This is a genomic window from Bacteroides sp. OM08-11, from assembly GCF_003438665.1.
Taxonomy (GTDB): domain Bacteria; phylum Bacteroidota; class Bacteroidia; order Bacteroidales; family Bacteroidaceae; genus Bacteroides; species Bacteroides cutis.
In genome coordinates this window covers 865,502-980,844 of the sequence record NZ_QSTJ01000001.1, presented here as the reverse complement: position 1 = coordinate 980,844, position 115,343 = coordinate 865,502, and the positions used below count along the sequence as shown (strand labels likewise).

The window sequence follows — 115,343 nt, the reverse complement described above, 5'->3', positions numbered from 1 at the left end:
CTTTGAACGGTCAAAGTGCCACCATGAGCCTCTATAAAATCTTTCGAGATGGAAAGTCCCAACCCACTACCCTGTACTTTAGTTCCGGGTACGCGGAAATAGCGGTCAAAGATACTCTGGTGGTAACGCGGGTCGATACCTTTACCAAAATCCTGCACATACATTTCCACAAAGTCATTATCATGCCGGGCACCGATAACCACACGTCCGTTCTCTTTAGAGTAACGGATGGCATTGCTCAAAAGATTGGTCAGTACCCAAGCTATCTTCTCACTGTCAACAAACAATTTCGGCATCTTTTCTTCCGGATACTCCACTTCTATCTGAATACCGAACTTATCGGCCTGTACCCGATTGGCTTTGATGGCATATTCTATCAGTTCGATAGGTTTGGTTATCTTCGGCATCATTTGCAGTTTGCCAGCCTCCACTTGTGTCAGGTTCAGCAGCTCTCCGGTAATGTCCAGCAAACGGCCGGCATTGTCTTTGATACTTTTTGAAAGTTGTTCCTGTTCACCGTTCAAAGCCCCTATTCTCTTATCCTCGAGCAATTGCAGACTCATCAGGATAGCCGATATTGGCGTTTTCAGTTCGTGGGAAATGGTAGAGATAAACGTAGTTTTTGCTGTATCCAGTTCTTTGAATTCCGTGATATTCTTCAGTAGGATAACATCACCCAGATTACGGGGTTCGTCTTCGTCGGCTTCCGAATTAAGAATGGTGATATAAGAAGCTTTGAAATAACTCTCCTTATTATCCGCATAGATTTTCAACGGTTCTTTCTTTTCGCCGGGAGTTACCAACTCACGCACCAGTCGACGGAGTAAATCATTCTTCAACGACAGTTCTTCGGCAGAATGGCGAATTACCTCTTCCCGCTTAAGATTGAGAACGGTCAGCGCTTCGTGGTTGATAAAGAGAATTTCCCGTTCCCGGTTCAGGCCAATAATCGGTTCGTCAATACTATTGACGATCGCTTCCAGAAACTTCTTGGCAGCCAGGATATCATTCAGCGTACTGGCACGATATTCCGCCAAGCGTTCCGCCATACGGTTAAAACCATTGGCTACCGCACGAAACTCCTCATGACCACTCATATTAAGCCGTTTCTCATAATTGTGATTAGCTATCTCAAGAATACCTTGCGTCAGTTCCCGGATAGGTTTATTAATAGAACGGGGTAACCAAATCAGCAATACGATACTGGTAAGGATACAGATACCACCGACAATCGATATCCATAACAATGCACGTTGCAGACCGGGCATTGCCGCCGGACTGTCCGGTTCGGTTGCCGTCAGAATTTGCAGGTTCACAACAGACAAGGCAACTAATAGAATTATCATTCCCGCCAATATACCTACGCTTAGTATTAATTTTGTTCGAATATTCATAACTCTTCTCTAATTAAAATTTATGCAAGTATAATCAAATCTATATTCCCTTGTGCCAGTTTACTCACAAATTTTCTGTATTTCAATATCATAAACAATGATTGCGGCAGACGAAAGGAAGGACTTCCCATACATACGGTCGTTATCTGCTTCTCTTTACAAGTTTCCACAATACTTCCCAACACATCTTTGGACTGCACCTGTACTACCTCTCCACCCAACTCGGCAACCAATTTAAAATGGTTCAACAGGTATCGCTGGCTCGCCAATTCTATGCGATCGGTACTTTCACGGGGAGTCTGCACATAGAGAGCCACAAAAGAAGTATTGTAGCGGGTGGCCAAACGTGCTGCTTTGCGAATGATACGCCGTGGCGTCTTTTCGTGACTACTGATACAGGCAAGAAACTTCTCATGGCGAACCCCGACATTCGCCACCACTTCATTCTCTACCTGTTTTTCTACCCGGAGCGCTACTTCCTTCAATGCCAGTTCGCGCAACTGAAGGATATTCTCTATCCGGAAGAAATTAGTCAACGCTGTCTGTATTTTCTCCGGACGGTAAATCTTTCCGGCTTTCAGACGGGTAATCAGTTCATCGGCAGTCAGGTCAATATTTACCACCTCGTCGGCTTCCTCCAGCACACTGTCGGGAATACGTTCTTTCACTTCTATACCGGAAATACCCTGTACCTCCTCATTCAAGCTTTCTATATGCTGGATATTGACGGCAGAAATGACATTGATACCCTCACTCAGCAAATCCATTACATCCTGCCATCGCTTCTCATTCCTACTTCCCTCTACATTGGTATGCGCCAGTTCATCTACAATCACAATTTCAGGATGGCTTCGGACGATTGCCTCCAAATCCATCTCCTCCAGCTCCTTCCCTTTATAGAAAATCTTGCGGCGGGGAATGAGAGGAAGTCCTTCAAGCAACGCTTCCGTCCCGGTACGTCCATGAGTCTCGATATAGCCAATCTGTACATCTACCCCATTATCCAACAGTTCATGTGCTTCCTGGAGCATACGGTATGACTTGCCCACCCCGGCAATCATACCGATGTAAAGTTTGAACTTGCCATAGCGGGATTTCCTTATCAAGTCCAGGAAATGCTGTACGCTTTCTTCTCTGTTCATGGTTTCAAAGTGATGCCAAATACCAGATGTGCATCCTCCATACGTGGATTCCAGATGGCATGAGCAAACACCGGTATAGCAAACTTATCTGTTATCTTTATATCCGTCGTAGCCTTCAAAGCCAAATTGGTCACGGCAAAACCATTATTGGATATTCCATAAACGCCTATACCGGCTTCATAAGGCAAAAAGCCGCAAGTAGCGTTCAAGTCGACGGACTTGATACTGAACGGATAATTCAATTCGACATAAGAAGAATAATTCTGTTTTCCTTCTTCATTTTTGTCGGCACCGGCAAACATGGTATACCAGCTTATTGATAATGGGAATTTCTTCATAGGTAATGTATATGCCAGCCCCGCTTCAAAATGATGAGCTGTTTCATGGCTCTTAAAATTAAAATACTTACCGGCTCCCTGCCCTGCCCACCAGAGACTGGCCAAAGAAAGTATAAAACCTGATTGACCTAAAGTATAAGCGGCCGTCAAGTCTATCTCTTTCGCAGCCACACCTTCCGAAGCAACGGTTCCATCAAAATCGGTAGAGCCCCATGCCGTCAACGAAAAATTACCGATACCAAAACCCAATGTCGGCTGAAAGCTGGCACCGGTCTGATAAAAGCCACGCCACACGTATGAGCTTACCAAGTCACCTTGTATTTTAAACTCTTGAGCCTGCACTTGAGTGATCCCTGTAAAACATGCTGCAACGGCAACAACCATACTAATGAAAAGTATTTTTAAAGTATTCATATTCTTATTCGTTATTTCTTTTGTTAACTCCATTTTCCTCTAAAGCGATGTTCAGTTTCAGTACATTCACCTTTTCCGTACCGAACAAACCGAATAACGGTTTCTCCACAGTTTTGTCAACTATCGCCTTTACATCCGCCTCATTCATGCCACGTGCCTGTGCCACCCGCTTCACCTGTATATAGGCACAGGCAGGAGTGATATCGGGATCCAGCCCGGAACCACTGGCGGTAACCATTTCGGCAGGAACATCCTTGCGACTCAAATAAGGATGATGCAACAGGAAAGTATCTATACGGGCTGCCACTTCAGCAAGATATTCCTCATTGGTAGGCCCCTTGTTACTGCCGGCAGAACCGGAGGCATCGTAACCGGCACCGGCGCAGGAAGGACGTCCCCAAAAGTAGATATCTTCCGTAAACTGCTGTCCCACATTGGCAGCGCCTACTACTTTCCCATTCAGGGTGGCCACTTCCGCATTCCCCTTGTTGGGACCGGCAAATTGTGCAAATATCCACAAAACAAGAATATAAAAGACGGAGAAGAACACGCAGAATGCGAGTGTTATTTTAAGTGATTTCCAAAGAGTTTTCATTTTTCCTTTTTATTATTAGTTAATTGATAATTTAGAAGAATAAACCGACTAACATATCTATCAGTTTAATACCTATGAACGGTGCAATAACCCCGCCTACCCCATATATCAGCAGATTACGGCGAAGCAGCGCACTGGCACCTATCGGCTTGTATTGCACTCCCTTCAAAGCCAACGGTATCAAAATCGGAATAATGACAGCGTTGAAGATGACAGCCGAAAGAATAGCCGTTTCAGGAGTATGCAATTCCATGACGTTCAGCGGTGCCAGTTGCGGTATGGCAACCATGAACAAGGCAGGAATAATGGCAAAATACTTGGCAACATCGTTTGCTATGGAGAAAGTGGTCAGCGTGCCGCGTGTCATCAACAACTGCTTGCCTATTTCCACGATTTCAATCAGTTTCGTCGGATCATTGTCAAGATCCACCATATTACCGGCTTCCTTGGCAGCCTGCGTACCACTGTTCATGGCAACACCTACATTGGCCTGTGCCAATGCGGGAGCATCATTCGTACCGTCACCCATCATAGCTACCAGCTTACCTGCCTGCTGTTCCTTCTTGATATATTCCATCTTATCCTCCGGCTTAGCCTCAGCAATGAAATCATCCACACCTGCCTTTTCCGCAATATATCTGGCAGTCAACGGATTGTCACCGGTCACCATCACCGTTTTCACTCCCATCTTGCGAAGACGTTCAAAACGTTCCCGGATACCCGGTTTGATAATGTCCTGCAACTCGATGACACCTGTTACCTGCCGGTTGACACATACCACCAACGGAGTTCCACCATTACCGGAAATTGCCGAAATGACTTCTTCCACTTCTCCGGGAAACTTATTTCCGGCACTCTCCACAATCTTACGGATGGCATCAAAGGCGCCTTTTCGGATTTGAGTTCCGTCCGGCAAGTCCACGCCAGAACATTTGGTTTCGGCGGTAAACAAAATCATGCGGGCGCCGGTCGTGTTCAAATCGCGCATCCGATAGCCGTTTTCACGCCCCAAATCGATGATGGATTTTCCTTCCGGAGTTTCATCGGAAAGTGAAGAAAGCAGACAGGTTTCTATAAAAAGCTTCTCGTCAACGCCCGGAGCAGGATGAAACTTCGTAGCTTTACGGTTACCGATAGTGATGGTACCGGTCTTATCCAATAACAAAGTATCAATATCACCGGCAGTTTCTACCGCCTTGCCCGATTTGGTGATGACGTTGGCACGCAACGCACGATCCATGCCCGCAATACCGATGGCAGAGAGCAAACCGCCGATAGTAGTCGGTATCAGACAGACAAACAGGGAGAGAATGGCGGCAATAGAAATATATGTACCCGGATGGTCGATATTGGTATAGTCCGCCATCGGTATCAGAGTGACGCACACAATGACAAACACCAATGTAAAACCAGCCAAGAGGATAGTCAACGCTATTTCGTTCGGTGTTTTCTGCCGGGTGGCTCCTTCGACCAGCGCAATCATCTTGTCGAGGAAACTTTCACCCGGCTGCTGGGTTACCAATACTTTTATCTTGTCGGAAAGCACTTTTGTACCTCCTGTCACGGAACTCTTGTCACCACCCGCTTCACGAATAACCGGAGCAGACTCACCGGTAATGGCGCTCTCGTCAATAGACGCCAATCCTTCTACTATTTCACCATCGGCAGGGATTGTATCACCGGCTTCACAAATAAAGTAATCCCCCTTCTTCAGACGTGAGCTACTGATACTGCGAATTTTACCATCGACCAGGATTTTGGCGGGAGTCTCTTCACGGGTTTTGCGTAAGCTGTCTGCCTGTGCCTTACCACGTGCTTCGGCGATGGCCTCGGCAAAATTGGCAAACAACAGGGTGGCAAACAGAACTATAAATACCAGGAAATTATATCCAAACGTCCCATATTCCGGAGTTGTCAACGAGAGCAAGCAGACAACCAACATAATAGCTGTCACTACTTCTACCGTAAACATGATCGGGTTCTTTATCATCACCCGTGGATTTAGTTTCACAAATGACTGTCTCAAACTTTCCATGATTTGCTCCTTTTGAAATAAAGAAGCTGATTTTTTATCTTTCATATCTTTAGTTATATAAAATAATACTGTACGGACCAGAGTTCTATACCTGTTACCTTTCCTATAGGGACTTAATTCCTCTCATCCTGATATCGAAGGTCTGAATATCCGGAACTCTTCATTCAAAACATCCCCATGTTTTACCGTAAAACATCCGGGTCTTTTGAGCGAAAACATCCCCATGTTTTGGGGTAATACATCCGGATGTTTTGACCTCTCAGTCCCAATATCAAAGGAGATAAGTATACAAGTCTTTCCGGTTAAGTGCAGATGCCTTGTACGTTGCATATAGTTCACCATCGGTTACATTGAGAAATGTTCGGCAATCGTACTCAGGGCATGAGCCGGGAAGAAAGACAGGGCAGCCACAATGAAGATTACAACGAAAGTCATAATGCCGAACGTCAGCGTGTCTGTCTTCAGAGTACCGGCACTCTCCGGAATAAATTTCTTCTCTGCCAATAAACCTGCGATGGCTACCTGCCCCACAATCGGAATGAACCGGCTCAGAATAAGTACCCAACCGCATGCATAATTCCAGAACGGAGTATTATCACCCAGCCCCTCAAAGCCCGAACCATTGTTTGCGGCACAGGAAGTGAACTCGTACAACTGTTCGCTCAGGCCGTGAAAACCGGGATTGTTCAACCATCCGCCCTCGCCCGCAACGAAATCGGGATGGTAGGTATAGAGGTAACTGGACAATGCAGTACCGACCAAGATCACAAACGGATGGAGTAAAGCTACAATAGTGGCAATTTTCATTTCGCGTGCCTCTACCTTCTTGCCCAGAAATTCCGGTGTACGCCCCACCATCAGTCCGCTAATGAATACTGCGATAATAATGAACGTATAATAATTCATCCAACCCACTCCGACGCCACCGAACCAGGTATTAATCTGCATGTTCAGCATTTCCATCAATCCACTAAGAGGCATCGTCGAATCGTGCATGCCATTGACCGATCCGTTGGAAGTGACCGTTGTCGTGATACTCCACAAGGCAGTGGCTCCAGCCCCTAAACGAACTTCTTTGCCTTCCATTGCCCCACCGTCTTGCGCAATGCCCAGTTCATCAATACGCGGATTACCATTCATTTCCTGATAAACATTGATGCCGACACCTACCAGATAGGCAAAAAGCATCACTCCATAAATACTATACGCCAATTTCTTTCGTCTCGTATAGAAGCCCAGCGCAAAGACCATCGCCATCGGGATAATCAAGATAGCCCAACATTCCGCTATATCAGACAGATAAGTAGGGTTTTCCAAAGGATGCGAGGAGTTTACCCCGAAATATCCACCGCCGTTGGTACCCAACTGCTTGATGGGAACGATAGCTGCCGCAGGACCTTGTGACACAAGTTGTTCCTGACCTTCCAATGTGGTGACTTTCATCTTACCCTCAAATCCCATCGGTGTTCCTTGCGTGATAAGCAGAAAACCGACAACCAGTGAAAGTGGCAACAAGATACGTGTACAGCTCAGAACCAAGAAGTTCCAGAAGTTACCTATCGTTTTCGTGGTTTTGGAAGCGATGGATTTCATGATACCCGCCATAGCCGCCATGCCGGTAGCGGCAGTAATGAACTGGAAGAGCATGATGACAAACAATTGGGTGAAATAGGTCAGACCGCTTTCACCGGAATAGTGTTGTAAGTTGCAATTTACCATAAAGCTGATGCAGGTATTAAATGCCTGACTGGGAGTTTGCGGACCATTTCCATCCGGATTTAACGGTAACCAATGCTGTGTAACCAACAATATCATACCCCAGATAAACCAAAAGGCGTTCAATATCAAGAGAGCTTTCAGGAATTGTTTCCAGTTCATCTCTTCCCGAGGATTAATGCCTCCTACTTTAAAAATCAGTCTCTCAACCGGCTTCATGAAGTCCGATCCTGTTTTTTCTCCTTTATATACCTTTGCAATGTATTTCCCCAGCGGGTAGGATAATCCCACCATCAGAAAGATCTGCAAGGCTATACCTAAAATTTCCGTATTCATTTCATTCATTGATTATCATTTACAAACCTCTCAAAACTTCTCGGGTTTCAAAAGCACATACATCAAGTACCCGAACACCGCTATACCTAATACTAATAATATTGTGTACATAATCCCTCTCCTTTAAATCTTTTCAAACCAATCTACACACTTCCAGAAAAGCCAGAAAGCGAACAAGCCGCTCAACAGGCAGAGAATAAATGAAATAGTTGTTCCCATGTTTTTACCTTTTAAAATGTTACTATATGTTTTTACCGGGAAAGTAAGATGCCAAAGATGTGCCAAAGAATGAAGTTACACTATAAGTAACTAATAAACAGAGAGGTGTATATTATATAGAGAAAGAAATAAACAACAAGCACCCTTCCAAAATGGAAGGGTGCTTGTCAAAATAGAAGGAGTAATAGTAGTAAAATAAAAAATGCACTTTAACAAAAAGATTGAAAATCCAACTATATCTTATATTCCTCAATCTTACGGTACAAGGTGGTCAATCCAATCTTCAGGAGCCGTGCAGCTTCCGTCTTATTCCCTTTGGTGTATTCCAATACACGGGCTATGTGGCGGCGTTCCATAGCCGAAAGTTCAAAACTGCCGGAAGCATTATCGTCCGATTGTTCATAATGGACATTCTGAATTTCGAGTGGCAAGTCTTCCACTTCCAGCCGTTCGCCCTCACAGACAATCAGGCTACGTTCTATCACATTGCGCAATTCGCGGATATTCCCTTTCCAGGGCTGTTGTTCCAGGGCGGCAAGAAATTCGGGAGAAATCTCACCTATCGCACGCGACAGTTGTACGGAGAAGTTCTTCACAAAGGCCTTTGCCAGCAAGCGGATATCGCCCATACGTTCACGTAAAGGCGGCAGATGTACCTGGAAAACACTGAGACGATAGAATAAATCCTCACGAAAACGGTCTTTGGAGATCTCTTCCGGCAAATTACGGTTGGTTGCAGCGATAATGCGCACATTGACACGAGTGGGTTTCGTGTCCCCTATCTTGATATATTCTCCCGTTTCAAGGATACGCAACAGTTTGGCTTGGAGTTCGAAAGCCATCTCACCTATTTCATCCAAAAAGATAGTGCCGTTGTTGGCCTCTTCGAACAATCCTTTCTTATCTTTCAATGCCCCAGTAAACGAACCCGCCTTATGCCCGAACATTTCACTTTCCAATAGTTCCTTACTGAACGAAGAACAATTCACCGCTACAAAACTCTGCTTGGCACGTTTACTATTATAATGAATAGCTTGGGCAAAGACTTCCTTACCGGTTCCCGTCTCTCCGGTCAACAGCACGGGTACGTCTGTCCCTGCCACCTTGCGAGCTAATGAAACAGCATCCTTCAGGACTTTGGATTCTCCTAAGATAGAATCGAAAGAATAAGCCTGCCCCATTTTCTTCTCCAATTTCTCTAACCGCACGTTCATACGTGCCTTCTCGACGGCACGACTTATCAGAGGAATAATCTTATTATTGTCGTCTCCTTTGGTGATATAGTCGAAAGCACCGTTTTTAATAGCCTGCACTCCATCGGGGATATTGCCGTGCGCCGTCAAGAGAATAACCTCTACATTAGGAGCGGCTTTCTTGATGGCCAGCACTAAATCGACACCATTCCCATCAGGAAGAAAGACGTCGCACAACGCCACATCCGGACCTTGAAGTTCCAATTGTTTCAAAGCAGCCCTGCAATCACCGGCCTGACAGACTTCATAACCTTCCAGTTCCATCATGCGTGCCAATAAGGTACGAATTTGTACCTCATCATCAATGATCAATATCTTACTCATATCAAAAAATAGATTTTAAATGACAAATGGTAAAAACAGGGACGTGCAAATATAGAATTTTTCCATAAAAGCAACGGCACATCTTTTGAACTTTTATAGACGAGAGTCTGAATGCAAAAAGGTATGAAAAGTAGTAGATCCTCATCAGGACAACCGTAGAAAAGCATAAAGACAGATATCAGGTCTGCTATCACGCCTTTTCATTTTGATAAAAACATGCTAAAATGAAAAGGTAATAATGCCTCCTCTCAAATTAATAATAAATGAATAATCAAAAAAAGAACAAAAAATGAAAGTTTGCAAATTTGGCGGAACTTCCGTCGGTACAGTAGAAAGGATGAAACATGTAGCTGAACTTGTCGCAGATGCTACCCCCAAAATAGTAGTATTGTCTGCCACGGCAGGCACTACGAATTATTTGGAAGAGATTGCGGCAAGCCTTTTCAGCCGTGATATTGAATTGGCACATGATAAGATAACTCGTCTGGAATTTCAGTTCATAGACTTTGCCAACGAACTATTAACGGACAAACTCATCAAACAGGAAGCAATTGATTATATTCTCGAACGCTTTCAGCAAATATGGAAGTTTACTAAAGACTCTTTTACCGCCATCGAAGAAAAGGAGGTACTTGCACAAGGTGAATTGATCAGCACCGCTTTGATGAATTTCTATCTGCACGAACAGAAAGTCAACAGTACACTACTTTGCGCTTTCAACTTTATGCGTACCGGTCTGGATGGCGAACCTGATTTAGATTATATAGAAAAGCGGCTTCAGAACGAAATAAACCAATATCCGAATACGCAACTTTTCATCACACAAGGTTTTATTTGCAAAAATGCTTACGGTGAAACAGATAATCTGAAACGAGGAGGCAGTGACTATACAGCCTCTCTCATCGGGACGGCCATCCAAGCCGAGGAAATACAAATATGGACAGATATTGACGGCATACACAATAATGACCCGCGTGAAGTAAGCGGTACACATACCGTGAAACATCTCAGTTTTAATGAAGCCGAACAACTGGCATTCTATGGAGCTAAAATCTTACATCCATTTTGTATTGCACCGGCAAGGAAACGTAATATTCCGGTACGACTACTCAACTCTATGGAACCTACAGCAACAGGTACACTGATATCCGACCGGCAAGATGCCAATGTTATCAAAGCCATAGCAGCCAAAGATAACATCATTTATGTCAAATTCAGGTCTAATCATGCCCTGTGTCCCTATTTATTCATCAGCAAAATATTTGAAACATTCGCTAAATACCGTACCCCCCTCTGTCTGTTGGTATCTTCCAATCTGGATATATCTGTTGCCATAGACAATTGCGAGCGTTTATCCGGTATACTATCCGAACTAAATCGTTATGCAAAAATACTGGTAGAAAACCGCATGAGTATAGTTTCCGTGGTAGGGAATATGCAATGGCAACATACCGGATTTGAGGCAGAAATTATCGAAGTGTTGAATGACATCCCCTTACGAATGATTTCCTATGGGAGCAGTAATAACGATGTAGCGTTCGTCATCAAGACCAGTGACAAAAAAAGGGCTCTACAAGCCCTTAATGATAAACTCTTCCAACCGGAAGAAGTATAAAAACTATTATCCAAACACTTATGAAAAACGTTCTATTATTTCCATACACATGCGTCCGTTATGATACGGGCATTTCCAAAATCCGGCTTTATCATCGGAGGTATCCACCGTACCGTCAGCGCGTACACTCCAATGCCATTCACCGTATTTATAATCTATCAGATACTTCTTGATAAACTCCCAACAACGAAAAGCTTTCTGCAACGCTACTTCGTCATCGAAATGCTGATAGAGATTGACATGCCCCACCACGTTCTCCGCTTGTACCCACCAGTGGCGGTCGGTATCGGTTTTATTCTTATCAAGAAAAGTTTCATAAATCATTCCGCCCTCCGGGGTCAACCCTTCATCGGCAGCGGCTGCGATATACTCCACCAATGGCTCGACTTTTGCCAACACCGTCTTATCTCCTAAAACAAGGGCCGCTTCATGTATCAGCCACGAAGCTTCAATATCGTGCCCGTAGGAAACGATACGATATTTACTTACCCAATCGTCATTGAAGAACAACTCCAAATGCCCGGTGTGCTGGTTCAGGATTTTGTCTGTAAAGAGAGAAATCAGATTACGGAGTTGCCGTTCCAGACGTTCATCTTTCCATACCCGGTACAGATTGGTATAAGGTTCAAGAATGTGCAAGTGGGTATTCATCGTTTTACGTTCGTTCTCGTCCTTATCACTCAAACGCATATCGGCTATTTCACCCCATTCGCGAGTCAACGCTTCGCAATAACCATTCTTTATTGCATCGAAACTATGCTGCTCGATACTTTCAAAAAGGCGGATGGCATAGTCCAGAGCTTCCTCATCACCCGTAGCCCGATGATACTCGCTCAAACCGTAAATGGCAAAACCTAAAGCATAAATCTGTTTTTTAGTATCCAACGGCTGCCCCTTACAGTCGAGCGACCAATAAACTCCTCCAAAATCCTTGTCATAGAACTTGTCAATGATAGTTCGTTTTGCCCGTGTAGCAGTTTTCAGATAATCAGAATTCTTTAAAAGACGATAAGCGGCCGAGAAAGTCCACAAAATACGTGCATTCAAGATAGCTCCCTTCTCCGCTTCAGGCATCAGTACCTCTGTTCCGGCAATACGGCCATAGAAACCGCCGTTTACCAAATCTGTCATTCTATTCATCCAGAAAGGGAGGATATTGGACACCAATTCTTCCTCCATTTCCTTCTTCATCTTATTTATATTCATAATTCCAACAATCCTCATCATATTATCATTCCATTAAACGATCACTTCCTCTTCGTTCTTTCAATTCCGCATTGATAGCCATCATCCGAGCTTTGTTCAATGGATAAATCAACAGAACCAGAATGGAGACTGCCGCAATCGCAGCGGGAATAAAGCTCATCAGATACCTAAGACCATTCAATGCTTCGGGTGTCTGTATGGCATTCTCGGCTGTATTGTAACCAAAGCATGCCAGCAATGCCATCACAGCCCAACCGGCAAAAGCACCGCCAAACTTTTGAGCCATAGAACCTGAAGAGAAAATCAATCCCGTCGATGATGTACCATCCTTTTGTTCGGCATAGTCTGCCACGTCGGCATACATACTCCAGATAAGCGGAGAAACAATCCCTGTACAAATAGAAATCAGTACTTGGAATATCATCATCAGCCACCAACCCAATCCGTTATTGGGCACAAAGAAAAAGAGTACGCTAAAAACAGCCAAGCAAACCAATGAAAGGACATAGGTGGACTTCTTACCGAATTTCAATGATAAAGGTACGGCCAACGCTACTCCCAACATATTGCAGACTTCACCTACCATAAGGAACAGCCCCGCATAGAGCACAATATTGAAGATGCCGAAATCAAGATAAGCATTCGCACTGATATAGTCTTTAAAGAAGTAAGCGGCAGTAGCCCCACGCACCGTATTAAAGAAATTGGAGAGTAAAGCCGCACCGTTCAATATCCACCAGGGAGAATTGCGGACGAGTGACTTCACATCTTTACCTATTGATTGGGCAACAGCACTCTTGACGTGTTCTCTCGTCATACTGAAACAGAGCAAGAAACCGAGAAAACAAAAAGAGGCAATGACGATCATAGCGTATTGCCAGCTTCCGGCAGTGCTGCAATCCATCGACTTGAACCAATTGCACAACGGCTCCCACGCTCCCAAAGCAATGAAACTGCCACCGTATGCAAAGAACATACGGTAAGAAGAGAAAATCGTTTTCGTATTCGAGTCATCGGTCATCACGCCCAACATAGCCCCGTATGGAACATTGATGGCCGTATATACGGTCATCATCAGGATATAGGTAGCATATGCCCAGATGAGTTTACCCGTTGCCCCCATGTCGGGAGTAGTAAAAAGTAATATTCCCGCAATGGCAAAAGGCGCTGCCACCCATAACAGGTACGGACGATATTTGCCCCAACGGGTATGAGTGCGGTCGGCAATCACTCCCATCATGGGATCGGATAACGCGTCCCAAATACGGGTTACCAACATCAGCACGCCTGCATCGGCCAGACTCAGACCAAAGATATTCGAATAAAAGAACGGCAGGTAATAGGAGAATATCTTCCAAAACATAGAGGAAGACATATCTCCGAAACCATAACCTATTTTTTCTTTCAGTGTTGCCATGACAGTATTTCAAAGTTTTTATCTATCAACCTCTTCAAGGTTTCTACCGATGCGGAAGTACCCAAACCGTCGGCAGGTGTATTCATACAGTAATCTACCAGTTTGTCCACAGTGGAAGTCGCCACATGCATACGCGTATCCGAGGAAGCATAGTAGATGAAAACCGTTCCGTCTTCATCGGCAATCCATCCATTGGAGAAGAGCACATTGCTGACATCACCGATGCGTTCTTCACCTTCCGGAGCCATGAAATACCCCCCGGGAGCGGCAATCAGTTTCGTCGGATCATCAAGAGCCGTCATATACATATAAAGTACATAACGCAGTCCGGCCGCGCAAGCACGTACTCCATGAGCCAGATGTAACCAGCCTTTCGGGGTCTTGATAGGATGCGGTCCTTCACCGTTCTTCACCTCTTTAATCGTATGATAATAGCGGTGATCTATAATCTTCTCTTCTTTCACCTCCGCACATGTCATGTCATCTACCAATGCCCAGCCGATGCCACCGCCACTACCGGTGTCGATAAAGCCATCTTGCGGACGGGTATAGAGGGCGTATTTCCCATCTACAAACTCCGGATGAAGAACGACATTGCGCTGTTGGCTCTTCGTCTTCAAATCCGGCAGGCGTTCCCAATTTTTCAAATCTTTGGTACGCGCGATAGCTGCCGTCGCCGTAGCTGCCGACAAGTCTCCCGCCGGTGCATTGTCATCATGGCGCTCCGCACAAAAGATACCATAAATCCAACCGTCTTCATGAGCAGTAAGGCGCATATCATAAATATTTGTTGCGGGAATCAAATCCTCCGGCATCGTAACGGGATAGTCCCAGAAACGGAAATTATCAATACCATTCGGACTCTCGGCTACAGCAAAGAATGATTTACGGTCTGCCCCTTCCACACGCACCACCATCAGGTACTTCCCATTCCATTTGATAGCACCAGAGTTCATCGCGGCATTCATGCCGATACGTTCCATCAAATTAGGATTCGACTTCTCATCTAAATCGTATCGCCAGAACACAGGCGTATGGGCCGCCGTCACCACCGGATACTTATAACGGGTGAATATGCCATTTCCTCCTTCCAAAGGTAGGTTTTTTCTTGTAATTAACTCTTCATATTCCTGAAAGAGTTTTGAGACTTTGTCTTTAAAGGTTACCATATCTATTGTTTATCTTATTTATACAAAGAATTTACATCTGCCGCAAAGAGTGTTTTCGGATTTTTGTAGAACTCCACAAAATCTCCTGCAGAGGTTTGTCCGGGATAGGGAGCATAGAAATGCGTTATTCGTTCACGGGCATTACGCCATACCAATACGTAAGCTACCGGATATTTTTCCAGCGCAGGAAATAATGTCCCGGTCCACCATTTCGGATCAGGAATACCTTCATAACCGACTTCGGTAACGGCTATCACTTTGTCATGTGACTTGCCGATACTATCCACAATGGCAAGTGAGCGTTCGAGTCCGGCAAGAAATGCATCACGGTCAAACTGATAAGTATCAAAACCGATAACATCAATCAAATCATCACCCGGATAACGTTCCAAATACTGTGTTGTATCCTGCGGTTCTGTTCCGGGTGAATAGGCGTAAAGCGCATTATCCACTCCTTTGGACTGTAGACTGTCTACCGTCATACGCCACAAAGCCTTATAGTCTTCCGGTGTACAAAGTTTTTCTCCCCACCAGAACCAGCTACCTGAATTTTCATGCCACGGGCGAAACAACACCGGTACTTTCACCCCCTCTGCCGTTTGCAGGGAATTGATGAAGCCGGCTACTTTATCCAACCATCCGGCAAATTTCTCATGGTTAACTCCACCCGGTAAGATGGACTGAACGACGGTCGTATCTTTCACATCCCAAGCATCTCCTCCCGTCAGCGGATTACGTACGTGCCAACTTAGCGAAATCATTCCACCACGCCGGTATTGATTGATTATTTCCTTTCTGAGCTTATCGAAAGGTACTTTATCCAGATTGGCTTCGCCACCCAGTTCCAGTTCTCCCAAATCAAAACTGATAACTGCGGGATAATCGCCACAAACACTTTTTACATCGGAACGGCCTTCGTCGCCTTCCCAACCGATGCCATATACCGTATCGTCATGATGGCCGAACATAATACCACGGGATGATACTTTTTTAAGATTGGTAAGTAATGCCCCGGTCTCGGGAGTACGTACAAATTCCGAATTCTCATCCATTGTCGATTGTTTTTTAGCGGATGTGCTACAGGAAGTAATCAGTAAGCATCCCATAGCGAATGCCACTGTCACAAATACAAGTTTTTTCATTTTAGCAGTTTCTTATAGTACAAATTCGGGTTACTGTTCACAACGCAAAGATAGCCGATTGTGAAGTACAGTTATGATACTATTTTATCCTTTTACTATATGAAAGAGAATACCTATCAGAAAGAAAAAGTACATGTTATCAAACGAAAGTACAAAAGATAGTGCACTAGTCGCCGATAACATGCACAATACTATATTAACTTCTTCATTAACTGAAGATATTTAAAGTCATCAGAACGGATAAACGCCCGTCTGCACTCCCTTCATAATACCTTGTACCGCAACTTCTGAATAAGGTTCCATGTTATTGTCACGATCGAAAAGCCCGAAGTTTTCTCCTGTAGTATCAATACAGTTGTTATCCCAGAAGAATGCCGCGAAACCATGATTTTTGGCTTGTCTAACCACAAATTCCAAATAGTAAGCACGAGATTCCTCCGATTTGGTATAGTTAATACCCAGTGCCTGGTTGGCTGAAGTTTTCTGATGCTTGACTGCACCGTATTCTCCCATTATAACAGGCAAACCTTTATCAACAAAATTGTATTTCAAATTACCGAACAACTTGATTACATCATTTTCTGTATTGGTAGAGTAAGATAGGCTTTCGTAAGGAGTTCCCCAATAATATTTATTTTCACCCTTAGCGTCGTCCCCACTCTGCTGACAGAAGTTCCAGGGTTGATAATAGTGGAATTCAAGCATCAAACGGTTTTCAACCGCATCAGTAGGTCGTTTGAAATGTTTAAGCGCAAATTCAGGACTAGCAGCCCAAGGCTGTACAACAAGTGTACGCCAAGCGTTGTTTCCGCCAGTTGCACGAACGGCATCAATGAATGTTTGATTGAGATCGTTCATATAGACAAACAAGTCTTCGTTGGTAGGTTCCCCCCATTCTTCTTTACCCTGAGAGATGTAGATAACCTCGTTAGTACCGGCAAACAAAAGGTGTTCATCGTAGTCCTTGAAAGTTGTAGCTACCTGAGTCCATAAATGATTAAACCTATTCAGGATGTCAGTCTTGGTTTCACCAAGAGCTCCCGGAACGATACGGTCATACCAATTATCATGATGAGAATTGAGAATGACGTACATACCTTGATTGTATGCATAGTCCACCACTTCCTTCACACGAGCCATCCATGCGGCATTGATATCCATCTCCTCATTGGCACGCGCATACCAACGGACAGGGATACGGATAGCGTTGAAGCCTTGTGCTTTCAATCCGTCAATCATTGCTTTCGTCGTCATAGGATTTCCCCAGGCCGTTTCGTCAGCGCCATCACTCTCCATTGTATTACCTAAATTCCAACCGGCACTGATTTCCTTCATAAGCTTTATCGCATTACTCTGCATACCTGCAGGCGCCGCACTATTAGTATCAGTATACTGGAAAGGTTTATGCCCCGGTTGAACAACCTTGACAGTGATTACCTGCGACAAGTCTGCCAAGTTCGTAAAAGTAATGACCGCTGTACGCTCTTCCTCATTCGTATTTTCTTCGGCATAAAGGAATATATTGGTAGCATTGCCAGGCGTCCCGTAAGCTGTTTCACCGGAAGGAAGTTTCAACCACTCTGCTGATACTTCCACCTTCCAGTCGGAAGGAGAAGTAACGGCAACAATAGTAGTATCAGCCTCGTTGTTACTGAATGTGATTTCGGTTTGATCTACCGAAAATGCGCCGTAGGCCAGACCGTTGTCGTCATCGGAACATGAAGCCACAAAGCCAACGACTCCAAGCATTAGTATAGACAAGCACAAATTGAATATTATTTTTTTCATAATTTCGTCACTTTAAATACGTTACTTAATAGACACTTTCTTCAAAATAAACCCATCACCGGTAATAACAAGACCATCATCATTCTGAAGATGAGCGATATCATCCGCTGTAGGAATAAATTCTATAGATTGTTCTTCAGCACTTGGAGTAAAATTTATCTGAGAAACTGATAGATTTGCCCAACTATTACCACCCATACGAGGGCTGATACAACCCCAACCAGTGGTAGGATCTGCCGAATCAAACGTGAAGACAATTTTTTGTCCTTCTTGGAATGTTGACCAATCATAAGCTCCATAAGCAAGATCTTGGTTTCCAGCCCACGTTCCACCCGAACAATTCCAAGAACCTCTCCAAATTACCGTTTCAAGTAAGGAAAGCGTAACCGAAGTCACGGTAAAGTATGCTCCACACAGAACCAATCCACCGTTATTTACAAGTTCATTAATCATTGCTTCAGTAAGAGTAATGCGAATTACATTATCTCCCGGCACAAGGTCATTCAGATCACTTGTCCCCGGAAGTGCAACCCAGCTTCCATTACCTACACGAATTTTTGCGTCATTCACCCCCTCATTCACTGTAACATAAATCGACATAACCTGTCCCGGCTGTACAGTAGGCCAAAGTTCTGCGCCACCGCTCCAAGAAAGGGCATCCATAGTAACGTCCCAATTACCAATCACTTTCTTTCCACTCCATATCGTCAGTTCCGCACCCTCGTGATGCATTGCAATCTTCTCAGTGACGAGACTGTAATTCTCATGCTGTACAACTTTCACCTCACCATCGGCCATACCTTCGGGTACGGTAAATGTGATTTGCGTAGCAGAACCGCTAAATTCATCAGATGCCAATGCAAGATCACCGGGCAACAGAATATACTGAACCTTATCAAGACGGGTACCGGTAATTGTTACCCGGTCGCCTGCTTTAAGGTCTTCTTTCGGCGTCACTCCCGATACTTCTATCATAAGAGGAGTATAGGGCACGGAAATTTTCTTTCCTGAATACTGAGCCAGATTGATATCACCCGGGGTCGTCTTCGAAGGTACTATACACTTTAATTCCGTACCGGCTTCGTTCACTACCACTTTCACAGAATCCACAAAAGGGAAATTGGCGCATCCCACCAAGTCGAGGTCTTTACCAAAAATGGTAATTTCCTCACCCAACTCAGGACTTTCGTTGGAAAGCCGTTCTACTGTGGCCTGGCGAATTTGCAAATCTTCAATAAGAGGCTGTTGAATTTCATTGGCATTGCCATCATAGTAGGTAACTTCACCACTTACCGCAGCAGCAGGTACGGCAATCTGAATTTCATTACGCGTATTTTTCAGGAAGTCTTCGGCATATACCACTACATTATCGGCAAATGTGGCATAAATCATGTTCCAGACATATTCACCCTTAACAGTGATTATATCCCCTGCCCGCACATCAGTGGATGAAAGTTCCACATTTTTAATGACACCCTCTTCTTTAAAGCTGACAAAGCTGTTGGAAACGATAGTATCCGAACCCACCACAAGGCGAAGTTTACCGGGAACTACTTCATCGGGAACTGTGACCGATAGCTTCCCGTCCGTATTCAGCGAAAATTGCGCCTCCTCATAAGTTTTCGTGTCATAAAGTCGCTGATTACCTTTAGGGAACAGTACTTTACTCACTTTCCCAAGGTTTACGCCTATCACCTCCATACTCTCACCACGTGTAAGAGGACATGGACCAAACGATTTCAGAGTAACTCCATTAACGGAGGTCTGCATGTTGTCAAGGTCGTCGTCACCGCAAGCAGCCACAAACAGACCGCTTGCAAGCAAAAGAGACGACATCAGTATGGTAGAAAATCTGTATTTCAAATTCATTGTCATTCTTGTTTTTTAAATTAATGACTTAATTATTTATAAGGTACTACACGCATATTATCAATCTTGAGAATCGGTTTACACAGAGTACCGGAAACACCGCCGCTATAAAGCATCATGGTGAACCCTGTAAAATGTTTCTCATCAAGTAATGTCTTTGCAGAAGAACCGTCAAGATAATAAGTAAATGCCGTTTCGAGAGGAATTGCCACAGTCATCCATTCATCACCTGTATCAAATGTCTTACCCTCAGCAGTGGTCCACGGGCGATACAACGCACGGGCATAAGCCTCTGGATATCCCTTACCTGCGGCATCATCCGCCTGATCTCTCCACCAAAGGTTATTTTGCGTACCGACAGTTATCTGATCATCACCAGAGAATATCAACTGCAAAGCACCCGAACTCCAAGGATTGCTTGAAGGAACATATAACTCAAACTTAAGAGCCATGTTTTTCCAATCTTCAACATTGAAGAGAGTACTTAAACGTATAGATGCACCTTCACCTTCAAATTTCTCAGGAGTATCCCATGAACCGGGACAATAATCGAACTCAAAGAGATTCTGCGGCCACTGATTAGTAGCAGACTCATCAATTTCAGTAGTACCGTCACCCATCTGATAATAAGAACCTGCAATGGAGTACTCATCGTTCATCACATGGGGAGTGGCCCAACCATTGTTAGCCAACCCTGTACCGGGTTCATCAACAGCTCCCCAGTTATCGAACAACATATTACGGCTTTCCTTATAATGGAATTTGGAGATGGTTGTTCCATAACGGGTAGTTACCGTAATCTGTCCTTCTTCCAACCCTTCGGGCATCGTAAAGTTGATGTTATACTGGTCAAATCCTTCAATTTCGACAGGTTGCCCCGAAATTGAAAGTTGCAAAGGTACCTCATCATTATCAGCGAAATAGTCTCCTATAATCTTTCCAGGCTTGCCACCTTCCAGATACTCATTGTTCATCGTAACAATACTTGGAGCTGGAACAAGGGTCTTAAAAGGATATTTCACGGTATCGTTCCCGGCAGTTATAAGATACATTTTATCAGTCACTTCAACAGGGATTGTTCCTGGAACATCTACCAGCAAGGAGTTGCCGGTGATATAACTTGTATTCAGCACAGCCTTCTTGTCATTGAAGTAAATCTCCTTAATACTCGTAAGGTTTTCGCCCACAAGGCATACTGTCGAGGAGAGATAAGCTCCCGTAATGATAGAATCGGAGCTTGCGGCATCCGGTACACGTACAAATTCTATGGTAGGAACCCCACCGGTCAGTTCAAACTTATCGGGCTGATCTTCGCAAGATGCCATAAAGGAAGCCATCATTGTAACAGCCGGAAGTACTAACCATTTTGATATGTTATGATTTAATATTTTCATTTTTTCCAAATAGTAAGATTAATAACTGTATGTAGCACGAACATCCACATGAATAGCATCCTCGCTAAGATGAGAATTGAATACAAGGTCTTCCTGCGGGAATGGAATGGTGAAACTGGATGCGGTAACATTGGGTCTGGCAGTCTCGTTGTCGTAAATACATTCATCCTCATTTACCGACCAAGAACTATTTTTCGCATAAGTTTCATAAGTTTTATCAAGATTCCACCAAGCATTGCGTTTCTGCATCTTGATTTCATCGATAGCTGCTTTGGTATCATAGTACGACAAGCGGACAAAATCATACCAACGATCTCCTTCACAGGCCAATTCCAATCTGCGTTCTTTCCATACATCGGCAAATGTAACCGATGTATTCTCTTTTGCCCAATAAGAAGGAACAGAGCGTCCACGTACCTGACCATACACCTTGAGCGCTTTAGTATCAGTTGTAGTACCTCCGTCAAGCAACACTTTCGCTTCTACAAATACAAGATAAACATCTGCCAAACGAAGAATGGGAGTACAAAGCGAACTTGCCATATTCATGGCAGATACACCGGTAGCAGCCAAATGGTCAGCAGCATTACCATAAAGATGTTTCACTTCATTGGCTCCCGTAGGAGATTGCAACTTGCCCGGCCCCCCTTTCCCATAGGGATCTTTACCGGTATATCCATCCGGGTTTACGTTATATATAAATTTCAGATAGTCGAAACCACCTTTATCTTGCCAAAAATATTCATAAACATCACCTGCCATCATCATAGTAGCTTTACGACGGGCATCCCCATCGCTACGTGAAGCCGGATTTTCGGTAGGTTTCACTCCAAAAGCTTCCTGAAGATCTATAGAAGGACCTCCATATCCTCCCCAACAATCACCAAACTCATCAAATCCCACCATGGCAAGGTCGCTCTGCAAAGAATTCTGACGCGTCCAGTTTTCTCCATCGGCAGTCCAACGCCATGCAATCATATTCTCATCACATGTGTTATTCTTCAAACGAAAAATATCCGCATAGTTCTCCATCAACCCACGACCTGAGTTATCTATCACATCTTTTGCATAATCCGCAGCTTTCTGGAGGTCATCATTATTGAGCTTACCACTTACACCGGCTTTTGTGAGATATACTTTCGCAAGAAGTCCTTTAGCACAATACTTATCCAAACGTCCTTTTGAACATTGTTTGGGTAGTAGTTCAATGGCCTTCTCCAGTGTCATGATGATATATTCATAGACATCAGCTTTCTGAACTTTATACTGTTCGTTGTAAGAACCCTCTTCTATAACCGAATTTAGGTCGTGAATAATAGGCACATCTCCGAAAGTACGGACAAGGTAGAAATAAGCCATAGCTTTCCAAAGGAGACATTCACCCATAGTCTGATTTTTGACACTCTCACTCGGACCGACAGAAGCTTGGATATTATTATAAACGGAAGAAGCATGTCCGTTTACCGCCCACAGCGAATAAGACATATTACGAAGGTCTTCATCGGTAGAGTTCACTGTAAATGTAAGATAAGGAGACGATCCCCAATAGTAGTTTCCCGATAATACCTCGCCAACTTTAAAAAAACCGCGCTGGAAATCATACCAAGGAGAGTTATAAAGATAGTTTACCCCCGATATACATTGGTCATCGGTTTCATAGTAGGTTTTCACAGTAGGGCTATCTTCTGTGGGACGATCCAGAAAATCTTCACACGATACAGTGCTTGCACCCACCAGGAGAGCAGCCATTAAATATTTTATATTTCTTAATTTCATGATAGTCTAATATTTGGCGTTAGAATGAAACATTTAATCCAAAAGAATAAGTCGTAGGGGAAGGGTAACGTCCGTTATCCATACCAAATACATATCCATTCATATCCGACGTACTTGCGCCGATTTCAGGATCATAGCCATCGTAACCTGTGATAGTAAGCAAATTCTGTATGTTGGCCGAAACACGAAGATTCGACAGTCCGATTTTGCTGATCCACTTCTTGGGGAATGTATAACCTAAAGAGATATTTTTCAAGCGGATATAAGATCCATCTTCAATGTACCGGCTACTGATACGGTCATTGTCATTAGGATCATTGATGGCAGCACGCGGAATGGATGTTCCGGCGTTGATAACCTTGATATTTGAGATATCATTATACCAATACGTTCCTGCCGCATAATTTTTCGAGCCATCTATCATGCTAAGTTGCGCACGACTGCCAATGGTATTGAGTTGGTTAGACCATGCGGTTTTCATAGCCGTCAAACTAATGGAGGTATAGTTCATAACCTTATTGCCATAGCTTCCGTTGATAAAGATGGATGCATCGAAATTCTTATAATGGAAAGTATTAGTCCATCCAAAAGTGAATTTAGGCAGAGGTGAACCGATATTCGTTTTATCAGCTTCTGTTATTTTACCGTCACCATTGACATCTTTAAATTTAAGGTCACCTACCCAAACAGTATTCTGTTTGTTGTATTTGGAAGGATCGGTACAAATGGTTCCATCTGCATTCAGCGGAGCCTTATCACTGATAGGTGAATTGATAATATCATTGAAATCTTTATAAACACCTTCTACCACATATCCGTAAAAGTTATAAAGGCTCTCGCCCACCGTTGACATTGAAACAACATCCGACCACTGTCCATAACCTACGATTGCAGCACTTGCCGTTCCCTGAAGCCCCACAAGTTTATTGCGGTTTACAGAGAATTGAATATCACTATCCCAATCAAAATTCTTGGTTACAACGGGGCGCACATTAAGAGTTATTTCGAAACCATAGTTACGCAGCTTACCATAATTTCCTTTAGGAGCAGTAAGGGCAGAAGAAGCATTTCCCTGAGTACCCATGTATGAAGGTAACTGCATAGTCATCAACATGTCTTTTGACTCTTTACGATACCAGTCTACCGTCAAGTTAATGCGGTCTTGCAGGAAACCGAGGTCAAGTCCGATATTCCATTGTTCTTGACTTTCCCATTTCACTGATTCGTTGGCTATATTGGCAGGACGATAACTCAAGCCAAGTCCGGTCGGCATACGACTCATAGTAGTAAGCCAGGTTGAGCCACCGATATTAGCATTACCGGTTTGTCCCCAACCGATACGGATCTTGCCATTGCTTATCCATGCCACGTTCTTCATGAACTTCTCATTGGTGAAACGCCAGCTACCCGCTAAAGAATGAAATCCCGCCCAACGGTTGTTAGGCCCAAAATTGGAACTACCATCATAACGGTAAGTATATGTAGCATAATAACGGTCATCATAGTTATAAGTTTCACGAGTGAAGAAAGAAGCCATCGCACTACTACCAAATCCAGCATTGATAGATGGCGTACCCTGTCCAAGCGCCGGGTTGTGAATGGTATTGGAAGGTAAATTCGTATTTGTCACACTATTGAAATCGTATGAAGATTCCCAGCATTCCTGACCTACCATGGCAGTGAAGTGATGCTTACCGACCTCTCCATTATAAGTTACATAGTTTTTTAATTGCCAGAATTTACTTGAGTTCTTTTGGATAGAACTCGTGTTACTGTCACGCGTCCAACCGCCAAGATCTACCGTAGGTAAGAAACGCGAACCTTTTGAAGCGGAAATATCATAACCCAGTTCGGCATGCCATGTCAAATTCTTTATAGGTGTGATGTCGGCAAAGACATTACCGGTCAATTTCTGACGCTTCAAGTTAATTTCATTAAGCATAGCCATCGCTACGGGATTTGGAGAAGTCCACCCCTCCCGTACTTCCGAAGCATAATTACCATAAACATCATAAATAGGTATATCAGGCAATGTTGTGAGTGAATAGTTTATGATACCTTCACTTGAATCAGCCAGTTTCAAATCTTCGTCCGTGCTGCTATATGTAGCAGAAAGACCGAGTTTCAACCATTTCTTTAACTGTGCATCAAGATTAGTACGTACACTGAAACGTTCAAACTGGGAACCGATGATAGTACCTTCCTGATTCATATAGCTACCGGATACATAATATTTCACTTTCTCCGTACCACCTTCTGCCGAGACTTGATGTTGATGCTGTAAAGCGGTCTGGAATACAGCGTCCTGCCAGTTGGTTCCCTTACCAAGAATACTGGGATCACTATAATGGACGTCCGCATTCTGAGAACTGATATGACCGTCTGTTACAAAGTCTTGATAATATCCCGCATATTCACGAAGGTTCATCAAGTCCAGACGTTTCTCCTGACGATTTACCGCAATCATTCCGTCGTACGTAAATTTGGCTTCACCCGCTTTACCCCGTTTGGTAGTAATGAGAACCACACCATTAGCACCTTGAGCACCATAAATAGCGGTAGCAGAAGCATCCTTAAGGATTTCCATACTTACAATATCCGAAGGATTTATGGTTGATAATGGAGAGATAGTAGATACGGAACCATTATCCAGTGCATCACCCAAACCAAAACTGGAACCGGATGTTCCTTGTCCTTGTACAATCACACCGTCAATCACATACAGTGGTTCGGCATTTGCATTGATAGTGGCTTGCCCGCGTACACGAATAGAGGAAGAAGAACCCGGAGCACCGGAAGTCTGTACTGCCGTCACACCAGCTGCACGACCTTGCAATGACTGGTCAAGATTGGTTATAATAGAACCTTTGATTTTATCTTCACCCATAGAAACCGACGCACCGGAAAGGTCACTCTTTTTCATCGTACCATATCCCACAACCACTACTTCATCCAACATTTCACTGTCTTCTTTCAATGTAACCTTCAAGTTGGTCTGATTAGTGATTTTAATTTCCTGAGTCACATAACCGATAAAAGAGACAACGAGTGTAGCACCCGGTTCCACATTCAAAGTAAAATTACCGTTTATATCAGTAATCATACCGTTTGTCGTACCTTTCTCCAACACATTGGCACCTATTATCGGTCCCATTGCATCGCTAACAGTACCTGTAATTTTCTTTGTTTGCTGTACTACCTCCATTGCATCGACTGATGCGGCAAAAGCATGAGGTGTATAGCCCAAACTACAAAACGAGCATACTCCCAAAAGCAATGCTGTTTTTCTGAAATTTAAATTCATACTTGTATTTTTCTTAGATTAATGATATGGCATTCAAGCATTTCCGGCAAGTAATGCCCTTTAAAAGTATAAGGCTAACTTTTTTAAAATAGAGTAGACCTTGAATAAAACGATAGATACATCATTGTTTCTTTTCCCATAGGCTGAATTCCTTCATTTTATTAGATGGTTAATATATAAATTTACTATTCTTCTATTTCCCGAATGCAAATTTAAACCTTACAAGAGAATAAAACAGACACCATTTTATCCGAAAATGATACTCATTTAACAAGCCACGTTTATTATTACAAAACTGTGACAATAAACATGGCTCATATAAACAACAACTATTATATAGAACTCTAACTTAACCTTTTCAACTCGTTACGAACAATACGTCCCCACTCTTTCAAATCTTCATCTTTCCAATTACCTCCTGAAGAAGCCGATGGAAGAAGCATGGAACAGGTTTCGTCTTTATCGGAAACAGACCATGCCGCCCAACTGATAGCATGTTTCTGCATCCAGTCGAGCCAATTTTGCCATTCCTCAGGATTGACGGATCCGTCACCGCTGGCTTCCATTCCGGCACATTCGGACACAAAAACAGGAAGCCCCTTACTTAAAGCATAGTTTGCACGGTCGCGTAACCATTGTCCATGAGTATTGGCATAAAAATGAAGGGTATACATTATATTATCATATCCGCTAATAGGATTGTCTGCTGCCAGATGGATGTCCTGATCCCAATGCGGACAACCCACAAGAATAACGGCATCCGGTTCTATGGCACGTATCGCTTTGATTACTTCAGTAGAATAACTCTTTAATTGTTCCCAACTATCTTCTACCGGTTCGTTGTAGATTTCGTAAATCACATTGGGAACGCCCTTATAACGAGTAGCCATCTGAGTAAAAAACTCAATCGCTTCTTTTTGGCGAAGATTGTGACTATGCCAGTCAATAATGGCATAAACATCGTTCTTTATGGCCGCATCCACCACTTTGGTGACACACTCAATACCGAATTCAGGCTGATACACATAGCAGGCACTATCCAAATCTACTCCCATAGAAGCCCGGAGAACTTGCGCTCCCCAATCTTTGGCAAAATAAGCCACTGTAGAATCATTATAAAAACGAGGCCAGAATTGATGCCAGCCATAACTGACACCGCGCAGCACAACCGTATCACCATTCTCATTCATCAGTTGCGTACCGACAACGGACAGGCGGGGGAATTGTTTCACTGTCTCTTCCGAAGCGGTCTTCTTAGAAGAGTTTGCACCACATCCAAACATTGCAGCCAAAAGGCAGACTGCCCCAAAAATGTTGATAATGCTTCTCATTTTATTTCTGTTTTTTATTTTCCGTTCAAGTTTCCCATTAAATCTTTTATTCTTTATTTCAGTTTTTCGTTTTCGCTTTTGATAATTCCAACGGTACTATCCGTAGCAAAAACAGAATTCAAACCTTGTTCCTCCTGTGCAGGGTCACCTGTATAATCATCTCCCTTTTCCCAATAGATATGTCCAGGAGCCTGCTCCGCAAAACCTCCCCATGCCCAGAAATTACATCCGGCAAACAGTCCGCCGTTTTCACGTTCCTGACGAATAAGGTCGAATACATAACTATAATATTCATCACGAGCCGTTGTCGATGTTTCTTTTGAGAACAGGAAACCGTCACGCGGAAAGCCGAATTCTTCCAGAACCAACGGTTTTTTATACTTGCCGGCAATAGCCAGATGCTCGTCAATATATTCTTTGGTATTTATCTTTGCCTGTGGCAAAAGTTCCTGCAAGCTGTCGGCTTTCACCCAACTCCAGTTATAGGGCCAGATGTGAATATTCAGATAATCGATATTCGGGTCTGAATGAATTTTCTCATAAAGAGTGATATCCCCCTCACATCCCCACGCTCCCTCACTCCCCGATGAAACCAGATGATTTGGATCGAGTGACTTGATTTGTGCCGCTACATCGGTCATCCAGCGTGCAAAAGCCTCTTTGTTCTCATCAGAAAAAGCGCGAGGTTCGTTACCAATCTGCCAAGACATGAGAGTGGGATCGTCTACATACTTTATCTTGTTATACCTATTAGTTCTTGTTACGATATCCTTGACATAATTGGCAAACAATACCTTCGCGCTATCCGATTGATGAAACTGCTTCACATAATTATTATAGGCAGGCCAACCATCTACAGCGGGTATCACCGCTTTACCATGTCCCGACCATTGCAAATACATAGAATATCCGCCACTCCACTCCCATGAATTATTCAAGTAAAGGACGGCAGTCATATCACGTCTACGCAGTTCATTCATAAAATAATCCAATCCGTCTAAGATGGTATCATTATAAACGCCGGGAGCCGTCTGCAAAGAGGGTTCCACGCGGGTTTTCACCCCATTTTCACCATCTGCTCCCACCAACACACGCAGATTGTCCACTCCAATGCTTTTTAAGAAATCCAATTCCTTGTGCAGGCGTTTACGATTACCGCCTTCACCTTCTGATCCGAGGATGGCACCGTACCAAAAGTTAGCGCCCACATAATAATATGGTTTTCCGTAACGCATGAATTGGCCGTCGGGACTGACCGTTATAAATGATGTCCCGACAGGTTCGGGTGTACAGGCCCCCAAAAGAAGGGACACAAAAGCTACTAAAAAGAAATATATCTTCATCGTTCTACTCCCAATTGCTTACGTAACCATTCCAACCACTCGTCCCATTGTTCCTGATACCAATAATGACCGGTTTCCAGATACGGATGCAGTTCCTTGGGAGCTGTAATCGCATTATAGGCCGCATACATGGAAGTAGGAGGGCAAACCTCGTCATTATATCCCCAACTGAACCAACCAGGAACTTTCAGTTGACGGGCAAAATTTGCCGTATCATAGTAACGTATTGTCTTGAGCTCATTTTCACCGGGAGTACCATAATAATAAAAATAATGAGGCCAACCGCAGGCACGCTTCTTGAAATATGCTTCGTGGTCGCACAAAGCAGGATGAACGGCAGCCAAGAAAGTGACACGCGCGTCAAAGGCAGCGGTTATCACGGAAAGGGCTCCTCCCTGACTGGAACCTGTTACACCTAATGCCTTACCGTTATATTGCGGTAACGAGCAAATAAAATCCACAGCACGCAACACACCTACTACCACCCGGTTGTAATAACTTCTATCCCGATTATCACGCCCGAATGTCCAATAATTGGCCAAAGCTCCGTTCGCCAGATTATCATAAACGCCCTGTTCCATCGTTACGGGAATGCCATGAATACCGACTTCCAATGTGATAATCTTTCCCGGAGCAGTATAGGTATCGCCTGTATAGGGGCGTACACCCGCACCCGGCACGCGCAATAGAGCCGGATATTTTCCTTCTTTTTTAGGAATACTGAGAATACCATAAAAACGGCCGCCCCACGGTTTAGTCTGGAAACTGACTTGATAAACATTGTCTGTCTCCGTACAACGTTCGGGTAATAAAGTCATCAACGGATTTAAAGGAGTTTCTCGTGCAGACTTCAACGTGTTTGCCCAATAATCGCTGAAATCGGCAGGCAATTCTGTTATCGGTTGTAATTGTTCCGGAGCGTATGCGGCTGTTGCCAGCCCTTCGTATGTCCGGTCTCCTACATGTGCCGTGACTTTACAGCGGAAAAAACCGGGAATTTTCATTGTGCCCCGCAACTTCAGCTCTCCGTTTTTGAGCCATACAGACTTCTTGGTTTCCACAGGATACATTTCCGGACCGAGCTCATAATCAATCTTCACATCCGACAACAAATTCTGCGCTTTCAACACTCGTACGGTAAACGTACATTTTTCATTCAGGCGATACATCCAATCCGTATGATCGGGCGAAACCAATACACGGATTTCGTTACCGCGCACTTGTGCTATTGAGGTCCATGCACACAACAGACAGAAAAAGGAAAAAAAGAAAACTCTTTTCATCATATTAGATTTAATTTTAATCAGACAAATGAGAACTTATCATTTCCCAACTCTGCAAAGATAGCCACTCATTCTAAAAGCAAATGATACTATCTTATCATATCACAATCTTCTTCTTTCTATAATTCTCTCTGAACTCTTTCGGCGAGCATCCTTTTTTCCTCTTGAACATCCTGTTGAAGTTGGAAAGGTTATTAAAACCGCAATCATAACAAATTTCCGCAATGGTACGCGTAGAGTCTACCAACAACCGGGTAGCAAATCCCAAACGGATATCAATGATATAATCCGAGAGCGTTTTTCCGGTTCGCAGACGGAAGAAGCGGCTGAAAGAAACCGGAGTCATCCCGACCATATCGGCTAAAACGCTCAGGCGGATATCCTCCTGATAATGATCAGCTATATATTTCTGTACTTTCTGTACACGCCGGCTGTCGGAGAAAGTCTCTATTTTCGCAAATGAAGAGCTTGACAGCACGCGGGCATCGTCATAAAGAGACAATTCATAAAGTATCCGCAGAAAGTTCATCACAGCATAAAAGCCTTGTTCTTCAGAAGCAAGATGATCCAGCCAGTTATAAACCTTCATAATGGCCTGCATCGGAAAACACAGTCCACACTGTGCTCGCTCCAACATCCGGCGAATGCTATCGAATTGATTTTTATTAATAAAATCCTTAAAAAAAAGATCGGGAGAAAACTGAATTGTTATTTCTCGGATTTCCCTGGCTTTACATTCATGTTGTTCCCAAACATGTTCCAGTTCTTTACCGGTAATCAATACCAGATCATAGTCTCCTATCACTTCGGCGGAATCACCTACCACGCGCCGTACCCCGGCAGCATGCTCCGTAAAATTCAACTCATACTCCGCATGGCAATGAATGGGATAAGTGAACTCGTTTTTACGTCTGTCGGCTATATAAAAACAGTCCCGATCTGACAAAGGGGTTATTTCCCTCATAATGTAGTTTTGGTTTTCCATGGCGATTGGTTAAAAAAGTATCATGCAACAAAGATACTCATTCTTTTTCTTCCGGATATGGTACTATTTGTTTCTTTTAAGGGGATAAATTGTTCAATCACCCTACTTTTCTTCTCTAAAAAGGTAGTATCCCCTTACCATAAAATGCTAAGAAAAAAGTTACGAGTTATACTACCAATAAAAAAGAAAGGTTACATTGTTTTCTTTTCAATGTTTCAACACTAAAAAAGCATCATTGATATTTTCCGAACTTACAGTCATCGTAACTTCTCCCTCTTCACCGGTACTTTGCAACAGTATTTGGGCCAGTCCATTGAAAGTTTTCACCTGATAAGTCCGTGCATTTACATCCGACGGCCGCTCGGTAGACTGATAAGCAGGACTTCCGTTGCCAACTCCTAAAATACGAACCGGACCGGTAACAGTGAACTCCAACTCGTTACAAGCTGTCGGTACAAAACGCCCTTTCTTATCCTGAAGCTCTACACAAACCACAACTACATCTTTCTTTATATCACTCCGAAAGACAGAATGATCAGGAGTCAGAACAATACGGGCAGGTTCACCTGTGGTTTCTATTTCTTGAGTCATCACCTTTTTACCATTTTTATAGCCTATAGCTTTTACCATACCCGGCTCATAAACAGCAGTCCAAGATAAATGTCCGTTTTTAGGCATTGACTTACGGCCTATTTTTTTACCGTTTACAATCAGCTCCACTTCATCACAGTTACTATATGCCCAGATATCAACCTTTTCCCCTTCATGACCTTGGAGATTCCAATGAGGAAATATATGCAAAACCGGTTCTTCCCTCCACCAGGATTTCAAGTAAAAAGCCTCATCCTTTGGGAAACCGCAGTAGTCTAAAATACCGAACTGGGAACCCGTGGCGGGAAATTTCATCGGATTGGGTTCACCCCGATAATCAAATCCTGTCCAATAGAAAAGCCCACCTAACCAAGGGCGTTCATCGTAGAACTTCCAACCTCGCTCTATACAATTCAGAAGACTGTCACGACCATTCGGTTTACGGTTATGGGCAACCATAAGTCCTTTATCCGTCTCATCGAAGTAAATGCCGCGTGTACCGCAACCGGAAGTTTCCTCCGAGCCAATGGCGCAACGTTCGGGATATTCACTACGATATTTATCTACGGGATTTTGAAGAATATAGTTGTAACCTGCCACATCGGCCGGAGCCAAAACGGTGGGACCACCACTGGAAGCCACAGTCATCAGTCGCGTGGGATCGATACGATGGCAATACTCACGCATGGTAGCCACAATACGGTTACCCGTTTCCTCCCATTCGATGCCCCATTCTTCATTACCCACACTCCAAAGAATGACGCATGGATGATTACGGTCGCGAACTATCATACGTTCCAACAGATCGATGTGTTCCTTATTTACTCCGGTCAGACGGTTTTCCTCAATCACTAAAATGCCCAGACTGTCACAAGCATCCAACATTTCAGGAGTCATCGGGTTATGAGAGGAACGATAGGCATTACAACCAATAGCTTTCAACTGTTTCAACCGATAGATTTGCAGGGCATCGGGGATACCGGTACCTACACCGGGATGATCCTGATGCATATTTACTCCTTTCAGTTTCAGAGGCCGGCCATTCAATAAAAAGCCACGATTTGCATCAAAACCGATTTGACGGATGCCAAACGGAGTGTGATAGCAATCCACAAGGTTGTCACCTGAATAGACTTCGGTTTTCATGGTATATAAATAAGGTGTATTGGGAGTCCATAAGTGATAGTCTTCATTAATGTCTCCGCTCTCCACATTCGAAGCCGCAAGGTATAAGGAAACAGTTGTCCGATGTCTTTCTTTAGCAAGAAGTTCTTTCCCTTTCACTTCCTTCTGTCCGAGTTCCTTTCCTTCGGCAGTGAGTAGAGTGTGGCGCAAAGAATAAGTAGCGGACTGCAAACCGGAGTTGACCACTGTCGTTTCCACGTTGATGAAAGCTTCTTTAGGGATATAAGTAGAATTAGTATACACAAAAGTACCGAAAGGCGCCACATGTAGCGAAGCCGTTTTATTCAGCCAAACATGACGATAGATACCGGCACCTTCATAGAACCACCCTTCTTCAAGGGTAGCATCTGTACGGACGGTTATTAAATTCTCACTGCCATAGTTCAGATATTCGGTAATATCGTATGTTTGAACTGCATAACCGCTCGGTTCATGTCCCAGATAAAAGCCATTTACCCAAATGCGGGCATCACGAAAAATACCGTCGAACTGGAGATAAAGATGTTTGCCTTTGTCTTCCTGCGGGACAATGAAGGTTTTCCGGTACCAACCGACACTGGTTTCCGGATATTTGTAACCGACAGTCTTATAACCGTGGCTATGACTTGCCAATGAATCGTATGGTAAATCGACTACCCAATCATGGGGAAGATCCACATTCTTCCATTCCACATTCCACTTGGCGGCATCGAATTTCGGAGAATAAGGACCTTCATTATGAATGGAAGCTGCTTTTGTCAGATAATTAAAATATTCTGTTCCACAACCCAAATCCTTTGCCGGATCGGAAGCATTACCGAAGGCGAATTGCCAATTCTCATCCAGAAGTATCCGTTCGCGGACAGATTGAGCGGAAAGAGAAAGGGTAAGAAGCAAAAGGGTAATAATAGAATAAATTGTTTTCATTGACATTAAACTTATAGATGGGAATTTAGCGGTGTAGCGTTGTGATATTATTTTAGGCGCGGATTTCGCGGATTACACGATTTTTTTCTCTTATGTAATCATAGCCTATTAATCCGCGAAATCCGCGCCTAAAATGTTATCATCCGAACGGAAACCTTGCCGGGGCGCTACGCCCCTAAATTAGTATTTAACCACAAACGTCTCCTTCAACAAATCCTTGTCATCCGAAGAAGCACCAACCATAACAATGAACTCACCCAGCTCTACAATCTTATTCATCTTGATATCATAAAATGCGAGTTTATCGGGAGTTATCTTAAAGTTTACCGTTTTACTTTCACCGGCTTTCAAAGCCACACGAGCAAAGTCTTTCAGCTCTTTTACAGGACGGGTGACACAACTGAACTTATCACGAATATACAGTTGTACAATCTCCACGCCATCACGATCGCCTGTATTCGTAACCTTTACGCTGACATCCACACTGCCGTCCTTACTGATTTCTTGCTGCGACAACTTCAAATCTTCATATTTATAGGTGGTATAGGACAGTCCATGACCAAACGGATAAAGCGGCGTACTCGGTTTACCGGCAACATATGGATGGAAATACTGGGAAGGTTTATGATTATAAATCATCTGAAGCTGTCCGACACTATGTGGTATTGTTATAGCCAGCTTGGCAGAAGGATTTACTTTACCATATAGGATTTCTGCCACAGCCTGCCCTCCTTGCATACCCGGAGCCCACGCTTCCACAATGGCGGGCAAGTGCTCGGCTGCCCACTGTACTCCCAGCGGACGCCCATTTACCAATACGAGGATAGTCGGCTTACCGGAAGCGGCAACCTTTTCTATCAATTCGTTCTGCAAACCAACAAGGTCGATATCAGAACGATCCGTATCCTCACCGTCCGTACGGTCGTTCCAGCGGAAACGCATCATATATTCACCGGCAACAACAATATTCAGATCCGCATTCCTGGCATGAGCAGCAGCTTCGGCTACCTTTTCGGGGTTCATATTGCGCGGGTCCCACCCTTGGTCTACAAAATCAAATTGCGTATCGGGAGCTATCATCTTCAAACCTTCAAGGATAGTCGTTACATTCTCCGGTTTCTCCGGTGCACTCCAGTCACCAAGAATATTCTGGTCATCGGCATTGATACCGGTCACCATCACCTTTTTATATTTAGAAGCATCCAGCGGCAGTACACCGTCATTTTTCAAAAGGACAATTCCATTACGGGCCGCTTCGAGAGCCGTTTGGCGATGTTCATCGCAAAGGCGGATTTTTAGGCTCTCAGTTTCATCGGCGTATGGTTTCTCAAACAGTCCCAAACGAAACTTGATATCAAGAATACGGCGTACGGATTCATCAATCCGAGCTTCCGGAATACGGCCTTCTTTCACCAGTTCTACCACCATCTCATTCCAGTGGATACCATGCATGTGCATATCCATGCCCGACATGATAGATTGATAGAAAGCCTCCTTGATATTCTCGGCTGTGGCATGCAGGTCGTGAATATGCTCGATATCCATCCAGTCGCTTACTACAAAACCGGGAAATTTCCATTCACCGCGAAGCACATCGGTCATCAGCCATTCGTTACTATGGCAAGGTACACCGTTTAATTCATTATGAGCCGTCATCAAAGATAAAGCACCTGCCTTCACTCCCGCTTCAAAAGGCGGAAAGAAGACTTCACGTAAGGTTCGCTCGGACAAATCTGCCGGAGAACCGTTTGTGCCATTAATAGGCTCGCTGCCGCCGACAAAGTGCTTGATACATGCCAATACGTCCTCGTCGCTATCTAAGTTTCCCTGATATCCCCTGACAGACTGTACACCCATTAATGTTACCAGATAAGGATCTTCACCATACGTTTCACCCACGCGTCCCCAACGGGTATCGCGTGCTACTTCCACATTAGGATTGAACGTCCAATGCATATTCATGGCACGCATTTCCTTGGCGGTCTGGCGGGCTATCTTGTAAGCCATCAGCGTATCGAAAGAACAAGCAAGGTTTATATTCGTGGGATATACTGTGTTATCCGGCGCATTGGCATTACCATGAATGGCATCGATACCGAAAATGATGGGAATTTGTAAACGGCTCTTCATGGCAAGAGATTGCAGATAGTTGGCTTCTTCGATAGTAAGCACATGTAAGAAAGAACCTATCAGCCCCTGTTCTGTCCACGCTGCCACGTCTTCTTCCGTAATACCGGGATAAAAAGCATTTGCCGTGTTATTTTTCAGTTCTTCCTCAGTCATCACGGCACTGTTTGCCTTAATATGTTCCAAACCGACAAACTGGTTCATCTGACCGACTTTCTCTTCCAGCGTCATTCTTCCGAGGAGGTCTTCTATTCTATCTTTCACAGGAGCTGCGGAATTTTTGTATACTTCTGTCTTGTTACCGCCGCAAGATGCCAAGCAAGTTACCATCGCTATAATGATTAATTTGTTTTTCATTGATATTAAACTTTTGTTTTGCAAAGATAACCGCTTTGAAAGATATCGGATAGCATTATTTTATCCAATTTTAGTATCATTTGTTTCAATCCACCGTATTAGTTGTTATCTATCACATTTGGATAAATAAAAAGAAGTGGATTTCGAGGAAATTCCCTATTTTTGTCACATCGTCATTCTTTACGGATGACTGAGTATTCAAATTGTTCAATTTAAAAAATATCAATATGATAAATCCTATTTATTCTCCTGCTCCCCAGAGATATGATTGCGGAATGAAGTATCGCCGTTGCGGGAAAAGTGGTATCCTCTTACCTGAAATTTCATTAGGCCTATGGCACAATTTCGGCGATGTGAATACATTTGCCAATTCACAAGCTATGGCCCACTATGCATTCGACCGTGGTATCACGCATTTCGACCTCGCCAATAATTACGGCCCTTCCTTCGGTTCGGCTGAGGAGACATTCGGAATGATTATGAAAAAATCATTTATGCCTTATCGGGACGAACTGTTTATCTCCTCCAAAGCAGGACATGAAATGTGGCCCGGCCCTTACGGTGACTGGGGATCACGTAAATCGCTGATGAGTAGCCTCAACCAAAGTTTGAAACGCATGAACCTGGAATATGTGGATATTTTCTATACTCACCGCTATGACCCGAATACACCGCTTGAAGAAACCCTCCAGACTTTGGTAGACATTGTGCGGCAAGGGAAAGCACTATACATAGGCATTTCCAAATATCCCAAAGATAAAGCCGAATTTGCCTATCGCTATCTGAAGAAGCGGGATGTACACTGCCTGCTCTATCAAGGTAAATACAATATGTTTAACCGTGAACCGGAGACAGAAGGTATCTTGCAACAAGCCAAAGGAAACGGTACAGGCTTCATCGCTTTTTCACCACTGGCACAAGGACTGCTGACAAACCGTTATCTGAATGGCATTCCTGAAGACTCCCGTATGGCAAAGGGTGCTTTTCTGAAAAAAGAAGCATTGACCGATGAGGTCCTGAAAAAGATAAAAGCCCTGAATGAAGTAGCGTACCAACGCGGGCAAACACTCGCGGAAATGGCGCTTGCATGGATTTTGAAAGACGAAATGGTGACATCTGTCATTATCGGAGCAAGTTCGGTAGGGCAATTGGCAGATAATTTGAAAGCCATTGAAAATACAACGTTCTCAACAGAAGAACTGGAAACGATTAATCGAATTCTAAAATAAGAAAGCAACATGAGAAATACCGGCATTACAGTTCTTTATTTACTTTTCGCCTGTTTAAGTATAGTCGGAGCCCAAGAATATAATGTAAAATCTCCCAACGGCAAGTTGGTTGTCACCGTGAATGTAGGCGAGACACTGAATTGGAAGATAGACCATGACGGTACCGGCGTCTTGCAACCATCGGTAATTGCCATGCAAGGTCAGGAGATGAGAGCTACGGGAAAAGAAATGACTTTTGGCAAAAGCATGAAAGTGTCACGGGCAGAGCGCAAATCCATCAAGAGTACTTTCACCACTCCTTTCTATAAAAAGGCAAGTGTGGAAGATATATATAATGAGCTGACCCTTAAATGCAAAGGAGGATATAGCGTTCAGTTCCGGGTTTATGACGATGGTGCTGCCTACCGGTTTATCTCTAACCGTGCGGAACCGTTCCTCGTGAAAAGTGAAACGGCTGAGTTCAACTTCAATAAAGATTACAAAGCATTTATCCCTTACATTAATGATAACCGAAACGGAGAGCGCTATTGCTATTCTTTCGAGTCTTACTACGATGAAAGCAAGTTGTCAGAAATGGTTGCCGATTCGCTTGCCACTACTCCGCTAATGGTCGATTTGGGAAAAGGGAAGAAAGCCATTATTATGGAAGCCGGAGTAGAAGTTTATCCGGGTATGTTTCTTATCCGGAACAACCGAACACCAACCGGATTACAGGCAACCTTCGCCCCCTACCCGCTACAGGAAACCATCGGCGGGCATAACCGATTAAACCGTATACCGACCAAACGCGCAGATTATATAGCGCGCATCCCCGGTACGGCACGGGAAGCATCTTCTTCCAACAATGCACGCCGTACTTTCCCCTGGCGGGTTGTACTCGTCACCGAAAAGGACACACAACTAGCTGATAATGACATGGCACAACGACTTGCTCCCACCTGCCGCTTAGCCGATACCTCGTGGATAAAACCCGGGAAAGTAGCTTGGGACTGGTGGAATACCTGCAACCTGACCGGAGTAGATTTCAAAGCAGGCATGAATACTCCAACCTATAAGGCTTTCATTGACTTTGCCGCTGCCAATAAGTTGGAATATATCATCATCGATGAAGGTTGGAGTGGAAAAGAATCACTTCTGGAGGATTTAAATCCGGATATCAATTTGGAAGAGCTCGTTAACTATGGAAAACAGAAAGGAATCGGTATTATTCTCTGGTCAAGCTGGCGAAATGCCATTACCAATATGGAACAATCATTTGCTTACTACGCCAATATGGGTATCAAAGGTTTCAAAATCGACTTCTTCGACCGTGATGACCAACCTGTCATAGAATCCGTAGAGCAAATAGCCGTTTGTGCAGCCAACAATAAACTACTTCTAGACCTGCATGGGCTAAAACCTTACGGTATCCAACGTGCTTATCCCAATATACTTAATTTTGAAGGTGTGAAAGGATTGGAAAACGCCAAATGGGAACCCATCGTAAACAATGTTCCTCTCCATGATTTTCCCCGTTATGACGTTACCGCCCCTTATTTGCGGCAACTTGCAGGACCGATGGATTACACTCCGGGAGCTATGACAAACGCTACCCGCAGTACTTTCCGCGCCATCAACGACCATCCTATGAGCCAAGGTACACGGGTGCATCAAATGGCTATGTACACTGTGTTTGAGGCACCGTTACAAATGCTGGCAGACAGTCCCAGTAAATATATGAAAGAGCAGGAATGTACCGATTTTATAGCTAAAGTACCGACTGTTTTTGACGAGACAATAGCGTTAGCCGGAGAGGTTGGTGAACATATTGCTCTGGCACGAAGAAGCGGAGATACATGGTATATAGGCGCAATGACTAACTGGACACCCCGCAAATATACCATCGACCTTTCTTTCCTTAGAGAAGGTAACTATGAAGCAGAAATTTTTTCCGATGGAATAAATGCCGACCGTGAAGCTACCGATTACCGTAAAGAAAAACGTACGGTGAAAGCAAGTGATAAATTAAGTATATATATGGCTCCAGGTGGCGGATGGACAGCAATCATACAAAAAAGACAATAAAGTGGCAAAGTGGTAAGATGACAAAGGTGATCTTGCCACTTTTTACTTTTAACATATCCTCTCGTGAACTTTTCACATTCTATCTTGTTTTTTCTCAAAAGCCTAAGGTACCATAGGGCAGGAATTAATATTTAACCTAAACAATTATAGAAGTATGAAGAAATTTATTCCCTTATTATTAGCGGTCTTCGCAGTCGCATTCGTATCTTGCGAGAAAGACCCTGACATGGATAAGCTAGACAATAAGTATCTGGTTTATACCAATTATGACAAGAAGGCAGATTTCAAAACCTTTGAAACTTACTACTTGCCGGACAGTATTCTCGTGATCGGCAGCAGAAAAGAAGCCGAATATTGGAAAGACGAAAGTGCACAAGAAATTCTCAGCGCCTACGTTACAAATATGAATAACCGCGGCTATATTCGTGTAGAAGACCGTGAGGAAGCCGACCTCGGATTACAAGTTAGCTATGTGAAGAGCACTTACTACTTCACTGACTACGGACGTCCTGAATGGTGGTGGAATTATCCGGGTTACTGGGATACTCCTTATTGGGGCAACTGGGGTGGCTGGTATTATCCGTATGCCGTTAACTATTCTTATAGCACCGGTTCCTTCATCACCGAATTGTTAAACCTTAACGCTCCTCAAGGTCAAAGCGAGAAACTTCCTGTTCTGTGGACCAGTTACATGAGCGGACTATTGAGTGGTTCTACCTCTGTAAATACAAAGATGGCTGTAGAAGGTGTAAACCAAGCTTTCACCCAGTCTACCTATCTCAACAATATGAATGCACAACCCAGATAAGATTGTTGACATTTTCTGTCATATAAGAATAGCTGTCGTTGAATTTTTTAAATAAGAACAAGTATGAAAACATTAAAATATATATCTTTGAGGGTAATGGCGGTTGCCGCCCTCGTGTTAGTCTTCACCATGCCGGTAAAGGCACAGATGACCGATAACGGTTATGCCAACATCGATTGGCAATTCAACTTTCCCTTAAACAACAACTTTGCAGATAAAGGCAGTGGATGGGGAATGAGCTTTGAAGGTGGTTACTTTCTGACTCCCAATATAGCGTTAGGAGGTTTCCTCGCTTATCATAGTAATCACGAATATGTAGGTCGTCAGACTCTTCCCATAGGTGAAGGAGGTAGTTTGAATACCGACCAACAACATACTGTATTCCAATTACCCTTCGGTCTTGCTTCCCGTTATCAATGGAATCGCGGTGGTGCTTTCCAACCATATCTAGGTGTAAAACTGGGCGCACAATATGCACAGTTGAAGTCAGCTTTCAACGTATTTGAAGCCCATACCAATACATGGGGTTTCTATGTATCTCCAGAAATCGGCTTTAACGTTTATCCATGGGCTTACGGACCGGGGTTACACTTCGCTGCCTACTATAGCTACGCAACAAACAAAGGTGACCTCTTCACTTACAGTGTAGACGGTATGAACAACTTAGGCTTACGTATCGGTATTGCATTCTAACAGAAATACACCTAAAGTTTAACCGAGAATAAATTAATTGTTTCAAAGTATGAAAAGAGGGAGTTAATTCCGTGTGGACGGGATTGACTCCCTTTGATTGTATCAATAGGATTTATTTCACAAATTATTCTGTTCCTTTAGGGGAACGAGAAGTCAACAGAGCCTGATACATTGCCTCCTGTATTCTCTCACGTATTTCCAATTCCTGCAACTTCGTATTCCACGTATTCGGATAGACACGATTACTGAGAAAAACGTAAATCAAACCATTATCAGGATCAACCCATGCACAGGTTCCCGTAAAACCGGTATGACCGTAAACAGATATAGGGGCGGAAGGAGCACAAGGGCTACTTTTAGGGTTCTGCATATCCGGCTTATCGAAACCTAAGCCACGACGACTTGTTTTTGAAACTGTTGTAGTAAAAAGACGACAAGTTTCTTTACTTAAATAGCGCTTACCGTCCAACTCGCCATCATTTAAAAGCATCTGATAAATCTTTGCTACTTCTTCCGCAGTAGAGAACAGACCTGCATTGCCGGAAATTCCTCCTTGAAAAGCAGCCGATTCATCATGTACAAATCCCTGTAAAGTTGTTTTCCGTAAGAACGGGTCTACAGAAGAAGGTACTATTTCATCTTTCTGTAAAAATTTTAAAGGCAAATAGCCTGTTCGTTTCAGTCCCATCGGCATATAGAATTCTTTGGCAAGAAACTCATCCAGTGGCATTCCCGAACGCACTTCCACCAATTGTTGCAGCAAAATAAAGCCTACGCAACTATAGCGATAACGTTTATCTCTCAAGGGAACATCGGCAATTTTTTGAAGATATTCTTTCTTGAAAGCACGGTTCAACCATAAGCTATCACAAATTTGTAAGGCACAATCGGTTGTGGGTACTTTTGAAGTCAACCCTTCACGGAACCGGAATTTCGGATTAGCCCAAGTCTGACGCCCGATACGGGTAGGATGCAGTTTATCCGGTTTCACTTTAAACAACGTACCATTATAACTATCTTCATCAATAGCATCCTGATAGAACAACAACGTAGAAGGTAAGCCGGACTGATGGAACAACAGTTCCCTTACCGTAATATCCCGTTTATCAGTATCTTTCAGAAATGGTAGGTAGTCAGACACACGGTCAGTCAAGTTAAGACGCCCTTTATCATAGAGTTTCATCACGGCAAGCAAAGTAGCAGTTGTTTTAGTCAACGAAGCAAGATCATAAACATCCGTGGTCTGTACAGGACGTGAAACACCTACCTGATTATCTACCAGCGTATTCCATGTATGAGTACCGAAAGTTTTACTGTACATCTCTTTACCGTCTTTTAAAATTACCACCTGACATCCCGGATAAGCCCCTTCTCGAATACCTTGTTCGGCAATGGTATCAATCCGAGCCAACATGCGGGAATTCAGCCCATATTCTTCGGGTACAAAACGAGGTTCTGCTCCAGTTCCGAGCACTACTCCTTCACCGGCAGCAAACAAGTTACCGATACTTGCCGAAAGTTTTCCATCCGCAACAGCATCTGCATACAATATCTTGGCAACCTGGGTTTGTACTTCGTCATCAGAAGAATGGGCAAGTATCATCGTTCCAGCCGCCGAAACACCCCGATGTATCTGTAACACTTGTTTTCCGGGAATAAAGAATAAATATACCACTGGAACATCAGGAGCAAATTCCGCAAAGAAAGATTGATAAGGTGTCAGTCTGTGTTCGGTTACACATACCAAAATACGTTTGAACTGCGACAGTTTATTTTTCAGATTGGTACGTGCAGAATCGGAAAGTTCTTTTCCTAATTGGAATTCCACCGGATGAGTATATTCTGATATCTGCCTGATGAACGGCTGTATTTCTTTCGTATCACCTACATTGAGCACTGCAACCTCTTTTATAACAGGATCCAGTGGCAATATTCCTGTTTTATTTCCCAGAACAGTAATGGCAGCCAACTTTAAACGCCGTATCAAGTCACGGGTATACGCAGTATTAATACGGGCTCCCAAACCGGAAAGACGGACGAAAGGTTTCTTCGATAGTCCAAACGCATATTTATAGGTCAGTACCTTACGACATTTTTCTTCTATATCTCCTTCACTCAGTTCGCCACGTTTTACAGCAGCAAGTACAGTTTCAACCTCTTCCTTTATACGCCGGGGAACAAGCAGCAAATCATTTCCTGCTTTCAAAGCTTGCAAACAAAGCGTCGCATTATTCGATACCCCTTTCATAGCAAGGGCATCTGTAAAAATAAGACCTTGGAATTTCAATTCACGAGTCAACAAGTCATAAACTATATTACGCGAAAGGGAAGAAGGTACGCCATTGTTCGTTTCAAAAGCCGGAACAGCCAAATGCCCTACCATAATACCACTTAAGCCGGAATGAATCGCTTTTTTAAAAGGATAAAGTTCTACACTATCCAAACGTTCACGCGTAAACGGCAAAGTAGGTAAGGCATAATGCGAGTCTACATCCGTATCACCATGTCCAGGAAAATGTTTAGAAACAGAAAGCACTCCTCCATCTTCCAATCCTGTGGCATATGCAATCACTTTATTGGCAACATTTACCGGGCTCTCACCAAAAGAACGGGTATTAATAACCGGATTTTGAGGATTGATGTTTACGTCCGCTACCGGAGCAAAATTAACCTGTACCCCCATTTCACGACATTGCCGTGCCATTTCACACCCATATTCATAAAGAAGAGAATCATTCCTTACACAACCCAACACCATATTCTTCGGGAATACGGGTGTACCCCGCAAACGCATAGATAGTCCCCATTCACCATCAAAAGTTATCATTAAAGGAACATCTGCCATACGTTGTGCCTCATTGGTAAGCGCTACCTGATTTTGCATCAATCCACCAGAAAAAAGCAAACCACCCACTTTATAATCCTCCACCACCTTACGTAGCAATTCTTTATTACGTTTATCTTGTTGCGGAGCGATGGTATAAATAAACAGCTGTCCTATTCGTTCTTTCAAACTCAACCTGTTTAAAACAGAGTCTACCCATTGCTGGCATCGCACTCCATCTTGTATGGAACGGAGTAGTAACGGTTCCACGGAAGTTACGGGAACAGACGGAACAGGCCGGTATTTAGCTTCGGAAGCAAAGCGTCCATAACATCCTAAAATCAACAGCACAAATAGTAACAGCTTCTTCATTTATTTCTTCTCAGTCAATATCAACTTCATTTCTCCGACGTATATACCACTCTTACCGGTATGCAATACCGGTATACTCTTACCATCAGCATTCATATAGAAAGCAGGTTTTTGCATAAAGGTATGAGAATGCCCTCCCAGAATAGCATCAATACCATAGGTTTCCGTAACCAGTTTCTCATCAGAATCTCCATTGTTACTACGTATACCCAAATGGGACAGACAGATAACAACATCGCATTGTTCCTTATTCCGCAGAACATCTACTACCTCTTGAGCCACCGCAACGGGTTCTTTATAAACGACTCCTTCACATTTATCAGCCTGTACCAATCCTTCCATTTTGGGAGCAAGGCCAAAAACACCGATTTTAAGTCCGTTACGTTTTAATATAGTGTATGGTTTCACTAAACCTTCAAGTACCGTTCCACTTACATCATAGTTGGCGCACACCACCGGGAAATCAGCCATACGAAACAAACGCGCCATATTCTCCAAACCGAAATCAAACTCATGGTTACCTATAGTCATAGCATCATATCCCATCAAGTTCATCATCTTTACCTCTACTTCACCCCGGAAAAGATTATAATATGGAGTACCCTGCGAAATATCACCACAATCAAAAAGCAAGACATCAGGATGTTCGGCACGATATTCTTTCAAAAAAGTAGCGCGGCGTACTGTTCCTCCCATACCTGCATACCTATCGGCGGCATGTGGATTAATAGGTTCGATACGGCTGTGCGTATCGCTCGTCTGTAAAATAAACAACTCTTTGGTCTGTTGTGCCGATGCCGTAAATATCAGGCAAACGACCAGTAAACAATATATGGATATACGTTTCATCTAACCTATAGTTTTTAATTAGTATTCTTTAATTTTCAACCGTAATACGCCCTTCCATGCGTGAAGCGATTTTCTTACCTTCAGCAGTCTGTTTCTCTACATATTGCATAAATAAGCCACGCAATGTAGCATTAGCCGGGCACTCCCTCTTTTCAGCCTGAGGCAAAGCGGCCATACCATCATTGCCATCAGCCAGATAGTCGATAGTAGCAACCGTATATAGTTTATCATCTTCCACTGGCTTACCCGCTACTGCAGCCTTCACCAACTTACCATCTTTAGAGATTGTCAGCTTCACGCCACTGACGCCTTCGCCATAACGCGCAGCGATATTCTCAAAAAGTTTTTTTAAATAGACACCTTTCAAAGTCAGTACACAAAGAGAATTCTCAAAAGGTAATATCTCATAGACATTCTCACAAGTAATAGGACCTTCGGTTAATATATTGCGTAAACCACCCATATTGACAAGTCCCATATCCGCAGGTTTACCTAGTACTCGTACAGCAGCTTCACGTAGCACATCTGCCACCAGATTAGAAAGCAGGCTCTCAGGCACACCCTTGTCCATAGACATTTCTGCCGTGCCTACCACACGATACATCATACTGTCTATCTTTACCTTATAAGGCGTAAGCAATGCCACTGCTTCCGCATCGGGTTCAGCATCCAACGTGGAATCTATAGATTGCATACTTCCTTCCGCTTTCGTCACTTCATAAGTAGAATGACAAGATGTCAACAAAAGGAATACACCTAATGCCACTCCAGATACGAACTTTAATGTTTTCTTTTTCATATTCGTTTGTTTTAAACTGCTACAAATATACTTTTTCTTTACCTTGAAGCAAAGAAAGGAGGAATTCTTTTTCGTAACTTTCCTTTTCAGCCCAAGTCCAAATAAAATACATAAAACATTTGTGTATCTGCCAAATAATTCGTTCCTTTGCACCGCTTTCGCGCAATCGCTGTCAGGACACCAAGAGAGAAGCCTGGTATGTTGCGTTGTAACGATCAAACAATTTAATAATAACAACAATGGATTTAATTAAAATTGCAGAAGAAGCATTTGCTACCGGAAAACAGCACCCGAGCTTCAAAGCTGGTGACACAGTAACAGTAGCATATCGTATTATCGAAGGTAACAAGGAACGTGTACAGTTATACCGTGGTGTTGTTATCAAGATTGCCGGACATGGAGACAAAAAACGTTTTACTGTACGTAAAATGTCAGGAACTGTAGGCGTAGAACGTATTTTCCCGATCGAATCACCGGCTATTGACAGCATCGAAGTGAACAAAGTGGGTAAAGTTCGTCGCGCTAAATTGTACTACTTGCGCGCTCTTACCGGTAAGAAAGCAAGAATTAAAGAAAAAAGAGTTAACGGATAATTTCTTTATCTCTTATTTCAAAATAAAAAGAGACTGGGTTCTTTGGAATTCAGTCTCTTTTTATTTTTCCATTAACCAAAAAATCACTATCATTGTATTTCTTTTAACACATTTAAAAATCTATGAAATTCAAAAAGAAATTGATTTGTTGCCTGGCATATACCTGCTTCGCAAGTAATCTCCTTGCCGATGGGCTGAAAGGATTTGATTACGCCAATGTCTCTGCTCCTTCAGGAAAAGAATGGGAATCTCCCGAGTTATTGGCCCTGAACAAAGAACAACCACACACCTGGTTCTTCACCTTTAACGATACAGAGAGTGCCCGGAAAGTATTGCCAGAACACAGCAGTTACTACTATTCACTCAACGGAACATGGAAATTTCACTGGGTGGGAAATCCCGATGAACGCCCTAGCGACTTTTATCAGCCGGGATACGACGTTTCCGCATGGGATGACGTCAGCGTACCGATGCAATGGAACGTAGCAGGTATCCAGAAAGACGGCAGCCTGAAATATGGGACACCCGTCTATGCCAACCAACCGGTCATTTTTCAGCACAAAGTTGCTGTGGACGACTGGAAAGGCGGAGTAATGCGTACTCCTCCGCACGACTGGACAACTTACAAAAACCGTAATGAAGTAGGTTCCTACCGTCGTACTTTTTCCGTTCCTGCCGACTGGACAGAACGCGAAGTATATATCAACTTCGATGGGGTATCCTCTTTCTTCTACCTCTGGATAAACGGGAAATACATCGGTTTCTCCAAAAATTCACGAAACACCGCTTCCTTTAATATTACCCCTTATCTGAATAAGGAAGGCGAGAATATAGTGGCAGTCGAGGTCTATCGCAATTCAGACGGTTCGTTTCTCGAAGCACAGGATATGTTCCGCTTACCAGGCATTTTCCGTTCGGTATCACTGACTTCCACCGCCAAGGTACAAGTACGTGATTTACGTGTATTCCCCACACTGGATGCCAACTACAAGGACGGTATCATCCGTGTGGAAGCTGACGTACGTAATCTTAGCGATAAGAAAGTGAAAGATTACACCCTTGCCTATTCGGTTTACGCCAATAAACTGTATTCCGATAAAAACACTCTGGTGAATGATGTAAGTGCAACCGGTAACCTTACCGAATTGGATAAAGCCGGAAAGACTTCTATCATCACGACTCTAAATATTGCCGTTCCCAAGCAATGGTCAGCAGAAACACCTTACCGTTATGTACTGGTGGGTCAGCTAAAAGACAAGAAGGGCAGAGTGATAGAAACTTTCTCCACCGCATTCGGTTTCTGCAAGGTAGAAATCAAAGATACTTCGGCAAGTAACGACGAATTCAATTTGGCAGGACGCTATTATTATATCAACGGAAAAACCGTGAAATTAAAAGGAGTTAACCGTCAAGAAATAAACCCAGCTGTAGGTAATGCCATCAGCCATGAACAGATGAAAGAAGAAATCATGCTGATGAAACGGGGAAATATCAACCATGTGCGCAACTCACATTATTCCTGTGAACCTTACTGGTACTACCTGTGTGACAAATTCGGAATCTACCTGGAAGATGAAGCGAACATTGAAAGTCATGAATACTATTATGGCAATGCGTCCCTGTCCCATGTACCAGAGTTTGAGGCGGCACACGTGGCACGCGTCATGGAGTTGGCCCACTCCCACGTAAACCATCCTTCTATAGTGATATGGTCACTGGGTAATGAAGCCGGCCCGGGAAAGAATTTCATCAGTGCCTATAATGCCTTGCATACCTTCGATTCCTCCCGCCCCGTCCAATATGAACGTAACAATAGTATTGTAGACATGGGATCCAACCAATATCCATCCATTGCATGGATGCGTGGTGCTGTCACGGGTAAGTACAACATCAAATATCCGTTCCATGTATCAGAATATGCCCATTCCATGGGAAATGCGGTAGGTAATCTGGTAGACTACTGGAACGCGATAGAGTCTACCAACTTCTTTTGTGGAGCTGCCATCTGGGACTGGGTAGATCAGGCGTTGTACAATTATGACCCTAAAACCGGAGACCGTTACTGGGCATATGGTGGTGATTTCAATGACAAGCCGAATAGCGGAATGTTCTGTATGAACGGTATCCTGTTGCCCGACCATTCTCCCAAACCGGCTTACTATGAAGTAAAGAAAGTGTATCAGAATGTAAGTGTAAAAGCTATCGACCTGCAAAATGGAAAAATTGAAATCTTCAACAAGAATTATTTTACCGCACTGGACAACTATAAATTAGTGTGGTCTTTGTATGAAGATGGAAAGAAGATAGACGAGAATGAAGCTTCCCTCGAAGTATGCAAGTCAATTGGTCCCCGTGCTAAAGCCATCTGCCATCTTCCCTACAACTACGGAAATCTGAAAACCGAAAGCGAATATTTCGTAAAGGTACAATTTGTATTGCTTCGCGATATGCCTTGGGCAAAAGCAGGTTTCGTACAGATGGAAGAACAATTGGCAGTGAAAACCGCCGGTGAAAAGCCGTCTATAAAAAAACTGACCGCCACTGCCGAGAAACCGGAAATAAACGAAACCGGAAACTTCACCACTATCACCGGAAAAGGTTTCTGTGTGAAGTTTGACAACAAAGAAGGAACCATCTACAGTCTGGAATACAATGGTAAGAAGATGATTTGCGACGGACAAGGTCCTAAGATAGATGCCCTTCGCGCTCCCACAGACAACGACAACTGGGCCTATCGCCAATGGTTTGAAAAAGGACTTCACAACCTGAGGCACCAAGCCATCAAACGTACTTTGGTACAGCCTTCCCCAAAAGATGGAAATATTCTGCAGCTCATCTATACGATAGTTTCACAAGCCCCCAATGCCGCAGTTATCGAAGGAGGTAACTCCGGCAGATACTCTATTAAAGAGCTCACTGACCACCCGTTCGGTCCCGATGATTTCAAATTCATTACCAGCCAAATATGGACTGTTTATCCCGATGGCTCTATCGAACTGCAATCCAGTATCACCTCTAACGATGCCTCCCTTGTACTCGCCCGCCTAGGATATTCCATGCAAGTTCCTTCCGCATTGCAACAATACACTTATTATGGCCGTGGCCCTTGGAACAACTACAACGACCGCCATACCGGTGCTTTCATCGAAATGTATCAAAGTAGCGTGAAGGAGCAATTTATCAACTTCCCGAAACCGCAAAGTATGGGCAATCGTGAAGAAGTACGCTGGTGTGCCCTGACCGACCAGACAGGCAATGGCGTAGAATTTCTTTCAGGCAACCGGATGTCTGTCTCGGCATTACCTTGGTCGGCTGTAGAAATGACTCTTGCCCCTCATCCCTATCAGTTACCTAAATCCACTGCCACCCATTTACATCTGGATTTGGCGGTGACAGGACTTGGCGGTAACAGTTGCGGACAAGGTGGGCCTTTAAATTTTGACCGTGTGAAAGCGGGTAATCATACCATGAGTTTCCTAATCCGTCCCGTACGGCAAGCCGCATTCACCCAGACCGCCAACGTCTCTTTAGCAGGTGAAGTTCCTTTGTCCATTTCACGCAGCCGCAGCGGAATGGTCAATATCCATTCTTCAAAATCTGACGCCCAAATAGTCTATACTCTGAACGGGAACAAGAAAAAACAACGTTATACCAAACCTTTCAATCTACGCGAAGGTGGCGTGGTGACGGCTGCCTACGAAGATAATACCAACATTGCTACTTCGATGATGTTCAGCAAGATAGAGAGCATTCCATTAGAAGTGATTTATGCATCAAGCCAAGAAACCGGTGAGGGGGATGCCACCCATTTGGTAGACGGCAATGCCAATACCAAATGGCACACCATGTATTCCGTCACTGTAGCCAAATATCCACATTGGGTAGACTTTGATGCCGGAGAAACCAAAGTGATGAAAGGTTTCATCTATCTTCCCCGTCAAGATGGTGGTACCAATGGAGACATTAAGGATTATAGTTTGCAAGTGAGTAATGATGGTAAAAATTGGAAAGAAGTCCTTAAAGGTACTTTCCCCTATAACAAGAAACAACAACGTGTCTTATTGGAAAAGCCGGTACAAGCCCGATATCTCCGTTTCACCGGACTTAGCTCGCAAAATGGAGCTGACTTTGCCGGTGGCGCCGAGTTCTCTGTGATCGCCGACTGATGTCATAAAGAACAGAAGTTGTGCCACTATATTGGCACAGCCGTGCCATCGAAGTGGCAAAGTTGTGCCATTAGAGAGGCAAGACAGTGCCAATTTGGTGGCACTGTCTTATGATATATTACATCATACCAATGAAGATGAATATCTGTACAATTCCTGAGTCAATTTCATCTTATCACCATGGACAAGGATGAGCCATGCTAAAACAACCGAGTTTACCATGTAGCAATGAGTTCTTTCAGAATGCGGAAAAACCGGTTGAAAAAGAAAAATGAATGTACACTGCGGTTCAATATCGGATTCCATCAGGAATCTTTATTGCTAACCGTATACGGTCTGTCTTTTCTTCTTGTTTTCAATATTGGTATATAACAGATAAGACAAATAAAGAAGCATATTTATGTTCAACAAGAGATTGAGCTGTCACACTTTTATTAACTATTTAATTTTAAAATTATGAGAAAATTAGTCACGCATTTTGCGTCGTTACATTTGTGAGTCTTTTTGTTTTAAGCTGCACTAATGACAGGTATATGATGAACATTCTAAAGAGACATCAGAATTGAACATTCCGCAACAGTATAAAATAATAGGGGAGAAACACAATGAAGGACTTGAAGCTGTATTTGCAGCGATGAGAAGTTATTATGAACAACCAAAACCAGATTAGACAAGACCCAATTAACTAAAAGAGGAATACCTGACAATGAGCTCCAAAGCCCTACACAACCGGTAAAAGCTTTGAATAAAATAAATGAAGAAGCAACCCGCAAATTATCAGTAACAGATGCAGTAGCTGTTTATACAGGGACAAATACCCGCTGTAATTCGTATATATACTGGAAAGAGAATTTTATGAAATGGATTTTGATATTAAACAAACCAGAGTTAGTAAACAAATTCAGTGATGAAGAGCTGAACCATTTCACTATTAAGAATAAACGACTATTACATTAACATTATAATGAAAGTTCTCCTATATATATTATTGTCTATTTCCTGTTGTGCTTGCATCCACACTAAGCGTCTGGAATATGCCTTGGAGTTTGCAGGAGAAAATCGATCGGAGTTGGAAAAAGTCCTGACGCATTATAAAGACAGTGGTCGGAAATATCATGCAGCCTGCTTTCTGATTGAGAATATGCCCCGTTATTACGCCTATGCGGGTAGTGATTTGGACAGTTTGAAGGCAGTATTTTGGACTACAGAAAGAGAAAAGACCGGAAATACTGGTTGACAGGAATATGCCACTTGCACTGAAAAACCCCTACCTAAAAGATGTAACCTGTGAGTATTTCGGAAAAAATGAAGCAAAGGTTGAACTTCAGGAAAAAACTCGTGACGAATATCTTTATATAGTTTTTTTCGCACGACTAAAGTGGAAACCGATTGATATTGCTACTTCACATGGAAAGCGGGCAATAATAAAAAACGTAGAACCAGAAATAATCTATCTCCCACTTACCCGAAATAATAATACCGGCTACAGGGAAATAGGGTATCCTTTCAAATTGACAAATACCGGTATTTTCTACTATCGACCGGAGAATAAAACGGAAAAGGTAAGATTATACCGTAAATACCCTATGCGTTATTGGCCCCTCCGTTATATGTTTGATATGATCGGAGGTAAATTTGAAGCATCCAACAGGCTTGATTTTAAACATTCCGAATTATTGTATCAGATAGTGGATACACCAAAAACAAACTATAATGCAGTATCTTGTACACCAAAACAAAAATACAGGTATGTACGCTTCACTGCCGCCAAAGACAGATATGCACAACTCGGAGAGCTATTTTTATTCAGGTTCACTAATAAAAAAGAAAAAATAGAACCGAAAGCTATAAAAGGAAGCGAACCAAGATTCGGGCATGAAACAATGAGAAGAAATAATATATCCGACGGGGATTTTTTAAGTTTTTTCTGGTCGAATGAAAAGGGGGGATACGTCACTCTTGACCTAGGCAAGCCAGAAAATATAACACAATTAGTTTACGTTCCCCGAAATGACGATAACTATATCACTCCTGGAAATACATATGAGCTGTTTTATCAGAATGGAATAGATGGTTGGGTATCATTAGGACAAAAAATAGCAAGCGAACGTTATCTGGACTTCAATAATGTACCCAAGAACGCATTACTTTGGTTGCGTAACCTTTCTCATGGCAAAGAAGAACAGGTCTTTTGGATGGAAAACGGGAAACAGATATTTTAGCATTCATAAGAAAATCCTCCTTCCCCGTTTCATCGGTTTCAGGAGGATTTTCTTCTTATTATAAAAAAACTCACTTGATATCTCTTAATTCCCAACCCAATGCACTGGCACCCAACACAGCAGCATCAGAATCTTTCAATTCGGACATCATCAATTTAGCTTTACCTTTATAAATAGTCAAAACATTCTCATCAATAGCCTTTTGGATAGGTTTGAAGATATAATCGCCTGATTTAGCCAATCCACCGAACAAGATTATCGCTTCCGGACTTGAGAAAGCGATAAAGTCAGCAATAGCCTCACCCAAAATGGTTCCTGTAAATTCAAAAATATCCTGAGCTAACTTGTCACCTTGAACAGCAGCATCATATACATCTTTTGAGGTAATGTTTTCTGCCGGAATAGAACGCAACAAACTGGGTTCTGTGCGAGCCGTCAGGAATTCACGCGCTGTACGCGCCACACCGGTAGCCGAACAATAAGTTTCCAGACAACCATGACGTCCGCAACCGCAAACACGACCATTTTCACGACGTATAATAGTATGTCCCAATTCACCGGCAAAACCATCGTGACCATACACCATCTGACCGTTAATAACAATACCACTACCCACACCGGTACCTAAAGTAATCATGATGAAATCTTTCATACCACGTGCGGCTCCGTATGTCATTTCACCGATTGCAGCAGCATTAGCGTCATTTGTCAGTGCAGTAGGAATGCCAAGACGTTCTTCAAACATGGCAGCCAAAGGGATGACTCCCTTCCAAGGAAGATTAGGAGCAAATTCGATGGTACCACTATAATAATTACCGTTAGGAGCACCAATACCGATACCTTTTATCTTGTCTACACCACCATTCGCAATAATCAACGGAAGAAGATTTTTACATACTGTATCGACGTAATCATCGGCCTGTACATAAGCCCCCGTCTTAATGGAACCATTAGCAATAATTGTTCCGCGTGCGTCCACAATACCAAAGACGGTATTCGTACCGCCTATGTCAATACCCACTACATAGGGCTTTTCCATGTTTGAATTCATGATATAACTTTTGTTTAAAGGGTTAGTTGATAACATTTATGGTTACAAATTACACAAAGAAAAACGACATTGCAAAATCTTTTTTTAAAAAACTTCGTCCTACTTGCAACTTTTTGTAACCTATGTGCGTCTAATTATGAAAAACAATAAGAGCTAAGTATAAAACAGGAAAAATCGTGATACAGCTAAAAGACATTAATAAAACCTACAATAACGGAGCACCTTTACACGTTCTCAAGGGTATTAACCTTGATATTCAAAAAGGAGAATTCGTATCTATCATGGGAGCATCCGGTTCCGGAAAATCCACCTTACTTAATATATTGGGTATTCTGGACAATTATGATACCGGAGAATATTATCTAAACGGCACCCTTATCAAGAACCTGAGTGAAACCAAAGCTGCCGAGTACCGCAACCGGATGATTGGTTTCATCTTCCAGTCCTTCAACCTGATAACTTTTAAGAACGCGGTAGAGAATGTAGCCCTTCCCCTCTTTTACCAGGGAGTGAGCCGCAAGAAACGGAATGCGATGGCGCTGGAATATCTGGATCGCTTGGGATTAAAAGAATGGGCAAACCACATGCCGAATGAAATGTCCGGCGGACAAAAACAGCGTGTTGCCATTGCCCGCGCCCTGATTACCAATCCTCAGATTATCCTTGCCGACGAGCCTACCGGCGCCCTTGACAGCAAGACATCCGTGGAGGTGATGCAAATCCTGAAAGACCTGCACCGAACGGGTATGACCATCGTAGTAGTAACCCACGAAAGTGGAGTCGCCAACCAGACGGACAAGATTATCCACATCAAGGATGGAATTATCGGCAGTATAGAGGAAAATCTGAACCATGACGCGTCGCCATTCGGAAAAGACGGATATATGAAGTAAAGAAACATCATCACATTATATATATGATAGACCTTTGGATAGAAATATACGCCACCATCAAACGCAACAAACTACGCACATTCCTTACCGGTTTTGCGGTAGCATGGGGTATCTTTATGCTCATCGTACTGTTGGGAGCCGGAAACGGCATTATACATGCCTTTGAGCAGAACTCCTCTGAACGAGCGTTGAACTCCATCCGCATTTATCCGGGTTGGACAACCAAGTCCTATGACGGATTAAAAGAAGGGCGACGTGTCCGCTTGGACAATAAGGACCTTAGCTCAACCGAGAGAAGTTTCCCCGAAAATGTTATCAGTGCCGGAGCCACCTTGCGGCAGAGCAATATAAACATCAGTTTCGGGCAAGAATATATCAACGTTTCACTAATGGGCGTATATCCTAATTACACCGAAGTGGAAACCGTAAAAACGGCTGATGGACGGTTCATTAACCATAATGACCTGAAAGAACGGCGGAAAGTGATTATCCTTCATAAAAAATCCGCAGAAATTCTTTTTAATAAAACGCATACCAATCCGCTCGGTCAGTTTGTCAACGCCAACGGGGTAGCCTATCAGGTAGTCGGAATCTACAACGACCAAGGCGACCAAGGTTCCAGCGATGCTTATATACCTTTCTCAACCCTGCAAACCATCTACAATAAAGGGGATAAACTGAATAATATTATTTTTACTACCAAAAACCTGAACAGCATAGAAGATAACGACGCTTTTGAAGCCGAATATCGCAAAGTCCTCGCCGCCAACCACCGGTTTGACCCGACTGACGGCAGTGCCATCTGGATATGGAACCGTATGACAAGTTTTATGAAAACGCAAAATGCCATGGGGATTCTGCGCACGGCTATCTGGGTAATCGGTATCTTCACCTTGTTAAGTGGTATTGTAGGCGTATCGAACATCATGTTGATTACCGTCAAGGAACGTACCCGCGAATTTGGTATCCGCAAAGCGTTGGGCGCCAAACCCATCTCTATCCTCTGGCTGATTATTGTAGAGAGTGTAGCTATCACCACCTTCTTCGGCTATATAGGTATGGTGGCAGGCATTGGGGTAACGGAATGGATGAACAGCGCCTTCGGCAGCCAGACGGTAGATGCCGGCATGTTTCAGGCACGGATGTTCTCCGACCCTACAGTCGACATACAAATAGCTATTCAAGCTACGCTTACCCTGATTATCGCAGGTACATTGGCAGGGTTCTTCCCCGCCAAGAAAGCAGTGAGTATTCGTCCTATTGAAGCACTTAGAGCAGATTAAAGATTATGAGAATAGATTTGGATACATGTGAGGAAATCCTCCTCACTATCACAAGAAATAAAACCCGAAGCCTGCTGACGGCATTTGGCGTATTCTGGGGCATCTTTATGCTGGTGGCACTCATTGGTGGCGGACAGGGCATGCAGGAGCAGATGAAGCAACAGTTTGAGGGATTTGCCACTAACTCCGGTTTCGTTGCGGCGCAAAAGACAAGCGAAGCCTACAAAGGATTTCGCAAAGGGCGTTGGTGGGACGTAGAAACAGATGACGTAGACAGAGTGCGCAGTGTAGAAGGAATAGAATTGGCAACTCCTTCGTTTGCCATGTGGGGACAAACAGCCGTTTACGGTGAAAACAAATATGAATGTAGCGTAAAAGGATTATATCCTGAATATGAATATATAGAACATCAGGAAATGACCTACGGGCGCTTCATCAACGATGTAGACATACGGGAATCGCGAAAGGTATGCGTCTTAGGTAAACGTGTATACGAGAGCCTTTTTAAATCGGGAGAAGATCCGACCGGAAAGTTCATACGGGTTAATGGCATTTACTATCGGGTTATCGGCATGTGTTCGTCCGAAGGGAATATCAACATACAAGGTCAAGCATCAGAGGCTATTACCCTACCTTTCACTACCATGCAGCAAACCTATAATCTGGGGAAAAGGATAGATGTGGTTTGCTTCACCATGAAGCCGGGAGTTAAGGTGACAGATGTTCAACCCAAAATAGAAGCGCTTATCAAGGAAGCTCATTATATCTCCCCGAATGACAAGCAAGCTGTGATGTTCTTGAACGCCGAAGCGATGTTCTCCATGATGGACAACTTGATGATGGGGACGCGTATATTGATATGGATGGTAGGTCTGGGAACTCTGTTTGCCGGTGCTATCGGTGTATCGAATATTATGATGGTGACCGTCAAGGAACGCACTACGGAAATTGGTATCCGCCGTGCCATCGGTGCACGCCCCAAGGATATTCTGCAACAAATTCTCTCGGAAAGTATGGTACTGACTACTATTGCCGGAATGGCAGGAATATCTTTCGCAGTTCTCATATTGCAAATATTGGAAAGCGCTACCAACGAAACGGGTGTTATCAAAACCCACTATCAGGTATCTTTCGGATTAGCCATCGGGACATGTATTCTTCTGATTGCCCTTGGAGTACTTGCCGGACTGGCTCCTGCTTATCGTGCCATGGCCATCAAGCCGATTGAGGCGATAAGGGATGAGTGATAACGAGTGGTAAAGCCATGAAGTGCCAGGGTGATAAGTAAAGGAATAAAATAATAATACAATAATAAGATGAAAACAAAGAAGTATCTGAAAATCGCATTACTGGTGGTAGTAGCCGCCTTGTTTATCTGGACATTCGTGTTCTTGTATCAAAAGTCGCAACCGGAAGTGACTGTCTATGAAACGATAGTGCCGGAAATTACCGATTTGGAGAAAACTACTGTCGCTACCGGTAAAGTGGAACCTAGAGACGAGGTACTCATCAAGCCGCAGATTTCGGGTATCATTTCCGAAGTATACAAGGAAGCGGGACAAACCATCAAACAAGGTGAGGTCATAGCCAAGGTGAAAGTCATTCCAGAGTTGGGACAATTGAATTCCGCCGAGAGCCGGGTACGCCTGGCAGAAATCAGCGCTTCACAAGCTGAAACTGACTTTGCCCGCATTGAGAAACTGTTCAAGGACAAACTCATCAGTAGCGAAGAATACGAGAAAGGCGAAGTAACCGTAAAACAGGCGCGCGAAGAGCTGCAAACGGCAAAAGATGCTTTAGAGATTGTAAAAGAAGGCATCACTAAAAGCAGCGCATCATTCAGTAGTACATTAATCCGGTCTACCATTACCGGACTGATTTTGGATGTACCGATCAAGGTGGGTAACTCGGTAATCATGAGCAACACGTTCAACGACGGAACCACGATTGCCACCGTAGCCAATATGAATGACCTTATTTTCAAGGGAAACATCGACGAAACCGAGGTAGGACGCATCCACGAAGGAATGCCCGTGAAGCTAACTATCGGGGCGTTGCAAAACTTCTCGTTCAATGCTGTGCTAGAGTATATTTCCCCGAAAGGCGTAGAGGAAAACGGTGCGAACCAATTTGAAATTAAAGCCGCTATCCAAGTACCGGATACGGTAGCGATACGCTCGGGATACTCGGCCACTGCTGAAATCGTCCTGGAACGGGCGCAACAGACGCTCGCCGTACCGGAAGGAAGCGTTGAGTTCAACGGTGACAGTACTTTCGTATACATATTGACAGATAGTGTACCTATACAAAAATTTAAGCGCCAACAGATAGAAGTGGGCATGAGCGACGGTATCAAGATTGCAGTCAAAAGCGGACTGAACGCCAAAGACAAGGTGCGGGGAGCAGAAAAGAAAGGAAATTAATCAATATTGGACAAAAGAGAATCATCATGAAGAAAAGTATACTTATCTGCTTGTCTGTCCTGGGCTGTACTCAATTACTGGCACAAGAATACTGGTCATTGCGCCAATGCATCGATTATGCCATAGAACACAATATCAACATACGCCAAACGGCGAATGCAGCTGAGCAAAGTGCAATAGAAGTGAATACCGCCAAATGGGCAAGACTGCCGAACCTGAACGCAAGCGCCGGGCAGAGTTGGAATTGGGGGCGCACGCAAACCGCCATCAAAGATGAAAATACTGGAGATTATTCTACCGTATATGTGAACACCGCCAGCAATGGAACTAATATGTCCGTATCGACCAATATCCCCTTATTCACGGGTTTGGAACTACCTCATCAGTATGCCCTGGCAAAGCTGAACTTAAAAGCAGCCATCGCCGATTTGGAGAAAGCCAAAGAAGATATTTCCATCAATATCGCTTCGGCCTACTTGCAGGTATTGTTTAATGAGGAACTGCATCGGGTGGCTTTGGGGCAAGTAGATTTGAGCAAAGAGCAGTATAACCGTATCGTCAAACTGGCAGAAACAGGTAAGGCTTCTCCGGCAGAAGTGGCGGAAGCCAAAGCGCGCCTGGCACAGGACGAGATGAACGCCGTGCAAGCCAACAACAACTATCGACTGGCTTTGCTCGACCTCAGCCAACTCATCGAACTGGAAACCCCGGAAGGTTTTGTTTTAGAAAGCCCTGCCGTGCAACTGGAGCTTATTCCACTCACTCCTCCCGATGAGATTTTTCAGATTGCTTTAGTCAACAAAGCTTCCATCCAAGCCGCCCAATATCGGCTGGAAGCGAGCAAACACAATATCCGTATCGCCCAAAGTAGCTATTATCCGCAATTAAGCTTAAACGGTAGTCTCGGAACGAATTATTATTCAACAATCAACCGTACTTTCGGCCAACAAATGAATGATAACTTCAGCAAATATGTCGGCTTCAATCTCAGTGTACCCATTTTCAACCGGCTGTCTACCCGTAACAGAGTGCGTACAGCACGTCTGCAACGCGAAAACTATTCCTTGCAGCTGGACAATACCAAGAAAGAATTGTATAAGGAAATTCAGCAGGCATGGTACAACGCAGTAGCATCCGAAAGCAAATACACCAGTAGCAGCATTGCCTCACAGGCAAGTCAGGCATCTTTCGAACTGATGAGCGAAAAGTATGTAAATGGGAGAGCAAATGCCGTGGAGTACAATGAAGCAAAGCAAAATCTGATGAAAGCACAAAGCGACGAATTACAAGCCAAATATGAATATTTATTCAGAACCAAGATACTGGATTTCTATAAGGGAGAACCTATTGAATAACAGATATCCACCCAAATGAGCCATAAAAATAAGAACACGGATAGGACGATTTAAAAAATATACACAGCACCATCCGTGTTCTTTATCTTTTATGCTTCGATCCAACACTTTATCCGTTGCCATTACCTTTCCGATCCCTCCGTTTTCGGGGAGCAAACCAAAATGCAAATGTCGGTGATGCAAAGTGAAGACGACGCATTTTTCTATCACCACGGTTTCCTGCTTGATGCCATGCGTGAGGCACTTATCCATGACCTGAAAGTCCATCGTTTTGCCCGTGGAGGAAGTACTATTTCCATGCAAATAGTCAAGAACATATTCCTGAATCGTAAAAAGAATATAGCCCATAAGTTGGAAGAAGCTCTTATCGTATGGTTGATAGAGACCGAACATTTGACCTCAAAATCCCGTATGTACGAAGTTTATTTAAACATCGCAGAATGAGGACCTATGGTTTATGGCATTCAGGAAACCGCCGAATTCTATTTCGACAAACGCCCCTCACAATTAACCATTGAGGAATGTATTTTCCTAGCTTCTATATCATCCCTAAACTGAAATATTTCCGCAGTTCTTTCAACGATGATGGCAAGCTGAAAGAAAACCAGAAAGAATATTTCAAACTAATCACTGAACGACTCGTAAAGAAAGGGATCATCAGTGAAAAACAAGCAATACAGGTAAGGATAGAGAATGTAATATTGAAAGTTGAAAGGGGCAGCAAAAGAGTATTTTAACAATAATGTAGTTTCCTCCCAATAGACAAGCTTCATCATTTCCTTCTACTGCTTTCTGAAGAGCGAGAAGAAGAGCGGGTTGTTGTAGAAGAGCTGTTACTTCTACGTGTACTACCGTTATTTATCTGTCCGTTTCTTGTACCGCCCTGTCTCACATTCTCTCTTTGACTCCGGTTTTCACGCCTGGGAACAGTCACCTCATTTTTTTTATCAGAACGATGAGCCGGTTGATTCGTATTAGAACGATGGTTGGAGCGATTGGTTTCCGGACGTCTGCCAGAATCTGGACGAATATTCACTGATCCGAAATCCGAACGACGGCTGGTATGATAGGATTTATCATTCCGTATCCGAAATGTACCATTATAGGTAGGGTGGTTATGACGCCCACGATAGTAACTTGTATTACGGAAGTCAGTACGATAATGTCCCCCACAATACGTACGATAGTGATAGGGACGTGGAAAGTAGAAATAATTCGGATTTGTGTAATTGATATAAATCCGGAAAGACCAACGGCCACCACTTACATAGATAGGACGAAAGAAATAAGTTGCCCGCATGAAACGAGTATACTGTTTGTTGCTCAAGACCCACCGGAGATCGTCATTACGGATATCCAGATAATCATAATAACGATTCAGCGCCCATTCTTCACCCCGTAGCACATCATCCATCAAATAACGAATACCGACAATGAAATCATAATTAATTTCGTACACATCATTATATTGCTCGGTATTCAGACCTAACTCATAGGCCATTTTATCCGTAAGAAAACGGGTATCTTTACGTACTCTACTGTTACTCATTGCTGCACTGCAAACAGCTGTACTCATCATAGCGGCAAGAAATATAAATAATATTCGTTTCATGATAACATTTTTTATGTTCAACTCTGTTTATCTTCTGTGAATACAAAAATAGGGGAATGATTTCCCCCATTTATCTGTTTCTCTCTATTCTTGGATAGGGATTTCCCTATTCTGCCAGAATAATACCATCTTCCGGCAGAAGTATCAAATGTTTTTTATACAAATCCCCAATAGCTTTTTTAAAAGTCTTTTTACTGACTCCAAACGTTGTATATATCGTCTCAGCAGGACTCTTATCGTTGAGTGATATCCTTCCACCACTCTTACGAATATATGTCAGTAGAGTATCCGAAAAATCTTTTACCTTATCCTGTCCCAGCTTCTGAAGCACCAGATCTATTTTCCCATCATCACGTACCTGTTTGATATATGCTTTCATCGTCATACCCGCATGTAATGGCTGAAAAATTTCACTTTCGTATAGCAAACCGCTATATTGATTTTCTATAATAGCTTTAAAGCCCAAATCGGTCTTCTGCCAAATCAGAATATCGACTTCACATCCCGGTTCATAGGAAGCTTTCTCTTTCGACAGATAACGGTCTACTTTTGCAGAAGCAACAATCCGGTAACTTTCGTTATCTAAATGGACATGAACAACATATTTTTTACCAACCTGCATCTTCATCTTCTGTTCGTTGAAAGGAACAAAAAGATCCTTCATCAATCCCCAATTAAGGAAAGCACCATACTGATTTACCCAGGCAACTTCTAAACAAGCGAATTCCCCCACTTGTGCCAAAGGAGTCAAAGTAGTGGCAACCAGACGTTCCTCATTATCCAGATAGATAAACACGTTCAGTTTATCGCCCGGATTGCAGTCTTCGGGTACATAACGTTGAGGAAGTAATATTTCCCCTTCCTCTCCTCCATCCAAATACATACCAAAATCAACTTCCTTTACGACCTCCAGGGTATTGAATTTTCCTAATTCGATGCTCATATATTTTAGTTTTGGAGCAAAGATAAAGATAAGGAATAACTTTTCAATCTAAAAGATAACTTTTTTCTATGAACAACTCCTCCCAAAAATGGTTATCTTTGTAGCGTAGTAATCAATAAAAGTATTTGATATTCACCTCTAAATATTATAATTATGGAATTTTTGACAAATGAAAAATTAACTATCGTAGGCGCAGCCGGTATGATTGGTTCCAATATGGCACAGACTGCAATCATGATGCATCTGACTCCTAACATCTGCTTGTACGATCCTTATGCTCCCGGATTAGAAGGTGTGGCGGAAGAAATGTTCCATTGCGGTTTCGAAGGTTTGAACCTTACTTTTACTTCTGACATCAAAGAAGCGCTGATCGGTGCCAAATATGTAGTATCTTCCGGTGGCGCTGCCCGCAAAGCCGGCATGACTCGCGAAGACTTGTTAAAAGGCAATGCTGCCATCGCCGAAGAATTCGGTAAAAATGTAAAAGCCTATTGTCCGGACGTAAAACACATAGTTGTCATTTTCAACCCCGCTGACATCACCGGTTTAATTACCTTACTCTATTCAGGTCTAAAACCTTCTCAGGTCACTACACTGGCCGCTCTCGACAGTACGCGTCTACGTAGTGAATTGGCAAAGCATTTCCATATTTCTCCTGACAAAATAGAGAACTGCCGTACGTATGGCGGACATGGAGAACAAATGGCTGTATATGCTTCTACCGCAAAGGTAGATGGCAAACCATTGCTTGACATCATCGGTACCCCTGCTCTTACCAAAGAACAATGGACTGAGATCCAAACAAAAGTAACTAAAGGTGGTGCCAATATCATTACCCTCAGAGGTCGTTCTTCATTCCAAAGCCCTGCATACGTTTCCATCGAAATGATTGCTGCCGCCATGGGTGGAAAGCCATTCCGTTGGCCTGCCGGTACGTATGTACATAGCCATAGCTTCGATCACATTATGATGGCAATGGAAACAGAAATCACTAAAGACGGTGTACATTATAAAGAATTGAAAGGTACTCCTGAAGAGGAAGCCAAACTGAAAGAAAGCTATGCTCATCTCTGTAAGCTGCGTGACGAGGTTATTGGAATGGGGATATTACCTGCAATCAAAGATTGGCACAGTATCAATCCTAATATTGACTAATTATAATTTAACAAACTATATCTATCAATAATATCCCCTTTGTCTTTGTTACAAAAGCCACTAAGGGGATTTTATTTTATTTTTCCACAAAAAGCCTTGTGGTATAAAAAAAACTCTTTATCTTTGCACCCGCAAACGAAAAAGGTGTCATAGCTCAGTTGGTAGAGCAAAGGACTGAAAATCCTTGTGTCCCCGGTTCGATTCCTGGTGACACCACTTGTTAAGAGGTATCGGAATGTAGCGCAGTTGGTAGCGCACTACGTTCGGGACGTAGGGGTCGGGCGTTCGAGTCGCCTCATTCCGACGATGCCAATAAAAAAGAAACTATCTAACAATAAGAGTTAGTTAGTTTCTTTTTTTATATCGTTAACCGTTCTCTGCTCCCCTTCAAAGATCAATATAAAATTCATATAAATTCTTCATTCTCATTAATTTTCGCAACAAGGATTATACTTTTCCAATAGTTTCTCTACCTTTGCAACAATCATATCACACAGAGATTATGAAAATATATTTCATTGCAATACTATCAATAACCTTTCTATTCAGTAGTTGTGGTACAAGTCGCATGACATCGGGTGACCCTGGAGCAGTATTTGCTGGAGCCGCTATAGGTAGTAATGCAGGAGGTGCAATCGGAGGACTCATAGGAGAAGGTAATAGTGGGTGGAGAGGTGGTTATCGCGGTTCTGCTATCGGAACAATTGTTGGAGCCATCGCAGGGGCAGCTATTGGAAATGCGGTCACTACTCCTAAACAACAAGAGGAACATGGTTACCGGATAGAAAGAAGCCAATCTTATCCTCCGCAGGGAAATACGCAACCACTTCGTTCGGCCATAGATCACTTGAAGATACGTAACATCCGATTTATAGATGATAATCGCGACCATATAATCAATTCTGGAGAGAACAGTAAAGTAATTTTCGAAATCATAAATGAGGGGGATCGGACAGCATACAATGTAGTACCAGTAGTAACTGAAACTACAAAAATGAAACGTATCTACATTTCTCCATCCGTTATGATAGAGCAGATTACTCCACAGGATGGCATGAAATATACCGCAAGCATCAATGCCGGAGAACGAATAAAAACAGGAAAAGTTACCATACGTATAGCCATAGCTGACGAATACGGACAAGAGTATGACTGGCAGGAATTTTCACTACATACACAACGGTAAATACTTATATAATTTACCTATAACCACAAATAGAGTCCAAACAACTAATAACCATATCCCCCACTAATCTGTTCAAAAAACGTTACCGTATCACTTATTGGAAATCCCGATGAAACAGATTTCCGGCGTCCAACTTAAATTAGATTTTGAGATTGGGGGTTAGACAATGGAAGAAATTCTCCTATAAATTAGAAGAAGGGGTATAGCAAAAGTTCCTTTTGTCACAACCTTATTCTTTTAAAAAGAATAAAAATTCTACATTTTATGCATATTCTTTCAAAAATAATCGATATTTTTGCACCGTCATAAGAATAATTATACAGAAACATGAAAAAGAAAGCCAATCGATTAGATGCTATCAAAATGATTATTTCGAGCAAAGATGTTAGCTCACAGGAAGAATTGCTACAGGCTTTGGGAAATGAAGGCTTTAATTTGACGCAAGCCACTTTGTCACGTGACCTGAAACAACTAAAAGTTGCCAAAGCCGCCAATATGAACGGAAAATATGTGTATGTATTGCCAAATAACATTATGTACAAGCGTTCTAACGACCAAAGTGCAAGCGAAATGTTGATGACTAGCGGATTTGTTTCGCTTCAGTTTTCCAAAAATATCGCACTCATCCGTACCAGGCCAGGTTACGCCAGCAGTATGGCTTATGACATCGACAATCGCGAGTGTCCCGCTGTATTGGGAACTATTGCTGGAGACGATACCATTATGATGGTATTACACGAAGCAGCTTCACATGAAGAAGTTAAGGATTTTTTAGCACAAATTATCCCGAATATTAAATAAATATATTCTAATTAAAATAAAGAAATGGATTCGAAGCAAATTGATGTGATGGTAGCCGACGCCTCACATGAAGTTTATGTAGATAAAATTTTGGATACCATCCGAGAAGCTGCAAAAGTACGCGGAACGGGCATTGCGGAACGTACACACGAATATGTGGCAACAAAGATGAAAGAAGGAAAGGCTATCATAGCCTTGTGTGGAGATGAGTTTGCTGGTTTCAGCTATATTGAAAGCTGGGGAAACAAACAATATGTAGCTACCTCAGGGCTGATTGTACACCCCGATTTCCGTGGTCTGGGACTGGCGAAACGTATCAAGCAGGCATCCTTCCGTCTGGCACGCCTACGATGGCCCAAAGCTAAAATATTCAGTCTGACTAGTGGTGCAGCAGTAATGAAAATGAATACCGAACTGGGGTATGTTCCGGTAACTTTCAACGAACTGACCGACGATGATTCTTTCTGGAAAGGGTGCGAAGGTTGCATCAATCACGATATACTGGTAGCCAAAAACCGAAAGTTCTGCATCTGCACGGCAATGCTCTACGACCCTAAATTACATGAAGAAGATAAAATTTAAAAACATAAGGATATGGAAAAGAAGAAAAAAGTTGTAGTCGCTTTCAGCGGTGGTCTGGATACTTCATTTACAGTAATGTATCTGGCAAAAGAAAAGGGATATGAGGTTTATGCTGCTTGTGCCAATACAGGTGGTTTCAGTCCCGAACAACTAAGAACAAACGAAGAAAACGCCTATAAGTTAGGGGCGACCCAATACATTACCATCGACGTGACACAGGAATATTACGAAAAAAGCTTGAAATATATGGTATTCGGTAACGTACTGCGTAATGGTACATATCCTATTTCTGTAAGTTCCGAACGAATTTTTCAGGCACTCGCCATCGCCCGCTATGCCAACGAAATTGGTGCGGATGCCATTGCGCATGGTTCAACAGGTGCTGGTAACGATCAAATTCGTTTCGACATGACCTTTCTTGTGATGGCTCCGGGAGTAGAAATCATCACGCTGACACGTGACATGGCATTGAGTCGCCAGGAAGAAATCGACTATCTGAACAAACACGGCTTTGCAGCCGACTTCACCAAACTGAAATATTCTTATAATGTAGGTCTTTGGGGCACTTCCATCTGTGGAGGTGAAATTCTGGACTCTGCACAGGGATTGCCGGAAAGTGCTTATCTGAAACACTGTACCAAAGAAGGTAGCGAACAGTTGCGCCTAACTTTTGAGAGAGGTGAGCTGAAAGCTGTGAATGACGAGAAATTTGAAGATCCTATCAAAGCTATTCAGAAGGTAGAGGAAATTGGTGCCGCATATGGTATCGGCCGCGATATGCATGTAGGTGATACGATTATCGGAATCAAAGGTCGTGTAGGTTTTGAGGCTGCTGCCCCAATGTTGATTATAGGTGCACACAAATTCCTGGAAAAATACACACTAAGTAAGTGGCAGCAATATTGGAAGGATCAAGTAGCCAATTGGTACGGCATGTTCTTGCACGAAAGTCAATATCTGGAACCGGTGATGCGCGACATCGAGGCTATGTTGGAATCTTCTCAACGTAACGTAAACGGTACGGCTATCCTTGAACTCCATCCGCTTTGTTTTTCTACCGTAGGTGTAGAAAGTGCAGATGATCTTGTGAAAAACAAGTTCGGCGAATATGGTGAAATGCAGAAAGGATGGACGGCAGAAGATGCCAAAGGATTTATTAAAGTAACTTCTACAGCACTGCGTGCTTATTACTCAAATCATAAGGACGAGAAAATATGATTAAAGTAGGAATCATCGGTGGAGCTGGATACACGGCAGGCGAATTGATACGCTTACTGATCAACCACCCGGAAGCAGAAATTGCTTTCATCAACAGCTCAAGTAATGCCGGTAATAAAGTCACTGACGTACACGAAGGATTGTACGGCGAAACAGATTTAGTATTCACCAACCAGCTCCCGCTGGATGAAGTCGACGTGCTTTTCTTCTGTACAGCTCATGGTGACACCAAGAAATTCATGGAAAGTCACAATATACCGGAAGAACTGAAAATTATCGACCTTTCTATGGACTATCGCATAGCTTCTCCAGAACATGATTTTATTTACGGTTTACCGGAATTGAACCGTCGGGCTACCTGTAAAGCAAATCATGTTGCCAATCCGGGCTGTTTTGCCACTTGTATCCAGTTGGGGTTATTACCGCTTGCCAAACATCTGATGTTAAATGATGATATCATGGTAAATGCCATCACCGGCAGTACCGGAGCAGGTGTAAAACCGGGATCCACGAGTCATTTCAGTTGGCGTAATAATAATATAAGTGTCTACAAGGCTTTTGAACATCAACATGTACCCGAAATCAAGCAGTCACTCAAACAACTTCAAAACAGCTTCGACTCCGAAATTGATTTTATTCCCTATCGCGGTGACTTCCCCCGCGGCATTTTTGCAACTATTGTAGTAAGAACAAAGGTGGCTCTAGAGGAAATCGTCCGCATGTATGAAGAGTATTACGCAAAAGATTCCTTTACGTTTATTGTAGACAAGAATATCGACTTGAAGCAAGTGGTAAATACCAATAAATGTCTCATCCATTTGGAAAAACACGGTGACAAGTTGCTGATTATTTCTTGTATCGACAATTTGCTGAAAGGAGCCAGCGGACAGGCTGTTCATAACATGAATTTGATGTTTAATTTGGAGGAAACGGTAGGATTACGATTGAAACCATCGGCTTTCTAAAAAACAGACAAATACGAATAAGTTTAACAAAAACATTTTTGTTAAAGCAACATTGACAGGTGCTTTTATCGGAGCAACTGTTTATATAATATGTAAATTCTTTTAGTATGAAATTATTCGACGTATATCCCCTCTTCGACATAAACATTGTCAAAGGAAAGGGTTGCCATGTATGGGACGAAAAGGGTACAGAGTACCTCGACCTTTATGGCGGACATGCGGTTATCTCTATCGGACATGCACATCCGCATTACATAGAGATGATAAGCAAACAAGTAGCAACGTTAGGGTTTTATTCCAACTCTGTCATCAACAAATTGCAACAACAAGTGGCAGAGCGATTGGGAAAAGTCTGCGGTTACGATGACCATTCTTTATTCCTTATTAATAGCGGTGCCGAAGCTAACGAAAACGCTTTGAAACTTTCATCTTTCTATAATGGACGCACACGGGTAGTTTCTTTCTCGAAAGCTTTCCACGGACGTACCTCACTAGCAGTGGAGGTTACCAACAATCCTAAAATCATCGCTCCCATCAACGACTGCGGTCACGTAACGTATCTTCCGTTGAACGATATCGACACCATGAAGGCGGAATTGGCTAAGGGCGATGTGTGTGCAGTGATTATCGAAGGTATTCAGGGTGTAGGCGGTATCCAGCTACCAACAGATGAGTTTATGCAGGCACTGCGTCAGGCTTGTACGGATAACAACACCGTACTGATACTTGACGAAATACAAAGTGGATACGGACGTAGCGGTAAATTCTTCGCTCACCAATACAACGGTATCAAAGCAGATATTATAACTGTTGCCAAAGGTATCGGTAATGGTTTTCCGATGGCAGGGGTACTTATCAGTCCGATGTTCACTCCGGTTTACGGACAGTTGGGAACTACTTTCGGTGGTAATCATCTTGCATGTAGTGCAGCGCTTGCCGTATTGGATGTTATTGAGCAGGAAAATCTTATCGCTAATGCGGCCAAAGTAGGTGAACATCTGATGACAGAGTTGAAAAGGTTCCCGCAAATAAAAGAAGTCCGGGGACGCGGATTGATGATTGGCTTGGAATTTGAAGAGCCCATTAAAGAACTGCGTCTGAGATTATTGAAGGAACAACATGTGTTTACCGGTGTCAGCGGTACAAATGTGCTTCGTTTATTACCGCCGCTCTGTCTCAGTGTGGAAGAAGCAGATACATTCCTTGAACGTTTTCAAAAAGCACTTTAATATTTGACATGTAATCAGCCAGCAAAAGGAACGACCGAAAAAAGAATAATTTTCCATTTCGGTCGTTTTTTATAGAAAATATCTACCTTTGTCTGAAGACAACTTTTTAAATAACAAGATGATATGAAAACAGCAATTATCGGAGCAGGAAATATGGGTGGCTCTATAGCTCGCGGTCTGGCAAAAGGAACAATTATCCCCGCCGGGGATATCATTATCTCTAACCCTTCGCAAGGTAAATTGGATGCACTGAAAGTCGAGTTCCCAGCCATGCAAACCACCAATGACAACCAGGAAGCCGTAACCGGTGCTGAACTTATTATATTGGCAGTCAAACCGTGGCTCATCAAAAATACTCTGCGTGAGTTGAAACTCAAAAGTAAGCAAATTATTATATCTGTGGCTGCAGGTATCAATTTTGAAGAATTGGCACATTATGTAGCCGAACCAGAAATGACGATGTTCCGTATCATTCCCAATACTGCCATCAGCGAAATGGAAAGTATGACTCTCATTGCCAGTCGAAATGCGACTAAAGAGCAAGAACAACTACTGCTTGACATCTTCAACCAGATGGGGTTAGCCATGCTCATCCCCGAAGAAAAGTTTGCAGCTTGTACTTCCATGACTTCCTGTGGTATTGCATATGTACTGAAATACATTCAGGCAGCCATGCAAGCGGGTATTGAACTGGGAATTTATCCCAAAGACGGTATGCGCATGGTGGCACAATCAGTAAAGGGTGCAGCTGAATTGATTCTGAATAATGATACTCATCCCAGCATTGAAATCGATAAGGTATGTACTCCCGGCGGTATCACTATCAAAGGTATTAATGAACTGGAGCATGAAGGATTTGATTCAGCAATTATCAAGGCGATTAAGAAAAGTGTCTGATAATAAAACTCATAAAACATGACATTAAAAATTAAACATTAATCATTAAAAATTATCTTCATGGACGAACAAATCAAACAAATAGCAGAACGTCTGCGTGGATTGCGTGACGTTTTGGAACTGACTGCCGAAGATATCGCCCGCGATTGCGATATTTCCGCTGAAGAGTACCGCCTTGCAGAGACAGGAGATTACGATATCTCCGTCAGCATGTTGCAAAAGATAGCACGTCACTATGGCATTGCTCTTGACGCGCTGATGTTCGGCGAAGAACCGAAAATGAGCTCCTACTTCCTGACACGTGCCGGAAAGGGGACGAGCATTGAACGTACCAAAGCGTACAAGTATCAGTCTCTTGCCGCCGGTTTCATGAACCGTACCGCCGATCCGTTCATTGTTACCGTAGAACCGAAACCGGACGTGCCTATACATTACAATAGCCACAACGGACAGGAATTCAATCTTGTCTTGGAAGGACGAATGTTAATCAGCATCGATGGTAAAGACTTGATTTTAAACGAGGGAGATAGTTTGTACTTCAACTCTAAACTGCCGCATGGCATGAAAGCGCTCGATGGAAAAACAGTTCGTTTCCTTGCCATCATAATGTAAATATAACCTAACAAAGTTATGGTAGAAAGATTTTTATCACAAACGTCCTTCACTTCTCAGAAGGACTTCATCAAGAACTTAAAGATCAACGTACCGGACAATTTCAACTTCGGTTACGATGTAGTAGATGCCTGGGCTGCCGAACAACCCAACAAACCAGCTCTACTCTGGACAAATGATAAAGGTGAACATAAGCAATTTACCTTTGGTGATATGAAACGCTATACGGATATGACGGCTTCGTATTTCCAAAGTCTCGGTATCGGACATGGCGATATGGTGATGCTTATTTTGAAACGCCGTTTCGAGTTCTGGTTCAGCATTATTGCACTGCACAAACTTGGCGCAGTAGTAATTCCTGCAACGCACTTACTGACAAAAAAAGATATTGTGTATCGTTGTAACGCCGCAGACATCAAAATGATTGTCTGTGCCGGTGAGAATGTCATCACTGACCATATCATTGCTGCAATGCCCAATTCTCCTTCTGTGAAAAAACTTATTAGTGTAGGTCCTGAAGTCCCCGAAGGATTTGATGATTTCCATAAAGGTATAGAAGATGCCGCACCTTTCTTAAAACCGGAACATGTCAACAATAACGATGATATTTCTCTGATGTACTTCACCAGTGGAACTACAGGAGAACCGAAAATGGTTGCTCATGATTTTACTTATCCGCTGGGACATATCGTAACCGGAAGTTTCTGGCATAATCTGCACGAAAACAGCCTCCACCTCACTATCGCCGATACTGGTTGGGGAAAAGCCGTATGGGGAAAACTATACGGACAGTGGATTGCCGGTGCCAATGTTTTTGTATATGACCATGAGAAGTTTACTCCAGGTGATATCCTGGAAAAGATACAAAACTATCATGTCACTTCCTTGTGTGCCCCCCCTACCATTTTCCGTTTCCTCATCCATGAAGACTTGACAAAGTACGATCTCTCGTCTTTACAGTATTGTACCATCGCAGGAGAAGCTCTGAATCCCGCCGTATTCGAAACATTCAAGAAATTAACAGGTATTAAACTGATGGAAGGTTTCGGGCAGACGGAAACGACTCTTACTGTAGCCACTATGCCATGGATGGAACCCAAACCGGGTAGTATGGGATTACCGAATCCCCAATATGAAGTAGACCTGATAGATCATGATGGTCGATCGGTAGAAGCCGGCGAACAGGGACAGATTGTAATCCGTACAGATAAAGGTAAGCCTCTTGGTCTGTTCAAAGAATATTATCGGGATGCCAACCGTACGCAAGAGGCTTGGCATGATGGTGTTTACTATACCGGTGACGTAGCTTGGAAAGATGAAGACGGTTATCTCTGGTTTGTAGGACGCGCCGACGATGTAATTAAAAGTAGTGGCTACCGTATCGGTCCGTTTGAAGTAGAAAGTGCGCTGATGACACATCCCGCCGTTGTGGAGTGTGCCATTACTGGTGTTCCCGATGAAATTCGTGGTCAAGTAGTAAAAGCAACTATCGTACTTGCCAAAGGCTACAAAACCCACACCGGAGAAGAGTTAATTAAGGAACTTCAAAATCATGTTAAGAAAGTTACCGCACCATATAAATATCCACGTGTCATTGAGTTCGTAGACGAACTTCCCAAAACAATCAGTGGAAAAATCCGTCGTGTGGAAATTCGTAAAAACGATGAGAAATAAATTCCTTTTTCCTTATTTGCAATATTGTTTCATCTCTTTACACAGATGGAACAATATTGTTATCCTTTGAGATTTTTCTATAACGTTTGCACAAAACACATACTTTTTTGAATAATTAGTATACCTCATATAGAGAGCAAGTCCCTATATTTGCGAATGAAATAAAACAGCAAAATAAACGTATACAATTAAAATTCAAAGCAAATGATTACAAGTAGAAAAATTTCTCAGATTAACGTCTTTGCCGGTAGCCCATGGGAGGCAGAAAGCGTAAAACAATTACTTAAATCTGCATATATCACCGTCTCAGCAGTGGATAAGGGGAGTGACATTCAGCTCTCTGTACCTTGTGAATACTACACCGTTGCCATGCGGATTATCAGTAGCAGAAGAACTCTCTAACAACACCAATACTCCCTGTCATTTTTCATTCTTGAATGGTGGGGAGTATCGGTTTACAACTATAAAGTTCTTTTATAGTATGAGCGATGATTTATTAACATAGCAAATCTATACTTTTTATGTGGATGAAAAGATAAAAAGATTATATTTGTAACATCATTTAAGCTATGTATTAATTCAATAAAGAACAGTACAGCATCATGAGTATTAAAACACGGACATGTAAAGTTACATATCTCTTACTAATTATACTTCTCTTGTCCGACACCATATCTGCACAAAACAAATATATCCACAGAATCGGTATAGAAGGCCGCCCGGGTTATATTTTCCCAACCAGTTCTTTTCTGCGAGGCGATAATAACTTGTGCAAATACTTGCAATCCACTTACTCGGCACACCTGAAGTACTCTTTCCAATTAAAACCGGGTACTGCCGCTGATAAAACTTATGGTGGCGCTTATCAAGGAATAGGTTTAGGTTATTTCGATTTCGGTAATCGTACGGAAATAGGAAACCCTATAGCCCTTTACTTATTTCAGGGAGCACGTATCGCAAAAATCACATCTCACCTTTCACTAAATTACGAATGGGGATTCGGTATGGCTTTCGGTTGGAAATCGTACAATTACTACGAAAATCCCAACAATACCGTTATTGGTTCAAAAATCAATGCTTATCTGAATGCAGGTCTTTATCTAAACTGGATACTTTCTCCACAATTTGATTTAAATGTAGGAGGATCAATGATTCATTTTTCAAATGGTAACACAAAATATCCCAATACCGGTCTGAATACAATAGACTTCAAGATTGGAGTAGTATATAACTTCAACCGTAAGATGGACGAACTGAAGTATCCATCACAACCAATATTAATTCCCGTCTTTCCGCGTCACGTCAGTTATGACCTAACCCTTTTCGGTTCCTGGCGGCGAAAAGCAGTCAATGTTGCAGGAGGACAAATTCCCGCCCCAAGTAAATATACAGTGGCTGGATTCAATTTTGCACCGATGTATAACTTTGGATATAAATTCCGAGCAGGAGTCTCATTAGATGGAGTTTATGATTCTAGTGCTAATCTATACGTAAAAGACTATATCAGTAGTGGAGGTGACAACGAGCAAGAAAAATTCGGCACACCATCTCTCGGCAAACAACTTTCTTTAGGTCTCTCCGCACGTGGAGAGTTTGTCATGCCCTACTTCAGTGTCGGTATCGGTTTCGGCGCTAATATACTCCATGGTGGTGGTGATCTCAAATCGTTCTACCAGATACTGATGCTTAAAATAGACATGAGTCGCAATACCTATCTACATATCGGATATAATCTGAAAGATTTTCATGAACCGAATTACCTGATGTTGGGTATCGGATATCGTTTTAATAATAACCGACCACGACTATTCTGATCATTATTTAAAGGTACTATAAGCAAATAACATAGTATTTGTTCTTAAAGTCTGATAAGTATAGGAATTCCTTAAAGGGATATAAACTCTTTAACAGCTCTTTCCAATCTTTCTAATGTCAATTTTCCTGACTACCTCCAAAGTTGTTCAGCTTTTCTAAAAAGAATAAAAGTAGGAGTACCATCAATCTTATAGAACTCAGCAAGTATACTTTCCTGATCTACATCTACTTGTAAAGCATCAAGCACCCCTTCCATCTCTTTCTTAAACTTCCCTTCCACAGATCGCATACGTTGTCAATGAGGATACCAAATTGCTATATCTCATAAGCTTCTCCTTCATATTATATCTGTACTAGTGCTGTAAAGATAAATAGTAGCCTCAATTAGTGTAGCAAGCAAATACTCTCTCTGCTCTGTAGTAAATTCAAGTATCTGTTCTGAATACTTCTGTTCCTACTCATTAATAACCTTTGATATCCGCTCACAATTAGGACTATTACGCTTAGATTTGTTCTTCTCAAAGTCCCAATACTGAGATTTTACAGAGATACCAAGACTTACATACTTCTTCTTACCACTCATACAAACACGAATCATGAGAGGATACTCACCATTACTAAGACCTTTAATTCTGTAAAACAACACATTAGCTGTAACTTTCATTACAATTTCGGTTTAACCCTTGGTTCAACTCAATAGTATAATTCCTGTTTAAATCCGTACTAATGCAAACATAAATCAGAATAATTCCTATAAAGAAAAAGCTCTGTAAATCAATGATTTACAGAGCTTAACCGAGTACTCGAAGCGGGACTTGAACCCGCACAGCCGCAATGGCCAAAGGATTTTAAGTCCTTCGTGTCTACCATTCCACCATTCGAGCATCCATAAAAGAGAGCGGAAAACGAGACTCGAACTCGCGACCCTAACCTTGGCAAGGTTATGCTCTACCAACTGAGCTATTTCCGCAGGTTTTTGGATAACGGGTGCAAAGATAAATAGTTTCCCTGTTACAGCCAAACTTTTTATCAGAAAAAAGTTAACCAAGCAGCGTCTTTTCCGCTACCTCCATTGTTTCAAAGTTAAATCCGTCTACTACTTTCTGCATCAATGCGGATATTTCGTCGTTACAGAGATTACCGATACTACCCTCATGTGTATGATGCACTTCTTTGCTATGGGAGAAATTTCCTGCCTCAATATCCAATCCGACTTTTTTGTAAGCATCTCGGAAAGGCATTCCCTCACGCGCCAAGCGATTGACTTCTTCCACACTGAAAATAAGCAGATATTTATCGTCATCAAGAATATGCTCATTCACCTTAATTTCATTCATTATATAAGTAGTCATTTGCAAGCAATCCTTCAATTCCTGAAAAGCTGGTAAAAAAACTTCTTTAATAATCTGCAAATCACGAAAATAACCAGAAGGCAAATTATTCGCAATCATCATAATCTGTTGCGGCAAAGATTGAAGTTTGTTACATTTAGCACGGGTCAGTTCAAAAACATCCGGATTTTTCTTGTGCGGCATAATACTGGAACCTGTAGTACAATCATCAGGCAGTTTCACAAAACCAAAATTTTGGCTATTGAACATACAAGCATCAAAAGCTAATTTAGAAATAGTACCGGCAATCGTTGCCAATGCAAAAGCTACATTACGTTCCATCTTACCACGCCCCATCTGAGCATATACAACATTGTAGTTCATAGAATCGAAACCTAACAGCTTAGTGGTCATTGTACGATTCAACGGGAAAGAAGAACCATATCCAGCAGCAGAACCCAACGGATTACGATTACACATCTTAAAAGCAGCTTGCAAAAAAAGCATATCGTCTACCAGACTCTCAGCATATGCACCAAACCAAAGACCGAAAGAAGACGGCATAGCTATCTGCAAATGAGTATATCCCGGCATCAATACATTCTTATAGCGTTCACTCTGTATCACCAGTACATGAAAAAGGTGTTCCACAGCTTCAGCTATTTCTTTTATCTGCGTACGGGTAAAAAGCTTCAAATCCAATAGAACCTGATCATTACGCGAACGCCCACTATGAATTTTCTTACCTACATTACCTAACTTACGTGTCAACATCAGCTCCACTTGCGAATGGACATCTTCTATTCCATCCTCTATAACAAACTCGCCCTTTTCAGCAGTAACATATATATTTTTAAGTTCGGCAAGCAACAGGGCCAATTCCTCACTTGTCAACAGACCGATACTTTCCAGCATCGTGATATGTGCCATGGAACCCAACACATCATGTTTTGCCAAATAAAGATCCATTTCACGGTCACGTCCTACCGTAAAGCGATCTATATCTTCATTTACCTGAACGGATTTTTCCCAAAGTTTCATAATCAATGTTTAATGATGAATATTTTTACGATGAATGACAATGATAAACGACTCTATATTAATAATTAATCATCGACAACGTTTCCGCCATCTTCTCAAGCCCCTCTTGCAAAGGCTTTTGTACCATTGTCTTCATAAACGGATTTAGTTCCATACCAATAGTGAGCTTCATTTTACATTCACTCTCTGTAACCGGCACTATCTGTATCCACAGATTGAAGGGCAACGGTGAAGTAGTCGTTGCAAACTTGATACATTTACAGGGTTCTTTCTCTATAATCTGTAATACAATCTTTCCCACCGGAGGTACTTCTATCGACAGACTTTCCGCATCGAAACTTAAATTCTTCACCTTATCTTGCGGTAAATGATCTTTCACCTTCTCCAGATTATTTAGGTCAGAAAGTTTCCCATAAACAGCTGTTTGAGAAGCAGGTATCATCTTCACAGCACTTTCAAATTTCGTCATAATTCAATGGTCTTTAAAAGACAAAAAGAACTATTCGGACAGTAACTATCCGAATGGCTCTTTTGTCATATTATATCATTTATAAAGTAAATCTTATTTTCCGGCATCCCAATGTGCAGGGTCTTTACGCCATTCGTTCAGCGTCGCCACATCTTCCTCTTCTATATACCCTGTACGAAGTGCAACTTCCATCACAGCCTCATAATTAGTCAGAGTTACCAAAGGAACTTTTGCATCCTTAAACGCTTTTTCCGCAACAGGAAATCCGTATGTGTAAGCAGCAACCATACCAATAACCTCACAACCATCCCGCCGAATAGCTTCAACAGCTTTCAAACTACTTCCACCCGTAGAAATCAAATCTTCCACCACGACCACCTTCATACCTGGACGAAGCTCACCTTCAATCAGATTTTCTAATCCATGATCCTTTGGAGTAGAACGAACGTATACAAAAGGCAAATTCAACGCATCAGCGACCAACGCCCCCTGAGGAATAGCTCCCGTAGCCACACCAGCAATAGCATCCACCTGCCCAAAACGTTCCAAAACCAAACGCGTAATTTCAAGTTTCACAAAATTACGAAGGGAAGGATATGAAAGGGTTTTACGGTTATCACAATAAAACGGAGATTTCCATCCGGAAGCCCAAGTAAAAGGATTAGCCGGCTGTAGTTTAATCGCTTTTATCTTCAACAACTTTTCTGCAAACAATCTTTCTAAAGTTTTCATAGCAAAACTAACTATTATGATAAATATGGCACAAAAATACAGAAACGGAATGAGAATAAAAAAAGAAAGCGAATAATTTTTATTCAGGGTAATCATTTTCGTCAGAAAGCTCAAGACAATGACGAATATCTTTCATTTCAAATCCTCTGCTGAGCGCAAAGCGTATTAATTTTCCATTCAATTCATATTCATTTTCCGCATGGACACTTTTCCGTTTGGTCATCAACAAACCACGCAAAATAGAAAGGTATTCCTCACCTTCTATCTCATTAAGAAACTGCATATAAGTGCTCTGGGATATTTTTTTCAATTGAAGAGCCTGACCAATTTTCACCTTCCCCCACTTGGCAAAACGGTATTTATCACTGATAAAAGCACGGCAAAAACGTTCTTCATCAATATATTTTTCTTGTTCCAAATGATTAAGGATACGATTGATAGCATCATATGGAATTCCCCAACGCTGTAATTTCTCTGTCACTTCCGCCCGGCAATGTTCCGCAGTGGAACAATATGCCGCTACACGACTTAAAGCATCTGATTCGGTAATTTCTGTCATCGTTCTGCAATTACAATCCGGTCGTTCCCGGAAATATCTTTTAATATCCGGAGATTACTGTATCCCTGCTCACGCAACATCGAGGCGGTTTCTTCTCCGAAAGCACGGTTAATTTCAAAATAAAGTTTACCACCGGGAACAAGCAACGTCCTACCCAATTCCGCAATACGGCGATAAAAAAGAAGAGGGTCATTATCAGGAACAAATAATGCCAAAGAAGGTTCCCAATCTAACACATTTCGTTCCATTTCACATTTCTCCCGCTCCAACACATAAGGAGGGTTACTGACTATCACATCATAACATTCCTCCGGCAAAGGCTGACAACCAAGTACATCATGCAAAACAAACCGTACATTACTCTTTAAAGCGACATTATTTTCACGCGCCACATCGAGCGCCTTTTCCGATATGTCCCAGGCTGTGACTTTAGCCTTGGGCAATTCCTTCGACAAAGAAACCGCGATACAGCCGCTTCCTGTCCCGATATCCAAGATACGAACATCCGCTTGAATTTCTTTCAGCATCAATTCCACCAACTCTTCCGTTTCCGGACGAGGTATCAACACTCCAGGAGCCACCTTGAACTCACGTCCCAAAAAATGTGCAATGCCTTGTACATATTGTATCGGCTCAAAATTACGCAATCTTTGCATAATGCCCTCTAGTTCATCAGCTTGTTTTGAAGATAAAATAATATCTTTGCCCAGATAATAATCCACCGTGCTCTGCCCCAGCAACTCACAACAGACAATGCGTGCAAGACAAGCAGCCTCTGTTGTAGAGTAGTACTGCTCCAAGTCATAGCGGATATCACAGATAGCTGTATTCATCGGAATATTTTTTTCGAACTGCAAAATTAACAAAAAGTATCGGAATACGCTACAAGTCAAATAAGGATATAAACGAACCTTATTAAAAAAGAAACAACTAAAAGAACAAAATATTATGAAGAGTGAAGAAGAAAAATACATGCAACGCTGCATCCAATTAGCACAAAACGGACTATGTAACGCGGCTCCTAACCCTATGGTAGGTGCAGTTATTGTATGTGACGGAAAAATTATCGGCGAGGGATATCACATACGTTGCGGTGAAGCACATGCAGAAGTAAATGCCATCCGTTCCGTAAAAGATGCGTCTTTATTAAAACGTTCTACAATTTATGTCAGTCTGGAACCTTGTTCCCATCATGGCAAAACACCCCCCTGCGCCGATCTTATCATAGCAAAGCAGATACCACGTATCGTCATCGGTTGCCAGGATCCTTTTTCCAAAGTTGCAGGACGAGGTATTCAAAAATTAAGAAATGCAGGCCGCGAGGTTATAATTGGTGTACTGGAACCAGAATGCCAGAACCTCATCCGCCGGTTCATTACCTTTCATACCCTACACCGCCCCTATATCACTTTAAAATGGGCTGAATCGGTAGATGGATATATAGATATTTACAGAAAAGACGGCAATCCTGTCGTACTGTCCAGCCCTCTGACATCCATGCTGGTACACAAAAGAAGGGCAGAACACAGTGCCATCATGATAGGTACAAATACCGCACAGCTGGATAATCCCACCCTGACTGTACGCCAATGGTACGGACACAATCCAGTACGTATTGTTTTAGACAGGAACCAATCGCTATCTCCTGAACTTCATTTATTCGATGGTAACGTACCTACGCTTGTATTCACAGAAAAAGCACATGCATCGTACCCCAATCTGGATTTTATCCCGATAAACTACCGGCAAGACATACTGCCCCAAATTATGGTAGTCCTTTATGAACGTGGTCTGCAATCCCTTCTCGTGGAAGGTGGCAGCACATTGTTACAATCATTTATCGATGCCGACTTATGGGATGAGATTTTCATTGAGAAATGTCCTCAAACATTACATTCCGGTGTTAAATCACCTGAAATGAACAATAAAATACCTTATGACACCGAGTTATCTTTCGACCGGGCTTTTCGACATTACACAACTGCAAAATTAGGCTAACAGCCTAATTTCACAGCCTTTTAATCGAGAAAAACGGGCATATTATCTATAATTTTATATAAAACTTCCTCTTAAAGCTGTTTATAGAAAAAAATGTTCCTATTTTTGCAACTTGTAAATAAACACTAACTTTCAAATGAGAATAAAGTTTTTATCTGTAATCGTAAGTTTCCTGTTTGTATCGCTTGCAATAAGCTCATGCCTTGACTCTGACGATTCTTCATACGAATTAAGCTCTGATGCAACCGTACATGCTTTTGGTCTTGACACCATATATGGCAAACATTACACATTCACGATAGATCAGCTTAGAAGAGTGATTTATAACCGCGATTCTTTACCCATAGGAGCTGACACTATCATCAATCACATACTGATTGATACGTTTACCGTCAGCGGATGGGTCACAGCCGGTATCAACGATACTATCTTTGATTATACAAAAGACTCTGTAGACTTCGCTCCTATCGTAAACAAACAAGAAGGAATGAAGTTCAAGGTACATGCACCGGACGGTACATACCGTGAATATACAGTTCAAATCAACCGACATAATCAAGACCCTGATTCATTGGTATGGAAAGAAATGGAGGTATATTCTGAAAACAAGATTACGGGTAAACAAAGAGCCGTTATCCTGAATAATGACTTATGGGTATATACTAACACTAACCAAGCATATAAAACCTCCACCGAAGCAGGCAGATACGGATGGCAACCCGTAAACCTTATCGATTATCCATCGGATGCCGATCCGGAGTCTGTGGTTAATTTCAAGAAAAAGGTAAACAGCCTGACAAATGAGGTCAGTCAAATTCTTTATATAGTTACTGAAGGCAAGAAAGTATATCAGTCTATCGACGGAGAAACATGGGCAGAAGTAACAGCTTTAGGAAATAATATCGAAGCATTAATCGCCAGTCTTACGGGCACACTCACCGGTATAACGTCGGAGGGATATTTCTGTACCAGCAACGACGGTGAGACCTGGAACAGAAATGATAAAGACGAGATTATATTGACTGAGGTACCTCAAGATTTCCCAAGAAAGAATATATACGCCGCACAATTTAGTACATCCAATAGCATGCCGCAAGTCATGGTAGTAGGAACCCCAAGCGCAAGTGCCAAGTTAACGATTCCATGGTTCCATATGGAAGGGGATGGTTGGGCAGACATGTCATCAACATCTTACGATGCCTATTGTCCGGTAATGCCTAATCCTGCAGGTATGTATTATGGCGGTAAGTTCTATATTTTTGGTAGTAAAGAAGTTAATAAGCTTGATGCTATTTATTCTTCTATTACCGGTATCGCCTGGTATAAGACAGAAAAGAAATTTTTATTACCGGAAGATTTCGAAAAGATAACGTCCCCCTATTCTATAACTATAGACAACCAAAATTATATTTGGGTAATATTTGGCGGTGATTTAAAGGCGAATGCTGTTTGGCGTGGCCGTCTCAATAGATTAGGCTTCGATATACAATAAATTATTTTATTACTTCATATATATAATAATGTGGAAGTAACAAATAACACTCATACAGAAGTGTAAGTATAAAAAGATGTTAGATACAGAACAAATCGATTTAAGCCGGATTCCCCAACATGTGGCGATTATCATGGATGGCAACGGACGATGGGCAAAGCAACGTGGACACGAACGCAGCTATGGACATCAAGCCGGTGCTGAAACTGTGCATATCATTGCTGAAGAAGCAGCCAAATTGGGAATTAAATATCTGACTTTATATACGTTCTCTACCGAGAATTGGAATCGCCCATCCGAAGAAGTAGCAGCATTGATGGCGCTTCTTTTCGATTCCATTGAAGAAGAAACGTTTATGAAGAACAATATCAGTTTCCGGATAATCGGCGACATAGACAAATTGCCGGCCAATGTACAAAAAAGGTTACAAACTTGCATAGAGCATACATCCGTAAACACGGGGATGTGTCTGATACTGGCACTTAGTTACTCCTCTCGTTGGGAAATAACAGAAGCAGTACGGCAAATTGCAACATTGGTGCAGAAAGGAGAGCTGAAACCGGAACAGATTGACAGCAAACTGGTTTCACAACATCTTACTACAAATTTCATGCCCGACCCGGACTTATTGATCCGTACCGGCGGGGAAATTCGCCTAAGTAATTATCTGCTTTGGCAATGTGCCTATTCAGAGCTATATTTCTGCGACACCTATTGGCCGGACTTCCACGAAGAAGAACTCCGGAAAGCCATTTGTGATTATCAGAAACGTGAGCGTAGATTCGGCAAAACCAGTGAACAAATCAGTTAAATTCTAAACATATTAATCATAAACATAAATGCATTATCGTATTTTCTCCATACTCGTAACATTTATCTGCCTCTTCTGCTGTGCACTGCCCAGCATGGCACAAAACACAAGCAATACTGATGAATCCGAAAAACCGGTTATTCTCTATTCAGGAACGCCTAAGAAGTATGAAATCGCAGATATAAAGGTCGACGGAGCCAAGAACTATGAAGATTATGTGATTATCGGACTATCCGGACTGTCCAAAGGACAGACTATCACAGTACCGGGTGATGAAATTACTCAGGCTTGTAAACGTTATTGGCGTCATGGTTTGTTCTCTGACGTTCAAATCACGGCTGACAAGATTGAAGGAGATAAAATCTGGTTGACTATTCATCTGACTATGCGTCCTCGCGTTTCCGACATCCGTTATCACGGTGTGAAAAAGTCCGAACGTGAAGATTTGGAAGCCAGAGTAGGTTTGATAAAAGGCAACCAAATCACCCCTAACTTGATTGACCGTGCCAAAACCTTAATCAAACGTTATTTCGACGATAAAGGTTTCAAGAACGCAGACATTATCATTACCCAGAAAGATGATCCCAACAACGATAATCAGGTTCTTGTAGACATTGATATCGACAAAAAGGAGAAAGTAAAAGTACATAAAATTACGATTGAAGGTAACGAAGCCATCACTACCAAGAAGCTGAAACGTGTAATGAAGAAGACGAACGAAAAGGGTAAGTTACTCAATTTATTCCGTACCAAGAAGTTCGTAGAGGAAAACTATGATGCCGACAAGCAACTGATTATTGACAAATATAACGAATTGGGTTATCGTGATGCTTTGATTGTGGAAGACAGTATCAAGTCTTACGATGACCGCACGATAGATATCTACATGAAAATTGATGAAGGACAGAAATATTACCTCCGTAACGTAACGTGGGTAGGTAACACTCTCTATCCTTCCGAACAGTTGAACTTCCTGCTACGCATGAAGAAAGGGGACGTTTACAACCAGAAATTATTGGAAGAACGTACTTCTACAGATGAAGATGCTATCGGTAACCTTTATTACAACAACGGTTATCTGTTCTACTCACTCGAACCGGTAGAAGTAAATATCGTGGGTGACTCCATCGACTTGGAAATGCGTATCTACGAAGGTCGCCAGGCCACCATCAACAAAATCAGTATCAATGGTAACGACCGTTTATATGAAAATGTGGTTCGTCGTGAACTCCGTACTCGTCCTGGACAGCTGTTCAGCCGTGAAGACTTGATGCGTTCTATGCGTGAAATACAGCAAATGGGACACTTCGACCCTGAACAAATCAAACCGGACATCCAGCCGAAACCGGAAGATGGTACAGTTGATATAGGCTACGATCTTGTATCCAAGGCCAATGACCAGGTGGAATTCTCTGCCGGTTGGGGACAGACAGGTATTATTGGTAAATTGAGTTTGAAGTTTACCAACTTCTCTGTAGCCAACCTATTGCACCCCGGTGAGAACTACCGTGGTATCCTACCGCAGGGCGACGGTCAGACATTGACTATTAGCGGGCAGACCAACGCCAAATACTATCAGTCGTACAGCGTTTCATTCTATGATCCGTGGTTTGGCGGCAAGCGTCCGAATGCCTTCTCCGTATCGGCGTTCTATTCACGCCAGACAGATATCAGTAGTCGTTATTACAATTCCGCCTATATGAACAACTACTATAATAGTTATTATAGCGGCATGTATGGTTACGGGATGTACAATTATGGCAACTACAACAGCTATGAAAACTATTACGACCCCGATAAGTCTATCCAGATGTGGGGATTGGCTGTAATGTTCGGTAAGCGTTTGAAGTGGCCGGATGATTACTTCCAATTCACTGCCGAATTGTCTTATCAACGTTACATCCTAAGCGATTGGCAATACTTCCCTGTAACCAACGGTAAATGCAATAACCTGAGTCTGAATTTAACCTTATCCCGTAGCTCTATCGGTAACCCGATCTACCCGACTTCCGGTTCCGAATTCTCACTTTCTGTACAGTTGACACCTCCTTACTCATTGTTTGACGGTACAGACTACAGCAAGTACAGTACCAGTAACCAGGACGATATGAACAAGATGCACAAATGGATTGAATATCACAAGTGGAAATTCAAATCCAAAGTATATATCCCGTTGATGGATCCGGTGTCTACCAAACGTACTCCAGTAATAATGGGACGTGTAGAATTCGGTTTGCTGGGACACTACAACAAATATAAGAAGTCTCCGTTCGAGACCTTCGACGTAGGTGGTGACGGTATGACCGGTTATTCCAGCTACGCAACAGAAAGTGTTGCTCTTCGTGGTTATGAAAACAGCTCTTTGACCCCGTACGGATATGAAGGCTATGCTTATACCCGTCTCGGATTAGAATTAAGATATCCGCTTATGCTGGAAACAAGTACCAGTATTTATGCGTTAGGTTTTGTTGAAGCCGGTAACGCTTGGCAAGATGTAAACAAGTTCAACCCATTCGACTTGAAACGTTCTGCCGGTGTCGGTGTCCGTATCTTCCTCCCTATGATCGGTATGATGGGTATTGACTGGGCTTACGGTTTCGACAAAGTATTTGGTTCTAAGCAATATGGTGGAAGCCAGTTCCACTTCATCTTAGGACAAGAATTCTAATTTGTTTAACTAAAACCAGACGTTATGAGAAAGAGTATTTTATTTATGTTTCTGTTGTTTGCCGTAGGTATGACAGCTAATGCGCAGAAGTTTGCCCTGATTGACATGGAATATATCTTGAAAAACATTCCTGCCTACCAAACTGCCAACAACCAATTGAGCCAAGCTACCAAACAATGGCAAGCTGAAGTAGAAAAGTCTGTGCAAGAAGCAAAGACAATGTATGAAAATTATCAGTCGACTGCCAAAACTCTTTCCGAAGCACAAAAGTCAAAGAAAGAGGAAGAAATCATTGCCAAAGAGAAATCTACCGCCGAATTGAAGCGTAAATACTTCGGCCCGGAAGGTGAATTATACAAGAAACGTGAAGCTTTGATGCAACCCATTCAAGATGACATATACGAAACAGTAAAAGAAATTGCCACCCAAAAAGGATATGCTGCGGTCATAGATCGTGCATCTGCCACAAGCATTATTTTTGCTTCTCCAAGTATCGACATCAGCAATGAAGTGCTTTCTAAATTAGGATATTCAAATTAATTTCATACATTTGCCACGTAACTAATAACTCATTCAAATAAATAATAAACATTATGCTAAAAAAAATCGCACTATTCGTAGTTTTGTTCGTACTCCCGTTGGGAGTAATGGCGCAAAATAAATTTGGCCACATGAATTCTCAGGAAGTTATCGTTACTATGCCTGAATATACCAAAGCTCAAGCTGACTTGGAAGCTATGTCTCAAAAGTATCAGCAGGAGATGCAACGCACTCAAGAAGAATTCAATAAGAAGTACCAGGAATTTCTGGCAGAAGCAGACTCTCTGCCCAAAAACATAGCAGAAAGACGCCAGAAAGAATTGCAAGATATGGCACAACGCCAGGAACAATTCCAGCAAGAAGCTTACCAAAGCATGCAAAAAGCGCAGCAAGATGCAATGGCTCCTATTTATAAGAAATTAGATGAAGCCATTCAAGCTGTAGGTAAGGCTGAAGGTGTTATTTATATTTTCGATCTGGCACGTACTCCGATACCTTTCGTAGGTACACAAAGTGTAGACGTGACAGCTAAAGTAAAGACACAGTTGGGTATCAAGTAATCAGTCCCCGATAGATAAAAAAATAGAAAGGCGCAGGCAGATTTGCCTGCGCCTTTCTATTTTTATTATTCCAAATTACACTATCTTTGCAAGGATACTTAATGGTTGAAAAGTATGAAACAAGAATTACCCTCTATCCCCGGCCCCATCGGCGTATTCGACTCCGGATACGGCGGGCTTACCATCCTGAGTAAGATACGGGAGGCATTGCCCGAATATGACTATATGTATTTGGGAGACAACGCCCGTACCCCTTACGGAACACGTTCGTTCGAGATTGTCTACGAGTTTACGTTGGAAGCGGTCACCAAACTGTTTGAGATGGGTTGCCATCTCGTCATTCTTGCCTGCAACACGGCATCCGCCAAAGCCCTGCGTAGTATACAAATAAACGACCTGCCGCATCTGGATCCTGCTCGTCGTGTACTGGGTGTTATACGCCCCACGGTAGAGAGTATTGACGGCATCACCCGCAGCCGCCACGTAGGTGTGCTTGCCACGGCAGGTACCATCAAATCAGAGTCCTATCCTTTGGAAGTACACAAACTCTTTCCCGATATCCGTGTAACCGGGGAAGCCTGTCCGCTATGGGTACCACTCGTAGAGAACAACGAAGTGCAAGGAGACGGAACGGACTACTTTATCCGTAAATACATCGATGAGCTTCTCGCCAAAGATAAAGAGATAGACACCGTCATCCTCGGTTGTACACACTACCCCCTTCTATTGCCCAAAATAAAGAAGTATATGCCAGTTCACATCACTACCGTAACTCAGGGTGAATTAGTGGCAGAAAGTCTGAAAGACTATTTCCACCGTCATCCCGAAATAGACACCCAATGTACTAAAGGTGGGACTTGCATCTACTATACCACAGAAGCAGAAGAAAAATTCATAGAATCTGCCTCTACATTCCTCAACGAAGAAGTGACGGTACAACGGATTTCATTGGAAGCGTAATTCTTGCGTTCCATAATCAATAAATAGTACAAGTCCGATAAAGAAATTGTATTTAATACTCTTTTGAGACTATGTCCGTTCCCGCCAAGAGAAACGCGCGTTCCCAGTAAGTGGAAACAATTCTCTTCCAACATCCATCATGTGAACATATAGGAGATATGGACGTTTACTATAAGGATAAGGGCCAGTCATCAAACTATCCAAATTCTGTAAGAATAAAATAGCGAATTCAAAACAAAGTGTTATATTTGTGATACAAAAACCTCTAAATTCATACTATCATGAAAGAAGAAGATAAAAGCAGGCTCGTTGAAGTATTCAAAGGTTCACCGTGGAAAGCCGAACTCGTAAAGACAATGCTCGGAAGTAACAACATTGATGCCATGATGAAAGATAGCATGGTAGTAAATGTTGTATTGCCAGAAACTGCCATAGACATAGCTGTCCTTGTCAGGGAAGAAGATTACGAAGCTGCCATGGAGGTGGTTCGTGAATACGAAAAGAACGAAAACGGAGATTAAAACCGCCCGATAAGGACATTACACAAATATGGAACAACAACTGACGAGAATTGCTGTCAAGGTAGGCAGCAATGTATTGACACGCCGTGATGGTACATTGGACGTTACACGCATGTCCGCACTTGTAGACCAAATAGCCGAACTACACAAAACAGGCGTGGAAATTATACTCGTTTCCTCCGGAGCTGTCGCCTCGGGACGCAGTGAAGTGCATCCCGCCAAAAAGCTGGACAGTGTGGACCAACGACAGCTTTTTTCTGCCGTGGGACAAGCCAAACTTATCAACCGCTATTACGAACTATTCCGTGAACATGGCATAGCCGTGGGGCAAGTACTCACCATGAAAGAGAGCTTCGGTACCCGCAGGCACTATCTCAACCAAAAGAATTGCATGACCGTGATGCTGGAAAACGGCGTCATCCCCATCGTGAATGAAAACGACACCATTTCAGTCAGCGAACTGATGTTTACCGACAATGATGAGCTTTCCGGTTTGATAGCTTCCATGATGGATGCCCAGATATTGATTATTCTTAGCAACATCGACGGTATATACAATGGCTCGCCTGCCGACCCGTCTTCAGAGGTGATCCGGGAGATAGGACAAGGTAAAGACCTTTCCTCGTATATCCAGACCAGCAAATCCAGTTTCGGTCGCGGTGGCATGTTGACAAAAACGAATATCGCCCGCAAAGTGGCTGATGAGGGTATCACTGTCATCATTGCTAACGGAAAGCGTGATAATATCCTTATAGATGTCCTCGAGAACGAGAAATTAAAAATAAAGAATGAAGCATTGAATTACACACGTTTCATCCCCTCACCCGAACCTGTATCCAGCGTGAAAAAGTGGATTGCACACAGCAGCGGATTTGCCAAGGGGGAGCTACACATCAACGAGTGCGCTTCACAAGTTCTCGCATCCGACAAAGCGGTCAGTATTCTTCCTATAGGCATTGTTGAAGTGAAAGGGGAATTTGAGAAAGACGATATCGTACGTATCATCGACTTTAAAGGTAACCCGATAGGTGTGGGAAAAGCCAACTGTGACTCTTTCCAAGCACGCGAAGCAATGGGTAAGCATGGCAAGAAACCGGTAGTGCACTACGATTATCTTTATATAGAATAAGTTCAATACCCTCATTTCAGTATCAGACATTTCAAAGAAATGGAGTGATTATTATCGATTTAATCATTACATTTGCGAAATAATCTATTTATAAACCACAAAGAGATGGACTTAAACAGTACATTTGTCGCCGCACAAGAAGCAAGCCGTAAACTACTGGCACTGAGCGACAAAGAAATAAACCGGATATTATTGGCTGTTGCAGATGCCGCCGAGAAAAAGGTGGACTTTATCCTTGCCGAAAACCGGAAAGATCTGGAACGAATGGATCCGGCCAATCCGAAATATGACCGTCTGAAGTTGACCGGAGCACGCTTACAAGGTATTGCAGCAGATACACGCAATGTAGCCACTCTACCCTCGCCGCTGGGACGTATCCTGAAAGAGAACCGACTTCCCAACGGACTAAAGATAAAAAGGATAAGCGTACCTTTCGGTGTTATCGGTATCATTTATGAGGCACGTCCCAACGTCAGTTTCGATGTATTCTCCCTCTGTTTGAAAAGCGGCAATGCCTGCATCTTGAAAGGTGGAAGTGATGCCGACTGTTCTAATCGCGCCATCGTCAGCGTGATACACGAAGTACTCGAAAGTTTCGATATAGACCCACACATCGTCGAGCTGCTTCCAACCGACCGTGAAGCGACTGCGGAACTGCTACATGCCAATGGATATGTAGACCTGATCATTCCGCGTGGCAGCAGTAACCTTATTAATTTTGTACGTCAGAATGCCACCATTCCCGTTATAGAAACCGGAGCAGGCGTTTGCCATACTTATTTCGACCGTTATGGAGATGCCGCAAAAGGGGCAGCTATCATTAACAACGCAAAGACACGCCGTGTCAGTGTATGCAATGCGCTGGACTGCCTGCTGGTTGATGCAGAACGGATTGAAGAACTTCCGGAACTTTGCAAATTGCTGATCGGCCACAACGTTATACTGTATGCCGATGCTTCTGCATATAAAACATTAAAGGAGGGGAAATATCCTGAACATTTACTGAGACCGGCTGATGGAGAAGACTTCGGCCGTGAATTTCTGGACTATAAGATGGCTATAAAAGTAGTAAACGACATTCAAGAAGCCATAATACATATACAGAAATACGGTTCCAAACACAGCGAATGTATTGTGACCGAGAATAAAGAACATTCTACCCTATTCTGCCGGGAAGTGGATGCGGCATGTGTATATGTCAATGCCCCAACTTCCTTTACGGACGGCGCTCAATTTGGATTGGGCGCTGAGATTGGCATCAGCACACAAAAGCTGCATGCGCGCGGCCCGATGGCGCTGGAAGAAATTACGACGTATAAGTGGATTATTGAAGGCGAAGGACAGATAAGAGAAAATTAAAATAAGAAAGAATTGAGAATGGATTATTGATAATTTAATGAAGTAATCCCAATCGTAAATCGTTAAATCGTAAATATAAAAGGTATGAAGAAATTTACATGTGTGCAGGATATAGGTAACCTGAAAGCTGCACTGGATGAAGCATTCGAAATAAAGAAAAACCGTTTCAAATATGTGGAACTGGGACGTAACAAAACGTTGATGATGATATTCTTTAACTCCAGTCTGCGTACCCGCCTCAGCACACAGAAAGCCGCCCTCAATTTGGGCATGAATGTAATAGTACTCGACATCAACCAGGGTGCCTGGAAACTGGAAACAGAACGTGGTGTCATCATGGACGGTGACAAACCGGAACATTTGCTGGAAGCTATTCCGGTGATGGGGTGCTATTGCGACGTAATAGGTGTCCGTTCATTTGCACGCTTCGAAAATAAAGAATATGATTATAATGAAGTAATTCTAAATCAGTTCATCCAATATTCCGGCCGTCCGGTATTCTCTATGGAGGCTGCTACACGCCATCCGTTGCAAAGTTTTGCAGACCTCATTACCATTGAGGAATACAAGAAGACTGCCCGCCCGAAAGTCGTTATGAGTTGGGCCCCGCATCCGCGTCCATTGCCACAGGCTGTTCCGAATTCGTTTGCCGAGTGGATGAATGCTGCAGATTATGATTTCGTGATTACACATCCTGAGGGTTATGAACTCGATCCGAAGTTCGTAGGGAATGCCCGTGTAGAATACAACCAGATGAAGGCATTTGAGGGTGCCGACTTTATTTACGCCAAGAACTGGGCGGCTTATACGGGAGACAACTATGGTCAGATTTTGAGCAAAGACCGTGAGTGGACAGTAGGCGAACGCCAGATGGCCGTGACCAACAATGCCTACTTTATGCATTGCCTGCCGGTACGCCGCAATATGATTGTGACGGACGATGTGATAGAAAGTCCTCAATCAATCGTCATACCGGAAGCAGCGAATAGGGAGATCTCGGCAACGGTGGTACTGAAACGTCTGATTGAAGGAATATAGAAAACCAATTCAAAAAACATTCTCAAATTAAGATAGATTTATTTATCATATCTCAGAAATCAAAACGAAACGGTAGATCTATCTTAATTTGAGTATCCTACTTATATATATGAAAAACATTCTACTAACAGCAGCAATCTGTCTGCTATCCATTTACAGAGTACAAGCACAACCCAATCCCCAAGTGATACGTACAGAGCCTCAGACTTCGGACTTATTTAATGTATTGGAGGCAATGGATGTCTATATATATCACTTTGACCTGAAAGAATTCTTAAATGAAAAATATAAATTTACCGCCTATATCGATGAATACAGTCCAAACAAAGAACCCAAACGTATTTACAACAACAATCTAGGAAACAATATAAAATCGCTTTCTGAAATTCCTGAAGAACATCAAAAAGAATTCAGAAAAATCAAACAAATCCCTGAAGGAAAAAACGAATGGGAAAATATAAAAGAAATATCCATCTATCTTAGAAAACAGAACGATTCGGTAGCAGCTTTCACAATAAATATTCCGGAAGTACTGATTGCCAATAAAAGAGTTCCACTCCAACAGCTTAAGACAGGAAATTTCAGCACTTACTTTTATCGTCCTCGCCCCTTCAAATTCAATGCGACAGAAATAAAAGAAAGCTTAGAAATACCCCTTGTACTATATGCCTCGGCTTGGGTAGATGAAAAATACAAAATCATCCGTTTCTGCGGAGAGAAAGAAATTGATCCGGAAATGAATGCAAAAATTCTGAAACATGTTCCGCATTACTATATAATAGGGATAAAAGCAGAGAAATAAGGACGTAAACAATTTCTCGCTTTCTTTACCGACTTCTCCGTAACCCGATACAGGTCCGGGCACTGTATGCCCCGGACACTGCGAATAGGGAAATCTCGGCAACGATAGTACTGAAACAATTTATAAAACAAGTGAGTGCCGCTATAAAAGCCGACCCACTTGTTTTTTTATATCCAGATACCTTTTCATTGCTTCCAGATAATAATAATCGGCATAGTTAATAGGGGTGTCAACTTCCGAATTGTGGGGTAAGGAACCTGTAGAATGCATCAGAATAAATCCCCAGTTCTCCCCCTTCTTCGCCAGATAACCGGGAGCGGACAAGTTTCTCAGAAGGGTTTCGGCATAGTTGAAGTATTTCTGTCCGTCAGGAACGAATGTGCTGAGTTCCATAAAGGCAGAAGCCGTAATACAAGCCGCAGAAGCATCACGGGGTGTATCAACCTTTGCGGGCGCATCATAGTCCCAGTAAGGAATGCTGTCATTGGTTTGTACACGCGCCATTATCATGTCCGCCACACGGATAGCTTGGTTCAAAAATACAGTATCTTTTGTTTCACGATAACAAGAAGCATAACCATAAACAGCCCATCCCTGTCCACGTGACCAGGCCGAGTTATCATTCTTTCCCTGATGGGTTTCCCGTTTTTCTACTGTTCCGTCATCATTATAGCTAACCACATGATAACAAGTATAATCAGGACGGAAATGGTGCTGCATGGTAGTCTTGGCATGTGCCACCGCAACATCATAATATTTGTTATTACCTGTCATCTCACTGGCATTGAACAGTATCTCCAGGTTCATCATATTATCAATAATAACAGGATAGTTCCAAGTTCCAAAATCCCAAGAGCGAATACAACCGATATTCGGATCAAAACGTTTGCATAAAGCATCGGCAGTTTCAACAATAACAGAAGAAATCGTATCATTATGAGCCAGCCGCAAAGCATTGCCATAACTGCAATTAATCATAAATCCCAAATCGTGCGTACCTTCCAGCACACGAATAGGATAGAGCATATTGGTGTATCGGACAGCCTGTTTTTTTAATTCTTCGTTACCGGTCAATTCATACACATACCAAAGGCTACCGGGGAAAAAGCCCGAAGTCCAATCGCTTATCGGACATTCACGTCTCTGTCCCTGCAAATCTCTTACAGAATAAACTTCCAAAGGATCATCCGACTTCACCACCATATGGCCTAACTGTTCAACCAGAAACCCGTCATCATGGTATGTCCATGAAGAACGCGGCAGCAGATTTGTGTCTGTCAATTCCTGAGCAACACTCTCCAACTGGTATGCCGAAACATCCAGTGCATGAGTAATCCAATCTGTTTTCTTTGCTTCCTGACAAGCCGCCAAGCTTAACACAGCCGTAGTTGCCAGCAATACTCTTTTAATCTTTTTCATTATCACTTCACATTAAATTAATACCTTTTTCGGATAGAACAAAAATAGTGAAATAGAGAAAATAAGGGTTTCAGAAGCTCTTACCAAAGCGTCATGTTCATTTATTGCAATGTTACTTTTATACAATTTTATTGTGAATTCGTTCATATACCTTTCTCACATTGTCATAGAGGGCATTACAAAGTATTCATTCATTATTTTCCATTAAACAACTTTAGTTATTACAGAATAAGTTATTAATTTTGTTTCCTATTATTGAGTATTCCTCACAACAAACCTTTATACTATATGCGACACGAAAAGCACATTTTATGTTCCCCGATCATCTGGTTTCTCATAACTATATTTATATATAGTTTAAAACTGTCTGCGGACAACAAACCAACTCTTTTTAAAACTTTATCTGTAGATGAAGGGTTATCACAAAATACGATTTGGTGTATCATGCAAGATAAAAGCGGTAAAATGTGGATAGGTACCGGAGACGGATTAAACCGATATGATGGTTACTCATTCACAACCTACTATCATACCCCGGATGATAGTTTATCCATCGCAAACAATCATATCCGCTCTTTATGCACAGACGCCGAGGGAAACATATGGATAGGAACTTTGGTAGGTCTGTCGCGTTATAATGTCAGAACCAACAATTTCACCAACTATTCACTACGCGACACTCCCATACAGGTATTTGCTATTATAGACATGCCTCAAAAAGATATCTTGTTTTTAGCAACCGATAACGGGCTCATCACTTTTGATAAAAGCAATAAAAAGATAGTCATAAATCCTTCGCTTGGTCATTTAGCAATCAGCTCCATGTGCAAAGTGGACAATGAATTATATTTAGGAACTTCACAAGGAGTATTTGTCTATTCCATAGATAATCAAAACGTACGGCAAATACTCCCCGAATTAAAAGATATAGCAATAGCCAGTATTATCTATGACAGCCAGTCACGGCATCTCTGGATCGGTTCTCTTAAGAAAGGAATTTATCATGTTGACAACCAGTTACAGATTATCAGGAATTACCGGTTGGATGAACAATTTTTATGCACCCCCGCAAATACGATACGAGTACTCAAACAGTATACAGATGGAAAGATATGGATTGGCAGTACGGAAGCTCTATTTATTTTTGACCCTACCTTAGAAACGTTCGAAAGATATCAGGCCGTTTATGGCAAAAAATATTCTCTCAGCAATAACTCTGTGCGTTCTCTTTTCATAGATAATCAAAAAGGAGTATGGGTAGGTACATTCTATGGTGGACTCAACTATTATCATCCCCTTGCTCCGGCATTTAATACCCTCAAGCGTTCCACGGTATCAAAGTCTTTGAATGACCACATTATCAGTTGTATCGTAGAGGAGCCCAGCACAGGAAATTTATGGATCGGCACCAACGATGGCGGAATTAATTATTATAATCGTAAAGACAAGACATTTAAATCTTATCAATCCTCAGAAAAAGGATTAAGATCAAACAATATCAAAGCCATACTTCCCGAAGAAACAGGGAATATATATGTAGGAACACATTCCGGGGGACTAAGCTACATCCATGTAAAGACCGGACAAGTAGAAAACTTTAAAATTCCACACATGGAAGCGGAGGATAACAGTTGCTACGTCTTATTGGACAATCAGGATCATATCTGGGTAGGTGCAATGACCGGATTAATACTTTTTGACAAAAGTACCAAACAGTTCCGGCAGCACCCTTTGACCAAGGAAAACCCGGGACTATCCGGTGTATTGATAAACAACCTGTTCCGCGATTCGCGTAACAGAGTATGGATAGCTACAGAAAAAGGGCTATTCCTCTACAGCGACAAACAAAAAGTAACACCGATAACCGACCAATTATCCAATGACCTTTCATCTTATATCATCGCCTATTGTGTAGAGGAAGACATCCATAAAAATATATGGGTAGCTTCTACCAACGGGTTATACCAGTATTCCTCCGAAGGTATATTCCAACGGCGATACACCATTGAAGACGGACTTCCTAACAATTGTATATACGGGCTTCTGGAAGATAACATGAATCGCTTGTGGCTCAGTACCAATAAAGGGCTCTCTTGCTTTGACATACAAACCGGCAAATTTCATAACTATAAACAGGAAGATGGTTTGAGCCATAACGAATTTAATCAATACGGTTATTGCAAAGGGAGTAATAACATTCTCTACTTCGGTGGTTTAGATGGTATTACCTATTTCGAACCTTTCCGTTTTACAGAAAATCCTTTTGCTCCCCAACCTGAGATTACAGGTATTTCTATTCTCAACCAACCGGTCACCTATACATCGGATAAGACTTCCCAAGTAAGCAGAGATGCGAAAGGTAATCTCAAAAGCATCAGTTTTCCATTTAGCCTGCGCCAATTCAATATTCAATATACGGTTTCAAACTACCTCAGTGGTAAACGGAATGAATTTGCTTACCAGTTGGAAGGTTTCGACAAGGGATGGAATTATACCTCCGATCGAAACGTGAGTTATTCTAATCTTTCCCCCGGAAAATACATCTTTAAGGTAAAGGCTTGTAATAATAACGGGAAATGGTGTGATACCCCAACAGAATTCTTGGTACACATCACACCCATGTGGTATCAAACCTGGATAGCCAAGACTGTTTTCACATTATGTTTCTTAGGGTTAGCAGCCTTTATTGTTTACTTTTTCATAGCTCGTGCCAAGATGAGGATGAGAATGCAGATGGAACATTACGAATACTGCAAGAATGAAGAAATAAACCAAGAGAAAGTGAAATTCTATATGAATATGTCTCATGAGCTACGTACCCCATTAAGCCTGATTATCACTCCACTGGAAGAGCTGATTGAACAGGATTGTTTTTTAAGTTCAAAGACACAATCGAAATTAAAATTCATTTATCAGAACAGCCACCGGTTACTCCATATTATCAATCAGTTATTAGACTTCCGTAAAGCGGAAGCCGGCGCATTGCCTCTTCAAGTGGAACTTTGTGACATAGAAGATTGGTGTATGAAGATATTCTCCATGTTTAAAGGTAAAGCACTGAAAAGAAAAATAGATTACCAATTCAGTTCGACTCTTAATCATAAGCTTCTGCCCGCCGATAAAGGTTATATTGAAACCATTCTGATCAATCTGTTGTCCAATGCTTTTAAATTCACTCCCGATAATGGGCAAATAACAGTTGCCCTCCGTGAAGAAAAAAATAATTATGTAATAAGTGTCAGAGATAACGGTAAAGGAATATCTCAAGAGAAACTTGGAAAAATCTTTGAGCGCTTCTATCAGACAGATGAGCACCATCAAGGAACAGGTATCGGATTATCTCTTGTGAAATGCCTTGTAGACAAACATCGCGGTAAAATTGAAGTAGAAAGCAAAGTAAACCAGTTCACTGAATTCAACCTCTCTCTACCTAATGATATCCATTCGTTCTCTAAACCCGAATTGATAAGCCAAACGACATACGATGAGAACAGGTTACTGCAACAGATGAAAGAACTTGAACCGGAATTTGATGCGGAGACACCGGAAGAAGAAAAGAATGAGAATAGTAAAGCAGAAACGGATATAAATGATAAAGAAGAGAAACCGGTTATCCTATTGGTAGACGATAATCAAGAAATGCTGAAATATCTCAAGAATGCCCTTATCAACCAGTATCAAGTAATCATTGCCAATAACGGTAAGATAGCAATAGAGATTATGAAAAACCAAGAAGTCGATATTGTGCTTTCCGATGTAATGATGCCGGAAATTAATGGTTTGAAATTATGCGAAATGATTAAGCGTAACTTGCAGACCTGCCATATCCCGGTCATTCTCTTATCTGCCAAGAGCAGCCTCGACGATCAGACATCCGGTATCGAACTTGGTGCAGACGACTATATAGGAAAGCCTTTCTCAATGACATTGCTGAAAGGGAAAATCAACAATATCCTAAAATCAAAAGAACGGATTATCCACTTCTATCAAAACAATGTCAATGTAGATACAGCCGAAGTCACTTCCAATTCCGCCGACAATGAGTTCGTCAGGAGAACTATACAAATCATCGAAGAGAATATCAGCAACGACAACTTCTCTACCGATGATTTAGCTAATCAGCTATGCATGAGCCGCTCTAATCTTTATATCAAGATGAACTCCATTGCAGGAGAGCCACCGGCAAACTTTATCCGCCGTATCCGCTTCAACAAGGTATGCAAACTACTTCTTGAGGAGAAATATTCTATTGCTGAGATTAGTTACATGACTGGCTTTAGTTCGCCCTCCTATCTCAGCAATAGCTTTAAAAAGTTCATGGGGATGCTACCCTCAGAGTACATAAAAGAGCATCGGAATAATGGATAGATCATTTCTCGGTTTCTTTTTCAGCCGCTTTCCATCCATTAAATCCGGAACCAAGGTCATAGACTGTATAACCTCTCTTGCTCAGGATATCAGCCGCCTTCTTGCTACGCTTACCACTCCGGCAGTAAAGAGCGACAGGCTTATCCTTCTGAAGCGTTGAGTCGGCTACGGCTGCAAACTGCTCATCCAGCACATTAATGTTGATGCTGCCGGGAATGTGCTCTTCAGAATATTCGGCAACGGTACGCACATCCAGACGCTGCACTTCAGGATTGGCTATCAATCCTGCAAACTCATCAACCGTAACAGTCTTGAAGTCGCCTCCTCTTTGCTGACAAGAGAAAAAGGTTGAGAAGAAAAGGCAAATGCCTGCAAGAATTATTTTCATCAGATTACACTTTTAGTTTTTAGGTATATAATCGAATTGATACGTTTTTGTTTCACCCGAATAGATCTTTATATCCATAGTAACCGTTACCTTCCTTACCCACTCTTCGGCATATTGCCACAATGGGACGGAAACATAAGCACGTTTGGTATAGGCAAGAACATCATCTGTGGCATCATGATAAAGTGTCAGATGTACGGTAACCAGACCGGTCGACTCCTCTTTTACCACTTCATCTTCTACAAAATGAAGCAGATGCTTACCATCTTGCGCCTTGATACCCAATAAAAGATTCAGATAATCAATCCCCATCCAAATACTCTGTAACTCTACCGGGTCGGTCTTTATGCCATTCTCAAACTTCTCAGCAGGAAGCGGAAAAGGAGAAATCGTTCCCAGAACAGCATATAGCTTTACTCCGGCAACTCCCTCTACAGTTTTTACCGGTTCATAGTTACTAACTATGCGCACAAAAGAGTTGGGATCGATAGTTAACTTCGACGCATTCTCCAACACCGGATATTGTTCTCCTTCATCAGTTAGGACAGATTTCAAACTACCATCTTCACCGGAGAAGGCAGTCATGAACTCCAATTTCACAGAAGGATAGTGGTAATCGTCATCTCCACAAGACGTCAGCAAGGAAACCAGCAAAGTAAAAAGTAACCAATAATACTTACCTCTTATCATATTCTCTTTTTAAATTGTCATTCAATTTTATTCCATCACAGATTTGTTCGTTACCATCAGATAGTTCTTCAGAGGATTGGCATACATCGACAGTAACTTTTCGCGCAAGAAAGGGACATCCTTACCGGGGATATCAATACGCTCCAGCTGTTGGTTGAGATAAGCGATAAACCGTTGCTTGTCTTCTTCCGTGTAGTGTCCCGAGCAAGCATTGTCTTCCGAAAGAAGATCATAAGCCACATAGTTATTAGGATACATACGATAATTGGCATGGATACGCTTGTCTATCAAGGCAGACAGGCTGGCAAACAGTTCTTGTTTCGGAAGAGAACGATCTGTCTGTAACAGTTCATCGTTGATACAGGGCGCGGTCTGAAAATGGACGCGCCCCTTGTAACCGAACAATCCGATCTGCATATTTCTCAAATCATCAGCAGTAGTCTTCTTATATGCGGGATTATCTCTCTTCAACTGAAATTCCTGAGCCTTCAGGAAGTCGCAAGGATCATATTCATAAGAAATGGCAAGCGGGGCGATATTAAGCTCCATCAGGCGGTCCACGACATCTCCTTCTCCACCCATAGCCAACATTTTGAGTACACTGTCCTGCGTACGGTCATTGGAGTCCTTGGCACGCCCTTCGCGTTGCGCGATCCAGATAGATTGTTTTTTCTCACCGATGGTGTAGTGCATATAACGAGACATGCGAGCCGAAGACTCAAGCATCTGTCTCATAGTCAGTGCACGCTGAACGATGAAAGACTTGTTGACACGCACGAATTTCTTAATCCACGGATAGACAAGCAGATTATCTCCGATAGCTATCTCCACCGTATCCATTCCCTGATCTACCAGCAAAATAGACAGAAAACCGGAGTCAAGAATAATATCGCGATGATTGGAAATATAAGTATAAGCCGCTTTCTTATCCGGCAAGGCCGAATGATCTAATGTCAATCCATCCGTAGCCTCCTTTGCCAGTTTCCACAGAAGATCGTAACAGAAAGCTTTTTGAAACTCCAACTTCGTTTTACAAGTACGCATTTTCTGCGCCAACATCTCGAAGGGCACACCGGGAACGACGGTAGCAACTACTTGCCGGAATGCCGGGTCAGCAATCAGTTCCTCAAAGATTTGAGGAAGCTCCTCATCATGATAAGGACGGATTTCATCAAATTCCATGTTACTTTAAATATTAAGTATGAGGTATAACCTATACCTTATCTCTCATTTTGTTTTCTATAATATCTGTCATTACATCTTTAATGTCCATTCCTGCAGCACGCACCTGCTGAGGAATGAAGCTGGTAGCAGTCATGCCGGGAGTAGTATTCACTTCGAGCAGATTGATTTTCTCGCCTTCGGTGACAATATAATCTACGCGGATGATACCGGAAGCTCCAAGAATATCATAAATGGCGGAAGTCAGTTTCTGAACACGGTCGGTCAACGCATCAGAAATACGTGCCGGAGTGATTTCATCCGATTCACCATTGTACTTTGCCTTATAATCAAAATATTCGTTGTGCGTCACCACTTCCGTTATAGGAAACACGACAGACTTTTCTTTTGTTTTATAACAACCGCAAGTAATCTCGGTTCCATCCATAAAAGCCTCAACAAGTACCTCTTGGGCTTCTTTGAAAGCTTTGTCAATGGCAGGTTGTATCTGTTCTTTAGTCTTCACCTTTGTCACCCCGAAACTGGAACCACCCAGACTGGGCTTGATGAAACAAGGTAAACCTATTTTCTCGATTACATCTTCGTCGGAGACATTCTGCCCGGCGCGAAGCAGCAAAGAGTCGGCAATACGTACACCAAACGTTTTGAGATACTGGTTGCAGGCAAACTTATCATAAGTAAGCGCAGCAGCAAGCACACCGCAACAGGAATACGGAATATGGAGCATATCGAAATACCCTTGCAAACGTCCGTCCTCACCCGGAGTACCGTGAATGGTGATATAGGCAAAATCGAAAGTCACCTTCTTTCCATCCTGGCAGAAGCTGAAATCGTTACGGTCAACGATGGCCTTTGTTCCGTCAGGAAGTTGGATATGCCAGTCAAGTCCGTGCATCTCGACAATATACAATGTGTATTTCTCCTTGTCGATGAAGGAGTAGATGCCCTGTGCACTGCGCAGGGAAACTTCAAATTCGGAGGTATCCCCTCCACATACAATAGCGATTGTGCGTTTCATTCTAATTCTCTGTTACTGATATAACTTCTCCACTTATCGATCAGCCGGGTCATATCATCAGGCAATTCCGAGGTGAAGTACATCTCTTCGCCGGTAACGGGATGCACAAACCCCAGCGTCATGGCATGCAACGCCTGCCGTGGACAAGTGTCAAAGCAATTATTTACAAATTGTTTGTATTTAGCAAAGTGGGTTCCCTTCAGGATTTCATGTCCACCGTAGCGTTCATCATTGAAAAGGATATGACCGATGTGCTTCATATGCACACGGATTTGGTGGGTACGTCCCGTTTCAAGAATACATTCCACAAGAGTAACATATCCCAAACGCTCCAGCACCCGATAGTGTGTCACGGCATGCTTGCCCTGATCGTCAGGCAGGACGGTCATCTGCATACGATCTTTAGGATTGCGGCCTATGTTGCCCACAACAGTTCCCTCGTCTTGCTCCACATTACCCCAGACAAGGGCATTATATCTGCGCTTCGTTGTCTTATTGAAGAATTGAAGGCCGAGATGTGTCTTGGCATCAGGTGTTTTGGCAACCACCAACAAGCCGGATGTATCTTTATCGATACGATGTACCAGTCCGACATGCGGATCATTCGCATCGTAATCAGGATTGTCTTTCAGGTGCCAGGCAATGGCATTGACAAGCGTACCGTGATAATTGCCGTGTCCCGGATGCACTACCAGCCCGGCAGGTTTGTTGACAACCATCAGATACTTGTCTTCATAGACAATGTCAAGGGGAATATCTTCGGGAATTACTTCGTTTTCATAACGCGGACGATCCATCATCACCGTAATGACATCCAGCGGCTTCACCTTATAACTACTCTTCACCGGCTTGCCATTTGCCATCACAAAACCTGCATCGGCAGCCTTTTGTATACGGTTACGCGAAGCATTCGTCAGGCGGTCGAACAGATATTTGTCCACACGCATCATCTCCTGCCCTTTGTCTACCACTACACGAAAATGCTCGTAGAGCTGCGCCTCATCACCAATGGGTTCTATATCATCCAATTCATCATTCGCTATATCATCGGGCAATTCCTCTATCATCTGGTTATCTACGATTTATTCCCTATGGTCATGACACATTCTTTATCTTTAACACATAGGTACGTTAACAATTTACGATCGAAATTACTTCAATTCTCAATTATCCACTATCAACTATCGGTCCTCAACTAACTATCCACTGATCAAAACCAGGATTCGTCAGCGGCAGAGCCTTCAGATGAAGTTACAGTTTCGGCACTTCCAGACCCCTCCACACCCAAAGAGTCGGCCTCCTGCGGAAGTTCACCACCATCGCCTACCATCAACGTCAAAGTAGCGCCCATAGGAACTTTATCACCGATAACAAGCTGCCTGCCATTGTACTTCACTCCATATACCCAGTCCTTCTCTCCTGCCACATACTGAATTTCATCCAGTTTGAAACCCGATGCAAGGATGCGGGCTTCCGCCTGACGCAACGAACTGTTGTCCGCCACATCGGGAACCACCTGCAAAGGGATGTCAAGCGTATTTATAGTTAGATAGATAGTGCGCCCTTCTTTCACTTTCTGTCCGGCACCCGGATTGTATTCCAGAATACAACCGGCAGGTTGATTTTTGACATAAGACGAATCGGAAACCACACAACTCAATCCCCGGTTACGGAATATTTTCTCAGCTTCACCTATCCCCATGCCTTTTACATCAGGTACCACTACCGCCTCACCATGACGGGTATATATGTCTATTCCCTTCAGCGCACCCCACAATAATGCACCGATAACAATGACCATCGCTATGATGTTTACCCAGAAGAATTTGTTCTGTCGAAAAGAAAAAAACTCTTTTATAGTCATATCTACATGTATTTGGGAGCAAAGATACAATTTTCAGCTATAAGAAAAGCCGTAAAAGACAAATTTTGTCTTTTACGGCTCTCTTATTCTGTATTACACGAAAGAGGCTTATGCCTTCACTCCGTTGTATTCATCAGAAACAGTCAGTTTCTTTCTGCCTTTAGCACGACGCGCTGCTAATACTCTGCGACCATTAGCTGTTGCCATTCTCTCACGGAATCCGTGTTTGTTTTTTCTCTTTCTGTTAGAGGGTTGAAATGTTCTTTTCATTACTGTATCTTGTTTTATGTTATTATTCCACGTAATCGGGCTGCAAAAATAGATACTTTTTCTAAAATAACCAAGAGATAACTCATTTTATCTCAAAAGTTTTTGTGTTTTTTACCGATTTCCATTACTTTTGCACTCGCTAAGAAGTGACAGGAAACTAATAAATTACAATAATATAAAGACTATAAAGTTATGATTAATGCCCAAGACATTAAAATCGGAACTTGCATCCGCATGGATGGCAAGCTGTATTTCTGCATTGACTTCCTGCATGTAAAACCGGGAAAAGGTAATACTTTCATGCGTACCAAACTGAAAGATGTTGTAAACGGTTACGTACTCGAGCGTCGTTTCAACATCGGTGAAAAGTTGGAAGATGTACGCGTGGAACGCCGTCCTCATCAATACCTCTACCATGACGGTGACTACTACCAATTCATGAACCAAGAAACTTTCGATCAAATTCCTATCGCTCACGATCTGATCAACGGTGTTGATTTCCTGCTCGAAGGTATGGTCGTAGATGTGGTTTCTGACGCCACTACCGAAACTGTACTTTACGCTGACGTACCTGTAAAGGTGGTACAGAAGATTACTTATACCGAGCCCGGCTTGAAGGGTGATACCGCAACCAACACATTGAAACCCGCCACTGTAGAATCCGGTGCAACCGTACGTGTTCCATTGTTCATCAGCGAAGGCGAATCTATCGAAATCGATACTCGTGACGGATCTTATGTTGGCCGCGTAAAGGCATAAGAAGTTTATTCCTTCATTTTACATACACAGACAGCCTGTTCATACTTTGGACAGGCTGTCTTTTTGTATTCCCTCCCCCTTATGTAGCGGAAAGATATCTGTTCACTTCCACTCTGCTCTAAGCTTTCTTTTGTTCAGCCTTGAGCTTTCTTTGGCTTAACCCTATAATTTATTGTCGGCTCACAGCAGTGAATAGATCAATTCACGGTAATGAACAGATCTGTTCACTATAGTGAGTCGATCTATTCACTGCTGTGAACCGACAACGAGCTACAAGATTGAATAGAAAAAAACATAGGATTGAACAGAAAAGAACAAAGGGACGGACAGGAACAATAAACGTTACCACTCTAAACAACAGGCTTGTTTAAGCAAAGCAAATGTATGCAGTTGAAAAGAATAACTCACCCGAATTAAAGACGGATTGCATAAATAGATGTATCTTTGTCATTGAAAAAGAATAATTGAGACAGACGTTATGAGATATTCCGTCATTATCCCCGTATATAACCGTCCTGATGAGGTAAACGAACTGCTGGAAAGCTTGACAGTACAACGCTTCAAGGACTTTGAGGTAGTTGTTGTAGAAGACGGTTCTTCCATTCCCTGCAAGGAAGTCGTAGCACAATATCAGCGAGAGCTGGATATACATTATTATAACAAGTCTAACTCCGGTCCCGGACAGACACGGAACTATGGGGCGGAACGGAGTAAAGGGGATTATCTGATTATATTGGACTCCGACTGCATCTTGCCCGAAGGATATTTTGCGGCGGTAGAAGAGGAACTGCAAAGAGAGCCCGCCGACGCTTTTGGCGGACCGGACCGTGCGCATTCTTCCTTTACGGATATACAGAAAGCCATCAACTACTCCATGACTTCTTTCTTTACAACGGGAGGTATTCGCGGAGGGAAAAAGAAAATGGACAAGTTCTATCCGCGAAGTTTCAATATGGGAGTACGCCGCCAAGTGTATGACGTACTGGGTGGTTTCTCCAAAATGCGTTTCGGAGAAGATATCGACTTCAGCATCCGCATCTTCCAAGGAGGATATAAATGCCGGTTGTTTACCGGCGCATGGGTATACCATAAGCGCCGGACGGATTTGAAAAAGTTTTTCAAACAGGTGCATAACTCGGGAATAGCCCGTATCAACCTGTACAAGAAATATCCCGAATCACTGAAAATCGTTCATCTGCTGCCTGCCGTATTTACACTGGGAGTAGTGTTGTTATTGCTGGGAACACCCCTCTGCCTGTATAGCCTGACACCAATCGTCTTATACGCTCTGCTGGTTTGCCTGGACTCCACCCTGCAAAACCATAGTTTTCGTATCGGAGTTTATTCGATTGCAGCTTCCTTCATACAGCTTATCGGATACGGGACAGGGTTCTGGAGAGCTTGGTGGAAGCGCTGTGTGCTTGGGAAAGACGAATTTGAAGCATTTAAGAAGAACTTTTATAAGTAAGGGGAACGAGGGGAGAAGAAATACGAACCAATGAACAAATTGAATATCAACCAGTGGGCAGCAGAAGACCGTCCCCGGGAAAAGATGATGCAAAAAGGTGCCGAGGCACTTAGTGATGCGGAGCTGCTCGCCATACTTATCGGTTCAGGTAATACGGAGGAAAGCGCAGTAAGCCTGATGCAACGGACTTTGGCCAGTTGCAACAACGATTTAAACCGACTGGGAAAGTGGGAAGTACGAGATTTCTCGCGTTTCAAGGGACTGGGACCGGCAAAAAGCGTCACTATCATGGCAGCCATGGAACTGGGTAAACGAAGAAAGTTGCAGGAACATTCCGAACGGCCAGTTATCCGTTCGTCACAAGACATCTACGAACTCTTTCATCCGCTGATGTGTGATCTCGCACAGGAAGAATTCTGGATATTACTGCTGAACCAAGCAGCACGGGTGATTGATAAAATCCGTATCAGCCGGGGTGGTATAGACCAGACCACAGCCGATGTGCGAAGCATACTGCGTGAAGCTTTGCTGCAACGTGCCACACAGCTGTCGCTTATACACAATCATCCCTCGGGTAATCCGCAACCCAGCCAAGAAGACAAGCGGTTGACACAACTCGTACAAAAAGGGGCTCAAACCATGAACATACGGCTCATTGACCATGTTATCATTACAGACGGCAGATATTACAGTTTCAACGATGAAGGGATATTATCACTTTAAGTTATTGCCGTTTCAATTAAAATCTTTAGATTTGCTACGCTAAACCAAGAAACCGTACGAATATGACCAAATTTGAAATAGAAGAAAAAATCGTATCCATGCTCAAGACCGTATACGATCCTGAAATACCGGTAAACGTCTACGACTTGGGACTCATCTATAAAATTGATGTTTCCGACAACGGAGACGCTAATATAGATATGACGCTGACCGCCCCCAATTGTCCGGCAGCAGATTTTATCATGGAGGATGTCCGCCAAAAAGTCGAATCGATTGATGGAGTAACCTCAGCTACCATCAATCTGGTATTCGAGCCCGAATGGGACAAAGATATGATGAGCGAGGAAGCTAAATTGGAGCTCGGGTTTCTTTAAATAATTGATAACGGATAGTTGATAAATGAAGAACGTATATTTCCTTTCAGACGCCCATCTGGGCTCACGTGCCATTGAACACGGACGGACACAAGAACGCCGGTTAGTCAACTTTCTGGATAGTATCAAGCACAAGGCTTCTGCCGTATATCTGTTGGGAGATATGTTTGATTTCTGGTATGAATTCCGCACAGTAGTGCCCAAAGGGTATACCCGGTTCCTCGGAAAGCTGTCCGAACTGACGGATATGGGGGTGGAAGTACACTTTTTCACAGGCAATCACGACATCTGGTGCGGCGATTACTTGACTAAAGAGTGTGGTGTCATCATCCATCGGGAAGCACTTACCACAGAGATATACGGAAAGGAGTTCTATCTGGCGCACGGAGACGGTTTGGGCGACCCGGACAAAAAATTCAAGCTTTTGCGTGCCATGTTCCACAGCCATTCGCTTCAAACCTTGTTTTCAGCCCTACACCCCCGCTGGAGTGTGGAATTGGGATTGACATGGGCAAAGCACAGCCGCCTGAAACGCGTGAATGGCAAAGAACCGGAGTACATGGGCGAGAATAATGAACATCTGGTACTCTACACAAAGGAATATCTGAAAAGCCACCCGAATATCAATTTCTTCATTTATGGGCACCGACATATAGAACTGGACTTGATGCTGAGTGCTACAGCCCGTGTCATTATTTTAGGCGATTGGATTAATTATTTCTCATATGCCGTGTTTGATGGCGAGAACCTTTTCCTGGAAGAATTCATTGAAGGAGAGACGAAGTTGTAAAACGGCTTCATGATATGGGTACACACAGTTTTAATCAAAATCATAAAGAGCCCCGGAAGAACTTTAACATTCTCCGGGGCTCTCTCTTAAACCTAAATTATCCTAAAAACAGCCTTTTATCTTAGTCTCACTTAATGATTGTCAAGACAGGACGGACGTAACCGGCAACATTCTCTCTATTGTACTTAACCGTATTCAATCCACCTTTCGTCGCCTTATCTGCTTCTTTGTTCACTTGTATAGTCACAGGTTCGGGCAAACTATTCTGGTTGAGGGAGGAGTTGAACATATTGTATCCATTACCACCGATAGAACTTCCTATCCCGAGTTCAATGGCTTTAGCCAATGAAGCGGCCAACTCTGTCTTCTCCATCGCTTCCAGTTTAACATCACTTCTTGCAGCAAATCCATAACTACCACCTATAATGTCCAATATCTGACGTGCAGAAGGAATATACCACTCACTGGCATTACTTGTCGGTTTAACAACCTCATTCCCGTTCAACCAAGCATAGAAGCACTGCAATGCCGGATAAGTCTCGTCATCGAGGTGGGCCTTGAACAAATCAAACGACAAAAGTTTTTGAGTCATAGCATAACCATTGTGGTTTACAATGTCATTTTTCGTTTCAGGCGCAGGCAAGGCTATCTTGTTCTTCAAATCATATAAGTACAGACGACCGGAAAGTTTATGTTCACTCTGTATAAATTCCTCAGTGGGCTCCAACGGTTTCAATGATACCACATATCCCTCAATGTTCTTCCCTTCGCTATTCGGATAATTTGTAATATCATCTCCTGGTTGCGGGCCAACGGCATAGACAATTCCAACACAGTCTCCCTTGTTTTCATCCGTCAATTTATTTCCATACGTACCATCTTTAAAGAAGAAATCTCCTACTTTTACCTGTATAGGTTTCAATTCCACATCTACTGTCGCCGAAGACCACTCTTCTACATCAATATCGAAAGTAATATCGAAATCTGTATTATCGGGTGGAGTCTCCGCCATCATGTTACCGCTAACCTTGACATGCTGTCCACGCAACAACGGTACCAGTCCTGCCGGAACAGCCACGTCTTTCGTACCTTCTTTGGTAGTAAAGGTCAATTGAATAGCATCCATATTGCGGCTCTCTGTATTGGAAAAGATATAGGCGGAGAATAAAGTACCGTCAGGGGTATCAGCCGGATTGAAAGTCGGCATACCGATACTCAGCACGGTTTCTTCAGTGGCAGCTATACCTGTTGCGGCATTAAATGCCAACGGAGCTTTGAAAGAAGCCTCTAGACCCAGCAATTTTTTGAACTCGCGCAAATTCTTTTCCAATACACTCACCTTTGTAAAAGGGCGAACTAAATTCAACTCCAGTACAAGGTTCTCATCACCTTTGCTGAGCTCACCACTATAATAAAAAGCATCCGATGCATCATTGTTGATCAGACTGTTCGCATCTTTCACCCGAACATTTTCCAAATTGGAAGTATCATAATACTTATCGGTAAAAAGTTTGTCATCGCCTGCGACAGTGGCAGCGTCAACGTAATCAGCCCAGATTACACAATCGTATGTACCTGCATCCAACGTAATGTCAAACAAACCATTCTTAACCTCGGCAGTAGGTTCTACTGCCAATTCTTTACGGAGGACTTTAGAAGCTCCTCCCTGGGTACGTATTTCCAGAATGTAACGTAACTTATGTCCGTCGATATTTCCAGGCTGTTCCGTGGAAATACCTTCCGGCAGTAAAGCGGAAATACGCACCTGATTACCTTTGACACCGGATGAATCCTCGTCATCGCTGCAGGCTACCGACAAGAGTCCCATGCAGCAGAAAAGTATCATATATAGAATATTCTTTTTCATATTATTCTTTCTTTTAGTCAGTGTTATTTAATGATTGTCAAGACAGGACGGACATAACCGGCAACATTCTCTCTACCGTACTTAACCGTATTCAGCCCACCTTTCGTTGCCTTGTCTGCTTCTTTGTTCACTTGTATAGTCACAGGTTCAGGTATATCATTCTGATTCAGAGAAGAGTTGAACATATTGTATCCATTACCACCGATAGAACTTCCTATCCCTAAATCAATGGTCCTAGTCAATGAAGTTGCCAATGCATTCTTTTCCATTGCTTCCAGTTTAACATCACTTCTTGCAGCAAATCCATAACTGCCGCCTATAATGTCCAATATCTGACGTGCAGAAGGAATATACCACTCACTGGCATAGCGTGCCGGTTTAACGACTTCACTCCCGTTCAGCCAAGTATAAAAGCACTGCAATGCCGGATAAGTCTCGTCATCGAGGTGTGCCTTGAACAAATCAAACGACAAAAGCTTTTGAGTCATTGCATAACCATTGTGGTTCACAATGTCATTTTTCTTTTCAGGAGTAGGTAGAGCTATCTTATTGTCTTTATTATACAAATATAAACGGCTGGAAAGTTTATGTATGTTTTGTATAAATTCTTCAGTGGGTTCCAACGGTTTCAATGCTACCACATATCCCTTGATACTCTTGCCATCGCTATCCGGATAATTGGAAATATCATCACCGGTCTGCGGACCAACGGCATAAACAAGCCCGATGCAATCATCCTTATTTTCATCCGTCAGTTCGTCACCCCATGTACCATTCTTAAAGAAATAATCTCCTACTAACGGATCACGAGAAGGCTCAGGTTCAGGATCAGGATCCACCCCCTCACCGGAAATCAGATTACCACTCGCCGTCATACGCTGGTTTCTTACTAAATTAATACTTCCCGACGGAATTTCATTGGTAGTCTTACTTGTCGTAGTCAATGAAAGTGTAGTTGCCCCCAATGCCAATCCGGTAGAAGGAGTGAATAGATAACTTGTGAAAAGGACACGTGAGTCATCTCCGGTTTGGAAACTTTTGGCATATACAGCCGTCATCATGCCGGCAACAGGTTCTCCAGTCGCTACATTAAAGCCTTTGGACATTTCATAGTTCACTTGCATGCTTTTTAAAGCGGCAAACTTACCGGCATTCTTTTCCTTCACAATCAACTGAGCAAAGGGACGAACCAGTTTCACTACCCGAGAAATGGGATTCATACTCTTTTCCAGTTCAAGATTGGCAAAAAAACCATCGCAAAGGTCAGTATCAAACAACGTAGTTCCCTTTTCGTCTTTAATGAAAACATTATGTAAATCGGACGTGTCGTAACAGAAATCCTCAAAATGCTTATAAGTAATATCATTATCTGTAGTGACATCTGCAACAACAGCATCTTTCTTTATGAAATCAGTCCAAACCAAACAAGTGTAATCTCCCGGTGACAAAGCAAAGTCAAAATTAGGAGTCGTTCCGCCATCTACCACTACTTCATTACGATATTTCAGTTCAGGACGATCTTCCTTGCTCCAGACTTCAATAATACTACGTAATTGATGAGTAGAAGGTACTGTAATTTGTGCACGGGTATCCGCTACACCACCCGGTATCTCGGCAGAGATACTGACACGATCATCCTTTTCATTCCCGGTGTTCGCCAATTCGTTGTTGGCACACGAAACCAACAGTACGGCAAACATCAAGGTAATTATATAATATACTTTTTTCATATCTTCTTTTTTTATATCCTACACTGAGAACAGAGTTGTTCTCCTGACTATATTTATCTAACACTTCTTGTAGTCTGTACAGGTTTAGTGATGCACTCTTGTACTTGCAGCATTCCAAATACATCATCATACAATACAGATGAGTTTTCTTGCTGACGCTGATAAGGAACCCCATCTAATTGTAACTCTACAGAACCATAATCGAAGACAGTACCGGTGGTCTTATTGGATATCTTAATAGTTGCCGGTTTATCCGCTGCCATTTCGGCCTCCACAATCCAATCACCCAATGTGAAACGATTATTTACCTGCCACACATCCTCTACCTGACCATTATCACTCAATTGTATGATCGTGAGAATTTTATTGTTCATGCTTGCTTCAAAGTCAGCAGTCAGATGCCACTGTTTCGCAACATCGGCTGGAGAGGTAGGTTCTCCACCCGGGAACCAATCTTTCGTGGTAGTAATAGTAGGTATCTGTTCGCAATAAATTTGTGCCACAGCTGTAAAATTACCTTTATCCGTGGTTGTATAGTTCGTTGTTACCTTATTGCCAGCTACATGAAATTCCACCGGGCTATGTAGTAACCATTGCCAGGTAGCCGGTTCGTCAGCTCCCAAATCATCGTAAATCACGACTTTATTGGGACGAAGCATGAAAATGTGCCGTTTGTAATTATTCAATGGGGTTTCTCCAAATCCATATTCCGGCGTTTGCGAGATACCTGCTTTGCTAAAAGCATCCTGCCACATCGAATATTCCGATACACCACAATAAGCTTGAGAAGCATCACCCAAGAAGTATGCCAGATTAGTTCCATTCAGACCACGTTCCAGATTACCGTATGCTCTAGTAGTAAAAGGCTGACCGATATTATTAATCATAATGGTATTATGTCCGCGAGTATTACGATATTGCAACAGACTGTGCGCATCATTGAAGCTTTGATAATAACCGGCATTTACATATACAGGACGCCCTTTATAAAAAAGCTTGAAGCTATTCTGGTCGGCCAGCGTATGACTGCCCGAGCCGAACGGACTGGAACGGAAAGCCAACGACAGGTTGCTACTCCTTTCAACCATATCAGAGAAAGCAACTCCTTCTCCGGTATCCTTATTCCACAAATAATTCTCAAAATCATTTGCCGTAAGTTCCTTTCCACCATAAGAGATATGCTCACGCGCAATACGATAAAGACGCATGGAATAGTCGTCATGGACGGTATTTCCGCATTCCTTTACATACCAAGCGGCATAAGAATCTCCGGTTTCACGGGCAATAAAGTCTGCGAAAGCCAATCTACCCCTGTCAGGCGCTCCTCTCTTTTCTACCCCATCACCGAAGCTGGTCATTTCCGTTCCTGGGAGGTTACTATATATCATTGCCTTTCCGGCAGCCTTATACCACGGATGCTCCAGAAAATTAGTCCCTGTAAGATGGGTAAACAGCATAGGCATATAGTAAAGTGTATATTGATTGGTTTTGAAATAACTTGCACCGTTGTGCCATGTTCCATCACGGTTGAAACCGGATGCCGGGGCACGAGCCGTCCATAATTCATAACTATACTCCAGGAACTTCATGGCTTCGGGATATTCATTGCAAATGGTCAATGCACCTTGTACCATAGCACGCAACACAATCTGCCAGGTATGATTTTCGAATATATGATTTTCAATTCTACCCAAGAAACTTTCATAATAATGTTCCAGAATACGTATCATCAGTTCTTCTGTTTTCGTCTTCTCATCTTCCGTCAGCACATCTTGCCCTAACTCATAGAAAACGCTCAAAGCACTGATTACACCTGCTGAAAAGAAATTCTCGGAGAACAAGACATTATCCTTCACATCGTAATTAATCATCTGTTTTCCAAGTTGAATAATCTTATCGAAGTATTTCTGTTCCTTGGTTAACTGATATGCCGTATTCAATATATAATTCACATCATTACCCAGATCTTCCATATTATAGTTATACGGGTTATCGGCCGGAAGAACAATATCTTTCAATTTTCCGTTAGCCCTGCTAATCATACTACGATATTCAATGTGTGAAGCATCAATCGGACTCACCTTATCAATATCAGCCTGGATAAAGCAGTTGATAAACGGAAAGGTTGTCGGAATGTTCTGTTTACACACAGCCCATTCCGGTGTTACGAAGACAGGTTCTTCACCTGTCACCGTAAACTTATTCACTACACTCCAAGGACCGGTTTTATCGTTAGCGTCCACTATGCGGAAACGCCAATACCAGACACCAGTTTCCATCTGCTTATGAATATTATACATATACCAGGATACTTTGCCCGAACGATAGGTTCCTTCTTCGGGGAAATTCTCATTTCGGGAAAGCTCGAATTCCATAAACTCGGTTTCTTTCTTCGCATTCGCAGGTACAATAAGCGGTGTAGGATTCAGGTAAAGAGTATGTTCCTCTCTCGGATAAGGTTTATCACGATCGTTAGGATGTACCCTATCCACGGTTTCTTCACCAATTACATCATTAAAGAATATCTCTTTGTCATCACTACAGGCTGCCAAGATTGACAATCCGAATAAAGTGATGATTAGATTATATAGTAATTTTGTATTCATAATCATTCAATTATTATTATTCATTCCAACCGGGGTTTTGTTTCAAATTCGGATTCATATACACTTCATTCTGCGGGAAGGGGAACAAATACATCTTATCATTCCAATATGCTTTTTGTATCAGTACCTTCTTGTAGTTAAAAGTATCTCCGGCTTTAGTGATTTCCACTCCATATATATTTCTTACATCATCCTGACCGGCAATCTTCCAACGACGGATATCATAGAAACGATGTCCTTCAAAAGCCAGCTCAACACGACGTTCGTTACGAACTTTGGCAGTAAAGGCTTCTCCTGTTTCATCCACCGCTTTCATTCCGGCAGATTCGCGTACCATATTCAAAGCCTGACGTGCTGTCAACGTACACTTTTCGGTAGTGGCATCCGGCCCTTTACATGCATTCAACGCTTCAGCATAATTCAACAGGATTTCCGCATAGCGGAACAAGATATAATGATGTTCCAGTTTGTTGGGTTTATCCGGATCAAGCGATACAGACGGATTCATATATTTACGAAGATAATAACCGGTTTTAGTAGAGCCATCCAAAATATTATGTTTACCTCCCTTAAAAGTTTCTACCTTTTCTTTCAGCCAGGTAGTACCGTTAGTCAATACATTCAAGTACAGACGCGGGTCACGTGTCTGTTTTCCAGCGGCATCATAATACATATTAGCTACGTGCACAGGATTATTCCAGTCAAAAGTAGTACCATCTTTCATTTCGTAGGTATCCACCAGGTTCTGTGTCGGAGTATTTCCACCTTTCGCACCTTCATATCCCATTGGTTCATTACGGGCTTCAAAGGAGTTCTCTTTAGCAGCGTTGCGACGTTCAAGAATCAGCTGTTTTGACTTCAGTACACCATTACCTCCCGTATTCGAGTATAATGGATCGTTTCCTATTTTGGGCAGCGAATATGCATTCAGACCTATCACTTCAGCGGCA

General features: G+C 42.7%; 91 protein-coding genes, 4 tRNA genes and 2 pseudogenes (2 of these 97 running past the window's edge). 47 read left to right on the top strand and 50 right to left on the bottom strand.

Annotated features, from left to right (window positions below; genetic code table 11):
- The 8 genes from DXC10_RS03785 to DXC10_RS03745 form a co-directional block, all read right to left on the bottom strand.
- Nucleotides 1-1,394, bottom strand: the 5' portion of a protein-coding gene (locus DXC10_RS03785) for an ATP-binding protein (protein ID WP_117737344.1). The gene continues 46 nt to the left of window position 1, outside the view; the window shows 1,394 of its 1,440 coding nt (coding positions 1-1,394); the start codon lies at nt 1,392-1,394; the stop codon falls past the left edge of the window.
- Nucleotides 1,395-1,414: 20 nt separating this feature from the next.
- The gene (locus DXC10_RS03780) at nt 1,415-2,536 is read right to left on the bottom strand and encodes a sensor protein KdpD (RefSeq protein WP_101542375.1); all 1,122 of its coding nucleotides are present in this window, start codon (nt 2,534-2,536) and stop codon (nt 1,415-1,417) included.
- Nucleotides 2,533-3,288, bottom strand: a complete 756-nt coding sequence (locus DXC10_RS03775; protein WP_101542461.1) for a hypothetical protein — start codon at nt 3,286-3,288, stop codon at nt 2,533-2,535. The genes DXC10_RS03780 and DXC10_RS03775 overlap by 4 nt, the downstream gene beginning before the upstream one ends.
- 4 nt (nt 3,289-3,292) lie before the next feature.
- The gene (locus DXC10_RS03770) at nt 3,293-3,883 is read right to left on the bottom strand and encodes a K(+)-transporting ATPase subunit C (protein ID WP_101542374.1); all 591 of its coding nucleotides are present in this window, start codon (nt 3,881-3,883) and stop codon (nt 3,293-3,295) included.
- A gap of 31 nt (nt 3,884-3,914) precedes the next feature.
- Nucleotides 3,915-5,963, bottom strand: coding sequence for a potassium-transporting ATPase subunit KdpB (gene kdpB, locus DXC10_RS03765; RefSeq protein ID WP_101542460.1), 2,049 nt, complete (start codon nt 5,961-5,963; stop codon nt 3,915-3,917).
- A 300-nt stretch (nt 5,964-6,263) separates the two neighbouring features.
- Nucleotides 6,264-7,970 (bottom strand): potassium-transporting ATPase subunit KdpA, encoded by a 1,707-nt coding sequence (gene kdpA, locus DXC10_RS03755; RefSeq protein ID WP_101542459.1) that lies wholly within the window; start codon nt 7,968-7,970, stop codon nt 6,264-6,266.
- A gap of 30 nt (nt 7,971-8,000) precedes the next feature.
- The gene (kdpF, locus tag DXC10_RS16685) at nt 8,001-8,081 is read right to left on the bottom strand and encodes a K(+)-transporting ATPase subunit F (RefSeq protein ID WP_117737343.1); all 81 of its coding nucleotides are present in this window, start codon (nt 8,079-8,081) and stop codon (nt 8,001-8,003) included.
- A 341-nt stretch (nt 8,082-8,422) separates the two neighbouring features.
- Complete coding sequence (locus DXC10_RS03745; protein WP_101542372.1) at nt 8,423-9,766, bottom strand: sigma-54 dependent transcriptional regulator; 1,344 nt, start codon at nt 9,764-9,766, stop codon at nt 8,423-8,425.
- Between the two features lie 289 nt (nt 9,767-10,055).
- Here DXC10_RS03745 and DXC10_RS03740 point away from each other — a divergent pair, with 289 nt between their 5' ends.
- Entirely contained in the window at nt 10,056-11,381 is a 1,326-nt protein-coding gene (locus DXC10_RS03740; protein WP_117737342.1) for an aspartate kinase, read from the top strand.
- An 18-nt stretch (nt 11,382-11,399) separates the two neighbouring features.
- Here the strand turns inward: DXC10_RS03740 and DXC10_RS03735 are convergent, their stop codons facing one another.
- The 15 genes from DXC10_RS03735 to DXC10_RS03665 all read right to left on the bottom strand — a co-directional run bounded on the left by DXC10_RS03735 (nt 11,400) and on the right by DXC10_RS03665 (nt 36,554).
- Entirely contained in the window at nt 11,400-12,587 is a 1,188-nt protein-coding gene (locus tag DXC10_RS03735; protein ID WP_101542370.1) for an AGE family epimerase/isomerase, read from the bottom strand.
- A 25-nt stretch (nt 12,588-12,612) separates the two neighbouring features.
- Nucleotides 12,613-14,004 (bottom strand): MFS transporter, encoded by a 1,392-nt coding sequence (locus DXC10_RS03730; RefSeq protein WP_117737341.1) that lies wholly within the window; start codon nt 14,002-14,004, stop codon nt 12,613-12,615.
- Nucleotides 13,992-15,173: a glycosidase gene (locus tag DXC10_RS03725; protein WP_117737340.1), complete on the bottom strand. Its 1,182-nt coding sequence runs from the start codon at nt 15,171-15,173 to the stop codon at nt 13,992-13,994. Before DXC10_RS03725 ends, DXC10_RS03730 begins: the two co-directional genes overlap by 13 nt.
- Before the next feature lie 14 nt (nt 15,174-15,187).
- On the bottom strand, nt 15,188-16,315 hold the full coding sequence (locus DXC10_RS03720; RefSeq protein ID WP_101542367.1) for a glycoside hydrolase family 26 protein: 1,128 nt from the start codon (nt 16,313-16,315) through the stop codon (nt 15,188-15,190).
- 231 nt (nt 16,316-16,546) lie between these two features.
- On the bottom strand, nt 16,547-18,103 hold the full coding sequence (locus DXC10_RS03715) for a cellulase family glycosylhydrolase (RefSeq protein ID WP_101542366.1): 1,557 nt from the start codon (nt 18,101-18,103) through the stop codon (nt 16,547-16,549).
- A gap of 21 nt (nt 18,104-18,124) precedes the next feature.
- Complete coding sequence (locus DXC10_RS03710) at nt 18,125-19,978, bottom strand: IPT/TIG domain-containing protein (RefSeq protein WP_222705376.1); 1,854 nt, start codon at nt 19,976-19,978, stop codon at nt 18,125-18,127.
- Nucleotides 19,979-20,004: 26 nt separating this feature from the next.
- A complete protein-coding gene (locus DXC10_RS03705; protein ID WP_101542364.1) occupies nt 20,005-21,366 on the bottom strand; it encodes a glycan-binding surface protein in 1,362 nt (453 codons plus the stop codon).
- An 18-nt stretch (nt 21,367-21,384) separates the two neighbouring features.
- Nucleotides 21,385-23,142, bottom strand: coding sequence for a RagB/SusD family nutrient uptake outer membrane protein (locus DXC10_RS03700; protein ID WP_101542363.1), 1,758 nt, complete (start codon nt 23,140-23,142; stop codon nt 21,385-21,387).
- 19 nt (nt 23,143-23,161) lie between these two features.
- Nucleotides 23,162-26,446, bottom strand: coding sequence for a TonB-dependent receptor (locus tag DXC10_RS03695; protein ID WP_117737338.1), 3,285 nt, complete (start codon nt 26,444-26,446; stop codon nt 23,162-23,164).
- 344 nt (nt 26,447-26,790) lie between these two features.
- A complete protein-coding gene (locus tag DXC10_RS03690; RefSeq protein WP_117737337.1) occupies nt 26,791-27,777 on the bottom strand; it encodes a glycoside hydrolase family 5 protein in 987 nt (328 codons plus the stop codon).
- 53 nt (nt 27,778-27,830) lie between these two features.
- On the bottom strand, nt 27,831-29,120 hold the full coding sequence (locus DXC10_RS03685) for a beta-mannosidase (protein WP_117737336.1): 1,290 nt from the start codon (nt 29,118-29,120) through the stop codon (nt 27,831-27,833).
- On the bottom strand, nt 29,117-30,403 hold the full coding sequence (locus DXC10_RS03680) for an acetylxylan esterase (RefSeq protein ID WP_101542458.1): 1,287 nt from the start codon (nt 30,401-30,403) through the stop codon (nt 29,117-29,119). The genes DXC10_RS03685 and DXC10_RS03680 overlap by 4 nt, the downstream gene beginning before the upstream one ends.
- A 97-nt stretch (nt 30,404-30,500) precedes the next feature.
- Complete coding sequence (locus DXC10_RS03675; RefSeq protein ID WP_101542359.1) at nt 30,501-31,388, bottom strand: AraC family transcriptional regulator; 888 nt, start codon at nt 31,386-31,388, stop codon at nt 30,501-30,503.
- A 207-nt stretch (nt 31,389-31,595) separates the two neighbouring features.
- Nucleotides 31,596-34,070, bottom strand: coding sequence for a beta-galactosidase GalA (gene galA / locus DXC10_RS03670; RefSeq protein WP_117737335.1), 2,475 nt, complete (start codon nt 34,068-34,070; stop codon nt 31,596-31,598).
- Nucleotides 34,071-34,250: 180 nt separating this feature from the next.
- On the bottom strand, nt 34,251-36,554 hold the full coding sequence (locus DXC10_RS03665; RefSeq protein WP_117737334.1) for a glycoside hydrolase family 3 N-terminal domain-containing protein: 2,304 nt from the start codon (nt 36,552-36,554) through the stop codon (nt 34,251-34,253).
- Nucleotides 36,555-36,781: 227 nt separating this feature from the next.
- Between DXC10_RS03665 and DXC10_RS03660 the strand changes: the two genes are divergently transcribed.
- From DXC10_RS03660 to DXC10_RS03645, 4 genes are all read left to right on the top strand, one after another.
- Nucleotides 36,782-37,783, top strand: a complete 1,002-nt coding sequence (locus DXC10_RS03660) for an aldo/keto reductase (RefSeq protein ID WP_101542356.1) — start codon at nt 36,782-36,784, stop codon at nt 37,781-37,783.
- 9 nt (nt 37,784-37,792) lie between these two features.
- Nucleotides 37,793-39,847, top strand: a complete 2,055-nt coding sequence (locus DXC10_RS03655) for a glycoside hydrolase family 97 protein (protein WP_101542355.1) — start codon at nt 37,793-37,795, stop codon at nt 39,845-39,847.
- A 154-nt stretch (nt 39,848-40,001) separates the two neighbouring features.
- A complete protein-coding gene (locus DXC10_RS03650) occupies nt 40,002-40,655 on the top strand; it encodes a DUF4136 domain-containing protein (RefSeq protein WP_101542354.1) in 654 nt (217 codons plus the stop codon).
- Nucleotides 40,656-40,718: 63 nt separating this feature from the next.
- Nucleotides 40,719-41,348: an outer membrane beta-barrel protein gene (locus DXC10_RS03645; RefSeq protein ID WP_101542353.1), complete on the top strand. Its 630-nt coding sequence runs from the start codon at nt 40,719-40,721 to the stop codon at nt 41,346-41,348.
- A gap of 124 nt (nt 41,349-41,472) precedes the next feature.
- On the opposite strand, the gene DXC10_RS03640 is transcribed toward DXC10_RS03645, so the two are convergent.
- The 3 genes from DXC10_RS03640 to DXC10_RS03630 are packed head-to-tail and all read right to left on the bottom strand — an operon-like array spanning nt 41,473 to nt 46,192.
- Entirely contained in the window at nt 41,473-44,544 is a 3,072-nt protein-coding gene (locus DXC10_RS03640; protein ID WP_117737333.1) for a glycoside hydrolase family 3 N-terminal domain-containing protein, read from the bottom strand.
- Complete coding sequence (locus tag DXC10_RS03635; protein WP_101542351.1) at nt 44,545-45,393, bottom strand: bifunctional UDP-sugar hydrolase/5'-nucleotidase; 849 nt, start codon at nt 45,391-45,393, stop codon at nt 44,545-44,547.
- 28 nt (nt 45,394-45,421) lie between these two features.
- Nucleotides 45,422-46,192, bottom strand: a complete 771-nt coding sequence (locus DXC10_RS03630) for a 5'-nucleotidase C-terminal domain-containing protein (RefSeq protein WP_117737332.1) — start codon at nt 46,190-46,192, stop codon at nt 45,422-45,424.
- Between the two features lie 239 nt (nt 46,193-46,431).
- Here DXC10_RS03630 and rplS point away from each other — a divergent pair, with 239 nt between their 5' ends.
- The 4 genes from rplS to DXC10_RS03615 all read left to right on the top strand — a co-directional run bounded on the left by rplS (nt 46,432) and on the right by DXC10_RS03615 (nt 53,173).
- Nucleotides 46,432-46,785, top strand: a complete 354-nt coding sequence (rplS, locus tag DXC10_RS03625) for a 50S ribosomal protein L19 (protein ID WP_022011470.1) — start codon at nt 46,432-46,434, stop codon at nt 46,783-46,785.
- 122 nt (nt 46,786-46,907) lie between these two features.
- Nucleotides 46,908-50,951 (top strand): glycoside hydrolase family 2 TIM barrel-domain containing protein, encoded by a 4,044-nt coding sequence (locus DXC10_RS03620; protein ID WP_117737331.1) that lies wholly within the window; start codon nt 46,908-46,910, stop codon nt 50,949-50,951.
- Between the two features lie 964 nt (nt 50,952-51,915).
- A complete protein-coding gene (locus DXC10_RS16470) occupies nt 51,916-52,188 on the top strand; it encodes a hypothetical protein (protein ID WP_233519861.1) in 273 nt (90 codons plus the stop codon).
- 7 nt (nt 52,189-52,195) lie between these two features.
- Nucleotides 52,196-53,173 carry a discoidin domain-containing protein gene (locus tag DXC10_RS03615; protein ID WP_233519860.1) on the top strand — a complete coding sequence of 326 codons (978 nt, stop codon included), beginning with the start codon at nt 52,196-52,198 and terminating at the stop codon, nt 53,171-53,173.
- A 70-nt stretch (nt 53,174-53,243) separates the two neighbouring features.
- Here DXC10_RS03615 and DXC10_RS03610 read toward each other — a convergent pair whose 3' ends face one another.
- Entirely contained in the window at nt 53,244-54,224 is a 981-nt protein-coding gene (locus DXC10_RS03610; protein ID WP_101542457.1) for an ROK family protein, read from the bottom strand.
- A gap of 176 nt (nt 54,225-54,400) precedes the next feature.
- On the opposite strand from DXC10_RS03610, the gene DXC10_RS03605 reads away from it, so the two are divergent.
- From DXC10_RS03605 to DXC10_RS03580, 6 genes and pseudogenes are all read left to right on the top strand, one after another.
- Nucleotides 54,401-55,117 carry an ABC transporter ATP-binding protein gene (locus tag DXC10_RS03605; protein ID WP_117737330.1) on the top strand — a complete coding sequence of 239 codons (717 nt, stop codon included), beginning with the start codon at nt 54,401-54,403 and terminating at the stop codon, nt 55,115-55,117.
- A 23-nt stretch (nt 55,118-55,140) separates the two neighbouring features.
- A complete protein-coding gene (locus DXC10_RS03600; RefSeq protein WP_117737329.1) occupies nt 55,141-56,400 on the top strand; it encodes an ABC transporter permease in 1,260 nt (419 codons plus the stop codon).
- A gap of 5 nt (nt 56,401-56,405) precedes the next feature.
- The gene (locus DXC10_RS03595; protein WP_101542346.1) at nt 56,406-57,647 is read left to right on the top strand and encodes an ABC transporter permease; all 1,242 of its coding nucleotides are present in this window, start codon (nt 56,406-56,408) and stop codon (nt 57,645-57,647) included.
- A 69-nt stretch (nt 57,648-57,716) separates the two neighbouring features.
- Nucleotides 57,717-58,823: an efflux RND transporter periplasmic adaptor subunit gene (locus tag DXC10_RS03590; protein ID WP_101542345.1), complete on the top strand. Its 1,107-nt coding sequence runs from the start codon at nt 57,717-57,719 to the stop codon at nt 58,821-58,823.
- A gap of 26 nt (nt 58,824-58,849) precedes the next feature.
- A complete protein-coding gene (locus DXC10_RS03585; protein ID WP_101542344.1) occupies nt 58,850-60,178 on the top strand; it encodes a TolC family protein in 1,329 nt (442 codons plus the stop codon).
- Nucleotides 60,179-60,340: 162 nt separating this feature from the next.
- Nucleotides 60,341-60,915: pseudogene (locus tag DXC10_RS03580) on the top strand (biosynthetic peptidoglycan transglycosylase); the annotation flags it as partial.
- 35 nt (nt 60,916-60,950) lie between these two features.
- Here the strand turns inward: DXC10_RS03580 and DXC10_RS03575 are convergent.
- Nucleotides 60,951-61,790, bottom strand: coding sequence for a hypothetical protein (locus tag DXC10_RS03575; RefSeq protein WP_101542456.1), 840 nt, complete (start codon nt 61,788-61,790; stop codon nt 60,951-60,953).
- A 106-nt stretch (nt 61,791-61,896) separates the two neighbouring features.
- A complete protein-coding gene (locus DXC10_RS03570) occupies nt 61,897-62,733 on the bottom strand; it encodes a S1 RNA-binding domain-containing protein (protein WP_117737328.1) in 837 nt (278 codons plus the stop codon).
- 153 nt (nt 62,734-62,886) lie between these two features.
- Between DXC10_RS03570 and DXC10_RS03565 the strand changes: the two genes are divergently transcribed.
- From DXC10_RS03565 to DXC10_RS03500, 14 genes are all read left to right on the top strand, one after another.
- Complete coding sequence (locus DXC10_RS03565; protein ID WP_101542342.1) at nt 62,887-63,888, top strand: malate dehydrogenase; 1,002 nt, start codon at nt 62,887-62,889, stop codon at nt 63,886-63,888.
- Nucleotides 63,889-64,031: 143 nt separating this feature from the next.
- Nucleotides 64,032-64,104, top strand: a tRNA-Phe gene (locus DXC10_RS03560).
- A gap of 15 nt (nt 64,105-64,119) precedes the next feature.
- A tRNA-Pro gene (locus tag DXC10_RS03555) sits at nt 64,120-64,192 on the top strand.
- A 198-nt stretch (nt 64,193-64,390) separates the two neighbouring features.
- Nucleotides 64,391-65,074, top strand: coding sequence for a glycine zipper family protein (locus DXC10_RS03550; protein WP_101542341.1), 684 nt, complete (start codon nt 64,391-64,393; stop codon nt 65,072-65,074).
- Nucleotides 65,075-65,401: 327 nt separating this feature from the next.
- Nucleotides 65,402-65,875 (top strand): arginine repressor, encoded by a 474-nt coding sequence (locus DXC10_RS03545; protein ID WP_101542340.1) that lies wholly within the window; start codon nt 65,402-65,404, stop codon nt 65,873-65,875.
- A 24-nt stretch (nt 65,876-65,899) separates the two neighbouring features.
- A complete protein-coding gene (locus tag DXC10_RS03540; protein WP_101542339.1) occupies nt 65,900-66,457 on the top strand; it encodes a GNAT family N-acetyltransferase in 558 nt (185 codons plus the stop codon).
- Between the two features lie 12 nt (nt 66,458-66,469).
- Nucleotides 66,470-67,675, top strand: a complete 1,206-nt coding sequence (locus DXC10_RS03535; protein WP_101542338.1) for an argininosuccinate synthase — start codon at nt 66,470-66,472, stop codon at nt 67,673-67,675.
- On the top strand, nt 67,672-68,640 hold the full coding sequence (gene argC / locus DXC10_RS03530) for an N-acetyl-gamma-glutamyl-phosphate reductase (protein ID WP_101542337.1): 969 nt from the start codon (nt 67,672-67,674) through the stop codon (nt 68,638-68,640). Before DXC10_RS03535 ends, argC begins: the two co-directional genes overlap by 4 nt.
- Nucleotides 68,641-68,747: 107 nt before the next feature.
- Nucleotides 68,748-69,869, top strand: coding sequence for an aspartate aminotransferase family protein (locus tag DXC10_RS03525; protein WP_101542336.1), 1,122 nt, complete (start codon nt 68,748-68,750; stop codon nt 69,867-69,869).
- A gap of 123 nt (nt 69,870-69,992) precedes the next feature.
- Nucleotides 69,993-70,766: a pyrroline-5-carboxylate reductase gene (gene proC / locus DXC10_RS03520; protein ID WP_101542335.1), complete on the top strand. Its 774-nt coding sequence runs from the start codon at nt 69,993-69,995 to the stop codon at nt 70,764-70,766.
- 60 nt (nt 70,767-70,826) lie between these two features.
- Complete coding sequence (locus DXC10_RS03515) at nt 70,827-71,378, top strand: helix-turn-helix domain-containing protein (RefSeq protein WP_101542334.1); 552 nt, start codon at nt 70,827-70,829, stop codon at nt 71,376-71,378.
- A gap of 18 nt (nt 71,379-71,396) precedes the next feature.
- Nucleotides 71,397-73,052 (top strand): AMP-binding protein, encoded by a 1,656-nt coding sequence (locus DXC10_RS03510; RefSeq protein ID WP_101542333.1) that lies wholly within the window; start codon nt 71,397-71,399, stop codon nt 73,050-73,052.
- 204 nt (nt 73,053-73,256) lie between these two features.
- Nucleotides 73,257-73,454, top strand: a complete 198-nt coding sequence (locus DXC10_RS03505; RefSeq protein ID WP_101542332.1) for a DUF2007-related protein — start codon at nt 73,257-73,259, stop codon at nt 73,452-73,454.
- Nucleotides 73,455-73,654: 200 nt separating this feature from the next.
- Nucleotides 73,655-74,866, top strand: coding sequence for an acyloxyacyl hydrolase (locus DXC10_RS03500; protein ID WP_101542331.1), 1,212 nt, complete (start codon nt 73,655-73,657; stop codon nt 74,864-74,866).
- A 131-nt stretch (nt 74,867-74,997) separates the two neighbouring features.
- Here DXC10_RS03500 and DXC10_RS03495 read toward each other — a convergent pair.
- From DXC10_RS03495 to prmC, 9 genes and pseudogenes are all read right to left on the bottom strand, one after another.
- Nucleotides 74,998-75,183, bottom strand: a pseudogene (locus tag DXC10_RS03495) (thioredoxin domain-containing protein); the annotation flags it as partial.
- A gap of 138 nt (nt 75,184-75,321) precedes the next feature.
- Nucleotides 75,322-75,531: an Arm DNA-binding domain-containing protein gene (locus tag DXC10_RS16620; protein WP_255419771.1), complete on the bottom strand. Its 210-nt coding sequence runs from the start codon at nt 75,529-75,531 to the stop codon at nt 75,322-75,324.
- A gap of 136 nt (nt 75,532-75,667) precedes the next feature.
- Nucleotides 75,668-75,751 (bottom strand) — tRNA-Leu (locus tag DXC10_RS03485).
- A gap of 13 nt (nt 75,752-75,764) precedes the next feature.
- Nucleotides 75,765-75,837: transfer RNA gene (locus DXC10_RS03480), tRNA-Gly, on the bottom strand.
- Nucleotides 75,838-75,907: 70 nt separating this feature from the next.
- Nucleotides 75,908-77,245, bottom strand: a complete 1,338-nt coding sequence (gene argH / locus DXC10_RS03475; RefSeq protein ID WP_101542329.1) for an argininosuccinate lyase — start codon at nt 77,243-77,245, stop codon at nt 75,908-75,910.
- 52 nt (nt 77,246-77,297) lie between these two features.
- Complete coding sequence (locus tag DXC10_RS03470) at nt 77,298-77,708, bottom strand: polyketide cyclase (protein WP_101542328.1); 411 nt, start codon at nt 77,706-77,708, stop codon at nt 77,298-77,300.
- 93 nt (nt 77,709-77,801) lie between these two features.
- Entirely contained in the window at nt 77,802-78,440 is a 639-nt protein-coding gene (pyrE, locus tag DXC10_RS03465; protein ID WP_101542455.1) for an orotate phosphoribosyltransferase, read from the bottom strand.
- A gap of 79 nt (nt 78,441-78,519) precedes the next feature.
- Nucleotides 78,520-78,999, bottom strand: a complete 480-nt coding sequence (locus DXC10_RS03460; protein WP_117737327.1) for a regulatory protein RecX — start codon at nt 78,997-78,999, stop codon at nt 78,520-78,522.
- A complete protein-coding gene (prmC, locus tag DXC10_RS03455) occupies nt 78,996-79,832 on the bottom strand; it encodes a peptide chain release factor N(5)-glutamine methyltransferase (RefSeq protein WP_101542454.1) in 837 nt (278 codons plus the stop codon). The genes DXC10_RS03460 and prmC overlap by 4 nt, the downstream gene beginning before the upstream one ends.
- 115 nt (nt 79,833-79,947) lie before the next feature.
- On the opposite strand from prmC, the gene ribD reads away from it, so the two are divergent.
- From ribD to DXC10_RS03395, 12 genes are all read left to right on the top strand, one after another.
- Complete coding sequence (gene ribD, locus DXC10_RS03450; RefSeq protein ID WP_101542326.1) at nt 79,948-80,997, top strand: bifunctional diaminohydroxyphosphoribosylaminopyrimidine deaminase/5-amino-6-(5-phosphoribosylamino)uracil reductase RibD; 1,050 nt, start codon at nt 79,948-79,950, stop codon at nt 80,995-80,997.
- Nucleotides 80,998-81,133: 136 nt separating this feature from the next.
- Nucleotides 81,134-82,489 carry a DUF6242 domain-containing protein gene (locus tag DXC10_RS03445; protein WP_101542325.1) on the top strand — a complete coding sequence of 452 codons (1,356 nt, stop codon included), beginning with the start codon at nt 81,134-81,136 and terminating at the stop codon, nt 82,487-82,489.
- Nucleotides 82,490-82,565: 76 nt separating this feature from the next.
- Entirely contained in the window at nt 82,566-83,300 is a 735-nt protein-coding gene (locus DXC10_RS03440) for an isoprenyl transferase (RefSeq protein WP_101542324.1), read from the top strand.
- Nucleotides 83,301-83,328: 28 nt separating this feature from the next.
- The gene (gene bamA / locus DXC10_RS03435) at nt 83,329-85,968 is read left to right on the top strand and encodes an outer membrane protein assembly factor BamA (protein ID WP_101542323.1); all 2,640 of its coding nucleotides are present in this window, start codon (nt 83,329-83,331) and stop codon (nt 85,966-85,968) included.
- 24 nt (nt 85,969-85,992) lie between these two features.
- Nucleotides 85,993-86,508, top strand: coding sequence for an OmpH family outer membrane protein (locus DXC10_RS03430; RefSeq protein WP_101542322.1), 516 nt, complete (start codon nt 85,993-85,995; stop codon nt 86,506-86,508).
- A gap of 53 nt (nt 86,509-86,561) precedes the next feature.
- Nucleotides 86,562-87,068 (top strand): OmpH family outer membrane protein, encoded by a 507-nt coding sequence (locus DXC10_RS03425; protein ID WP_101542321.1) that lies wholly within the window; start codon nt 86,562-86,564, stop codon nt 87,066-87,068.
- 114 nt (nt 87,069-87,182) lie between these two features.
- Nucleotides 87,183-88,028 (top strand): glutamate racemase, encoded by an 846-nt coding sequence (gene murI, locus DXC10_RS03420; protein WP_117737326.1) that lies wholly within the window; start codon nt 87,183-87,185, stop codon nt 88,026-88,028.
- A 281-nt stretch (nt 88,029-88,309) separates the two neighbouring features.
- Nucleotides 88,310-88,549, top strand: a complete 240-nt coding sequence (locus DXC10_RS03415) for a DUF2007-related protein (protein ID WP_101542319.1) — start codon at nt 88,310-88,312, stop codon at nt 88,547-88,549.
- A 28-nt stretch (nt 88,550-88,577) separates the two neighbouring features.
- Nucleotides 88,578-89,678 carry a glutamate 5-kinase gene (gene proB, locus DXC10_RS03410; protein WP_101542318.1) on the top strand — a complete coding sequence of 367 codons (1,101 nt, stop codon included), beginning with the start codon at nt 88,578-88,580 and terminating at the stop codon, nt 89,676-89,678.
- 105 nt (nt 89,679-89,783) lie between these two features.
- The gene (locus DXC10_RS03405; RefSeq protein WP_101542317.1) at nt 89,784-91,037 is read left to right on the top strand and encodes a glutamate-5-semialdehyde dehydrogenase; all 1,254 of its coding nucleotides are present in this window, start codon (nt 89,784-89,786) and stop codon (nt 91,035-91,037) included.
- 84 nt (nt 91,038-91,121) lie between these two features.
- Nucleotides 91,122-92,075 (top strand): acetylornithine carbamoyltransferase, encoded by a 954-nt coding sequence (locus DXC10_RS03400; RefSeq protein ID WP_101542316.1) that lies wholly within the window; start codon nt 91,122-91,124, stop codon nt 92,073-92,075.
- 109 nt (nt 92,076-92,184) lie between these two features.
- Nucleotides 92,185-92,877, top strand: coding sequence for a DUF5041 domain-containing protein (locus DXC10_RS03395; protein WP_117737325.1), 693 nt, complete (start codon nt 92,185-92,187; stop codon nt 92,875-92,877).
- Between the two features lie 141 nt (nt 92,878-93,018).
- Here the strand turns inward: DXC10_RS03395 and DXC10_RS03390 are convergent, their stop codons facing one another.
- The gene (locus tag DXC10_RS03390) at nt 93,019-94,296 is read right to left on the bottom strand and encodes a DUF4995 domain-containing protein (RefSeq protein WP_117737324.1); all 1,278 of its coding nucleotides are present in this window, start codon (nt 94,294-94,296) and stop codon (nt 93,019-93,021) included.
- 288 nt (nt 94,297-94,584) lie between these two features.
- Between DXC10_RS03390 and DXC10_RS03385 the strand changes: the two genes are divergently transcribed.
- A complete protein-coding gene (locus tag DXC10_RS03385) occupies nt 94,585-98,664 on the top strand; it encodes a two-component regulator propeller domain-containing protein (RefSeq protein ID WP_101542314.1) in 4,080 nt (1,359 codons plus the stop codon).
- 1 nt (nt 98,665) lies between these two features.
- Here DXC10_RS03385 and DXC10_RS03380 read toward each other — a convergent pair whose 3' ends face one another.
- The 7 genes from DXC10_RS03380 to rpmH all read right to left on the bottom strand — a co-directional run bounded on the left by DXC10_RS03380 (nt 98,666) and on the right by rpmH (nt 104,076).
- A complete protein-coding gene (locus tag DXC10_RS03380) occupies nt 98,666-99,052 on the bottom strand; it encodes a rhodanese-like domain-containing protein (protein ID WP_101542313.1) in 387 nt (128 codons plus the stop codon).
- Between the two features lie 12 nt (nt 99,053-99,064).
- Nucleotides 99,065-99,742: a NigD-like C-terminal domain-containing protein gene (locus DXC10_RS03375; protein ID WP_101542312.1), complete on the bottom strand. Its 678-nt coding sequence runs from the start codon at nt 99,740-99,742 to the stop codon at nt 99,065-99,067.
- Between the two features lie 27 nt (nt 99,743-99,769).
- Nucleotides 99,770-100,924, bottom strand: coding sequence for a 1-acyl-sn-glycerol-3-phosphate acyltransferase (locus DXC10_RS03370; protein ID WP_101542311.1), 1,155 nt, complete (start codon nt 100,922-100,924; stop codon nt 99,770-99,772).
- A 31-nt stretch (nt 100,925-100,955) separates the two neighbouring features.
- Nucleotides 100,956-101,942, bottom strand: coding sequence for a D-alanine--D-alanine ligase (locus tag DXC10_RS03365; protein ID WP_101542310.1), 987 nt, complete (start codon nt 101,940-101,942; stop codon nt 100,956-100,958).
- Nucleotides 101,939-103,009: an RluA family pseudouridine synthase gene (locus DXC10_RS03360; protein WP_101542309.1), complete on the bottom strand. Its 1,071-nt coding sequence runs from the start codon at nt 103,007-103,009 to the stop codon at nt 101,939-101,941. The genes DXC10_RS03365 and DXC10_RS03360 overlap by 4 nt, the downstream gene beginning before the upstream one ends.
- 143 nt (nt 103,010-103,152) lie before the next feature.
- The gene (locus tag DXC10_RS03355) at nt 103,153-103,806 is read right to left on the bottom strand and encodes a PASTA domain-containing protein (protein ID WP_101542308.1); all 654 of its coding nucleotides are present in this window, start codon (nt 103,804-103,806) and stop codon (nt 103,153-103,155) included.
- A 108-nt stretch (nt 103,807-103,914) separates the two neighbouring features.
- Nucleotides 103,915-104,076: a 50S ribosomal protein L34 gene (gene rpmH / locus DXC10_RS03350; RefSeq protein ID WP_004292199.1), complete on the bottom strand. Its 162-nt coding sequence runs from the start codon at nt 104,074-104,076 to the stop codon at nt 103,915-103,917.
- A 192-nt stretch (nt 104,077-104,268) separates the two neighbouring features.
- Between rpmH and efp the strand changes: the two genes are divergently transcribed.
- The 5 genes from efp (at nt 104,269) to DXC10_RS03325 (ending at nt 108,190) form a co-directional block, all read left to right on the top strand.
- Nucleotides 104,269-104,835 carry an elongation factor P gene (efp, locus tag DXC10_RS03345; protein WP_101542307.1) on the top strand — a complete coding sequence of 189 codons (567 nt, stop codon included), beginning with the start codon at nt 104,269-104,271 and terminating at the stop codon, nt 104,833-104,835.
- Nucleotides 104,836-105,313: 478 nt separating this feature from the next.
- The gene (locus tag DXC10_RS03340; protein ID WP_117737323.1) at nt 105,314-106,303 is read left to right on the top strand and encodes a glycosyltransferase family 2 protein; all 990 of its coding nucleotides are present in this window, start codon (nt 105,314-105,316) and stop codon (nt 106,301-106,303) included.
- Between the two features lie 30 nt (nt 106,304-106,333).
- Nucleotides 106,334-107,026, top strand: coding sequence for a DNA repair protein RadC (gene radC / locus DXC10_RS03335; RefSeq protein WP_117737322.1), 693 nt, complete (start codon nt 106,334-106,336; stop codon nt 107,024-107,026).
- Nucleotides 107,027-107,088: 62 nt separating this feature from the next.
- Complete coding sequence (locus DXC10_RS03330; RefSeq protein ID WP_101542304.1) at nt 107,089-107,400, top strand: metal-sulfur cluster assembly factor; 312 nt, start codon at nt 107,089-107,091, stop codon at nt 107,398-107,400.
- Between the two features lie 25 nt (nt 107,401-107,425).
- A complete protein-coding gene (locus tag DXC10_RS03325) occupies nt 107,426-108,190 on the top strand; it encodes a UDP-2,3-diacylglucosamine diphosphatase (RefSeq protein ID WP_101542303.1) in 765 nt (254 codons plus the stop codon).
- 127 nt (nt 108,191-108,317) lie between these two features.
- Here the strand turns inward: DXC10_RS03325 and DXC10_RS03320 are convergent, their stop codons facing one another.
- The 4 genes in view from DXC10_RS03320 to DXC10_RS03305 are tightly spaced (at most 53 nt apart) and all read right to left on the bottom strand, a layout consistent with a single transcriptional unit that may run on beyond the window.
- Nucleotides 108,318-110,057: a DUF6562 domain-containing protein gene (locus tag DXC10_RS03320; RefSeq protein WP_147331291.1), complete on the bottom strand. Its 1,740-nt coding sequence runs from the start codon at nt 110,055-110,057 to the stop codon at nt 108,318-108,320.
- 23 nt (nt 110,058-110,080) lie between these two features.
- Entirely contained in the window at nt 110,081-111,787 is a 1,707-nt protein-coding gene (locus DXC10_RS03315; protein WP_101542301.1) for a DUF6562 domain-containing protein, read from the bottom strand.
- 53 nt (nt 111,788-111,840) lie between these two features.
- On the bottom strand, nt 111,841-114,393 hold the full coding sequence (locus DXC10_RS03310) for a DUF4962 domain-containing protein (RefSeq protein ID WP_117737363.1): 2,553 nt from the start codon (nt 114,391-114,393) through the stop codon (nt 111,841-111,843).
- A gap of 16 nt (nt 114,394-114,409) precedes the next feature.
- On the bottom strand, nt 114,410-115,343 hold the 3' portion of the coding sequence (locus tag DXC10_RS03305) for a RagB/SusD family nutrient uptake outer membrane protein (RefSeq protein ID WP_101542300.1). It continues 749 nt past the right edge of the window; the window shows 934 of its 1,683 coding nt (coding positions 750-1,683); the start codon falls outside the window, past its right edge; it ends in the stop codon at nt 114,410-114,412.

Bases quoted from the DNA above. Each gene is read 5' to 3' on its own strand.
- DXC10_RS03545 (WP_101542340.1), top strand. From the start codon at position 65,402: ATGAAAAAGAAAGCCAATCGATTAGATGCTATCAAAATGATTATTTCG.
- DXC10_RS03770 (WP_101542374.1), bottom strand. From the start codon at position 3,883: ATGAAAACTCTTTGGAAATCACTTAAAATAACACTCGCATTCTGCGTG.
- DXC10_RS03405 (WP_101542317.1), top strand. From the start codon at position 89,784: ATGGACTTAAACAGTACATTTGTCGCCGCACAAGAAGCAAGCCGTAAA.
- DXC10_RS03665 (WP_117737334.1), bottom strand. From the start codon at position 36,554: ATGAAAAACAAATTAATCATTATAGCGATGGTAACTTGCTTGGCATCT.
- DXC10_RS03330 (WP_101542304.1), top strand. From the start codon at position 107,089: ATGACCAAATTTGAAATAGAAGAAAAAATCGTATCCATGCTCAAGACC.
- DXC10_RS03320 (WP_147331291.1), bottom strand. From the start codon at position 110,057: ATGAAAAAGAATATTCTATATATGATACTTTTCTGCTGCATGGGACTC.
- efp (WP_101542307.1), top strand. From the start codon at position 104,269: ATGATTAATGCCCAAGACATTAAAATCGGAACTTGCATCCGCATGGAT.
- ribD (WP_101542326.1), top strand. From the start codon at position 79,948: ATGAAGAGTGAAGAAGAAAAATACATGCAACGCTGCATCCAATTAGCA.
- DXC10_RS03640 (WP_117737333.1), bottom strand. From the start codon at position 44,544: ATGAAGAAGCTGTTACTATTTGTGCTGTTGATTTTAGGATGTTATGGA.
- DXC10_RS03650 (WP_101542354.1), top strand. From the start codon at position 40,002: ATGAAGAAATTTATTCCCTTATTATTAGCGGTCTTCGCAGTCGCATTC.
- DXC10_RS03385 (WP_101542314.1), top strand. From the start codon at position 94,585: ATGCGACACGAAAAGCACATTTTATGTTCCCCGATCATCTGGTTTCTC.
- DXC10_RS03690 (WP_117737337.1), bottom strand. From the start codon at position 27,777: ATGAGAAGCATTATCAACATTTTTGGGGCAGTCTGCCTTTTGGCTGCA.
- DXC10_RS03700 (WP_101542363.1), bottom strand. From the start codon at position 23,142: ATGAAATTAAGAAATATAAAATATTTAATGGCTGCTCTCCTGGTGGGT.
- DXC10_RS03515 (WP_101542334.1), top strand. From the start codon at position 70,827: ATGGACGAACAAATCAAACAAATAGCAGAACGTCTGCGTGGATTGCGT.
- DXC10_RS03445 (WP_101542325.1), top strand. From the start codon at position 81,134: ATGAGAATAAAGTTTTTATCTGTAATCGTAAGTTTCCTGTTTGTATCG.
- DXC10_RS03565 (WP_101542342.1), top strand. From the start codon at position 62,887: ATGGAATTTTTGACAAATGAAAAATTAACTATCGTAGGCGCAGCCGGT.
- DXC10_RS03440 (WP_101542324.1), top strand. From the start codon at position 82,566: ATGTTAGATACAGAACAAATCGATTTAAGCCGGATTCCCCAACATGTG.
- DXC10_RS03540 (WP_101542339.1), top strand. From the start codon at position 65,900: ATGGATTCGAAGCAAATTGATGTGATGGTAGCCGACGCCTCACATGAA.
- DXC10_RS03695 (WP_117737338.1), bottom strand. From the start codon at position 26,446: ATGAATTTAAATTTCAGAAAAACAGCATTGCTTTTGGGAGTATGCTCG.
- kdpA (WP_101542459.1), bottom strand. From the start codon at position 7,970: ATGAATACGGAAATTTTAGGTATAGCCTTGCAGATCTTTCTGATGGTG.
- DXC10_RS03705 (WP_101542364.1), bottom strand. From the start codon at position 21,366: ATGAAAATATTAAATCATAACATATCAAAATGGTTAGTACTTCCGGCT.
- DXC10_RS03400 (WP_101542316.1), top strand. From the start codon at position 91,122: ATGAAGAAATTTACATGTGTGCAGGATATAGGTAACCTGAAAGCTGCA.
- DXC10_RS03355 (WP_101542308.1), bottom strand. From the start codon at position 103,806: ATGACTATAAAAGAGTTTTTTTCTTTTCGACAGAACAAATTCTTCTGG.
- rpmH (WP_004292199.1), bottom strand. From the start codon at position 104,076: ATGAAAAGAACATTTCAACCCTCTAACAGAAAGAGAAAAAACAAACAC.
- murI (WP_117737326.1), top strand. From the start codon at position 87,183: ATGAAACAAGAATTACCCTCTATCCCCGGCCCCATCGGCGTATTCGAC.
- DXC10_RS03745 (WP_101542372.1), bottom strand. From the start codon at position 9,766: ATGAGTAAGATATTGATCATTGATGATGAGGTACAAATTCGTACCTTA.
- kdpF (WP_117737343.1), bottom strand. From the start codon at position 8,081: ATGTACACAATATTATTAGTATTAGGTATAGCGGTGTTCGGGTACTTG.
- proC (WP_101542335.1), top strand. From the start codon at position 69,993: ATGAAAACAGCAATTATCGGAGCAGGAAATATGGGTGGCTCTATAGCT.
- DXC10_RS03630 (WP_117737332.1), bottom strand. From the start codon at position 46,192: ATGAAAAAGAAAACATTAAAGTTCGTATCTGGAGTGGCATTAGGTGTA.
- DXC10_RS03375 (WP_101542312.1), bottom strand. From the start codon at position 99,742: ATGATAAGAGGTAAGTATTATTGGTTACTTTTTACTTTGCTGGTTTCC.
- DXC10_RS03675 (WP_101542359.1), bottom strand. From the start codon at position 31,388: ATGGAAAACCAAAACTACATTATGAGGGAAATAACCCCTTTGTCAGAT.
- DXC10_RS03575 (WP_101542456.1), bottom strand. From the start codon at position 61,790: ATGAAACGAATATTATTTATATTTCTTGCCGCTATGATGAGTACAGCT.
- DXC10_RS03720 (WP_101542367.1), bottom strand. From the start codon at position 16,315: ATGAAAAAACTTGTATTTGTGACAGTGGCATTCGCTATGGGATGCTTA.
- DXC10_RS03310 (WP_117737363.1), bottom strand. From the start codon at position 114,393: ATGAATACAAAATTACTATATAATCTAATCATCACTTTATTCGGATTG.
- DXC10_RS03600 (WP_117737329.1), top strand. From the start codon at position 55,141: ATGATAGACCTTTGGATAGAAATATACGCCACCATCAAACGCAACAAA.
- DXC10_RS03725 (WP_117737340.1), bottom strand. From the start codon at position 15,173: ATGGTAACCTTTAAAGACAAAGTCTCAAAACTCTTTCAGGAATATGAA.
- DXC10_RS03470 (WP_101542328.1), bottom strand. From the start codon at position 77,708: ATGACGAAATTTGAAAGTGCTGTGAAGATGATACCTGCTTCTCAAACA.
- bamA (WP_101542323.1), top strand. From the start codon at position 83,329: ATGCATTATCGTATTTTCTCCATACTCGTAACATTTATCTGCCTCTTC.
- DXC10_RS03370 (WP_101542311.1), bottom strand. From the start codon at position 100,924: ATGGAATTTGATGAAATCCGTCCTTATCATGATGAGGAGCTTCCTCAA.
- DXC10_RS03635 (WP_101542351.1), bottom strand. From the start codon at position 45,393: ATGAAACGTATATCCATATATTGTTTACTGGTCGTTTGCCTGATATTT.
- kdpB (WP_101542460.1), bottom strand. From the start codon at position 5,963: ATGAAAGATAAAAAATCAGCTTCTTTATTTCAAAAGGAGCAAATCATG.
- DXC10_RS03500 (WP_101542331.1), top strand. From the start codon at position 73,655: ATGAGTATTAAAACACGGACATGTAAAGTTACATATCTCTTACTAATT.
- DXC10_RS03680 (WP_101542458.1), bottom strand. From the start codon at position 30,403: ATGAAAAGAGTTTTCTTTTTTTCCTTTTTCTGTCTGTTGTGTGCATGG.
- DXC10_RS03590 (WP_101542345.1), top strand. From the start codon at position 57,717: ATGAAAACAAAGAAGTATCTGAAAATCGCATTACTGGTGGTAGTAGCC.
- DXC10_RS03620 (WP_117737331.1), top strand. From the start codon at position 46,908: ATGAAATTCAAAAAGAAATTGATTTGTTGCCTGGCATATACCTGCTTC.
- DXC10_RS03390 (WP_117737324.1), bottom strand. From the start codon at position 94,296: ATGAAAAAGATTAAAAGAGTATTGCTGGCAACTACGGCTGTGTTAAGC.
- DXC10_RS03380 (WP_101542313.1), bottom strand. From the start codon at position 99,052: ATGAAAATAATTCTTGCAGGCATTTGCCTTTTCTTCTCAACCTTTTTC.
- DXC10_RS03615 (WP_233519860.1), top strand. From the start codon at position 52,196: ATGCCACTTGCACTGAAAAACCCCTACCTAAAAGATGTAACCTGTGAG.
- DXC10_RS03610 (WP_101542457.1), bottom strand. From the start codon at position 54,224: ATGAATTCAAACATGGAAAAGCCCTATGTAGTGGGTATTGACATAGGC.
- DXC10_RS03395 (WP_117737325.1), top strand. From the start codon at position 92,185: ATGAAAAACATTCTACTAACAGCAGCAATCTGTCTGCTATCCATTTAC.
- DXC10_RS16620 (WP_255419771.1), bottom strand. From the start codon at position 75,531: ATGAAAGTTACAGCTAATGTGTTGTTTTACAGAATTAAAGGTCTTAGT.
- DXC10_RS03535 (WP_101542338.1), top strand. From the start codon at position 66,470: ATGGAAAAGAAGAAAAAAGTTGTAGTCGCTTTCAGCGGTGGTCTGGAT.
- DXC10_RS03415 (WP_101542319.1), top strand. From the start codon at position 88,310: ATGAAAGAAGAAGATAAAAGCAGGCTCGTTGAAGTATTCAAAGGTTCA.
- DXC10_RS03710 (WP_222705376.1), bottom strand. From the start codon at position 19,978: ATGACAATGAATTTGAAATACAGATTTTCTACCATACTGATGTCGTCT.
- DXC10_RS03685 (WP_117737336.1), bottom strand. From the start codon at position 29,120: ATGAAGATATATTTCTTTTTAGTAGCTTTTGTGTCCCTTCTTTTGGGG.
- galA (WP_117737335.1), bottom strand. From the start codon at position 34,070: ATGAAAACAATTTATTCTATTATTACCCTTTTGCTTCTTACCCTTTCT.
- DXC10_RS03595 (WP_101542346.1), top strand. From the start codon at position 56,406: ATGAGAATAGATTTGGATACATGTGAGGAAATCCTCCTCACTATCACA.
- DXC10_RS03550 (WP_101542341.1), top strand. From the start codon at position 64,391: ATGAAAATATATTTCATTGCAATACTATCAATAACCTTTCTATTCAGT.
- proB (WP_101542318.1), top strand. From the start codon at position 88,578: ATGGAACAACAACTGACGAGAATTGCTGTCAAGGTAGGCAGCAATGTA.
- pyrE (WP_101542455.1), bottom strand. From the start codon at position 78,440: ATGAAAACTTTAGAAAGATTGTTTGCAGAAAAGTTGTTGAAGATAAAA.
- DXC10_RS03660 (WP_101542356.1), top strand. From the start codon at position 36,782: ATGATAAATCCTATTTATTCTCCTGCTCCCCAGAGATATGATTGCGGA.
- prmC (WP_101542454.1), bottom strand. From the start codon at position 79,832: ATGAATACAGCTATCTGTGATATCCGCTATGACTTGGAGCAGTACTAC.
- DXC10_RS03715 (WP_101542366.1), bottom strand. From the start codon at position 18,103: ATGAAAAAAATAATATTCAATTTGTGCTTGTCTATACTAATGCTTGGA.
- DXC10_RS03735 (WP_101542370.1), bottom strand. From the start codon at position 12,587: ATGAATATAAATAAGATGAAGAAGGAAATGGAGGAAGAATTGGTGTCC.
- DXC10_RS03315 (WP_101542301.1), bottom strand. From the start codon at position 111,787: ATGAAAAAAGTATATTATATAATTACCTTGATGTTTGCCGTACTGTTG.
- DXC10_RS03570 (WP_117737328.1), bottom strand. From the start codon at position 62,733: ATGAGCATCGAATTAGGAAAATTCAATACCCTGGAGGTCGTAAAGGAA.
- DXC10_RS03645 (WP_101542353.1), top strand. From the start codon at position 40,719: ATGAAAACATTAAAATATATATCTTTGAGGGTAATGGCGGTTGCCGCC.
- DXC10_RS03780 (WP_101542375.1), bottom strand. From the start codon at position 2,536: ATGAACAGAGAAGAAAGCGTACAGCATTTCCTGGACTTGATAAGGAAA.
- argC (WP_101542337.1), top strand. From the start codon at position 67,672: ATGATTAAAGTAGGAATCATCGGTGGAGCTGGATACACGGCAGGCGAA.
- radC (WP_117737322.1), top strand. From the start codon at position 106,334: ATGAACAAATTGAATATCAACCAGTGGGCAGCAGAAGACCGTCCCCGG.
- DXC10_RS03525 (WP_101542336.1), top strand. From the start codon at position 68,748: ATGAAATTATTCGACGTATATCCCCTCTTCGACATAAACATTGTCAAA.
- DXC10_RS03325 (WP_101542303.1), top strand. From the start codon at position 107,426: ATGAAGAACGTATATTTCCTTTCAGACGCCCATCTGGGCTCACGTGCC.
- DXC10_RS03510 (WP_101542333.1), top strand. From the start codon at position 71,397: ATGGTAGAAAGATTTTTATCACAAACGTCCTTCACTTCTCAGAAGGAC.
- DXC10_RS03340 (WP_117737323.1), top strand. From the start codon at position 105,314: ATGAGATATTCCGTCATTATCCCCGTATATAACCGTCCTGATGAGGTA.
- DXC10_RS03430 (WP_101542322.1), top strand. From the start codon at position 85,993: ATGAGAAAGAGTATTTTATTTATGTTTCTGTTGTTTGCCGTAGGTATG.
- DXC10_RS03360 (WP_101542309.1), bottom strand. From the start codon at position 103,009: ATGATAGAGGAATTGCCCGATGATATAGCGAATGATGAATTGGATGAT.
- DXC10_RS03775 (WP_101542461.1), bottom strand. From the start codon at position 3,288: ATGAATACTTTAAAAATACTTTTCATTAGTATGGTTGTTGCCGTTGCA.
- rplS (WP_022011470.1), top strand. From the start codon at position 46,432: ATGGATTTAATTAAAATTGCAGAAGAAGCATTTGCTACCGGAAAACAG.
- DXC10_RS03365 (WP_101542310.1), bottom strand. From the start codon at position 101,942: ATGAAACGCACAATCGCTATTGTATGTGGAGGGGATACCTCCGAATTT.
- DXC10_RS03505 (WP_101542332.1), top strand. From the start codon at position 73,257: ATGATTACAAGTAGAAAAATTTCTCAGATTAACGTCTTTGCCGGTAGC.
- DXC10_RS03425 (WP_101542321.1), top strand. From the start codon at position 86,562: ATGCTAAAAAAAATCGCACTATTCGTAGTTTTGTTCGTACTCCCGTTG.
- DXC10_RS03730 (WP_117737341.1), bottom strand. From the start codon at position 14,004: ATGGCAACACTGAAAGAAAAAATAGGTTATGGTTTCGGAGATATGTCT.
- DXC10_RS16470 (WP_233519861.1), top strand. From the start codon at position 51,916: ATGAAAGTTCTCCTATATATATTATTGTCTATTTCCTGTTGTGCTTGC.
- DXC10_RS03655 (WP_101542355.1), top strand. From the start codon at position 37,793: ATGAGAAATACCGGCATTACAGTTCTTTATTTACTTTTCGCCTGTTTA.
- DXC10_RS03460 (WP_117737327.1), bottom strand. From the start codon at position 78,999: ATGACAGAAATTACCGAATCAGATGCTTTAAGTCGTGTAGCGGCATAT.
- DXC10_RS03740 (WP_117737342.1), top strand. From the start codon at position 10,056: ATGAAAGTTTGCAAATTTGGCGGAACTTCCGTCGGTACAGTAGAAAGG.
- DXC10_RS03585 (WP_101542344.1), top strand. From the start codon at position 58,850: ATGAAGAAAAGTATACTTATCTGCTTGTCTGTCCTGGGCTGTACTCAA.